Origin of the sequence: Planomicrobium sp. MB-3u-38, assembly GCF_002836425.1 — a bacterium.
Classification (GTDB): domain Bacteria; phylum Bacillota; class Bacilli; order Bacillales_A; family Planococcaceae; genus Planococcus; species Planococcus okeanokoites.
The window spans coordinates 1-113,641 of sequence record NZ_PJBO01000048.1; the positions used below are offsets into that span (position 1 = coordinate 1).

A 113,641-nucleotide genomic window follows, 5' to 3' on the forward strand; every position below is an offset into this window, starting at 1 on the left:
GTTTTTATTTCTTTTAAATAAAATATTAATTAAATTGTTGGGCGTATCTTGTTTTATTGGATAAATTCTAAAAGATTAAACAATAAAAAATGTGCTTTTCAATAATTTTTATTCTGTAAATCGAATAATGCATAGGGATTTTAGCACGAGCGCAAAAAATTACTGTTTAATCATTCCATTATGTGCAAAAATAAGAACTAACAAATTGAATCACGAACAGAAATGAGGAGAACCCAAAATGAAATTCCAAACGACCCGTTTCGGTGAAATAGAAGTAGCAGACACAAGCGTCATTACATTTGCAAGAGGCATCCCCGGCTTTGACGACTACCAGAAATACGTATTGATCCCGGCCGACACAAAAGAAGAAACGCCGTTTTTCTTCCTGCAATCGCTGGAAGCGGAAGACATCAGTTTCTTCCTCGTTGATCCGTTTTCATTCTTTAAGGACTATGACGTTAAAATTTCCGACCAGACCGTCGATCGCCTTGAGCTCGAAGACCCATCCGACGCACTGGTGCTGACAACGGTGACCGTACCTGGCGAAATGCAGCACGCGACGACCAATCTCAAAGCGCCGCTCGTCATCAACAATAGGAAGCAACTCGGCATGCAAACCGTGCTGGACAATAAAACCTACGAAATCAAACAGCCGCTATTCCAAGCTGAAGCAAGGAAGGTGTAAGCGATGCTCGTACTCGGACGAAAAAAAGGCGAATCGATCATCATTGATGATCAAATCGAAGTCATCGTGACAAGCGTCGAAGGAGAAACAGTGAAACTCGGAATTGAAGCGCCCAAGCACATCACGATCCACCGGAAAGAAGTGTACTTGGAAATTCAGGAAGAAAATAAGAAGGCAATGTCGAATGTGATTGATATCGGAGATTTTTTGAAGATGAAGAAGTGAGTGGGGAGTCTGCAGAGATGCGGGCTCTTTTCTATTTATAATAGAAAATAAAAGTATTTTGAAAATAAATTAAAAAAACGCTAAACATTTTCTGACGCCCTCCGATAAAGATAGTGTAAGGAAGTTCAAACGGATTTGAACACCCTTGCAAAAACAAAAAAACATTACACGGAGGTAATACACAATGATTATTAACAACAATATCGCAGCTCTTAACACTCACCGCCAAATGGGCCAGGTAAGCGGAGCAGCACAAAACTCAATGGAAAAACTTTCTTCAGGTCTTCGTATTAACAAAGCAGCAGATGATGCAGCTGGTTTCTCAATTTCTGAAAAAATGCGTAACCAAATTCGCGGTATGGATCAAGCTCAGCGTAACGCGCAAGATGGAATTTCACTTATTCAAACTGCTGAAGGCGGATTGAATGAAACTCATTCTATTTTACAGCGTGTGCGTGAACTAGTTGTTCAAGCTGGTAACGGCACTAACAACGATGAAGAGCGCACGAATATCCAATCAGAAATTGGTCAATTAGTTGAAGAGATCGATAGCATCGCTGGTCGTACGGAATTTAACGGTAAAAACTTGCTTGAAGGCGGTCTTGCTGCTGGTTCTGGCGTTACTGGAGTAACATTACAAGTTGGGGCAAATAGTACTCAACAGTTAACATTCAACATCGAAGATATGACAAGCACAGGATTAGGTACAGGTTCTGGTTCTACCCTATCAGACTTAAGTGTTTCAGGATTTGGTACTTTAGCTGCGGACGCTTCAGGAGGAGGTTTCGATGCTCAGCTTAAAATTGTGGACGATGCAATCAAGCAAGTATCTGACCAACGTTCAACCTTGGGTGCAGTGCAAAACCGTCTGGATCACACTATCAATAACTTGGCTACATCTGCTGAAAACTTAACTTCTGCAGAATCACGCATTAAAGACGTCGATATGGCGAAAGAGATGATGAACTTCACGAAGAACAACATCTTGACTCAAGCTTCACAAGCAATGCTGGCTCAGGCAAATCAGCAGCCGCAAGCAGTTTTACAACTTCTTCGTTAATTGATTGCTTGAAATTTGAAAGGAGACTCTCACCTGGGAGTCTCCTTTTTTTTATAAAAATAAAATACATAAATAGTAAAGATTTCTAATAAAAAACCGATATAATTAGTATGGTTACAGAAGCATTAGTTATTAAATTGGAGGAGATCTCAAATGCAACTTAAGTTCAAGAACCTAAATCAGGAATTCTCTCAATCGACAACTGTTAATGAAATTATAATGAAAATTAATGAGTGGCTAGGCTCTTCTTATCTATTTAGCCACCTGAATGCTGATGGCGTTGAAGTATATGAGGATCAGGATCAATATCTCTCATCTAATTTGTTGAGTATTCAAGTGCTTGAAGTCATCGCTTATACTCCACAGGAGTTTATTGCCACTTCTTTGTTGGATGCAGAGAATTACTTAGAAGGCGCATTGAAAGAATTTGAAAATCTTGCAGATGGTTTTTATAATACGCCCGGAAACGCTGAATGGGCAGACTTTAGCAAGATGCTGGAAGGTATGCAATGGCTGAATTTGGTAATCTCATCTATTGGAAACCTCAAAGAAAAGCCGGGGAATTGGACGGAGTTCACAACTGTTTCTGACAAGCTTCAAAGTGAATTAAAAAACCTTGAAGAAGCGATTGAAAAGGATGATTCCATTTTAATCGCTGATTTAATTCAATATGAATTATTACCATTGTATGAAAGTCTGGAAAAAGAGGTTAAGCAAACTATAGACAACGAAGGAATGCGCAAAAATGTTAATTGATAACAGAAATTATTTGAGAATAAGTCAACGTCCTTTACTCTACAAACTGGATGAAGCAGTAGAAGATAAGAATATTGTTATCGAACCTTCAAAAAAAGGGTTGCCTACATTGAAGGTAACAATAAATGATAAAAACCAATATATACACAGTAAATACGATCCGGAAAAAGAAGCTGAGAAATTAATCGAACAAATTAAAGATATCGACAAATCCAAACATGTGCTCTTCATTGGAACGGGACTGGGTTATCACATCAAGAATCTCTTGAAAAAATTTCCGGGTCTTTCATACTCGATTTATGAGCCTAATCTGACTACGATGAAACATTTCTTTTCCAACTTCAATATTAATGAATTTCCTAAATCAAATATGAAAAATGTTATTACAAGTAGAGAGCCGGAAAAGCTGACTCATGAAATCGCCAGCTTACTGCAAAATAACGGTACAAATATTTTTGTTTATACTCTCCCGTCATATTCTGATTTATATATAGAAGAAACAAAATGGATTTTTCAAGCTTTAAAAGATCTATTAAAAGGCAAACGCAATAATTTGGCCGTCAACGCTTCGTTTCAAAAAAGATGGACAATCAATTCAATAAAAAATTTCCCATCTGTGCTGCAAACTCCAAATATTTTAAAGGATGTCGACAAAGCCGCCTTCGAAGGCAAACCGGCTATCATAGTAGCGGCTGGCCCGTCATTGAATGAAGAGTTTGAAAACCTGAGATACATTAAAGAAAATGGATTGGCTTACATTTTTTCAGTAGGGTCAGCTATCAATTCATTGATTGAACATGGTATATATCCGGACGCAGCTTGTACATACGATCCACAGGGGCATAACTATAAAGTAATAGATATCATTAAAAAACGAGGCATTACTGGTATTCCATTGATTTTCGGAAGCAGTGTAGGATATGAAACCTTATTAGATTTTCCCGGTCAAATGTTCCATATGTCAATAAACCAGGATACGATAGGACCCTTTTATTTGAACGATTTTGATAGAGAAAATGTGGTGCATGATGCAGCATCCATAGCAATTATCACTTTCCAACTCTTATCAAAACTTGGATGCAGCCAAATAGCCCTGGTTGGACAGAACCTTGCTTTTGTAAATAATCATAGATATGCAAAAGGGATAGATCACGACTATGTCACTAACGAAATTTCCGATATAGAGAAAAACAAGGCACTAACGGTGAAAGACGTGAATGGTCACGAAATCCACACCAGTGAAAGTTATCATAATATGCGCATTCAGCTTGAAAAGTATATAGAAGCATATAGTGTCGATCTGACTGTTTTTAATACAACAAAAAATGGAGCCCATATCCGAGGGACTAAATACATTCCTTTAGATGAAATAATCAGCGAATTTTGGACGAAAGAAAAAGTTGTTAGTTCAGATTGGACCCTGAGCGCGAATACTTATGATTTAAATTTTACTTATAGACAGAGTGTCATAATGTTAAATGAAAAACAAAAACTGGATCAAATAATAATAAAAGTGAATAAGGAACTTAAACAAATTATGTCTCAGCTGGAATTGAATCAAATCAACAGTTTGAATGATAAATTTATTAGTTTTGATAAAATATTTAATAAACTAAGTAGAAATACTTTTTATAAAGTTTACATTGAGCCTATGATGCGCATACACAATGAACGCTTCCTAAAAGAAAATCAAGCACTTGTTTTCGAGAGAGATTTGCACAAAAAAGGAACAGCGATGGTAAGGGTTTATAAAGATTACTTAAATGATTGTAAGCAAAATTACATTATTATAGAGCCATACTTCCAAGAAATGCACAAAAAAATTATAGAAATAAATAATTGATAAGGGTGAAATAGCGGTGTTAAAAGGGAAAACTATACTTGTTACAGGTGGAACGGGCTCATTTGGTAAAAAGTTCATAAAAGAAATTCTTCAAGAAGAGGTTAAAAAGGTAATTGTATTCAGTCGGGATGAGCTGAAGCAATACGAAATGGCACAAGAATTCACAGATGAAAGAATGAGATTTTTTATCGGTGATGTACGAGATAAAGATCGACTCTACAGGGCCTTTGATGGAGTAGACATTGTGATTCACGCTGCGGCTTTAAAACATGTTGCAGCCTGTGAATATAATCCCTTCGAGGCAGTAAAGACAAATATTAATGGTGCACAAAATATAATTGAAGCGGCAATTGATCGCAACGTAGAAAAAGTAATTGCCTTAAGTACCGACAAAGCTGCAAGTCCCGTAAATTTATATGGAGCTACTAAGCTGGCTTCTGACAAGCTATTTGTTGCAGCCAATTCTTATGTAGGCGATAAACTCACGAAATTTTCGGTTGTCCGTTACGGCAATGTAGTTGGAAGCAGAGGGAGTGTGGTCCCCTTTTTCAAGAGAATTAAAGATACAGGAAACATTCCTATCACTGATGTAAGAATGACCCGTTTTTGGATAACCTTGGACCAGGGGGTACAGTTTGTATTGGATAGTCTTGAGAGAATGCATGGAGGAGAAATTTTTGTTCCGAAAATCCCAAGTATGACAGTAACAGATTTGGCAGAAGCCATAGCTCCAAATTGTGAAATTGATATTATTGGTATACGGCCAGGCGAAAAACTTCATGAAGCAATGATAATGGAAGATGATGCGAGACACACAAAAGAATACGATTCATATTTTGTGATTCAACCCGAATTTCCTTGGTGGACTGAAGAATTATGTGCAGATGGAAGAGCTCTTCCTGACAATTTCAAGTATACGAGTGACAGTAATACAGAATGGCTTTCCATTAATGAACTCCGGAAATTAACTGAAGAGGTGAAGTGAAGTGATTCACTTTGTACAGGAGGCAGTCATGGTAAAAGAAAAGGAATATATAGCAACTAGAACAAATTACTTGCCTTATGGAAAGCAGTGGGTAGATGACGAAGATATCGAAACTGTTATTTCTATTTTAAAAGGCGATTACTTAACAACAGGTCCAGCAATTCAGAATTTTGAACAGAGTATAGCCGAGTATACCGGTTCAAAATATGCAGTGTCGTTTTCAAGTGGAACTGCTGCCTTGCACGGGGCTTGTCATGTCGCGGGAATTGGTGGTGGCGATGAAGTTATCACCACTCCGATGACATTTGCTGCAAGTGCCAACTGCATTCTTTACCAGGGAGCAACCCCGGTATTCGCAGATATTGATGAAAAAACTTACAACATTGATATAGATAAAATCGCAGAGAAAATTACCGAAAACACCAAAGCTATTATTCCTGTTCATTTTACTGGTCAGCCAGTAGACTTGGATGAACTTCATGCATTAGCAGCAGAACACAATTTAATTGTTATTGAAGATGCTGCCCACGCACTGGGAGCTACCTATAAAGGGAAACCTGTTGGCGGTCTTTCCGCCATGACAATGTTCAGTTTTCATCCAGTGAAACATATTACCACCGGAGAAGGCGGAGTAATCACGACTAATAATGAAGAATATTATAAGAAGCTAATTCAATTTCGCTCTCATGGAATAACCCGGGAAAAGGAATTGTTACAAGATGATGATCATGGTCCCTGGTACTATGAAATGCAGTTTTTAGGCTTTAATTATCGAATGACAGATATCCAAGCTGCTTTAGGTATAAGCCAATTGAAGAAATCAGCTTTTTTTCTTAAGCAAAGGGAAGATATTGCAGAGAAATATAACCAGGCATTTTCTGATTTGCCGGAAATTAAAATTCCGTTTCAAGCAACTATGCGCCAATCCAGTTGGCATCTTTATATCATCCGTTTGGATTTATTAAAATTAACAGCAAGCAGAAAAATCGTGTTTGAAGATTTACAAAAGCAAAACATCGGTGTAAACGTACATTACATTCCTGTTCATACCCTGCCCTATTACCAGGAACTGGGTTACAAAAGAGGCTCCTTGCCAATTGCAGAGGAACTTTATGAAGAAGTAATTTCTTTGCCTATTTTTCCGAAAATGACAGAAAAAGACGTTGAGGATGTCGTTGCAGCTGTTCGTAATACGATTATACGATACACAAGATAGAAGAAGGTGCAGGTATGAAAATCGCTGCTATAATTCAAGCGCGTATGGAGTCTACAAGATTGCCGGGTAAAATAATGAAGGAAATTAAAGGCAAGTCTTTACTTGAACATCAAATAGAGCGTATAAGAAAATCAAAAAAAATTGATCAGATCATAATTGCTACCTCAGTCAAAGAAAGCGAGCAACCTATTGTTGCTTTATGTGAAAAGCTGCGTATCCCTTATTTCCGAGGATCTGAGCAAGATGTCTTAGAACGATATTATGAAACTGCTAAGCACTATGGGGTTGATGTAGTTGTAAGACTTACTTCTGACTGTCCGATTATCGATCCGATGGTGATTGATGCAATAGTCTATAAATACCTTGAACTCTCATCGGTAACTTCATATGTCTCAAATACCATTGAAAGGTCTTTTCCGAGGGGACTCGATGTAGAGGTGTTTTCTTTTGAAGCATTGGAGAAAGCTCACATTACTGCAACCTTAGAAGCTGAGCGCGAACATGTCACTGCCTATATGTATTCAAACAAGAGCGATATAAAAGTGGCGAACTTCAAAGGGGAATTTGATTATAGCCACAACCGGTGGACGGTTGATACTTCGGATGATTTCAAGTTGATCGAGTTGATTATAAACGAGTTATACAATCCGGCAGAAATATTTTTATTGGAAGATGTAATTGCTTTATTGATGGAAAACCCAGACTGGAAAAAAATTAATAATCATGTGGAACAAAAGAAACTTTAGGTTGTGAATCATTATGAAAATAGTTATTAGAACTGATGCCTCTAATGTAATAGGGTCAGGGCACGTCATGAGGTGTCTCACATTAGCCAACCAATTAAAAAATGTTGGATTTACTATTATTTTCATCTGTCGCAAATTTCCGGGAAACAGTATATCTCATATCCGAAACCAAGGATTTCTGGTAGAGGAGTTACAGGACTATGGAGCAAAGGATCATTGGTCCTGGATTAAAGAAAATTGGGAATTGGATGCTGAAGAAACTCAAAATGCCATTTTAAGATTTAACACTCCAGTAAGCATGATCATAATAGATCATTATAGTATTGACAGTAAATGGGAAAAAAGAATTCGGCAGCATGCTAAAAAGATTATGGTGGTGGATGATTTAGCCGATAGGCCCCATGATTGTGATCTGTTGCTCGATCAAAATTATTATATAAATATGCAAGATCGTTATGACACATTATTGCCAGAAGCTTGTACTAAGTTATTGGGACCAAATTATGTATTGTTAAGAGAAGAGTTTTTATGCAGTAATATTAAAGAAATCAGTCGCAATGGCAATATTAAGCGTATATTAATCTTCTTTGGAGGATCGGATCCGACTGGGGAAACCTTAAAAACACTGAAGTCTTTATCGAACTTAAATATGACAGAGGTTTACCTTGATGTTGTAGTGGGGGAATCGAATCCTCAGAAACTAAAAATACACAATTTTTGCAGAAAGATCCCTACTATCACGTTTCATTTACAAGTAAATAATATGGCTGAGTTGATGGTGCAAGCTGATTTAGCCATTGGAGCAGGTGGTTCGACGATGTGGGAAAGATGTATCTTAGCCTTGCCTTCGATGAGTATAATTGTCGCGAATAATCAAAAAGAATTAGTGGAGGCAGTGGCTATTGCTGGCGCTACCGTTAATTTGGGGGAATCAAGGAGTGTAACTCCTAATACCATTCAAAAAAGCTTGCAGGATTTGATGAAGAACCCTTATTTAGTCGAATCAATTTCAAAAAAATGTGGGCAAATCATTGATTATTCCCAAGTCAAAAACAGGCCTCTTGTTAAAGAAGTCCAGAGGGTTTTGTTATGAAATTCCATGGCGATTCTAAACTGAAAGATATTAACTACAATGATTTATCATTGATATTTAACTGGAGAAACCAGGATAATATCAGATCTGTAATGTTAAACAATGCCCCGATAGATTGGCTTCAACATTTGGAGTGGTTTAATAAATATGAAAAAGATACAAACACGTTAAGTAAAGTTTTTTATTATAATGACATTCCGTATGGGGTGTTAAATATCAAAGGCTTATCGAATGAAATTCGCTGCTGCGAGTGGGGATTTTATATTGGTGACCGTAAAGCTCCGAAAGGACTTGGGACACTTCTGGGTTACACATCGTTAAATTATATTTTTGATGAATTGGAATTCGATGAGATTAAAGGGCAAGTAGTTGATGCCAATCATAAGAGTATTAAATTTCATGAAAAGTTAGGTTTTACAAAAGTGAAGAAAGAAAAAAGCCATAACAGGTGCAAAGAAACAACGAAGGATCTAATAGTTTTTCGATTAACAAAAAAACATTGGGAGATAAAAAAGGAAACAATAAAAGAATTAATTGAAGGAAGGCTGTTATGAAAAATATTAAAGTTAAAGAAACTGTAATTGGATCAGGGTTCAAGCCGTTTATCATTGCTGAGATGTCGGGCAACCACAATCAATCCCTTGATAGAGCTCTCGAAATTGTGGAAGCAGCAGCGAAATCCGGAGCACATGCTTTGAAAATTCAAACCTATACTGCTGATACATTGACGTTGAATGTCGCCCATCCCCATTTTAAAATTGAAGATGAAGAAAACTTATGGAATGGAGAGAGTTTATACTCCCTATATCAAAAAGCTTATACACCATGGGAATGGCACAAGCCTATATTTGATCTCGCCAATGAATTGGGAATGATTCCTTTCAGCACACCGTTTGATGAGACGGCCGTAGATTTTCTGGAAGAATTGGGTGTTGAGTTGTACAAGATCGCTTCTTTCGAGAATACTCATCTTCCCCTGATAAAAAAAGTGGCGGCTACTGGTAAGCCAATGATTGTGTCAACAGGAATGGCAAGTATCGCAGAATTGGATGAACTCGTACAAACAGCAAGAAATGCGGGGTGTAAAGATTTAATTTTATTGAAATGCACAAGTACTTATCCTGCCGAACCGCTAAATACTAATATTAAAACAATCCCGCATATGCAGGAATTGTTCGACGTGCAAGTCGGACTTTCGGATCACACAATGGGTACCGGAGTTGCTGTAGCCAGTGTAGCACTTGGAGCAACAGTTATAGAAAAACACTTTACTCTATCACGAGAAGAAGGGGGAGTAGATTCTGCTTTTTCGATGGAGCCTCATGAGATGGAAGCATTGGTTATTGAATCTGAACGTGCTTGGCAGTCACTTGGAAAAGTGGCTTATGGTCCAACGGAAAAAGAAAAGGGGTCGCTGAAGTTCAGAAGATCAATTTATGTTTCAAAAGACATTAAAGCAGGTGAAGCTTTTACTGAAGACAACATCCGGGTGGTACGTCCAGGTTATGGTATAGCACCCAAATACTATGAAGACTTATTAAATACTACTACTGATAAAGATTTGAAAGCGGGCGAGCCCGTTTTGAAACTTTTTTAATAACCAAATCACGAGGGGGATAAATCGATGGATGTAACAACATACGTGACAGCGGCTGCTATTATGACTTCTCAATCCTCGGTGCAGCAGAATGTGAACATTGCATTACTTAAGAAAGCAATGAATACATCAGAAAGTAATTCGAATGAGTTAATTCGAACAATGCAGCATTCTGTACAACCTCATATGGGCAGTAAAGTCGATATTAAAGGGTAGTTAGTAAATTAAATTTTCCTTTAAAAAATAATTATTGTCACAATTACCCTATTCTATTTTACTTCATTCTCCTGTATGATAAATTCATGTTTATTATGATAAAAGGTGTGTGACGAACGTGACGAGCCCGATTTCTTCAAATTGGTTCTACTACACAACAATGGCATCACTGGCACAGGCATCGTCTGCTGCAGGGCAATCAGGAAATTCTGCTAATCCGTTGAACGGTGCGGGAAGTGACAGCTCAATGTTCATGATGTTGCTGAGCTCGATGATGCAGGGCGGTGAAATAGATCCCTCAATGATGGCGGCCATGAATCCTGTGGCAAGTTCTGACAATGGCCAGATGATGGCGCAACTGAATAATACCTATAAGCCGATTTCGGTGACGCTGCCTTCAGCACAAGTTGCCACTCCAACCGTGCCAGTTGTTTCCGATTCTTCAGTCCAGCCGACAGTTCCTAGTTTGAAAACGGATTTGAACTTCAAACCGATTCAATTCCTTAAACTTGAAAGCAATTTAAGCGGCAAGTTGAGCGGCACTTCTGCCCATTTTATCAATGCCGGAAAGAAATATGACTTGGATCCGAACTTTCTATCCGCTATCGCCATCCATGAAACTGGAAACGGCAGCTCCCGCGCAGTGAATGAGAAAAATAACGTGGCCGGAATGATGGGCAAAAATGGACTCCGCAGTTATGATTCTGTGGAAGAAAGCATTTTTGATATGGCACGTAACTTGCGACAGAATTATTTAAACCAGGGCATTACAACGGTTGCGGCAGTTGGTGCTAAGTATGCTCCGGTTGGTGCGGGCAACGATCCCACTGGCCTTAACAATCATTGGGTCGCTGGTGTAAACCGTCAATTGAATAAATTAACTTAAACAAAACCGATAAAAATTTGTCGGTTTTGTTTTTTATTGTCTAAGATGATTAAGACGAAATAATTACATGGATAAATTCTATAATAATTTCAATTTATGCTAAAAATATCTCCTTTATTGCCGATATATAAGAATAACAATAATGTTTTCTATCAATATATCGATGAGACAAGGGGACAACCGCCGATGGAAGTGAAAAACTCGCCAATCATGAGCTTTCCGAAAAAAATTGAAACTTCTACCCCTGAGATTGTAAAAGCAGAGTTCAAAATTTTGCCGGAACAGCTCAATAAAGAAAAAGAAAAAGAAGAAATGACCAAAGAAATGGTCAAAAACCGTATTGACGGAATGAATAAATTTGTGGAACAAACAACTACTGCTGTGAAGTTTCAATTTCATGAAGAGCTGAACGAATATTATGTACAAGTCGTCGACTCGATGACAGATGAAGTGTTGCGCGAAATTCCAAATAAGAAATTTCTGGACATGTATGCTTCGATGACCGAGCTGATGGGCTTAATAGTAGACGATAAATTTTAATACTTTTTAAATGAGATGGAGTGATATGAATGCGTATAGGTGGATTAGCATCGGGAATGGATATCGATCAAATAGTTAAAGATTTGATGGCTGCTGAAAAAATGCCGCTGGATAAGTTGAATCAACAAAAAGTATGGACCGAATGGCAACAGGAGGCTTACCGGGAATTCAATTTAGCATTTAAAAATTTACAGACGAGCGCAAACAGCCTACGGTTTACCTCAGCGTTTAATGCTTATTCTGCAACATCTTCTAATCAGGGAAGTGTAGGGGTTACTACTACATCAACTGCAATGAAAGGTACTTATGAAATTGAAGTAAAAAGTTTGGCAAGTTCAGCGAAATTGACATCGACCGCTGCTGTAAAAAATGCCGCCGGAAACAATGCGGCAGGAACTGATGTAATAGGAACTGCCGGTACTATTAGTGTAACTAGTAATGGGGTAACAAGAGAAGTTCCGATTACTGCTGACATGACTTTTTCTGCCGTAGCCAAAAAAATTCAAGATTCTACTGCTGGCGGAGTTCCGGAGTTGCGTGCGAGTTTCGACAATACAACTTCGAGGTTCTTCATGTCCACAAAAGGCATGGGGGCAGACCAAAACTTCTCGCTGACTTTTGACAGCCCTGAATTGGCGGCAAAGGTCGAAACGCCAGCCGGTGTTACTACTAGTGCTAAAGATGGCAGCATCTCCTTTGACGGGGTGGATGTCACCGGATTGAAGTCGAATCAGACAGTCGTGAATGGTTTAACCATTAATCTAAATTCTATTGGAACATCAACAGTGACTGTTCAAACAGATACGGCAAAGCCGGTAGAAGCTATAAAAAAATTCGTAGAAGACTACAATAAAACAATTGCAGACATTGAAAACAAATTGATTGAAAAGCGCTACCCGGATTTTCAGCCACTGAGCGATGAAGAAAGAAATGCGATGAGTGAAACCGAAGTTGAAATGTGGGAAAAGAAGTCGAAAAGTGGTTTATTGCGCAATGACCCTCTTTTGCGCGGTGCGCTTCAAGACTTGCGACGGGCATTTATGGATCCTGTAGATGATTTAGAAAATATCGGCAATTTGAGTATGCTTTCACAAGTTGGAATCAATACAGGGCATTATAGTGAAGGCGGAAAATTGAAAATTGACGAAGACAAGCTCAACAAGATGATGGCTGAAAAGCCGGACGAAGTGATGAACCTCTTCACAAAGAAAACGGGTACTCCAGGTATATTTGAACGAGTCTACAAAGAACTGGATACTGTTGTAAGAGATTTAAGCAATAGGGCAGGAAGCCAGGGAAGTTTTGTCGATAAAAGCTCATTGACCAAAAAAATTAACCAGATGAATGATGATATCAATAAATGGCAAGATCGATTGATTCGTTTGGAAGACCGCTACTGGAATCAATTTTCTGCAATGGAAAAAGCTTTGAATCAAATGAACCAACAAAGCATGTGGATGCAGCAAAATATGTTCGGTGGCATGTAATGGACGCGTATCAACTCAGACTTGCTGAATTTCTCGAACTGACAGAAAAACTGAATGCACAGGCAAAAGCGGTGAATTCCAAAATGGAAAACAACGAAGCTGGCCAGCTCGAATCTGTGCAGGCACTTTTCGAAAGGCGCCAGGCAGTCATCGATCAGCTCAGTGAATATACAAAAGCTGCTGAATTCGAATGGACGACCGAAGATAAAAAAGTCATCAGCCAACTGAAAGGGTATGAAGATGAAATGCAGCCGATATTAAATCGCTTGCATCAATCTTTTACCACCCAGATGAACCGGCTGAATCAAACAAGTCAGGCATCGAAGAAATATGTTGGTGCTTACCAGACGAAATCCACCGAAGGCTCATTCATTGATCAGCGGAAGTAATACAAGGAGGTTCTTTAATTGGCAATCAACAATCCGTACCAGACCTACCAGCAAAACTCGGTCACAACAGCATCACCACAAGAATTGACCTTGATGCTCTATAACGGCTGCCTGAAATTCATCAAGCTTGCTAAACGTGCGATGGACGAAGGTAAATTTGAAGAAAAAAATACAAACTTGATCAAAGCGCAGGCAATCATCCAGGAATTCCAAATCACGCTTGACCGTGATATCGCAATTTCAGAAGGCCTGGCTCAATTATACGAATACATTAACTTCCGTCTTATAGAAGCGAACATGAAAAACGACTTGGTCATCCTTGAAGAAGCAGAAGGCCAAGTCAAAGAACTGCGCGACACATGGAAAGAAGCAATGGCATTGGTGAAGGGGAAGTAATTTTTTATTTAACGACTTTGAAGAAATCGCTGGAGGCAGCGAAGTGCAAAGATGTGCTCCTGCATCGCTGCGCTGCTTCGTCGCAAACGATTTGCGCAAGCGCAAATCGCTTCCTGAAGGACTATGAGCGTGTCCTGAGACCCGGCAAGAGGGCAGAGGCTCAGGCCGCTCCCTGCGGAAAGCGTCTGCCTCAGGTGATTTCTGACTACAGAAAAATAGCAACATTAGACAGAGACAAAGCAGTGAAATGAGGTTACAGATGTGGATAAGACATCCTGGATTGGCGTAATACTTGGAATAGTCGTTTTGGTTGGAGGCATGATTTTAAAAGGATCCAGCCCGATCGCTTTATATAACCCGGCAGCACTCGTCATCATTTTTGCCGGAACGATCGCGTGTATCATGGTCGCGTTCCCGATGGAAGAAGTTAAAAAAATTCCGAGCCTGTTTAAAGTCCTGTTCTCGGAAAATAAAACCCTGTCAATCAAAGAAATGGTGCCGATGTTCTCACAGTGGGCGATGCTTGCACGCCGCGAAGGGCTATTGGCTTTGGAAGAACGTGCAGAAGAAGTGGAAGATCCATTTTTGCAGCGCGGCTTGAAGATGGTCGTTGACGGCCAGCCGCAGGAACAGATCCGCGAAATGATGGAAGAAGATATTGCGGCAATGGAAGAGCGCCACGAACTTGGCGCGAAAATCTTCACGCAAGCCGGTACATACGCCCCGACACTCGGGGTGTTAGGAGCAGTAATCGGACTGGTCGCAGCACTTGGCCACCTCGATGATATCGCCCTTCTCGGAAAATCGATCTCCGCCGCGTTTATCGCAACGCTGTTCGGGATTTTCTCAGGGTACGTCCTATGGCATCCATTCGCCAATAAACTAAAACGGAAATCCGAGCACGAAGCACGGACCAAGCGCATCATGCTGGAAGGCTTGCTGGCGGTTCACGAAGGCCTGCCGGTCCGTACAGTGGAAGAAAAACTATTGACTTACCTGCCGCTCAAGGACCGTGTTCTTGAAGAGGAAGTAAAAGAAGGTGTCGGCGTTGAAGCGTAAGAAAAAACATGAAGATCACGTAGACGAATCCTGGCTGATTCCATACGCAGACGTTCTCACCCTGCTGCTCGCTTTGTTCATCGTGCTGTTCGCGGCAAGTGAAGTGAACTCGCAGAAATTCCAGGAGATTTCCGATTCATTCAACCGGGAGCTGCAAGGCGGCACCGGTATTTTGGATCAGCAGTCAGCGGTCGAAACATTTGAAGAGACGTCGAAGCTGGCGGAACCGAATGATGTCGATCCGACTGAAGGGGAAGCGACAACGCCGCCGGAAGTGGAAGAGGAAATTGATGATAAGATTGAAATGACTGCCGAAGAGATCGAGCAATTGGCTCTTGCGGAAGACTATAAAGAACTTGCGGCGATACAGGATAAAGTGAAAGCTTATATCGCAGAGCGCAATATGGAAGATAAATTGGAAGCGGAACTGACTTCCAAGGGCCTGGTGCTGAAAATTAAAGACGGCGTGCTCTACCGTTCAGGAAGTGCGGATATTTCAGAAAGTTCACGGACTGTCGCAGAAGAAATCGGCAAGCTGCTGGTGACGGATCCACCGCGCAGCATTTTCATCGAAGGACATACGGATAACATTCCGTCGACTTCCGACAGATTCCCGTCCAACTGGGAATTAAGCTCGGCACGTGCAATCAACTTCATGAAGATTCTGCTGGAAAACAACGAATTGGATCCAACGAAATTCAGCGCAACCGGCTTTGCAGAGCATCAGCCGATCGCCAGCAATGAGACTGCGGAAGGCCGTGCAGAGAATCGCCGGGTCGAAGTGTTGATTTCATTGTATGCACATGAAGAAACAGACTAATAGCAAATAGAGGTGCGTTATGGGGAAAATGATGAAAGTCTTGCTAGTTTCATTGCTTGTATTGGGTGCAGCAGGAGCCGGTGCGTTCTTTTTCTTAGGAAAAGATGCGGAAGGCTCCTCTGAAAAAGAAAAGCAGCCGTCTGCGGAAGAACTGGCAGCAATGAGCATTGATACAGATATAATTACAACAAATTTGGCGTCGCCGAATTTCGGCATCGTCCAATTCAATATTTTATTGGACAGCGAAAAGGCGAAGGAAGAGGCTGAAAAGCGGACGCCGGAAGTACGGGCAGCCATCATTTCGACAGTGGCCGGATTTACGAAAGAGGAATTGGTCGGGCAGGAAGGCATTGCTGAACTGGAAGAGCAATTGAAAGGGAAATTGGCGGACATTATCCAGACCGGAAAAGTGGACCGCGTACTGGTTACTGAATTTAAAGTGCAGTAATTGAAAAGCAATTTGAAAAAAAGCTAAACAAACCGCGAAATATGCCGATATTTATTTTATAAAGGAACTGGGTGATTATTATGCAGTCAGATCGATTAGCTAACTGCACGATTTGCGGTAAGTTATATTTGAAGGATCATACGGATTATTGTTTGGATTGCTACAAGGAAATGGAGCAGGAGTTCAAGATCATCACCGATTTCCTGAAAGTGGAGGAAAACCGGTTCGCTTCCATTGAAGAAATCAGCGCGTTTACAGGCGTAGCGGAAAAACGGATTGCGGATTTCATCCGCGACGGCCGGATCTACGTCGAGGATTACCCGAATCTGGGATACGGATGTGCGCATTGTGGTACTCTTATCAAGAGGCAGATGCTGTGCAACAGCTGTTTCGAGGACTTTACTGCCGAGGTCAATAAGACCTTGAAGGCGGAGAAATTCCTGGAAGAAGCGAACAAGCCGAAAGAGCATGCTCAAACGGCAAGATATTGGAAACTAAGAAATTAAAATATAAAAGACGGGGCGGTGAAGGAATGAATATCGATAAAACAAACGGTTCTTCCTTTATTCAATCTTACCAAAAGCAAATGCAGGTTTCGAAGGTGGATAAAGCGAAGCCATTGCAAAAAGAGGATCAGCTGCAGATTTCAAATGAGGCTAAGCAGATGTTCGAAAGCAAAGCGGAATTTGACCGCCATGAAAAGATTCAGGCGCTGAAAGCCCAGGTCCAGTCTGGTGAATACCAGGTGAACAGTGAAAAAGTGGCAGAAAAGATGTTTGATTTCTGGTACGGAAAATAAAACGGTCAGTTAAAAGGAGGGTGTCGGATATTGAATGCAATGGTCACGGCACTGGAACAATTAATAGACGTCCAACAGCAGCTCATCAATTGTGCTGACAACAAGAAAGCGGCATTGATCGAGCGCAATGTGGACAGTTTAAATGGTGTAACGAAAGAAGAGAAGAAGCTGGTCAAACAGCTCGAACAAGCGGAACAAGGACGGATGGCAGTAATGGAAAGCGTTGCGCAGGATTCTGCAGCAGCAGGTTTCCAGTCATTTCTGGACCAAGTTCCCGGTGGACAGGCAAGACAAAAGATTGAATCCCAATTGAAAACATTACAGGAGCTCACCGCGGAATTGCAGGCGAAAAATAAGATCAATGACCGCCTGCTGAAAGATTCCATGAGCTTTGTACAACATATGATCGACCAGATCACCAGATCACAGCAGCAGCAATTCAACTACCAATCACCGATGGGCCAAGCCGGCCAAAAATCACAAACAGGCAACCGCGGCTTTTTCGATACGAAAGCCTGAGCGGAGCAGAAGGAAGGGAAACACATGGTTTCAACATTTCACGGATTAGAGACTGGAAAACGCGCCTTGAGCGTCGGGCAGGCAAGCATTGCAACGACCGGCCATAATATTGCCAACGCCAATACGAAAGGCTATTCGCGCCAGCAGGTGAACCAGAGCACGACTCCTTCACTGGATGTCTGGACGAACAGCACGAACCCTGGCCAGCTCGGTTCAGGCGTTTCCATCGACTCGATCACGCGTGTGCGGGACCGTTTCCTGGACAATCAATACCGTGACCAATCAGCGACACTTGCGGATGCGCAGACCAAACAGGCAGCATTCGACCGCTTGGAATCGATCATCAATGAACCGAGCGATTCCGGTTTGAACGCAGCTATGGACCAGTTGTGGAACGCATGGCAGGATCTTTCGAACAACCCGGACAGTGTGTCCGCCCAGGCGGTTGTCAAAGAACGCGCGCAAGCGTTTGTCGAAGCGGCTCAGGCAATGGACAGCTCGATGGCTAACATGAAAATCGACTTAAGTGAGCAAAAGACAGCAGCCATTTCCGAAGCGAACGATTATCTGAAAGGGATCGCTTCATTGAACGAATCGATTGTCCGCGGAGGCAACCAAGCAAATGATTTGAAAGACCAGCGCGATGTACTTGTCGAAAAGTTAGCGGCGCTTGCTCCGATCAAAGTCGATGCGCAGTCGAACGGGGCTTATAACATCAGCCTGGTTCAAAAAGACGACGCACCGCTAGCCCTTGTTACTGGCACAACAGTAAGCGAAATTGATGGTGCTACCGAAGTGACAGGCGGGAAGATCGCCGGTTTGATTGCAGCTGAAAGTAAAGTTGAATCAAACCACAGTGCATTGATGTCGGTGGCAACAACATTTGCAGCTGCAAACAATAAAACAGAAGGCGGTACGCCGCTGTTCAGTAATACCACAAGCATTGCCGCAATGGCAGTCGACTTCGGCTCAACACTTGGTGCACCGACAGCAGAGATGGAGTCGGACATTAAAGGCGTAAAATCTGATTACCAGAAGCTGGTCAGCACGTTAGGCGCTGAGAGCCAATCGGCAACACGTTCAGTTGCAAACTTTGAAGCGACTTTGCAGGCGACGGAAAATCGCCGCCAGTCTGTAACAGGAGTTTCTTTGGACGAAGAAATGGCCAATCTTGTTAAATTCCAACATTCATACAGTGCCGCAGCTCGGCTGATATCAACGACGGATCAGATGCTTGATACGATTATTAACCGGATGGCTGCACGTTAATAATCGGTAACCGGAGGTAAGTAAAATGAGAATTTCACATCAGATGCTACATCAGAATTCAATGAACCATGTCAGCCAGAACATGAGCCGCCTGAACAAAGCGTATAACGACGCTTCGACAGGCAAACAGATCCATAAGCCTTCAGACGATCCGCACGGTGTGAGCCAAGCGATGCAATTGAAGTCAGCCATTTCGGCAAATGGCCAATACGAGCGCAATACTAGTGAAGCCAATTTGGTGCTGGATGAAACGGATCAGACGATCAACAGCATGGTCAATGTCATGCAGCGTGTGCGCGAATTGTCTGTTCAAGGCAATAACGATACGTTGAACGAGGAAGACCGCAACGTCATCGCGACGGAAGTTGAAGAGTTGACGGAGCAGCTTCGCCAGTTCGCCAACACACAAGTGAACGGCAATTACCTGTTCAATGGGACGGATACGAAAAATGCGCCTTATGCTAACAAAAACTCGCATGAAACAGCTGATTTCGCTGATGTGAAATTGAAAACTTTCACCATCGCGGAAGGCTTGACGCTGGAAGTGGGCGTAAAGGCGGGCGAACTATTCGGTCAAGGAGAAGCTGGCCTCTTTGCGAAACTGTCGGAAGCAGCGCAAAACCTGCGAGCCGGCGAAAAAGTTTCGTTGGATGAAATCGATACCGGAGTCGACCGGATGCTGCAAAAATCCGCTGAAGTCGGAGCTCGCAAAAATCGTGTTGAAGCCGTCGAAAACCGCATCTCCGGCAGCACGCTTGAGTTGAAGCAAATGCTGTCGAAGATCGAAGACATCGACATCGCCGAAGCCATCACGAAGCTGAAAAGCGAAGAAAGCCTGTATCAGGCGAGTCTTGCTGCTTCAGCAAAAATCATTCAGCCAACTTTGATGGACTTTTTGAGATAATAAATGAACGAAGGAGCGTTGCCATTGTGGCGATGCTCTTTTTGTTTTTTATAGTTCGCAGCCTTCAGCAATTGCCGGAATTCAAAAGCTTGGACGGATGCTTTTCGCCTAAGCCCGGCCGAAAAGCGGGAAACCTCGAATTCAAGAACATAGTGGATGTTTTTCGCATCGCGAAAAACTCCTTCTTTAAGGAAATCTTCGCGGATGCGGAGATTTTTTCAATATGGGGTTTTGGGGAGGTGGGAGTGGGTGAAGGACGGGACGGTGGGAAAAGGGAGCTGTTAAAATAACCCATATTAATAATAGTGATGTGCCGTGAGCTGATTTCATATGATAGGGGACGTTATTTGTCATGAATTCCAGGTAGTTGGGAGTAAAACAGGGGAAGTTGGGAGTAAATCGATGAAAGTTGGGAGTAAATCGATGAAAGTTGGGAGTAAACGGTGCCGAGTTGGGAGTAAAATCAAAAGCTGATGAGAATGAAAATTATTTTGTTTAATTATTCCATCTGAATAGACAGATTCTTCGAGCAGAGACTGGTGCTATTTAGCGTTTCACAGGAGTTGGGCATAAAACAACAAAAGTTGGGCATAAAAGACACCGACTTGGGCATAAATCTAAAAAAGCGGAGTACCCGATACATCGGGTACTCCGTTTTTCCTATTATCCTCTAATCGTATTAACCAAACCGCGCATATCATCAGCAAATGAAATTGCCTTGCTTTGCGATTGCAGCAACCGCTGGGTAGCGATCAATTCGGTCATTTCGGTAGTCAAGTCGACGTTGGACATTTCGAGCGCGCCTTGGCCGACGCGGATCGTCCCGTCATTTCCATCAGCAAGATTCAAAACTTGCAGGGTTCCGCTGGCTACTTGCTCAGCTTCGGTGCCCGGCAATTCGTAAAGATTGCCGCCGGTTTTCTGAAGAAGGTCCGGACGGTTGATTTCAGCAATACTCAATTGGAACGTATCAGCCGGCTTGCCGGCAGTTTTGTATGTCACATTGAGTGTGCCGTTTTCATTCACCGTGATGTTGTCGTAATCGTTGTCGATGGTGATTGGCTGGTTATTCGCGCCAAGGACGGCTTCACCGTTGGATGTGACCAAGTTTAGCTGATTGCCGGCTGCATCTGGTGTTAATTGGAACGAACCGTTTTTGGTGTAATACGTATTTCCGCCATTCTCGACGCGGAAGAATCCGTTTTCGCCGGTGATCATGAAATCAAGTTCGCGGCCGGTTTGGACAGCTGAACCCTGGTTCGTGCGAAGTGCAATCTGTGAAACGGTTGCACCAGCGCCGATGCGGATGCCGTTGGGTGTTTGGCGCCCGGCTTCCAGTGGACCGGCTTGTTTTTCGAACGATTGCACCAGGGCGTCGGCGAAATTCGCTTCCTGTCTTTTATATCCGGTGGTATTGACGTTCGCGATGTTATTGGCGATCGTGTCGATTTTCTTCTGTAATTCGCGCATAGAGGAAGCCGCGGAATTCATTTGGATATTCATTTAGCTGAGCCTCCCATTATACGCGGCCGATTTCATTGACCGCTTTTTCCATACTGCGGTCATAGGCCTGGATTATTTTCTGGTTAGATTCGAATCCGCGGTACGTTTTCATCATGTCGGTCATGGTCTGCGTCAAATCGACGTTCGATTGTTCGATATATCCTTGCTGAACGAGTGGACCGGTATTGCCAAGGCCTGCAAGTTCAATCGATACAGGGGCCAAAGCGGGATCACCAGCCCAGCGCAGAAGGTTCTGGCCTTCTTTGATAAATTGTTGCGGATTTTCAGTATAAGAAATGAATAGGGAATTATTTACAGTTCCATCAGCCAAAGTGACCTGACCGTTTTCAGCAATGGTAAATTCAGTCGAACCCACCTGAATAGGCTGTAAATCTTGATTCAGCACATTGAATCCTTCAGCTGTTGTCAAGAATCCGGCATCATCGACAGTGAATTGTCCGTTTTGGGTATAACGGATTTCATTGTTCGGCAGAGACACAGCAAAGCTTACAGCCCCTTGCTGTCCAGTCTCCGGGTTGATTGGCAGCGACGAACTGAGCAAAGCCAAATCTGTAGAATTTCCTGTATTTTTTAAAGCACCCTGAGTAAAAGAAGGAATTCCTTCCTGTGTATAAACTCCTGTATGAAGGGAACCGATGTGTTTTTGAGACGCCGGAAGTTTTGCTCCTCCAACGGTCGTTCCACCGGATTCCATCGCTTTGATCAATTGGGCTGGAAATGCGCGCATGACGGATTGGTCTTTTTTGAAACCGGGGGTCATGGCATTTGCCAGGTTGTTTGTCAGCATTTGCTGCTGTCTGTTATTCGCCATCATCCCTGATGTGGCGGTGTATAAACCACGAAACATTGTTCGATCTCTTCCTCTCGAGAAAATAAGATTAATATGCGTAAGCATAACATTTTATTGACAATATTGACAAGCTTATTGGAAAATAAAACCATAAAAAATTTTTTAATCAAAAATATACAATTTTTTATTTATGTGATACTATATCTTGGAACTAAATTTTGAAAATGTGAAAAAAGTATGAGTTTAAAAGAGGAAAGTAATAAAACCTATCCTGAAAAAGGCAAACTTTTTGAAAGAAAAGGACGCAAAACCACGGGCCTAAGTATTCATTTATAAGGCAGCCGGGTCGCCGGAAGATGGAAGCTGTGAAGCTTGTCCACCTTTATTGAGGGTGGATTTTTATTTGTCATGATGAATACATATTTACACAGGAGGAAGGAAATTGAATCTCATTTCACCCACAATCCAGTCGCTGGAACGGGCTTTATCAACTTCAGCCCTTAAACAGCAGACGCATACGGCAAATATCGCGAATGTGGATACGCCGGGTTACAAAGCCAAGCAAGTCGATTTTGAAACGGCATTGAAAAATGCTTCCAGCAAACAGGCGTTGGCGAGTTACAAGACTGATGCTAAACATATTGCATTCAGCAATGAATCCTCACAATTTGATCCGAGGGTCACAGTCAATGAAAATTCCGAGTATAAAATCAACGGAAATAATGTCGACATGGATGTCGAAATGGCGGAGTTGGCGAAAAACCAGCTTCTATATAATGCAGTGACTGACAGAATCAGCGGGAAATTCCGCAGCTTGAGCAATGTCATCAGCGGAGGGAGATAATTCAGATGAGCTTATTCAACAGTTTTAATATCAGTGCATCCGGCCTGACGGCGAATCGCCTCCGCATGGATGTAGTATCAGCCAATATTGCAAACGCTGAAACGACGCGTTCTCAAATGGTCAATGGCGAATGGACACCGTATCGCCGGAAAACAGTCGAATTGACCCAAAGCGGCGTTTCACCATTCGAGCAGAAATTGCAGGCGATGATGGGCAATGGCAACAATGCCGTATCGGGCGTATCGGTTTCAAGAATCAAAGAAGACGATGCACCTTTCACGTTGAATTACGATCCAAGCCATCCGGATGCCGATGAAAATGGCTATGTGCAGCTGCCGAATGTCGATCCGATCAAAGAAATGGTCGATCTGATGTCGGCAACCCGTTCATATGAAGCGAACGTAACTGCGCTGAATGCATCAAAAAGCATGTTCATGAAAGCCTTGGAAATCGGGAAGTAATTCTTTTGAAATTATTCATCTAATAAACGATATTCCGCAAAACAGCTCCGCTTTCCTGGTGGCTTGCGCTGAGCTAACTCGGACTCGTTTCACTTCGTCCGAGTGGATCTCAGCACTTCGCTTAGTCACCTGGGAGTCTTCGCTGTTTTGCTCCATATCTCTAGAGAACTCTCACAGCGCCGGCGCGTCGCCGGACTGGGCGGAGCTATAAGACGAGTGTTCTTCTCGGCTTATAGCGGGAGCCTTGTCCAAAGCGCCGAAGCGGCATTTTAAAAATTATTTTTAAGTTACTTCTATAAAGAAACAAACCTGGGGGAAATATAATGAATCCAATCAATCAGATACAGACACCATTCATACAAGGGTTGACCAATCCGATCGTGAAGCCTGAAAACAAGGTGGAAGGTTTTGGTGAAATTTTTAAGCAGGCTATACAGAATGTCAATCAGACACAAAAAGCATCCGATAAGCTGACAAGTGATCTGGCGACCGGACAGGTTGAAAATATCCACGAAGTGATGATCGCTTCGGAGAAAGCGAGTCTGTCGCTCGAACTGACGATGCAAGTACGCAATAAAGTAGTGGAAGCTTATCAAGAAGTGATGAGAATGCAAGTATGATTCTGGCAAATAGGATGAGTGATCGATGAAAGAGAAGTTTAGTGCTTATAAAACAAAAGTCAGTGAGACGTGGGGAAATATTTCTCCAAAGATAAAATGGACGATTATCGGATCGTTTTTTGTTACTTTCCTGCTGTTGCTGGTTTTCATCTTTCTTGGTTCAAGGTCGGATATGACGCCGTTGTATTCGAATCTGTCGCCGGCTGAAACTGGTGAAATCAAGGCGGCGATTGAGTCACAGGGAATCCTGACGGAGGTATCGGCTGACGGCAAAACGATCAGTGTGCCGCCTGAAGAAGTGGCGAACTTGAAAGTGAGTTTGGCGGCTGAAGGGATACCGAAGAACGGCAATGTGAATTACAGCATTTTCAGTGACAATATGGGACTGGGCATGACGGACCGCCACTTTGATGTAGTGGAACGTGATGCCATGCAAAACGAATTGGCCATGCTGATCCGCCAGATTGACGGCGTGACAGATGCAAATGTCATGATCACCCTGCCGAAGGAAAACGTTTGGCTGACGGATGATGAACAGGTGGCGACAGCTTCTGTAGTCATCAAAGGCGAGCCTTCATTCCAATTGGATCAAAAGCAAGTAAATGGCTTGTATCATTTGATCAGCAAGAGTGTTCCAAGTCTGCCGTCAGATCAGATAGTCATCATGGATCAGAACGGACAGACTTTCACAATGGAAGATGAAAAAGCCGCCGATACAACGTTGACGGTTTATCAGCAGCAGCGCGACATCAAACAGGATATCGAAAAAGACATCCAAAAAGAATTGCAGCAAATGCTCGGTTTATTGCTTGGGCGCGATAAAGTCGTCGTGTCGGTAATGGCAAGTGTGGATTTTACGAAAGAAAAGCGTGAAGAACAATTGGTTGAGCCGGTTAATGAAGAAACGGGCGAAGGCATTGATATCAGCGTTGAACGAATTGTTGAGACCTATTCCAGCGAAGGTGCCACAGTAGAAGACGCCGCTGGTACTGGCGATACTGAAATCGCCAATTATCCGGCTGCAGGCGCAGGCGGAAACAGTGAATCGGAAAGAACGGAAGAGCGCATCAACCGCGAAGTCAACCGGATTCACCGTCAAATCGAATTGAGCCCTTATGTGATTGATGATATTACGATCAATGTGGGTGTTGAACCGCCGGTGCCGGGGAATCCGGACAGCCTGACGCTTGAAACGGTCGGCGATATCCGGAATCTGCTTGGCAACACGGTGAGCGCCGCACTCAGTATGAATGGCGCCGAAGTCAACGAGCTTGAACTGGATGACCGGATTTCAGTCTTTGCGACAGAATTCCAAGGGAAAACGGTCGTAGAAGCTGAAGAACCGATTGATAATTGGTTCGGCACGATTCCGAACAGTCTTTTATTGATTGCCGGAGCAGCTGTCGCGTTGATTTTGATCATCGGAAGCCTGATTTTCGTATTGATGAGAAGAAAACGTGAAGTGATCGAAGAGGATTACGGCTTTGATATGTTCGAACAGCCGGTAACGCCGATTGGATCTTTGGAAGAAGAAGAGAAGGAAATCGATCTTTCGGAATTTGACTCAAGATCAAATCCAAAACGGAAGACGATTGAAAAACTGGCCAAGGGCCGACCGGAAGATTTCACGAAATTATTGCGTACTTGGATGTCGGAAGAGTAGGAGTGTGACTTATGGTTAAAGGTGCTAAAGAATTGACCGGCGTACAAAAAGTAGCCGTGTTGCTGGTGGGATTGGGTCCGGATGTGGCTGTTGAGATATTCAAGCAGCTGACGGAACCGGAAATCGACCAATTGACGATGGAAATTTCAAATGTGCGGCAGCTGAAAAGCAGCCAGACAGAAAAAGTGATAGATGAATTCTACGAAATGATTTTGGGCCAGGACTTCATGGACGAAGGCGGACTGGAATACGCGCGGGATATTTTGGAGAAGGCTTTGGGGAAAGACCGGGCGATGGATACGATCGGCCGGCTTACGAGCAGGCTGCATGTGAAACCGTTCAATTTTGCGAGAAGAGCGGATCCGAACCAGCTTTTCAATATTCTTCAGCACGAACATTCCCAGACGATTGCACTTGTGCTGTCCTATCTGGATTCAAGGCAGTCATCGCAGGTCATTGCTCAGCTTCCGCCAGCTAAACAGGCGGAAGTGGCGAAGCGGATCGCTTTGATGGAAAGTACGTCGCCGGAAGTGATCCATCAGGTGGAACAGATCATCGAACGCAAGCTGTCAGCTTCCGGAGCGCAGGATTACACGGCTACGGGCGGTGTTGAAGCGATTGTCCAGGTATTGAACAACGTGGACAGAGGAACTGAAAAAGCGATTCTTACCGAGCTGGAAATTGATAGTCCGGATCTTGTCGCTGAAATCAAGAAACGGATGTTTGTATTCGAAGACATCATTTCACTTGAAACGCGTTCAATTCAGCGTGTCATCCGTGAAGTATCGGATGCAGATCTGACATTCGCATTGAAAGTGGCGAATGAAGATGTCAAAGAAGGCATTTTCTCGAATATGTCTGCACGCAGAGCAGAAGTTATTCGTGATGAAATCGATGTTATGGGTCCTGTGAAACTGAAAGATGTGGAAAATGCACAGACAAATATTGTCGCATTGATTCGCAGCCTGGAAGAAAAAGGCGAAATTATGGTGTCCCGCGGAGATGGAGATGAGCTGATTGTCTAATGTCATCCGCTATCATCATGGAAAACCTGTCGAGACCAAAATACTCAAGACGAAAAAGATAGAGTTCCGGAATATTCAGGAAGCCGAAGATGAAAAAGATCCGGAACAGCAAAAACTGTCGATAAAACAGGAAATCGCGGCTTTATTGGCCCAGAAAAACGAGCTCGAAAAAGAGCTGCAGGAAAAACAGCAGCAGGCGCAGACCGATATTGAATTCTGGTGGGAGCAGGCACGGACTGAAGCTCAGGCAGAAGCCGAACGACTGGCGGATGTGGCAACGGCGCAAGGATTCGATGCCGGTAAACAGCAAGGTTATCTCCAAGCTGAACAAGACTTCAAGGAAAAGCGGCTCGAAATGGAAGCGCTGATCCGTGAAGCCTATAGCGAAAAGTCGAAAATCGTGCAGGAAGCGGAAACGTTTCTTCTGTCATTAAGTGTCCGCATTGCTGAACGAGTCATCAAAGAAGAATTGAAGCACCACGAAGAACAGCTTTTGAATATTGTTAAGCAAGCTTTAAAACACATCGAAGAAGCCGAAGACATCATCATGCAAGTGTCTTTGGACGATTACCCGATAATTTTACCCTTCCTGGAAGAACTTAAAACCTATGTAAGGGCAGATTGTGAATTAAAAATGATTCCAGTGGCAAATGTCGAAGCCGGCGGCTGCATGCTGCATACGCCGAGCGGTTCATATGACGTTACTATCGACAGCCAATTGGAAGAAATCAAAAAGCATTTACTCGCTTATTGTGAGGAGAAAACAAATGATGAACCAGCGGAAAGATGAATACCTGTCGCTGATCGATGAAGTGGAACCGATAAAAAAGCATGGCAAGGTCGTGCAGGTCATCGGGTTGACCATCGAATCCAAAGGGCCGAACGCCAAAATCGGTGAAATTTGCCTGCTGTATCCGAATCATTATGAAAAACCGTTTGAAGCCGAAGTCGTGGGTTTCCGTGAAAATAAATTGATGCTGATGCCGTTGAATGATATTTCCCAGATCGGGCCAGGTTGTCTCGTAGTGGCAACAGGTGTACCGCTGCAGATTAAAATCGGACCGTCGATTCTTGGCAAAGTGCTCGACGGTACAGGAAACCCGTTGGATGAAACACGGTTGCCGAAAGGGCTCAAGAAATACTCGACGAACAACACGCCGCCGAATCCATTGCAGCGGCCGAGAATCGAAAAACCATTGGAAGTCGGTGTCCGCGCAATTGATGGACTTCTCACTGTCGGGCAAGGCCAGCGCATCGGCGTGTTCGCCGGAAGCGGCGTCGGCAAGAGTACGCTGCTTGGAATGATCGCCCGGAATACGGAAGCGGACGTCAATGTCATTGCGCTGATTGGTGAACGTGGCCGTGAAGTGCGGGACTTTATCGAACGGGACCTGGGTCCGGAAGGGCTTAAGAAATCGGTCATCGTGGCCGCTACTTCCGATCAGACACCGCTTCAACGCATTAAAGGCGCAATGACGGCAACTACCATCGCGGAATATTTCCGGGATCAAGGGAAAAACGTCATGCTGATGATGGACTCGGTCACACGTTTTGCGATGGCGCAGCGCGAAGTCGGACTTGCGGTCGGCGAACCGCCGACCAGTAAAGGCTATACGCCGAGTGTCTTCGCTTTATTGCCAAAGTTATTGGAGCGCTCAGGAACTTCGGCAAAAGGATCGATCACCGCGTTCTACACGGTATTGGTTGACGGCGATGATATGAACGAACCGATTGCGGATGCAGTCCGCGGGATATTGGACGGCCACATTGTGCTGGACCGCAAAATTGCGCAAAAAGGGCAGTTTCCAGCCATCAACGTCATGGCCAGCGTCAGCCGCGTCATGCACGAAGTCGTCAGCGCTGAACATCAGAAAGCGGCTGTCGAGTTCAAGAAGATGCTGTCGGCTTATGATTCGGCAGAAGACCTCATTAACATCGGAGCTTATAAGGCCGGAGCCAATAAAGAGATAGATCAGGCCATCCGTTCTTATCCAGTCATCAAAGATTACCTGCAACAGGACATATATGAAAATACCACGCTTGATGCAAGCATCGAAAAATTGACAGAGCAATTTGGGGGGACTAAGAATTGACGCAATTCAATTTCCGATTTCAGAAAATCCTTGAACTGAAAGAGAATGAAAAAGGATTTGCCCAGATACAGATGGCTGACGCGATAAAAAAAGAAGAGGCGGGCCATCAGAAAAGCAGGGCGATCACAGACAAACTGGTGGAAGCAGAACATTTGAAAATACAAAAGCAGCAAGGCGGCGTTAATGTCGGCGAATTGCGGAAGCTTGAAATGTACATAAACCAGCTGCAGGAGCAATCCATGATCACTAACCGGGAACTGGAATTCCTTCAGGGCAATGTCACCAGAACCCAGAACCAGCTGCAACAGAAAGCGCAGGAAGAAAAGACCTGGGGCAATCTGAAAGAACAGGAGCTCAGCAGGTTCCAGGAAGAGAAAAAGGTGCAGGAACAGAATTTCTTCGACGAATTGGCGAGCACCCGTTTCTACCGAACATCACAAGCCATTACAGCTGAAAGAGGGTGAATCCGATAAATATTGCGGGTCCAGTATCTACTATGAATATTAAACCGTCCGGCGAATCAGCATCTGCCAAAGCTGAAGCCCCGTCGGCTGAAGGGTCGAAAGCCTTCTCAAGCCTGTTCCAATCGTTGGCGGGCGGCGCAAAGCAGAGCGACAGCTCCGGCCAGGCACTGCCGGAGCACTTGCTGGCAAAGATTGAAGACATGCTTGCTGCCCTGCAGGAGCAGCCAGTTGAAGAGCTTTCAGAAGAACAGCAAAAACTTATGTATGAATTGATGCAATTGGTCAATTTGCAGCCGGCAAGAAAAGAAGGGACAATTCTTGTCGATACGACTGGAAAGAGAAAGTTCACACCAGTTAATCCCGATACTGAAAAACAGATGATCCCGAAAGAAGTCCAGTTAAAACTGATCGAGCTGGTTAAAAAGTTAAGTGATATATTGCCGGCAACTGGAGCGGCTGATACTAAAAAGTTCGACGCCAGTACGAGTTTAATGGGGGTCGAAGGAAAAACAATCGCTTTGGATGCTGAAAAAATCGAAAAGATCACCAATAAAATCCTGGAGATCACCGGCTCACTCGCTGACAGCGGAAAGAAAGTTTCAGCAGCAATCGTTCAGAGCGAACAGGCAACGAAAATCAGTGCGGTGCTACCGGTTGAAACAGACAAGCAGTTAAAAGTCGCTGGGGAAAGCAAGAGCGTAGACGCGGATGAAGCACAGGCGGCTAAAGCACAACCTTCTGCTGCTGCTGTTGTCACTGCGGGTAGAAGCGACGGAGGACAGCAACAGGAAACTTCACAGCAGGATGACACCAAGCAGAGCCTGAACCAAACCGCGGCTGCGCCAGATACGGCAAAACCAACTGCCGCATCTGCGCAAGCGACAACTGCTCCTCCGGTACAGGCGAAGCCGGAGCCGCCAATGATGCCGCCCCCAGTGGTGCGGATGAACAATATGGCCGAAGAGCTGGGTGAGGTATTCAAGAACTCGATGCGCATGAGCACAAGCGGTGAAAGCACTCAGATCAAAGTGAATATTTCACCGGATCATCTTGGCCATCTGGATATTCGGCTGACAGAAACGAACGGCCGGATCGCCGCACAGATTTTCACAAGCAGCATAGCAGCAAAAGATGCCTTGGATCTTCAGCTGAATCAGCTTCGCAGCACATTGATCCAGCAAGGTTTGACGGTTGAGAAGATTGAAGTGGTGCAAAATGACTCGCAGCAATCGCTCGGCCAGCAAAATGCCCAATCCGAGCAGCGTTTCACACAACAGCAACGACAGAATAACGCCGGACGCGAAAGCAACGGCTATCAGCAGATAGAAGAAAAAACAGCAGTGCAGCGAAGCCACCTCGACTCGGGAATGATGAAAGTGGATTATACAGTTTAAACTAGTTAATCATTTCTGAACGGAAGAACTCGCTCCAGAATGACTCACAGAGATATGGAGCAAAACAGCGAAGACTCCCAGGGGAGCAGAAACAGAGTTGGCTTTCCAACTCTGTTTCGAGCGAAGTGCTGAGATCTACTCGGGCGAAGTGGAACGAGCACGAGTTAGCTCAGTGCAAGCCCCCAGGAAAGCGCAGCTGTTTTGCGGAATATCGGTTCTATAAAGAAAAGAAAAGAGGTGTTCTGATGAACGTTGCAAATACAACAACAGCCAACACGATGGCGGGGACAGCGGCAAAGACGTCCGATCCTCAAAATACGCTGGGCCAGGATGCTTTCCTGAAGATCCTCGTCACGCAGATGAAGCATCAGGATCCGATGGAGCCATTAAAGGATACGGAATTCATCGGGCAGATGGCGCAGTTCAGCAGCCTGGAGCAATTGACGAACTTGAATAAGACCATGACTAATTTTGTCGGCAGTTCCAGCAGCAATCAAACATTGGCAAATCATGCGAATCTGCTCGGCACTTCAGTCGACTGGTCATATGAAGTAAACGGCCAGATGGAAACGGGCCAGGGAGTCGTTAAAGCGTTATCAAGCAAAAACGGTGAACTGACTGTCGAACTTCTGGACAGCGGCAAAAAAATTCCACTCACAGCAATCAACCGGATTGAAATGAATACAGAAATTAAAAATGATAACGAGATTGTCTGATTCCGACTCGAATACGGACAATACTTGAAAGGGGAAAACTAAATGTTACGTTCAATGTATGCAGGTGTGTCAGGTATGAAAGGTTTCCAAACGAAACTGGATGTCATCGGTAATAATATTTCCAACGTTAATACAATCGGCTACAAGAAAAGCACAATCAACTTCCAGGATTTATTGAGCCAGAATATGTCCGGTGGAGGAGCGAACCCGATGCAAGTCGGTCTTGGGGCTTCGACAGGAGCGATCAACGTAAACCATAACGCCGGATCTTCTATGACGACAGGTGTCGGAACGGACTTGGCAATGATGGGCGACGGCTTCTTCATTGTGCAGAACCCGGATGATGTTGGAACAGACGGCGGTCAATATTTGACGCGTGCTGGTAACTTCACCGTAACAAATGAAGGGAACTTAGTGAATCCCCAAGGCTATAACGTAATGGGCTTCACAAATACCGCAGCTCAAGGTGATGATTTTGTCGCTGGCGATCTCGAAGCGATTGTTATCAACCCAAATGACTATGATTCATTCAGCATTAACCGCGCTGGTGAAGTAATCGGTAAAGCAGCTGATGGAACAGAAACGATTTTATTCGGATTAGGTATTTCGAACCCGGAAAACCCTACAGGCTTAAACAAGTTTGGGGGGTCCCTGTATGAAATGACTGGTGGAGCAAGTGCCCTTGGCATCAATGCACAAACTGTCGAGGGAGCCAACACATCCGTCGCATCCGGCATGCTTGAAATGTCGAACGTTGACCTAACGGAAGAGTTCACTGAAATGATCATTGCCCAGCGTGGCTTCCAGGCGAACTCACGCACTATCACTACTTCTGATGAAATCCTTCAAGAAGTTGTTAACCTGAAACGATAATAAAGGAGGGCGGCCTGAGGGAAGCTGAGCTTCCCTCGATAGGCGCTTTTATATGATCCTATTGACGAAATTAAATCAGACGCCGTTTACCATAAACGCGGTTTATATCGAAAGAGTCGAAGCTACACCGGATACAGTGGTGACACTGGTGTCGGGCAAAAAGATCCACGTTCTGGAGTCGGTAGGAGAAGTCACGGATAAAGTGACAGCCTATTACCAGCAGATCAGCATTTTGCCGACAGTCCAAAAGCCTGACCTGATGGAATAAGGAGGAAACATCCATGGTAGATCATTTATCAGACGAAAATATAGATGCCATTCTTTCTTCCATTAAAAAAGAGAAGCCAGCACCTTATAAGATCGGCAAAGAACGTACAGTGAATAATTATGACTTCAAAAAAGCATTGCGATTTTCGCAGGATCAGATCCGCACCTTAACACGGATCCACGAAAACTTTGCGCGCTTGCTGACTTCTTATTTTTCCACACAGCTGCGTACATATGTCCAGCTTACGGTAACGGGAGTGGAACAATATTCGTACGAGGAATTCATCCAGAATATCGAGAAAAATTCACTGCTTGGTGTATTCGAAGCAAGCCCGCTGCCTGGCAGCATGGTGATGGAATTTTCTCCGGATGTAGCGTACGTAATGTTCGACCGTCTGCTTGGCGGACAAGGGAATGCATTGAATAAAACAAGTGATTTGACGGAAATTGAAACGTCGATCATTGAACGGGTTTTCGTGAAGGCGCTGGATTGTTTCCAGGAAGCATGGACATCGGTCATCCGCTTGTCGCCGTCATTAAAGGAAATTGAAGTGAATCCGCAATTTCTGACGATGTCACCGCCGAATGAAACAGTCATCATGGTGTCGCTCCACACGAAAATCGGTGAAGTCGAAGGCGTCATTAACTTATGCCTGCCGCACCTGGTACTGGAAAAGGTGCTACCGAAACTGTCAGCACGGCATTGGCTGGCGAATCAGAAGAAAACCAAAGAAAACCATGAAGTGGCAGCTTTAGAGAAAAAGCTGCAAAACACCAAAATGAGTGTTAAAGCGGTTTTGGGCAACTCCACAATCAATATCGAAGATTTTCTGAATTTGAAAAATGGCGATGTGATCCGTCTGCAGGAATCCTTTTCGGATCCGGTGACGGTGCTCGTCGATGATAAACAGAAGTTTTTTGCTCAAGCCGGGGTCTCCAAGGGCCGTTTGGCCGTACAAATTACAGATGTTCAAACGCAGGAGGATGACAGCGATGGTAACAGGTAATTTGTCTTCAGACGAAATAAACGGCTTATTGAACCGGGGAGAGAAGGAGGAGAAGAAGATGGCGGATACGTCACTTTCCACAATTGAAAACGAAGCGCTGACGGAACTGTTCAGCGTGGCACTTGGCAGCTCATCGGCTGTATTGTCTTTATTGCTTTCGGACCAGGTGACAGTGAGTTCACCGAATTTATCAGTAAAGCCGAAAACGGAAATCATGGCAAAAACGCAGGCGCCTTTCTTCGTCCTGCTCGGTGAATACACGGGCGACGTTTCAGGCATCCAATTTGTTTCGGTGAATAAAGGGCAGGTGCAGGCATTGACTGCGATGGCGGATCCGGAAAGCGCAAGCGAAGATACAGAACGCCAATTCGAAATCCTGCAAGACATCATGCAGCAGATGTATGCATCGGTTTCTCAGACATTCTCCGCTTTATTGGAATCGGAAGTCAGCCATTCCTTGTCCGGCATGGACATGGTCGAGGACCGGGAAGATTTTCCGGCAGCGAATTTTACTGCGGAAGAATGGTTCGCCGAAGCCGCGTTTCAATTGAAAGCGCAGAACGGGCAGCACGCGGAATTTTATATGTGTATACCGGTGCGCCTGGCAAAACAAATGGCTGGAATCTTAACCGGTTCAGGTGAAGAGGAAGAGCTGGAGGAGACACAGGATATGCAATTTGACTCAAACAATGAAAGCAATTCACAGAATAAAAAAGAACAAGCCGTTACATCCCAAAACATCCAGCCGGTGCAATTTTCAAGTTTCGATGATTCGCCCGCAGCGAATACTGAACCAAATAACTTGAATATGCTGATGGATATTCCGCTTCAGGTGACAGTGGAACTGGGACGCACAAAACGGACAGTCAAAGAAATACTGGGTGTTTCCCAAGGGTCGATCATTGAACTCGACAAACTGGCAGGAGAGCCGGTCGATATTCTAGTAAACGATAAACTGATTGCCGTGGGTGAAGTTGTAGTCATCGATGAAAACTTCGGGGTCCGCGTTACCGATATCCTGTCTACAGAAGAACGAATCTCGAAGCTTCGCTAATACCTTTATGTAAGGAGTCTACAAGCTTGATCCAAAAAATGTCTTTATACAGTATTATGATGATCCTGCTGCTGACGCTGTCGGCAGTATGGGCACCATCCTTTGCACAAGCCGCTGACCCGAAAGTCAGCGACAGCTATAACACGGACCAGCCGGCAGTCGAACAGCAGGAACCACCTGCAGAAGCGGCGGCGCCAGAAGAAAAAAGCTTTATCGTGGTGATCGGCCAATTGATCTTTTATACCTTATTAATTGTTTTCATGATATACGGCCTGATCAAATTCCTGTCGATGAAGCAGAAAAATCTCCAGCCCAACCAAGCTGTAAAGCTGATGGGCGGAACAGCCTTAGGCAACAATAAATCCCTTCAGCTTGTAAAAGTGGGAGGACAGATTTATCTGATTGGTGTCGGCGATCAAGTAACATTGATCAAAGAATTCACCGAAGACGATGAAATCCATGGAATCGAAAAAGACGTGGAGACCCAAGCTTCGCCATTATTGCCGAAGACGGTCACCAGTTTCATAAAAGAAAAAGTCAGCGGACACTTGGAGAAGAACCCTTCCCAAACGAAAGGGTTTGATCAATTGTTCAGGCAGAGCCTTGATAAACAACGTAAAAAGCAGCAAAAACTGGAGTCGGATTTAGGCGGCCAGCAATCCGAGGATAAAGAAGGACGCGGGTTATGATGGATTCTCTTCTCCTGCTCGTCAATATTCCCGGAATCGATTTTGGCAACGATAATCCCGAAGATGTTTCAACGACACTGCAATTATTATTCCTGCTGACGATCTTGTCAGTAGCTCCAGGGATTTTAATCCTGATGACCAGTTTTACCCGCATCATCATCGTCTTATCCTTTGTCCGCACCGGTCTCGGGACTCAATCGATGCCGCCGAACCAGGTGTTGGTGGGACTGGCATTATTCCTCACTTTCTTCATCATGGCTCCGATATTCTCGGAGATCAATGAAACCGCGCTTCAGCCATATTTGGACGGCGAGATCGGACAGGAAGAAGCGATGGACTCAGCCGCTTTGCCGATGAAAGAGTTCATGGCGAAGCATACACGTGAAAAAGATTTAGCATTATTTTATAAATACGCTGAAATGGAAAAGCCCGACAGCATCGCGGAAATTCCGCTGACTTCGCTGATTCCGGCATTTGCCATCAGTGAGCTCAAGACAGCGTTTCAGATCGGTTTCGTCATCTTCATCCCGTTCCTGATCATCGATATGGTCGTGGCCAGCACCTTGATGGCGATGGGGATGATGATGCTGCCGCCGGTAATGATTTCATTGCCGTTCAAAATCCTGTTATTCGTACTGGTCGACGGCTGGTACCTGATCATCGAATCGCTGCTGCTTAGTTTTTAGATAAGGAAGGAAGAACTCAATGACTCCAGATATGGTAATTAAACTGGCAGAACAATCGATTTATACAATCATCATCATTGCGGCGCCGATGCTGCTGATCGCACTGGGTGTCGGCCTGCTCGTCAGTGTGTTCCAGGCGATGACACAGATACAGGAACAGACTTTGGCGTTCATCCCGAAGATTCTCGCTGTATTCATTTCGCTGGTTGTATTCGGACCGTGGATGCTGACAACGCTGTTGGATTACACGCGCAATCTGTTCCAAAGCCTTCCGCGAATAATCGGATAGGGAGCTTGCAATGAATTCTATTTTAGAAGTTTTGCCATATTTCTTATTAGTACTTATTCGGTTTACGAGTTTCTTTCTCATTGCACCGATTTTCTCGATGAAGGGCATGCCGAACCAATTCAAGATTGGCCTCGGAGTGTTCATTGCGCTGATAGCTGTTTCCACTCTGCCGGCCGAAGAGCCGATTGTGTTGGACGCCTACTATACGTTCATGGTCATAAAGGAAATCGGCGTTGGCCTGGCACTTGGATTTACAGCGGCGCTGCTGCTGTATGCGGTGCAGGTTGCCGGAGCGTTCATCGACTTTCAGATGGGATTCGCCATCGCCAATGTCATTGACCCGCAAACAGGCGCCCAGGTGCCGATCATCGGTCACTTTAAATACATGATGGCACTTCTGTTCATGCTGACGGTCAACGGCCATCATATGCTGCTTGACGGTGTCATGCACAGTCTGAGGCTGTTTCCGGTAGAAACAATGGCCTTCGCTTTTGAAGCAGGAGACCTTTCATCTTTTATATCGGCATTATTCGTACAAATGTTTACCATTGCTTTGCAAATTGCTTTGCCGATTGTCGGAGCGCTGTTCCTGGTCGATGTGGCTCTAGGGATCCTGGCGAAAACGGTGCCGCAATTAAATATTTTTGCAGTCGGTTTTCCGGTTAAGATTTTCACCGGCTTTGTCCTGCTATTGCTGACAATGCCCATCTTCTTTTATCTGCTGCAATTTTTATTCGAAAAAATCATGATGAGCATGGCGCAATTGGTCAAGATAATGGGAGGGACATAAGTGCAGAAACGATTGGTTCTTGATCTTCAGTTTTTCGCGGGTGAAAAAACCGAAAAAGCGACACCGCAGAAAAGGCAGGAGTCGAAACGCAAAGGACAGGTTGCGAAAAGCCCTGAAGTCGCTGCGGCGATGATCATGCTTGGTGGCGTCCTGTTGCTATACTTCACCGGCGGCTGGATGCTTGACCAGATTCTTGCTATGTTCCGCATCAACTTGACGCAGTTCTTCAATTGGGATCTGACACCTGCTTCCACTCGGACCCTGCTCGAACAGATGTCATTTGAAGGATTGAAAATCATGGTCCCGATGGCGTTGATTGGCATGATTTTCGGCTTTTTCGGAAACTACATACAAATCGGCCCGATTTTCTCGACAGACCCGTTGATGGCAAAACTGGAGCGGATCGACCCGATCAAAGGCGCAAAACGCATCTTCTCGGTACGCGCTCTGGTCGAACTGGCAAAATCATTATTAAAAATTTCCATCATCGGAACTGCCGCTTTCCTCGTTCTATGGGCGTCGAAAGAAGAATTGTTTTTATTGTCCCAGCAAAGTGTGCCGCATGCCTTGAGCTTTGTCGGCGGACTGGTCGTCAAACTGGGACTGACCGCTTCGATCATTCTGCTATGCCTGGCGGTGCTGGATTATATCTATCAGAAATACGAGTTCGAAAAAGGAATAAAGATGTCGAAACAGGACATCAAAGATGAGTACAAAAAATCGGAAGGCGATCCGCTCATCAAGCAGAAAATCAAAGAAAAGCAACGACAGATGAGCATGAACCGGATGATACAGGATTTGCCAAATGCGGACGTCCTGATTACAAACCCGACGCATTACGCAATCGCGATCAAATACGATGCCGAGACGATGGAAGCCCCGCAGGTCATTGCGATGGGAAAAGATCATCTGGCACTGAAAATCAAAGAAAAAGCGAAAGAACTTGATATTGTGATTATGGAAAATAAACCGCTCGCCCGCGCATTGTACGCACAAGTGGAAGTGGGCGACTACGTGCCGGAAGATCTCTTCATGGCCGTAGCCGAGGTGTTGGCATATATCTACCGTTTGAAAGGCAAAATCAGTTAGAAAAATAGAATTCATAAACGATATTCCGCAAAACAGCTTCGCTTTCCGGAGGGCTTGTGCTGAGCTAACTCGGTCTCGTTCCACTTCGTCCGAGTGGATCTCAGCACTTCACTTGGTCCCCCAGGAGTCTTCGCTGTTTTGCTCCATATCTCATATACTCTCTCAATAAAAGCCACTCTCTCAGCGCCGGCGCGCCTATGGACTGAGCGGAGCAATAAGACGAGTGCACTTCTCGGCTTATTGCGGGAGCCAAGGTGTGCCATGCGAAGATGGCCCTCCTTTGCGACGAGCAGTGCGCAGGAGCATAATCTTCGCACTGTCCTAAGCGCCAAGCGACTTATTAAAGTAAATTTTATTACATAAAAACATTCACGAAAGCATTAGGAGATGGGAAATAACTTGAAAATCAGAGATTATGCAGTCTTAGTATCCGTACTTATGATCGTCGTCATGATGGTCATTCCGTTGCCGCCATTATTACTCGATGTATTGATCCTCATAAATATCAGCCTAGCCATGACCATCCTGCTGGTGGCGATGAATACGAAAGAAGCGCTGCAATTCTCGATTTTCCCGACATTGCTGTTGTTGACGACGCTGTTCCGTCTGGGCTTGAACGTTTCGACGACACGGTCGATCCTGACCAATCAAACCGGCGGTGAAGTGATCGAGACATTCGGTTCATTCGTAGTCGGAGGGAGTGCCATCATTGGTATTCTGGTGTTCCTGATTCTTGTCATCATCCAATTCCTCGTCATCACGAAAGGTTCGGAGCGGGTAGCGGAAGTTGCCGCACGATTTACGCTCGATTCGATGCCTGGTAAACAGATGAGCATCGACGCCGATCTTGGCGCGGGAATGATTTCGGATATGGAAGCGAAAAACCGCAGGGAAAAAGTCAGCCAGGAAGCGGATTTTTACGGGGCCATGGATGGTGCCAGTAAATTCGTAAAAGGGGACGCCATTGCGGGGATTATCATTACCATCATCAATATCATCGGCGGCTTGCTGATCGGGGTTATGGTCCACGGACTGCCGGTCGGTGAAGCAGCCAGCCTGTTCACGCTCCTGTCCATCGGGGATGGTCTGGTGAGCCAGATACCGGCGCTGTTGATTTCAACGGCAATGGGTATCGTTGTAACGCGTGCCGTGTCTGACGGCAACCTCGGCTCGGATATCATCAAGCAGCTTTTCGCTTATCCGAAAATGATGTACGTCGTAGCGGGCACATTGATGATGATCGCTTTCCTGACTCCGATCAATCCTTTATTGATCTTGCCGGTTGCGGCAGTCATTGCATTTGCTGCATTCAGAATGCAGAAAGCATTGACCGAGGAAGAGAAATCCGAAAAAGAAGCCGTTTCCGGAGACGGCAAAGAAATTGAAGCCATGAAGAGTCCGGAAAGTGTCATCGACCTTCTTCATGTCGATGCTATCGAGTTTGAATTCGGTTATGGGTTGATTCCGATAGCAGATAAAAACCAGGGCGGCGATCTGCTTGACCGGGTCATCATGATCCGCCGGCAATTGGCGATGGAACTTGGGATCGTGGTGCCGGTTATCCGCATTCGCGATAATATCCAGCTCCGTCCAAACGAATACATCATCAAGATCAAAGGAAACCGCGTTGCAGCGGGTGAAATCATGCTCGACCATTATTTGGCCATGAGCCCTGGAATTGATGACGACAGCATTGAAGGCATCGAAACGATTGAACCGGCATTCGGCATGCCGGCGTTATGGGTCAATGACAGCATGAAAGAAGATGCTGAAATGGCTGGGTACGCCATCGTGGATCCGCCTTCGGTCGTGTCGACGCATCTGACGGAAGTCATTAAGCGCCACGCGCATGAATTGATCGGCCGCCAGGAAGTGAAGTCGCTGATTGAAAATATGCGTGAAGCGAGTCCGGCGGTTGTTGAAGAATTGATTCCTAATTTAATGACGATCGGGGAAGTGCAGAAAGTGCTGATGAAGCTTTTGAAAGAGAAAGTTTCCATCCGCAACCTGCTGATCATTCTCGAAACGCTGGCTGATTATTCATCGCAAACAAAAGATACAGACGTTTTGACGGAATACGTGAGACGCTCGCTGTCCCGCCAGATCACGTTGCAATATGCGCCGCACAATGAAGCCCTGAAAGTCATCACGGCAGGAGCAAGCGTCGAGAAGAAATTTGCCGAGTCGGTGCACCGTTCCGATCAGGGCAATTACTTGTCGATCGATCCGGAAACGTCCCAGCTGATTTTCCAGAAAATATCCGAACAGGCTGCGCAATTGCAGCAGACCGGCGTGCAGCCGATTCTGCTGACATCACCGGCCATCCGCATCTATATGCGCCAGTTTATCGAAGGTTTTGCACCGGATCTTCCGGTGCTGTCCTATAACGAACTCGAACCGAACATTGAGATTCAAAGCGTCGGCGTCGTCAATATCAGTGGAGGAGTAAATGTCTGATGAGATTAAAAACATATATCGTCCAGAATGTCAGTGAAGCATTGCCGATGATCAAACGGGATTTGGGAGCTGACGCATTGATCCTGAATACCAAAAAAGTGAAGACTGGAGGCTTTATCGGATTTTTCCAGAAAGAAAGACTCGAAGTGACAGCCGCTGTAGAAGCGCAGCCGAAGAAAAAGAAGGCAGCCAGTAAAGCGCCAGAGGAAGCTGCTGCAGTTCAAAAGGCATCAGTGCCGGTGCCGCCTGCTTCAATTGCTGCGCCGGAAGATTCAAACCCTCACTTAACGGGAGACTTGATCAATGAATTGAAAGGCATCAAGCAATTCATGATGCAGTCGATGCAGGAAGATCATTTGCCGGCTTCATTAAAACCGCTTAACCAGCGCTTGAGCAGCCAGGAAGTGACAAAAGAGATCCAATCTGAAATCCTGGCTAAAATGATGCTGACTATTGGCCAGCAACCGGATATCTCAGCGGCACAGATCCATAGAATGGCGAAGACGGAAATCGTCCGCCTGATCGGTCTGCACCAGCAAAAGCCTGTCCTGAAGGATCCGGAAATCATCTGCTTTATCGGACCGACCGGTGTCGGCAAGACAACGACGATTGCAAAAATCGCTGCGGATCTGCTCCTGCGGGAAGGCAAAAAGGTTGGATTGATTACATCGGATACATACCGTATCGCGGCTGTAGAGCAATTGAAAACATATGCAGGCATCCTGAACATCCCGATACAAGTGGTCGATTCGGCTGAAGACCTGAACCGCGCAATGGCGGAACTGGCTGCATGCGACATCATCCTGATGGACACTGCAGGACGCAATTACCAGCAGAAACAATACATCGACGACCTTGAAGCCCTTCTGGCTGATAAGAATAAAATCCAGATCAATCTGGTGCTCAGCCTGACTGCCAAATACGAAGACATGAAAAAAATCATCGATAATTTCCAGACCATCAAAATGGACCAGCTGCTGTTGACGAAACAAGACGAGACCAGTTCATCCGGCGCCATCTTGAACCTGATCTATCATTATTCGATTCCCGTTACTTATATTGCCAATGGCCAAAACGTTCCAGATGATATTTTAACGGCAACTCCGGAGTTGATCGCAAATTTTGTGCTAGGGGAAGATGACAATGATTGATCAGGCAAAACAATTGCGTGAAAAAATGATGCAGAAAAAACCGAAAAAAGAACGCAGACAGACACGCACCATTGCTGTCACCAGCGGAAAAGGCGGCGTCGGTAAATCGAATTTCGCTTTGAACTTCGCCTTGAGTCTGGTTGAGCAGAACCGGAAAGTGCTGATCTTCGACGTGGACCTGGGCTTTGCCAATGTTGATGTATTGCTTGGCCGGTCACCTGAAGAGTCGATTGCGACGATGGTGGAAAAAGATTTATCGATTTGGGACATCATTGAAGAAGGGCCTAATGGTTTATTGTTCATTTCCGGAGGGACCGGATTCAACGAAATGTTCAAACTGGATGAAGCAAAGATGAAGAAGTTCTTTGACGAACTCAGTGAGATTCAAGGACACGTCGATTATGTGATTCTTGATACTGGCGCAGGATTGTCGGATGAAAACCTCCGCTTTATCCTGGCTGCCGACGATGTAATCCTTGTTACGACGCCTGAACCGACATCAATTACGGATGCTTACTCCATTGTGAAAATGGTCCATGTAAAAGATCCGAATGTCCATATGAAGTTGATCATCAATCAATGTACAACCGAAAAAGAAGGCAGACAGACGGCGGACAATTTCCGCCAGGTGACACAGCAATTCCTCGGGAAAGAAATCGGCACATTAGGTTATATTCCGAGTGACTCGAATATTCCGGCTGCTGTGAAGAAACAAGTGCCGTTTCTGTTGGCATTTCCGAACACTTACGCTTCACAGGCGATGAGAAAAGTGACGGGTGAATTTCTCGACTTGCCTGTACCTTATAAGCTTGGCATCAAAGGGTTTCTGCTGAAAATGCTGTTTAAATAGACGTGTCGCGGTATCAAAAAAATGGTGGTGAAACGCTTGTTGAATGATAAATTATCAAAAGAGGAACTGGAATACTGGGAAGGCTGGCAACAGGGGCGTGATCCGGAAGCCGGGAATTACCTGGTCGAACGTTATATGCCGCTGGTTGATTATGTGACACAGCGCTTTATGATCAGCCTGCCAAAAACAGTGGACAAAGATGATATACGCAGCCTGGCTTTCGAAGGGCTTCTTGACGCATTTGATAAATTCAACCTGGAGCGGGACCTGAAGTTCGAAACCTATGCAGCATGGAGAATCAAAGGCGCAATCATCGATGGTTTGCGCCATAGTGACTGGCTGCCGCGTTCTGTACGTGAGAAAGTGAAGAAAATCGAAAAAGCGTACGCGATTCTTGAACAGGAAAATAATCATTCGGTAACCGATGCCGAAGTCAGCAAATATCTCGGCATCTCTAAAGCTGAACTCAATAAAACCGTATCGGAAGCGGCATTGTCGACGATGATTTCCATGGATGAAAATCCTTTTGAAGACAATAACCAGGTAGGTAAATACAATATGGTAGGAAACGGCGACGCGGGTTCACCCGAGCGCCGCCTCTATGAACGCACCATCAAGGAAGCATTGACTGCAGCAATCGGGCGGTTGCCTGAGAAAGAGAAAATCGTTGTTTCACTGTGTTATTTCGAAGACTTGAAATTGACGGAAATTGCCGAAGTTCTGGGCGTCAGTGTTTCCCGTGTCTCCCAATTGCATTCAAAGGCAATTTTGCGGCTGCATTCGGCGACACTTTCGGTCCATGAGTATTATTAAGCTGCGCACGATACAGAAAGACAGGTGATGGCCATGGATTGGCTGCTGATTGGACTCATTTTATTGGCGATAGCCGTAAATATACGATCGTTTATCGTCTTGAACCAATTCCAGAAACAGCGCAAAGCCATGCTGGAGGACGCAGAAGCCGTCCATTCCAGCATGGAGGACTTTGTAGCGAATCTGGAGCAGGAGAATGACGAACTTTATAACCGGCTGGTGGAACATATTGCTCAAAAAGAAAGCCGCATGGAAGAACGGATGCGTGAACTGGAACTGAAAATCGGCATTGCCGATTCTGTTCAGCCGGCTGATGAAACGCCAGTTGCGCCAAAGAGCAAAACGGGGAAACAAAAGAAAACGGTTAAGGCGGCAGAACCGGAAATTGACCCTGATCTGCCAGAAAATGAAAAAATAGAGCAATTGCATAAACAAGGATTCTCTTCAGCGCAAATCGCCAAAGTGGTGAAGGCGGAACGAGGGGAAATTGAATTGACCATCAATATGTATAAAAAGAAGCAAAGCTATCAGAAGTAAGATGGGGTGACTGTGATGCGCATTGAAAGCCAGACAAAAATTCCGGGCGACCGGATTCAGAAAAATACAGTGGAAAATAAATCAATCGACTCGTTTGCAAACGTCATGAAAAAATCACAATCGAAATTGCAGTTGGATGCCTTGCATCAATTGATGAGCCGTGTCGACGCCCAAGGAGAAAAACTGGGCGAACAGCGTACCTTTGAAAATTTACGTGATTATAAAAATCTTGTAAAAGAATTTATGAGAGAAGCCCTAAGTTTTGGTATACAATTAACTGATAAGCAAAGCTTTTCTCCTGGTGGTGGCATGAAAAATCATCAAATAGTGGAAGTCATTGACAAAAAATTGATTGAACTTCAGGACGAAGTGTTAAATAATGAAAAGGAAGGCTTGGAGACACTCCAGTCAATCGGAGAAATCAAAGGCTTGCTGATTAATTTATACATGTAAAAGCGGTGTCCGAAGTTAAAAGGGGTCTTTCCGCTTAATTTCCTGCTTTTACATATATAAGTTGGAGTAACGAAGCAAAATTCATATACCGCTTCAGCGCTTTGGACAAGCCTCCCGCAATAAGCCGAGAAGACCACTCGTCTTATTGCTCCGGCCAGTCCGGCGACGCGCTATCGCTAAAATTCACTTCTAGATATGGAGCAAAATAGCGAAGACTCCTGGAGGACCAGCGAAGTGCTGAAATCCACTCGGGCGTTTAGCCCGAGTTAGTTCAGCGCAAGCCCTCCGGAAAGCGAAGCTGTTTTGCGGAATATCGACTGCTACAGCTATTACTTATATTTTTAAAAAGAGAGAAGATTGAGGGGAGAAAGAAATGAGCGAAAATCGCCGCGAGTTTTTCCGTGTAATTTTTCATGAATCGGTCAATGGCAAAGTCACCCGTCTCGGGGAAGCTCCAATGTCTATAGTGGTAGACAATATCAGTGTGAACGGTATGAGATTTACTTCGCCGGTCAATATTCCGATGGGCGAACGGCTGGAATGCAGTTTTGAAATACTGGAGCAGGCGTTTCTGCTTGAAGGGACCATTGTAAGAAAGTCGACGCGAAATGACAGAGTCGAATACGGAGTCGGTTTTACGATTGATCAGGAAACATCATCGCAATTATTCAAACATCTTAATTATTATCAGATCCGCCAAAGAAAAGGCTCTTACGCGGATTGAGCAGTATTGCAGAGAAAGCTGGCACCGCGAAAATTTCGCAGTGCCAGCTTTTTTATATCCGAAAAGTTAAGATGGAAGTATGCTAAAATAAATTATAAGAACATTCCGTTATTTACTAAGGGAAGGAGCGTAAAGATGAAAAAGACAGCGACAATTGTGCTGACGGTGGCACGGAGGATCAACGCGAATTCAACTGATGTTTTTAAAGCCTGGACCAAACCGGAACTGATGAAAAAATGGCTGTTCACGACGGAAGCCACGAATGTGGTAGCGAAAAACGATTTGCGTGTCGGCGGGAAATGGGAAATCGTGGACCGTCGGGAAGGGGAGGAGTACCGCGCGACAGGAGAGTATCTGGAAATCGACGCACCTCACCGGCTGGGCTTCACTTTTGAAATGCCGCAATTCAACGACTTGCAGGACCAGGTCATCGTTTGGGTTTCACCGGTCGGGCAGGCATGTGAAATGACCTTCAAGCAGGAAATCGTTGTGCCTCACGAAGAAAGCTGGGGACCTGAAGACATCCAACAAGCAATGAAGGAATACAGTGAGCAGTCAGAAGAAGGCTGGGACAAGATGTTTGAAGGGCTGAAACAATTAGTGGAAACCGGGGATGTCACACCAAGCGACAATAAATGAATCGCTGACAAAAAATTAGCTGCCGCCTTCATATTCATTGCGGCAGCTTTTTAGTGAAACCTTTTTGGCGGAATTGCTACTAATGGGATAAAGAAGCTGCAATTATAGGCGAGAGGGCGGTCAGTTGTGAGAAATATACTGTTGTTTATAATGATTGCTGTAATGATTTCTGGGGCAATGGGTTGGCCTACAGCAGCAAGTGCCTGTTCCTGTGAACAACCACCTGGCGTGGCGGAAGAATTGGAGCGTTCCGATGCAGTATTCAGCGGCAAGGCGATTCTGGTCGATGAAAAACCGGTGCTGTTTTCAGCAGCGACACGCTCTGTTGTATTTCAAGTGGCCCAGGTCTGGAAAGGACCCGCGCATTCACAGATAAAAATAAAAACTGGTCAAGGTGGCGGGGATTGCGGGATTAATTTCAGTGCCGGACAGGAATATCTGGTGTATGCAGTGAAATCCGAGATGTACGGAGCAAATGAGCTGACGACCATCATCTGTGACCGGACAGCTGTTTTAAGCCAGGCGCAAGGAGATTTTGCGGTGTTGGGAGAAGGGCAGGAACCGACAGAAGAAGTGGATTTGCTCAGCCGGAGCAACTGGCTGATTCCACTTGGAGGATTTATTGTCCTCGTGATTCTCGCAATCATTATTTACCGAAAAAAAAGGAAATTAACTGGAGCAGGTGAATAAGATGAAAGCATCTGAAGAGATAATGGCCGTATGGCGGAAATTCGACGGCTTTCCGATGGAAACACTGACGAAGGCGTGGCTCTATTCGAAACGGGGGAACCGGAAACAGCGGGATGTTGAAACTATGAAACAGCATCGTGAAGAGTTCGGCGTAACAGGGAATTGCTTTGATTTGGCGATCTGGTTATTGGATGCATTCAAAGAAGCAGGGATAAAAACTTATCCGATCGGCAGTGAGCTGGGAACGGGGGATGACCATGCGGCGGTCATGGCTGTCGACCGCATTGGCCGACGATTCTTGTGTGATCTGGGAGACCAGTGGCTGCAGCCGATTTTGATCGATGGTGATGACGAGGCTTACACCGATGAAAAACTGGCAGGCTTTTTTCCGGGTGCTGAGGTGCAGGTGCTGCCGGAAAATAATCATTTTCAAGTGGTTTATCACCGGCCGAACGGCAAGTTTTCAACGCAGGTTTATTCATCCCTTCCGGTGCCGATGGAGGAATTTCTGGCGGCGGCGAATTTCTCGCAGAGCCATGTGTATCCGAAGCCGCTGCTGGAGGTTCGTTTGCCATGGGGCAATGAAATTGCGCATTGGGAATTCGACGATTGGAAAAGCTTTTTAAGCACGAGCCATGGACTCGTTGAAGACCCGCCCCTGGAAACGATTGATGAATGGGTGGCGCGGATCCATGAGAAGAGCGGTTATGATAAAACGCTTTTAAAAGAATCGCTGGAATATTTTAAGGGTCTCAGCAAATCCCCTTCATCCTGAGACCTTTTCCGTTTCAATTAAGAAAAGAGGTTTGAATGAATGGATAAAGAAATGATCATGGCTTGCGAGGAAGACGGCACGCCGATCAGAATCGCAACGCGTGAAGAAATACATATAAAAGGTTTATGGCATGAAACGTTCCATTGCTGGATTGTGGAAATCAAGGACGGCACGCCGTATATCCATCTGCAATTGCGCAGCTCTGACAAAAAGGATTTTCCCGATCTGCTGGATATCAGCGCAGCGGGCCATATTCTTGCGCACGAATCGATCGTGGATGGAGTCAGGGAAATCGAAGAGGAACTGGGGATTGATGTGAAGTTTGAGGATTTGATTTCTTTGGGTGTCATCAAAGACCAGCTGTCGTTGAAAAATTTCAAAGACAACGAAAGATGCCATGTTTTCCTGTATAAAACAGCGCACGATTTGAACGGAGCCTACCGCTTCCAGAAAGAAGAAGTGGCGGGCATGTTCAAATTCGATTTTCAGGATTTCTATCATTTATGCATGGGTGACAAGGAAAGAATCGAAAGTACGGATGAACTTGCCTCTTCGCATACGCCGTCACGGAAAAGTGTTGCATTGGCGGATCTCGTGCCCCACGGAGCTTCCTATTTGGAGCAGGTAGTGATAAGGATACAAAAAGAATTGGACTGAAGTTAAAATTGTTCTGAAGCAGCAGAGGCGAACAAAAATAAAAACCCGCAAACAGCCATTTCAGGCAGGTTTGCGGGTTTTCGATTAATTTGTGAAAAATGCTTCGTACTGGCGGCTGAATGCTACAGCAAAATCACCGCGCAGAACTTGTTCGCCAGGGTTGAAGACAGCTTCTACCGTCGGCTTCAAATCGTATTTTCCTTGTGTCACAGAGAATTGAGCGTTAAGAATATTCAAATCCAACGCGAGCTGGACATATGGTTTTAAATCAGCAGGAATACTGTCCTGATCTTTGATGGCAATACGTTCATCTTTATACTGAACCGTGACAGCGCCGCTGAAGGCTTCTGCCTGTTTTTGCAAACCAAGGCTTTGCACCAGTGAGTAGGCAAGTTCAGCTTTCGTTACATTGCCTTTCGGATTGAAAGTTCCGTTGTCTTTGGCTTTCATGACGCCGTTGAACACTTGTCCGTAATCACGGAACGCTGCTCCTTTTGCTGTAACTGCTTCAGCGTAGGGTGTAACGGCAGAGTCTGTATCGGTAAAGCTTGGTGTTGCAGGAAGGCTTTGTCGGATCTCAGCACCCATTACCAAATAAGTGGCAAGGTCTGCACGCGTCAATTTATCATCCGGTCTGAACTGGCCTTTTGAGTTGGAATCGAAAAGACGGTTCTTAACGCCCATAGCGATTGCCGGTTCTGCAGGGTGGCCAGAAATATCAGTCAGACCCGTTATCTCGTTCACTTTTGTAAAGGCTAATGTGCCTTTGACAGTTTCCGGCAAAGCCAGTCCGACCGGATTCAGTTCATCTCCGCGCAAGCCGCGAACTTCAGCTTTCCATTCACCGGCCGACGGGTTGTTTACAATAACTGTACGGTCATAGGTAGTCGCGAATAGCAAGCTGATTCCTGAACTGTATTCTGTTCCGTCCGGCGAAATTAACACTAAGTTCACTGGATTGCCTGTGGCTTCAAGCAAACCGGCTGCGTTCGCTTTTGCCGCGACTGTCGAAACGCCTTCTTCAACAGTAAATGTGTGCTGTGAACTCACAGAAGCGATATATTCCACAGCAAACTCCTCCTGGCTGGTCTGTTCCGAAACGTTGGCATTGAATACTGTTTCGCTATTTAACGTTTCGCCGTATGTTTTATTGTTGAATACGGCGTCGATAGCTGCGTAAGCATTCACATAACCTGCTCCGACTTCCCATGATTCATAGCCAGGCATGTTCGTTGCTGTCTGCTGAAGAACTGTTTTTACTTCGTCAGGTGACAGTGCTGGATCTGCTTCCAATAATAAGGCGGTGATTCCTGCTACGTGCGGCGTAGCCATTGAAGTACCGCTCATCGTTGTGTAATAAGGCAAGTATGCCGGTTCAATGGCGGCAGCATCGGCATCAGCGGCCAAAGCGGTAAGTGGTGAAACCGTTCTGGTGGAAACGATGTCAACGCCTGGAGCTACGATAGAAGGAGAGTCTTCCCATGTCCACGTTTTGCCGTGCAGATCAAACGTGCCGCCAACGTCTTTTGTTCCGCGTGACGAGAAATCAGCGAGCGTGCCGTCTTTTTCACCAGCACCCACTGAAATCACCCATGGTGCTTTAGCGTATGGATTATGCGTGTTTTCGCCGGGACCTTCATTTCCTGCTGCGAATAAAACAACGATTCCACGGTCATAGGCTTTCTTGCTGGCAAGATTGATCGGATGGTTCGGATCGAAGTCGCCTGAAGAGCCCCATGAGTTAGTGATGACGCGGATATTGTATTCGTTCTGATGCGTAACGGCGTAATCGAAACCACCGATGCCATCAAGAACGAACAAAGCTCCACCGGAACCGTAACCGATCAGGTCAGCGCCGGGTGCGGCACCTTCGTATTTTCCTCCTGAAAGTGCGCCGGTCCCGCCAACTGTGCCTGCCACGTGCGTTCCGTGACCAGAGTTGGTATCGGTGTTAGGCACATTTTCTGTGTAAGAAACAGGGAGTAAACCTGTGATGCTTTGAAGATTTGTAGTTCCCAGAACGTTCTGTACCAAATTTCTGCCCAGTTCATGATCTTTATGCGTGCCATCGACACCGCTGTCGTTGACGACAACGCCGATGCCATCACCGGAAACCGGCAGGCCGCCGTTCAATTTTCTGAATGAATCATCCTGTTGTGCTTTATCGACGCCTGTAATCAGGTTGGCGTCGGCATTGAAATATTCCAATTTTTCATTAAGATAAACGGATTGAACTTGTTCATTGTCTGCCAGTTGTTCGACTTGCTGTTTAGTTGCGAGAGCGCCCACAATCGGAAGGCTCTGCATGCTGATGGCGGATTCAATTCCTAATCCTTCCAACAGGGACAGCTGCGCTTCTGTGGGCTTTTCATCTCCCCGGAAAGTGATAATTACCTGGGCAACTTCGGCATCACCGAGAGCCGCCCAGACTTTTTCGTCTACTGCTGTGGAAGTGGCAGATACTGTGCTGTTTGCATTAACGGACGAAAAAGCCGGGAAGATAAGAAATAACATCAGGACGATCAACAGAATTTTTTTCATTTACACATTCTCCTTTTCGCAATAGTTTGAAAAATTCTATTTAATTATCATCCGGCAGCATAATTTTTCCTATTACGCAAAAGGTGTATTTTTTAAACCCCCTTGGCCTACCTGATTTACTACCAAAGGAGTAGCATAAAAAAAGCCCCTTTGGGTAAAGGAGCGGTAAAAAATCATTTTTTGGCATTTTTTTTCGAAGTTGTTGATGTGGCGGTGTCAGCTTTTAATAACGTGATCGCTTCATAGGCATTTACATAGCCGGCACCAGCCTCCCAGGTTTCATATCCAGGCATAGGCGTGGCACTCTGTTGCAGAAGCTCTTTTATTTCAGCGGGCGAAAGGGTCGGATCCACTTCAAGGATCAGAGCGATGATGCCTGCTACATGCGGAGCGGCCATCGATGTTCCACTGAAAGTCGTGTAATACGGAAGGTGGGCCGGTGAAATTCCGGATGCATCCTGCTCAAGACTCAAAGCTGATAAAGGCGTGACTACACGTGTTGACACAATGTCGACTCCTGGAGCGGTAACAGTCGGACGATCTGCCCAAGTGAATGTTTCGTCATCGATTACTACAGTGCCGCCTTTGGCTTCAACGCCACGTGATGAAAAATCTGCCAGGTTCATAGAAGAATCACCTGCTGCGACCGTAACGACCCACGGGGCTTTTTTATAGTTTCCGGAAATGGTCGACTCCCCGGGACCTGAATTCCCTGCTGAGAAAACGGTGGTGATGCCGCGTTCGTATAATTTTTTGGTTGCGATGTTGATCGGATGGTTCGGATCAAAGTCTGTATTGGAATCACTCGTGTCGCCCCAGGAGTTCGTGATGACACGGATATTGTATTCGTTTTGGTGGGTAAGGGCATAGTCGAAGCCGCCGATGGTATCCATAATGGCGATTGCTGCCCCGGATCCATAACCGATGAGATTTGCTCCAGGCGCAACGCCTTCGTATTTACCTCCTGACATAGCGCCTGTTCCGCCGACTGTCCCAGTTACATGCGTACCGTGGCCGGAAGTGGAGTCGGTGTTAGGCACGTTTTCCAGGTAGGCAACCGGAAGCAATCCGATTGTGCTGTTCAAGTTGATATTGGCCATGACATTCTGTACCAGGTTTTTGCCGAGCTCATGATCTTTATGTGTGCCGTCTACACCGCTGTCATTGATGACTACACCGATATTTTCACCAGTGATCGGCAAACCGCCGTTAGCGGCTTGGAAATCGGCGTCTTCACGTACTTGGTCGACTCCAGTCAAAGATGTGGATGTTTCATTATCATATTGAAGAGGGGCATTGTAATAAATAGATTGAATTCCTTCAGAAGCCGACAATTTTTCGATTTGCGCAGGAGTCAGCAGCGCGCCGGCAATTGGCAGGCTTTGAAAAAGGACTGCATTGGTAATGCCGAGGCTTTCCAGTAATTGAATACTTCCGGCATCCGGACTATCGACGTTTTTAAAGGTAATGAGTACCTCGATGGGAGTCAGCCGGTTTTGCAATAACTCCTGTAATTTGGAGTCAATTACTGTCTCTTCGCTGAAAGCTGAAGATTTTTGGTGGAGAGAAAAGGGATTGAATGCGAGTCCGAGTGCTAAACAGATGGCGCTGATAACGATGAGAAATCTCTTCATGATTAATCCTCCTATTTTTTCAGAATATTTCTACTTATAATAATTTCATTTATTCCGTTATTACGCCATTCATCGCGTGACGTATTTTCACCTACTCAAAAAGCCGTACCCTCTACTACTTAGGTAGTAGAGGGTACGGCTCTCGGAGTATTTTATCTTAAAGGCACCAGATTGTTCTGAACGGCAAAAATGATTGCCTGTGAGCGGCTTTTCACATCAAACTTTTTGAAGATATTGCTGACATGGATTTTGACCGTCTTATCACTGATGTAGAGGCGGGAAGCGATATCTTTATTGGACAGGCCTTCAACAAGCGCCAATAAGACCTCCATTTCACGCGGTGTCAGGGAATTATCTTCTTCTGAATTGTCCTGCTTGTGCATGGACATCAACTTTTTGGTCATTGCCGGAGGTATGACCGATTCACCGCCTGCCACTGTCCGAATAGCTCCGATTACGTCTTTGGAAGGGGAGTCTTTCAGCAGATAGCCGTCAGCGCCTTCACGGATGGCGGCCATGAAATATTCATCGTTATTGTACATAGTCAAAATAATGATTTTGATGACCGGATAATTGCTTTTTACCCACCGTGTCAATTCTATGCCATTCATCTCTTGCATGTTGATATCCATCATGATGATATCGGGCTGAACTTTTGGCAGCATCTCCATCAATTGAATATTGCCTGTCGCTTCACCCATTACTTCCATATCTTCTTCCTGGGCGATCAGCGTTTTTAAACCATCTCTCAAAATTGCATGGTCATCCACCAACAGTACTTGAATCATTTATTATTCCCCCTTCAAAGCCCATTTTCGGTATCCTGACGATAATTTCCGTCCCTTTGGTTTCGCTGCTTTCGATTTGGAGAGTTGCTCCAATTTTTGCCGCATCTTCATTCATCTGTAAAATTCCGTAATGCGGTTCTTTCATGGCAGTGGTCATTGCCTCGTACAATGAAAAGCCGATTCCATCATCTTTGATTTTCAGGAAAATCTGTTCTTTTTGATAACTCAACAGGACATTCAAAGAACTAGCCTGCGCATGTTTTATGCAGTTTTGAATGCTTTCCTGCGCAATCGAGTAAATGACTTTTTCCGTCAATAAACTTAATTGGGTTTGGATGCCGCGTTTCTCAAATAAAATCTCAAGGCCGTTATTGCCATTTTTCTTTATTTCATCAATTTTTTTCTGGATGGCACTATCCAAACTCAGATTTTCAGTAGGGTAAGGGCGAAGAGCGTAGATTGAATCGCGTATCTCTTTCAGCCCTTCCCGTAATGTATTGTTGCTGTCATTGATCATCCGTTGCGCTTCTTCCGGGTTCGATGAGATTTTTCGTGCGGCACTATCAAATTTCATAACGGCACCGGCCAGAGTTTGTGCGATGCCATCATGGATATCATGGGCGATGCGGTTGCGCTCTTCCAATAAAATCCGTTGTTCTTTCTCACGGAAAAGCAATTGCGTCTTAAGGAAAATAGCCAATTGGTTGGATATGGTCGAAATCGAATGGACATCTTCCACCACAAAACTGTTGGTGCGTATTTTCGTCAGGATCAGACAGCCGATAAGCTCGTTATCCAGTAGTAACGGGGCATAAACCGCAGCTTGCATATTTTTGTCAAAGCACCCGGACAGAGGCGCCTGATCCAGGTCCTGTTTGTTGAATACTTGTGTCGTGTGGATTTTCTCCAATTTGGAAAGATCTTCTTCCTTAAGCGCTTCTGCCAGGTCGGCGCGGCTGCCTTCTGAAAATGCCAGCTCCCAATTTTCCTGCTCATCTTTTGTAAACAAGAAGCTTTCTTCATAAAAGACAACTTCGCTCAAGAGCAGTTTAATCTCTTTGTCCCATTCTTTTGTCGGAATGGATTTATTCAATTCGGAAGAAAAATGGAATAAAGCCTTTAAACGCTGCTTATCTGCACGAAGGCGCAGAATGATTGAACTGATAATTGCAAGAAAGATTAAAGGGGAGAGGAAGAAGAAATAAGTGAAAATATCGACTTCCCCTCTGTTTTGGCTTCCGAGGTAATACAGGAGAAAACCATATACCAAGGAAATGCTGAAGCTGAAGAGTTCGCCTTTCCCTTTTTCTGCCCAAATCTCTTTTGTATATTTTTCCGGACGAAGAAAGAGGACGATATCAACGATGAAATTATTTATAAGATAAAAAAGAGCGATAAAAATAAACAAGGAAACGAAATTCTTCCACATTTCCGGTGCACTGAACAAAGGCATGAAAGTTTCCTGGAAAAAATGAGCACCCGCAAGGCTGAGAATAAGTTGAGCGGGATTGAAGAAAATGATTCGGAGCGGCCTCTTATTGATCCACGTGGTTAAAAGAACGCCTATGAAATAAAGGACAATTGTAATTTCGATGCCGTAAATAAGATAAGTCAAAAAGATAATCGGAAATGTTAAAGAAGAATTCCCTTTTCTGAACGGCATCGGGTAATGTTCACAAATAAAAATAAAGGTCAGAAGAAATAACAATTCAAACGGTTTCTCAATAACAGGCATTTGCAGCAGCGAATAAATCGCGAGCGACCAGCCGATTAATGAAACGATCATCATGAATGATTGAGCGCTATGGTGCCTGGCTGCTATCTGTTTCAAAATTTTTCACCTGCCTTGACTAAGGTTATTGGTAATCCTGAACATGCTTTTCAGATAATATCAGAAACTTTAACGGTTTCAACTCCAGCTTCTGCCAACGATTTCGAGATTTGTTCCGCAAAGCTCAGGGCGTTCACTCCGTCTCCGTGGATGCAAACCGTATCGGCTTTCATTTCAGCATCTGTGCCTCCGACAGTCAGCACTTTGCCTTCCTTAACCATCCGCACGACCCGCGCAATCGCTTCACTGGAATCGGTGATCAAAGCGTTGGCATCGGAGCGGGGGGTAAGTGAACCATCTTTCTGATAGGTGCGGTCGGAGAAGACTTCGCTTGCTGTCCGCAGACCGATTTCATTGCCTGCTGTGACCAGTTCACTGCCGGCGAGCCCGTACAAGATCAAAGCGGGATTTACGTCATACACTGCTTCAGCAACGGCTCCGGCATATACAGCATCTTTCGCGGCCATATTGTATAGGGCGCCATGAGCTTTGACGTGTTGCAGAATGCCGCCTTCCGCATTGACGAAGGCTGACAGTGCGCCGATTTGGTAAACGACGATATCATAGATTTCCTGTGCTGACAGCTGAAGATTACGTCGGCCGAAACCGGGCAGGTCCTGAAAACCTGGGTGCGCACCGATGGCCACGTCTTTTTCGAGCGCCAGCCGCACCGTTTTGCGCATCGTCGCCGGGTCGCCTGCGTGGAAACCGCACGCGATGTTAACCGAACTTACATAATCCAGGATTTCTTCATCCCGGCCAAGTTTATAAACGCCGAAACTCTCGCCCATATCACAATTCAAATCCACTTTAAAAGTCATCCTGTCTCCTCCTTTTTCAATGCTATAGCCCGTTTCAAACAATTGATCTTTTTTTCTTGAAGCTTCAAAAGACGTTGTGCTTCTTCAATGCTGACTTCATTGAACCGCAAGTGATCTCCGGGTTTCAGCTGGCTGATAAGGGGCAGGTCGACCGTGATGACTTCCGCGATTTTCGGATAGCCGCCAGTGGTCTGGCGGTCGGCCATCAAAATGATCGGGTTGCCGTCTGCCGGCACCTGGATGGAACCGAAGGCCACAGCTTCCGATATCATCTCCTGCGCTGCTGCCAGTGTCAGGCGAGACCCGTCAAGCCGGTAGCCCATCCGGTCCGATTGGGGGTTTACTGTAAAGGTTTCAGATAAAAAATGTCTCCGGCTGGCTTCAGAAAACGCTTCGAATTGGCGGCCTTTTATTACTCGGATTACTGGTGCAGAAGAATAGGAAGGTGGAGGCACGAACCACGACTTGCCGCGAGCAGCCGATTTCTGATCGGCATTTGTTTCACCGATAACCAGTTGATCGCCGGATTCCACAGCGCGGCCCTGGTAACCGCCAAGCCCAGCGCGCATATAAGTGGAGCGGCTGCCCATCACTTCCGGAACAGCGATTCCGCCGGCGATTGCCAGATAGCAACGGCTGCCGGACCGAGGCTTACCAAACGTCAGTGTTTGTTCTTTCGCTGCGTTTAACGCCCGCCAGTTTCCTATTGTTTTGCCGTCCAATTGAGGAGTCAGGTCGCCGCCGCAAATCGAAATGACATGGTCTTCATTGAAATGAATGCTTGGCCCCATCAATGTTATTTCCAGTGCCGCAGCTTTTTCTTCATTGCCGACGAGCAGGTTGGCAATACGCAGGGCATAGGGATCCATCGCGCCGGACGCTACAACACCGTATTTTTGGAAACCTGTTCTGCCAAGATCCTGGACAGTTGTCTGCATGCCGCTTTTATGTATGGTAAGCATTTTTCTTCTCCTCCAACGTTTGATATTCATCAGCTGTAATTTGACGGAAAACAACAGTGTCTCCCGCACTCAAGAGGCTTGGAATTTCATGATCCGGGAGAAACAGACGCGTTGGTGTGCGCCCGATCAGTTGCCAGCCGCCAGGCGTTGAAATCGGATAGACGCCGGTCTGGTTTCCGGCGATTCCGACACTGCGCTCCGGAATTGTGACGCGCGGAGAGACCTTCCGCGGTGCTGCGATTTTTTCAGACATGCCGCCGAGATATGGAAATCCCGGAGCAAAGCCGATCATGTGAACGGTATAGCTTGCTCCGGTATGGATCGCTATCACTTCTTCTGCGCTTAAGCCGTTGTGCCGGGCCACATATTCCAGATCCGGCCCATGGTCGCCGCCGTAACAGACAGGAAGTTCAATGGTGCGTGGCGGTGGCAGCATGATTTCAGAAGCTTTTTTCAGCAGAGCAGCTAATTCCAATTTCGCTTCGCCATATGAGACTTGCAGTGGACTATAGACGATTGAAATGGTCGTGAACGCTGGAATAAATTCGGTCATCCACTGCGGCGGGTCCGTTTCAAGTAAAGCTGTAACAGCTCTGACTCGATGATGCGTTTCTTCATTTATTTCATTTCCGATTTCAAGAATGATCGCCTGGTCACCGAGCGGAGAAAAAGAATAATCCATACATATCCTCCTGTTTCTTGAGAAATCTGATTATTCTCTAAGTATAGGGCTTTAAGCGGGATGACGAAAGGGGAAGAGAAGATGATATCCGCTGAGAACCGTTCAGTTGGGAATAAAACCGGTGAAGTTGGGAGTAAACAGAGCAAAGTTGGGAGTAAACGGGACGAAGTTGGGAGTATTTCGACCAGAGTTGGGAGTAAACAGTAATTCGCCAAAGAGGAGCCGTCGCGGTTCCTTTTTTTGTGGCTGATTTGTCGAGTTGGGCGTATTTGAATGAAAGTTGGGCATATTCCGACTGGAGTTGGGCATATTCCAATTAAAGTCGGGCATATTCGACCCAAAGTTGGGCATAAACTCAAATCTTCAAGCCGGCCGGAGTTGATTCCAGGGCGTGAACACAGTTTTTCTGCTGCCTATAAAAATTTCGTTATTTTCTGTAAATTATCATTGACCACCCTGGTCGATAGGATTATACTGGAGTCGACCAGAGTGGTCTAAGGGGAGGCGGAAAAACGCAGATGGAAAAATTTAAAGGCCTCGATGAAGAGAAGCAGCAGAAGATATTGGATGCGGCGTTGCTGGAATTTGCGGAGCACGGCTATAAAAAGGCTTCGACAAACCGGATTGTAAAAGAAGCGGGCATCGGCAAGGGAATGCTGTTTTATTATTTTAAGAGCAAAAAGGATTTATATGAGTTTTTGGCGGAATACAGCCTGGATTTCGTGGTGGAAAAATACTTTTCCAGAATCGATATGGCTGAATCGGATTTCATCGAACGCTTAAAACATACTTCGCAATTGAAATTTGAAGCACAAACGGAAAATAAAAACGTCTTTAATTTTTTGGGCACGTTTATGCTGACGGCAGATTTTAAGCTGGCACCGCATATACAGAAAAAATACGAAGCCATGCAGCAGAAAGGCAATGCCATGTTGTATGAAAATGTGGATTTGTCGCTTTTCCGTGATGACGTGGATGTACAAAAAGCATTTAAGCTGATCCGCTGGTCGATTGAAGGATATCAGAATGAGCTTTTGCATAAGATACAGGGACAAAGCATGGCATCGATTGATTTTGATCCGTATTGGGAGGAATTTTACGAATACCTGGAGATTTTGAAGAAAAGTTTCTATAAGGAAGGGAAGCGGGATCAATGACTATTCTTAAAACAGCCGGCTTAACAAAAAAATTCGGAGATTTTGCAGCGCTTGATGGAGTCGATATTGAGGTAGGCAAAGGCGAAGTCTATGGGTTTATCGGTCCGAACGGCTCAGGAAAATCGACGACCATCCGTGTACTGCTCGGAATCCTGAAAGCTACGGAAGGGCATGCGACGATTTTCGGCAAAGATGTCTGGAAAGACGCGGTCGAGATTCATAAGCGGGTCGCTTATGTACCGGGAGACGTCAATCTATGGCCCAATTTGACCGGCGGTGAAGTCATCGATTTATTCATCAAGCTGCGCGGCGGCAACAATACCTCAAGGCGTGAAGAGCTGATCCGCAGATTCGATTTGGATCCCAGCAAAAAATGCCGTACCTATTCTAAAGGGAATCGGCAGAAAGTGGCTCTTGTTGCGGCGCTTTCTTCAGATGCTGACCTCTACATTCTCGATGAGCCGACTTCAGGACTCGATCCGTTGATGGAACGTGTATTCCAGGAATGTGTCCGCGAAGCAAAAGCAGAGGGCAAAAGCATCCTGCTGTCGAGCCATATCTTATCGGAAGTTGAACAGCTTTGCGATAAAGTGGCGATAATCCGGCAAGGCAAAATTATAGAAACGGGTACATTAAAAGAACTTCGCCATTTGACGGGAACGATGCTGCTGGTGGAAACAAAAGAGCCGATGCCGGGTCTGGCAGAAGTCAAAGGTGTGCGAGGTATTGTACAGAAAGACGGCGCTTTGTCATTTCAGGTAGATCAGGAAGAACTCGATCATGTAGTCCGCTACGTAAGCGGGTTCGGCATCATCCGCATGGAGAGTGCGCCGCCGACATTGGAGGAACTGTTCATGCGCCATTATGAAGGGACAGGAACGGGAGGCGTATCCTGATGAATAACCAGTTATTCAGTGGAACTGGCAGTTTAAGCCGTTTTATCCTGCGGCGTGACCGAATTCGGATTCCGATATGGATTCTCAGTTTTGTTTTTGCAACCGTCGCCACGGCGGTGGCATTCATAGGGTTATATGAAAATGCACAGGAACGGCAAGCCATAGCGGCAACGATGGAGAATCCGGCGATGACGGCGATGGTGGGTCCTGGGTATGGACTTGCCAATTACACCAGCGGCGCGATGATGGCTCACCAGATGCTGTTGATGACCGCCGTAGTCGTCGGGTTGATGAGTGTGCTGCTGGTGATTCGCCACACTAGAACAGATGAAGAAGATGGGCGCATTGAAATGGTCCGTTCTTTGCCGGTCGGACGGCTTTCAAATGTAGCTGCCACATTATTGGTATTGTTTTTGGTGAATACCGTGCTGGCGGTTCTTACCGGCATCAGTCTGTATGCGTTGAACATTGAAAGCATGGAATTGGAAGGCTCGCTTCTTTATGGAGCAGCACTTGGAGCAACCGGGATGATTTTTGCGTCACTTACGGCTGTTTGCGCCCAGCTATCGCATAATGCCAGAAGCGCGATGGGCTTATCCATTGGCATTCTGTTATTGGCCTATATCGTGCGTGCGATTGGCGATGTGGGGAGTGAAGCCGTCGCTTGGCTGTCGCCTCTTGGATGGATTGTCCGTTCGGAAGTTTATGTCAATAATATCTGGTGGCCGGTTTTGCTGACGGTGGGCGCCGCGATCATCTTCGGCGCGCTGGCGATGTACCTGAATTCAATCAGGGATCTTGGAGCAGGCTTTCTGCCCGCAAGAGCTGGTAAAGTCCATGCGTCTCCGCTGTTATTGAGTCCCATCGGACTTGCATTCCGGCTGCAGCGCACAGGATTTATTGCCTGGGCGATCTCGATGTATGTGCTGGGTGCTTCTTACGGGTCTGTGATGGGGGATATGGAATCCTTTTTTGCGGATGTCGACCTCATGCAGGATTTGCTTGTGCCGATGGAAGGATTTTCGCTCGTTGAGCAGTTTGTTCCGACTTTGATGGCTGTCATGACCATCATAGCCACAATACCGGTGCTTATGGCCATATTGAAGGTGCGGGGCGAAGAGAAGAACGACCGCATTGAACATATTTTAGGCAGAGCAGTTTCAAGAAATCGCCTGCTTGGCAGTTATTTGCTGATTTCGCTGATAGCGAGTTTTGTAATGATTTCACTGGCCGGTCTGGGGCTTGGCACAGTGGCGGATGCGGTGATGGAAGAAGGATTTGATGTAGCCATGGCTTATCAGGCAGCGCTCGCCTATTTACCGGCGGTGTGGGTGATGGTCGGTTTGACGGTGCTGCTGATTGGCTGGCTGCCGAAGCTGACCGGCTTTATCTGGCTGTATCTCAGCTTTTCTTTCTTTGTCATATATCTCGGCAGCTTGTTCCAATTGCCTGAATGGGTGGAGAAAATTACGCCTTTCGGTTATGTTTCAGCTATTCCGCTGGAAGAGTTCGACTGGCTGCAGGCGACGGTGCTGACAGCTGTCGCAATACTATTGATTGTGGTTGGATTTGTCGGATACAATAGGAGAGATATTGGCAGTTGAACGGGAGAAGTCTCCTTGTATATTTAATTTCACATCAAAAAAGCAGAAAAGGTCTCGAGCCTTTTCTGCTTTTTATTTATTGTTATTTCAAGAAAATTACACTTAGACACGAACTTAGTACCTATTTTATTAGAATAGACAGATTTTTAAAATATTTGTGATTAAAAGTGTTGATTTTTAGAAGAAAGGATGTAATATAGCATTATGCAATATATCGCATAATGTATTTCGGGTCTTAAAGTTATATTGAAAATATATAATGACAAGCAAAGCAAATACAGGAAAAGAGCATGAGGAGGAGAAAGTATGGATAGTAAATTATCATTTAAGTCGTATGCAGTTGTCGGTATGATGTTGTTCGCATTATTTTTTGGGGCAGGGAACCTGATTTTTCCCGCGCAATTGGGGCAATATGCAGGAACGGAAGTCGGTATTGCAATACTCGGATTCCTAATAACAGGTGTGGGCTTGCCGCTTCTCGGAATTCTGGCGATCGGTTATTCAAAAAGCAATGATCTTCAGGATCTTTCGAGCCGTGTGCATCCGATTTACGGCATCCTTTTCACTTCTCTATTGTATTTGACGATCGGGCCCTTCTTCGCATTGCCGAGAACAGGTGCTGTCGCTTATGAAGTCGGCATCGCCCCTTTTGTCAGTGACGGTTCGATGGGGACGATGCTGCTGATATTCTCAATTATCTTTTTTGCTGTTGCTTTGTTCATCTCATTGAATCCTTCTAAAATCGTCGACAGTGTCGGCAAATTCCTGTCACCTGCAATTTTAGTGACTTTGGCGGTGCTGTTGATCGCGGCGTTCATCACGCCGATGGGTGAAGCGGGAACACCGCAGGGAGGCTACCTGGATAATGCCTTCATGACCGGTTTCCTGGAAGGCTATAACACAATGGACGCGCTGGCGTCGCTGGTATTCGGCATCATCGTCATTGCGGCTATCCGTAAAATGGGCGTCAACTCTCCCAAAGGCGTTCTTACCGCTACATTGAAAAGCGGGCTTGTCGCGGCGGCATTGCTTGCTGTTGTCTATACGGGCATCGCGCTGCTTGGTGCAACGAGTACAGGCACATTGGGTCTATTGGAAACAGGCGGTCCGGTTCTGAGCGGAGCTTCTGCTCATTACTTCGGCACATTCGGCACTTTGCTGATAGCTGTCATCATTTCGCTTGCGTGCCTGACAACAGCGGTTGGCCTGATTGTTGCCAACGCGGAATTTTTCCATAAGCTGGCACCGAAAATCAGCTATAAAGTGTTTGTTGTCATTTTCTCTGTATTTGCATTGGTTGTAACGAATGCTGGCCTTTCCAATATCATCACGTATTCAATCCCTGTCTTGATGTTCCTGTATCCTTTGGCAATTGTGCTGATTCTCCTGGCTTTCACATCGCCGTTATTTAATCATGCACGTGCTGTCTATGTCGCGACAATAACTGTGACGTTCTTTATCGCAGTGATTGACGGATTCAAAACACTGACCGGCACACTGGGAGTGGAAAATCCTGTGTGGCTGCAATCAGTCATCGATTTCTATGGCACTGTACTTCCGCTGTATAATGAAGGACTCGGCTGGTTATTGCCGGCCGTCATCACAATCGTTGTCACCGGTTTGGTTGCTTCGAGCAGAAAAGGTGAAAGTGTCGAGCCGGTAAGGAATTAAATAGGAATCACAAAAAGCTGTTCCGAAAGCAAATGCTTTCGGAACAGCTTTTTTCAATGGAAGAGTTGCTATTTGGCATTCATTTCTTCGATGGAGCGGATCCAATTATTTTTTGTCAGAGAAGAAAGGCGTTCGGCATCCTTGTCTTTGAAAGCCTGGATAATCTGGTCGTGTTCGTTGCGGGAAGCTTCCGACAACTCCAATGAATGATGGAAAAACTGCCTTCTCACATGGGATTGCAGCCGGCTGAGCATAATGGTGATGTATGGATTCTGAGCGGCTTCAATAATGATCCGGTGAAATTCTTCATCTATTTTGAGTGCAGTGAAACTGTCTTTTGCTTCAATAGCTTTGGCAAAACGCTGATTGGTTTCTTCCAGACGCCTGATTTGGTCCTCGGTAATGTTCGGAACAGCAAGCTCGCCGGCCAGCGCTTGCAACACGGCAAGAGGCGGCAGCAGATGATTGATATCTTCTTTTAACACTTCCGTAACGGTGGTGGCTTTTCCAGGATACATTTTCACAAAACCCACCATCTCAAGCAACTGCAGCGCTTCTCGGATGGGGGTTCTGCTCAAATTGAGCGCCTGGGCCAGTTCGATATCAGTCAGCTTCTCTCCTGGCTGCAGCGTACCGTCTATAATCCATTGTTCCAGCTGGGAATAGGCACTTTCTTTAGCACTTGTACGAACAGGTTTTGAATGGTTAGTCGGGACCGGCATATTCAATCTACCCTCTCTCAAACTCTTATTACTATCCATTATACGCCAATAAAACAGAAAAGGCAGTAATCAATATGCAGTATATCGCAGGCTTATGCAGCAAGTTTTCAGAGGAAGAAAATCCAGACAAAAACAGGAGCCAAAAATGAACCGATAACTGCACTTAATGACATGGCGACTGAGCTGACTGATGCTTCCTGCGCGCCATATTCCAAAGCTTTGGCGGTTCCAATGCCATGAGCCGAAGCCCCCAAGCCCATGCCGATGCCGATCGGCGTTTCGATACGGAGCAGTTTCAGGAAGGCGGGCCCGACAATAATTCCGGAGAATCCCGCAATCATGACAAACACTGCCGCTAGGGAAGGGATACCGCCTAATTGCTCGGTCACCTCCATAGCCACAGGTGTGGTGATGGATTTTGGCAGTAAGGAAAGGATCAACGTCCTTGAAAATCCGAATAATTTTGCCAAAGTGATACCGGAGGCCATGCCGATGACTACTCCGACCAGGATACCTGAAAGGACAGGCACAAGATTATCGAATAATAGTTTTCGCTGTTTATACAACGGAATTGCCAAGGCGACAACGGCAGGGCCCATGAAACTGTCGATCCACTGGCCACCGGTCATATACGTTTCATACGATGTCCCAGTCATCAGTAAGAACAGCACAATGATGAATGTGGCTGTCAAAGCAGGCATTAAAAAGGAAAAGTGGAATCTTATATATAGAAGGTTCATTAAAAAGTAAGCAGCGAATGTAAAACCGATGAAAAAAAATGCAACTAGTAAATCGCTCATCATTTCTGCTCCTTTCGTGCTTCAATCCGGCGGCCAAGATATTGGCTGGTGGAACCGGATGCAGCCATCGTCAATAAGGTGCTGAAAATAATGACGACAATCAGGAAAAAACCTTTGCCGGTGAATACATCGAGGTATTCGATAACTCCTACTGTGGCGGGTATAAAGAAAAGCGGTAAAAAAGACAGCAGCAAAGTGGCTGTGGAATCCACAAAACGCAATGGGACAAGCTTAAGAAGTAAAGCGGCGAACATCAGCATGAAGCCGATGATGCTTGCAGGCAAGGGGATGCTGAACAGCTCGCGCAGCAATTGGCCGAGAAAGAAAAAACCATATATAAAAATGAATTGAAACAGAAGCATCAAAAATTTCATTGCGCGTGCGCCCCTTTATTTCCCAGACTTAAAAGTTTCTATTTTTACAGTATATCAATGAAAAGCGAAAAAATATTGTGGAATGGATGGAACGGTTTTATTCGCGATGAAACTTCTGCAATCCGTTGGCCGTATAGTAAAGAAACGAATGGAGGAATCGGAATGAGCAATTATACAATCAAGGATTTTATCGAAAAGACACGGCAGGACGAACGGGAAAATGATTATTTTGAACTGGAGACGGAAAGGATTCTGGAAGTGAATCTGGACGGGATGGTTTGGGCGAAAACAGGGTCGATGATTTCCTATACCGGGCAGATTAAGTTTGCGCGGGAAGGCGTCATGGAACATGGCCTTGGCACGATGTTCAAAAAAGCATTGACGGGTGAAGGCACTTCACTGATGAAAGCCAATGGACAAGGGCGCTTGTATCTCGCTGACCAAGGCAAGAAAATCACGATTTTCGAATTGAACGATGAAACCATTACGGTAAACGGCAATGATTTGCTTGCTTTTGAGCCGGGAATTGAATGGGAAATAAAATTAATGCGCAAAGTGGCTGGCATGATGGCAGGCGGTTTGTTCAATGTTACATTGAAAGGCAGGGGGCGTGTCGCCATCACTTCACATTACGAGCCGCTGACATTATTGGTGAAACCGGGACAGCCTGTCATTACCGACCCGAATGCAACAGTGGCATGGTCAGGTAATTTGACACCGGAATTCCGCACCGACGTCAGCTTCCGCACCTTTATCGGACGGGGCAGCGGTGAATCGATCCAGATGGAATTCCAGGGAGACGGTTTCGTCATCGTTCAGCCTTTTGAAGAGATTTATACAGTTTCGAATGGATCTTCCTGATTTGGTTTCCGGTTCGCTGAACGGGGAATAAGATTATAAAGTTAAAAGCCTCACATCCATTGCCACATTAAAATAGTGAACATGAGCTGGAGAAAAGCTGATTTTTCTCCAGCTTTTAACATGAAATGAATATTCTGTATATTAAAAGAAGTAAATGGATTTCAAAAGACAGATTTTTTGAAAATTTAATGGTTTCAGCAGTTGCATTTTGCTTTGAGTATTGTAAGATGGCTAATGTAATGCATCGAATCATGGAATTTTGGGAACGGTTCAATCCAAATGCTTACATCCTCAGGAGGAACCTGCATGGATACAAATCTGAATTTTAAATCTTATCTTATAATCGGCATGATGCTGTTTGCTTTGTTTTTTGGTGCGGGGAACCTGATTTTTCCCGCACAATTGGGACAATATGCGGGATCTGAAGTGGCAATTGCCGTCACTGGCTTTCTGATAACGGGCGTAGGCTTGCCTTTGCTCGGAATTCTTGCTCTCGGCTATTCAAAAAGCAATGATTTACGTGATCTTTCAAGCCGGGTCCATCCGGTTTATGGACTCGTTTTTACATCTTTGCTGTATTTGACGATCGGGCCTTTCTTCGCATTGCCACGGACAGCCGCGGTCGCTTATGAAATCGGAATCGCCCCCTTTACACCGGGCAGTTCGGGAACGGTCATCTTGCTTGTGTTCTCCATCATCTTTTTTGCGATTGCACTGGCGCTGTCATTGAACCCATTGGAAATCGTCAACAAGATCGGGAAGTTCCTGTCTCCTGCTATTCTGGTGACGCTGGCCGTGCTGCTGGTAGCTGCTCTGTTCATGCCGATGGGCACGATTGGCGCACCTCAGGACAATTACACGGACAGCCCATTTCTGACAGGATTCCTGGAAGGCTATAACACCATGGATGCCTTGGCCTCACTTGTTTTTGGAATTATCGTTATCGCCTCAGTGCGTAAACTGGGGGTTACTTCCGCTAAAGGCGTTCTGGCTGCAACTTTGAAGAGTGCCGTAATCGCAGCTGTATTATTGGCTGTCGTTTACACTGGAATAGCCTATCTTGGTGCAACAAGTACAGGCACATTAGGGCTCCTCGAAACAGGCGGTCCGGTCTTGAGTGGAGCCTCTGCCCATTACTTCGGCACATTCGGCCAATTATTGCTTGCCGTCATCATCACGCTTGCCTGCCTGACAACAGCAGTGGGCTTAATCGTAGCAAATGCAGGATTTTTCAATAAGCTTGCACCGGTGATCGATTACAAAATCTATGTTGTCATCTTTTCCGTCTTTTCATTGATTGTTACAAATGCGGGCCTTGCGAACATCATCGCCTTTTCGATTCCGGTGCTGCTGTTTTTATATCCACTGGCCATCGTGCTGATAATGCTGGCGTTCCTGTCACCGCTCTTTAAGCACCGCCGCCTCGTTTATGCGTCGGCGATTATCGTGACGTTTTTCATCGCTGCGTTCGATGGAATGAAAACGCTGACAGCTTCGATTGGCGTTGAAAACCCTTCATGGCTGCAGGCAATCGTCGACTTTTACAACATAATACTTCCGCTTTATAATGAAGGCCTTGGCTGGCTGCTGCCGGCATTGGCAACCATTCTTATTACGGGGATTATCGCCCGCTTCACCAGAGGGGAAGACGTCACATCAACCGAAAATCAAAACTGATTATGACACTTGAAACTGTTTCAAAGCCAAAAGGCTGCGGAACAGTTTTTATTCTGGGCAAAAATCGGGAGAAGGCGTTGAGCATCCAGTTTGACTGTCTGAGAATAGGGAATAGAATAATACGATAATTTTAAGGAAGGGGCGGAAAAATGCTGACTTTAGTGCCGAGTAAAGATATGGAAACAATTGCAGTGGAAATCGAAGGCCACGTAACAAAAGATGATTTAACGAAGCTCGATAAAGTTATACAGGAAAAGTTTTCGGAAAAAGGGGAATTCAACCTTTACGCGATTCTTTACCACTTTGAAGGCGCTTCTTTTAAAGCGTTGCTCGAGGAAATGAAAATTGATGTGAAACGCTGGAGCCAATACAATAAACTGGCGGTGGTTAGCGATGATGAAAAAGTTGAGAAGCTGGTCGAAACCAGTGACTATCTGCCATCCATCAAAACAAAGCATTTCGACATTGACCAGATGGAAGATGCGTGGGAATGGATCAGTGAATAAGGAATAGCGCAAGCACCCGTTCAGCGTTGCTGCCAGCATAATCCGATGAATCTAAAAAGCGTTCAGCACTTTTACCGTGCTGAACGTTTCTTTGTTTGCTCATGGTCCAATTTCTTCAACAGTCAGAAGCTCGGCTTTGACGATATGATGCATATTCAGCACAATCGTTTTGCCGGCAGCATCCTGAACAGGAAGCAAACTGACCATGACCCCGGAGAAATGGTATTCGAGCGGACCCTCAAACCGGATATTCTCCAGCCATTCCCCGTTCGACAGAAGAATGTTATAGGTGTGGATCTTTTTCTTCATGATTTCTCCTCCTCAGCTGTTATTCCGATGAAAAGAGTGTATTGAGAGAGGCTTTGTTATACACTTATTATAAGATAAATGGGCAAAATACAGATAGGATGAGACTTGATGAAACAGCAAATCACCATAAAATTGAAAGATAAATCCAAAGCGGAGATTGCCGCGGGCTATCCCTTGATAACAAAAGATTCGCTTGAAGGAGCCGAGCGCCTTCAGGAAGAAGGGACAATTATCAACCTGACAGACAGCAAAGGGCGTTTTGTAGCAAAAGCCTATTACGGCAATCAAAACAAAGGCGCCGGCTGGGTGCTGACCCGAGATGAAACTGAAAACATCGACCAGGCGTTCATCGAGCGGAAGCTTATCGAAGCGCTGCGCCGACGCCGTGACTTGTTCAATAATCCGGAAACTACCGCATTCAGGCTGTTCAACGGAGAAGGTGACGGGTTCGGGGGCGTCATCATCGATTATTATGATGGCTATTTCCTGGTGAGCTGGTACAGCGAAGGGGTTTATTCATTCAAGGAAGACTTTGTGGCCGCTTTGAAAAATGTGGCGGAATTCAAAGGGATATACGAGAAAAAACGCTTTGATACAAAAGGGCAATACATTGAAGACGATGATTTTGTCGCGGGCGAGCGCGGAGAATTCCCGTTGATCGTCAAAGAGAATGGAGTCAATTACGCCGTTTACATGAATGATGGAGCAATGACAGGCATTTTCCTGGATCAGCGGGAAGTGCGCCAGGCGATCAAGGAAAAATACGCAGAAGGGAAAACGGTGTTGAATACGTTTTCCTATACCGGTGCATTCTCTGTCGCTGCTGCTCTTGGGGGAGCGGATAAAACGACCAGTGTCGATTTAGCTAAAAGAAGTTCCGCTAAGACCATCGAGCAATTCAGTGTCAACGGCATCGATTACGAAAACCAGGATATCCTGGTTATGGACGTTTTCAACTATTTCAAATATGCCAAGCGCAAGGAATTGAAATTCGATATCGTAATTTTGGATCCACCGAGTTTTGCGCGATCCAAGAAATATACGTTCAGTACATCGAAAGACTATACGAATCTCATGAAAGAAGCGATTGCGATTACAGAAGACAAAGGTATCATCGTCGCTTCGACAAACAGCGCCTCTTTCGGGATGAAAAAATTCAAAGGGTTCATTGACCGGGCATTCAAGGACTTGGGAAGAAAATACAGCGTTGTGGAAGAGCATGCCCTGCCGCCGGATTTTAGGGTCGATCCGAAATTCAAAGAAGGCAATTATTTAAAAGTCCTCTTTGTAAAACTGGGATGATGCATCCTGATAAACGCTGAAACTTTGACGTAACGTCATTCAATATGTGGCGAAAATTTGCAATGTCTCCAGCTTTTTCGCTGGTCTTTCAAGTCATCTGCTTGTAGAGGGGGAAGCTCCTCTTCTATAATGGTGGATAGTATGAAAGAGGAGTAGAAGGACTTGAAAAATGCATTGAATCAATTTCGTTTCATGGGATTTGTTGAAGGCGGCTCTTTGTTGCTGCTATTGTTTATTGCGATGCCGCTGAAATACTTTTTCGGCATGCCGGAAGTTGTCAGTGTGGTGGGTGCGCTTCATGGCGGACTGTTCACCGTTTATGTATTGATGATCATTTACGCCACTTTTGCAGTGAGATGGCCGTTCCGTTTTACCGTCGGCGCACTGGCGGTAGCTTTTATACCGTTCGGTAATTTCATATTGGACAGACGGCTGGAAAATTGGAAGCAGCTGAAAGCAGCCTGAGACACCGGGGGAGCAAGTCCCTGGGTGTCTTTTTATTTCCCAACTGTTTTATAATAGATAAATCAGCCGATGTATGGGATTCGGCTGGAATCATACATATTTTAAAACTAATTTACTGGAGGACCTGTAATGGCGAACGCAATTAAGACATCTATGGCAGGGAACCCGGTATATCCGGTCATGTTCGCAATCGGCGCATGCCATTTGCTGAATGATACCTTGCAGGCGGTCATACCCGCCATGTTTCCGATTTTGGAAGAAGAACGGGGTCTGACTTTTACACAACTGGGCTTAATCGCCTTTGCCTTGAATATGGTGGCTTCTGTCCTGCAGCCAGTAGTCGGTTATATCAGTGACAAAAAACCGATGCCATATGCTTTGCCGCTCGGAATGACCAGTTCATTCCTTGGAATTGCCGGGCTCGCTTTTGCACTCGAATATTGGATGATCCTGGTGTCGGTGATGTTTCTCGGCTTTGGGTCCGCCGTCTTCCATCCCGAAGGTTCGCGTGTTTCCTATATGGCAGCTGGATCAAAACGGGGATTGTCTCAGTCGATTTATCAGGTCGGCGGCAATTCCGGGCAGGCGCTGGCACCGTTGATCAGTGCGTTCATTCTGGTGCCGCTTGGCCAGACGGGAGCTGCATTGTTTTTATTCGTTGCGGCGCTGGGCATTTTTATCCTGTCGAAAATTTCACGGTGGTATAAAGAGCAGCTGGAACAGGAGAAGCTGCAGAAAGTGAAGAAAGTGCTCTTGTCGTCGTTGCCGGAAATGACCCGCAAGCAGATCGGCATCGCTTTGACTTTATTGCTGATCATCATTTTTGCACGTTCTTTTTACGTCACGAATATCACCAGCTTCTATATTTTCCACCTCATGGAAACGTATGGGCTGACGATTCAGCAGGGTCAGCTGTACATCTTCCTGTTTTTGGGCGTAGGTGCGGCAGGCACGTTCTTTGGCGGTCCGCTGGCAGATAAAATCGGGCGGAAAAATGTCATCGTGATGTCACTTGCGGTACCAATTCCACTCGCTTTGATATTGCCCTACATGCCGCTTTACGCGGTCCTGCTGCTCCTTGGGCTGATCGGCTTTTTCATTATGCTGAGCTTTTCAGTTACGGTGGTGTACGCGCAGGAATTGGTGCCAAGTAAAATTGGGACCATGGCGGGGCTGACGGTCGGTCTGGCATTCGGCATGGGCGCAATCGGCGGCGTAGTCATCGGCATCCTGATGGATTCGATCGGTGTTTATGAAACGATGGTAGTAGTATCGTTTCTTCCGCTTCTTGGATTAGTCGGGCTCGGACTGCCGAAAGACCGTAAGATAGCAGCAGTTAAATAAGGGGGATACAGTAATTATGGAGAAAAAAGTTAAAATACCGGAAGTGCTGGAAGAATTATTCACAGAACGGCTGAAACTGCGCATGCCAAAACCGGGGGATGGAAAAGTGATCAATGCGGCGATTAAAGCTTCCATGGATGAGTTGAAACCGTGGCTCGGTTTTGTATTGGAAGATCCATCTCCTGCCGATACTGAAATCAATACGATGGAAGCGCATATCCTTTTCCTGAAAAGGGAAAATCTCCGCTATTTGATCTTTGATAGGGAAACAGATGAATTTATTGGATCGACAGGCTTCCATAATATTGAATGGAATATGCCGAAAATGGAAATCGGCTATTGGATCAGCACGGCACAAAGCGGCAAAGGCTATATGGTGGAAGCGGTGAGCACCCTGACCGATCTGGCTCTGAACAGTTTCGGCTGCCGCCGCGTCGAAATCCTGTGTGACGCGGAGAATCTCAAAAGCCGCGCCGTCCCGGAGAAATTGGGCTACGTATTGGAAGGCGTTCTGCATAACGATGAATTATCAGTTGACGGCAAAAGGCTGACGGATACCTGCATTTACGCAAAATGGCAGTAAATTGACCACGACAGGAGTTTAGAATCATGGAAAACAAGGAAGAAAAAATGGGGTTAAAACCTTTCGTTTCGTTAATCCTATCGTTGAAGATTCCGAAGGCGGCTTTGATTTTTGGGCTGCTGGCCAGTTTGATCACCACCCTTGTCGGGCTGGTCGTGCCGCTGCTGACCAGAAACCTGGTCGATGGTTTTTCAGTGGAGTCATTGAGTGTGCCGTTGATAATCGGCATCGTGGCAGCCTTCATCCTCCAGGCGCTCATCAATGGTGTATCCATTTACCTGCTCAGCAAAGTGGGGCAGCGGATTGTCGCCGGATTGCGCGATAAGATGTGGATCCGCCTGATCCGCCTGCGTGTCGGTTATTTTGATCAGCATTCGAGTGGTGAAACCGTCAGCCGGGTGGTCAGTGATACGGGAGTTGTACGAAACCTCATTACAGACCATTTCCCGAATTTCATTACAGGAATCGTTTCCATTGTTGGTGCTGTAACGATTCTGCTGATTCTCGACTGGAAGATGACATTGATCATGCTGCTTGCTGTACCTGTAACTGTGCTGATCATGTTCCCTCTGGGCCGCCGCATGGCGAAGATTTCGCGGACACTGCAGGATGAGACCGCCGAATTCTCCGGCCATGTCCAGCAGACGATCAGTGAGATCCGCTTGATGAAATCTTCCACTGCTGAAATGGTGGAAGAGCGCAAAGGCTTGAGCGGCATTCAGCAGCTTTTCAGAACAGGCATGAGAGAAGCGAAAATCTATGCGATCATTGCGCCGCTTATGTATGTAGTGATGATGGCGGTGATTGTTACAATCATTGGATACGGCGGGATCCGGGTAGCGGAAGGGACAATGTCGACAGGTTCGCTTGTGGCGTTTCTCTTGTATTTATTCCAGATCATCATGCCGGTCACTACTTTTGCGATGTTCTTCACGGAACTGCAAAAAGCGAAAGGAGCGACGGAGCGAATCATCGGGATTCTGGACTTGCCGCTCGAAGAAGGGCAGCAAGGCAAGGAAATGGATATTGCCGGCAAGACCTTGCGCGTTTCCGGCGTGACATTTTCTTATGAAACCGGTGAACCGGTGCTGCAGGACGTCAGCTTCGAAGCGCAGCCTGGTGAAATGATCGCGTTTGCCGGACCGAGCGGCGGAGGCAAAACGACAGTGTTCGGTTTGCTCGAACGCTTCTATGAACCGCAACAAGGCGAAATCCTCATCGGCGATGTGCCGATCCGTGAACTTTCCATCAATTCATGGCGTGACCAGATCGGCTACGTGTCACAGGAATCGGCTATGATGGGCGGAACGATCCGCGCCAATCTGACATATGGTCTGGCAGACGCTGAGGCGATACCGGATGAGCAATTATGGACTGTGGCAAGAATGGCGTATGCGGAAGATTTCATTAAGGAATTTCCGGACGGCCTGGATACACAGGTTGGTGAACGCGGTGTCAAATTATCAGGAGGACAAAGGCAGCGGATTGCGATTGCCCGTGCGTTCCTGCGCGACCCGAAAATCCTGATGATGGACGAAGCGACGGCAAGTCTCGACAGCCAATCGGAAGGCATCGTGCAACAGGCATTGAGCCGTCTGATGGAAGGGCGCACGACGCTGGTCATCGCCCACCGGCTTTCAACCATTGTGGACGCTGATAAAATCATCTTCATTGAAAAGGGACGGGTGACCGGCATGGGCAAACACAGCGAATTGACCGGTTCCCATAATCTTTACCGTGAATTTGCGGAGCAGCAATTAACTTAGATTTTATGCTTGACCTTGACGCAGCGTAAAGGTGTAATGTGGACTCATCAGGAGGTGAGGAGATGGAATATACCGTTCAGAAGTTGGCGCGGATGGCGGGAGTCAGTACGAGAACTCTCCGTTATTATGATGAAATCGGATTATTGGAACCGGCCAGGAAAAATTCATCCGGCTACCGGATTTATGGCAGGGAAGAAGTCGATAAGCTGCAGCAGATTCTTTTTTACCGTGAACTGGGGCTGGACCTGGACAGCATCCAGAAAATCATTTCAAATCCTTCATTCGACGGACCGGCCGCACTCAGGATGCACCGGGAAAAACTCCTCGCCCGGCGCCGGCAGCTGGATCTCCTGATCACTAATGTGGAATCCACGATTTCCGCAGCAGAAGGGAAGAGCACAATGGCTGACAATGAAAAATTCAAAGGGTTCAAACAGAAACTGGTCGAGGACAACGAGCAGCAATACGGAGCAGAAATCCGCGGGAAATACGGCGACGACACGGTCGACAAATCGAATGCGAAAATGCTCAATATGAGTGAAGAGAAATACAAAGAGTTCAAAAGCCTGGAGCAGAAAGTGCTGGATGCCCTTGCTAAAGCATGCGGAACTGGAGATCCTTCAGGCGAGCTCGCTCAAAAAACAGCTGATCTCCATAAGGAATGGCTGTCATTCACATGGCCTGCTTACAGTAAAGAAGCGCATTCGGGACTTGCGCAGATGTATGTCGATGACGAGCGTTTTGCCGCTTATTATGACAAGGCATGCGAAGGCGGAGCAAGGTTTTTGCGAGATGCGATCTTGGTGTATACCGGCGTAGAGCCGGAGAATTCTTTTGAATAAGGAAATAAAATAATGCATGGCTGCGAATTTTATATTCGCGGCTCTTTTTATTGGGGAGGGGATTTTATTTATAGAAGAATAGATTTTGAAATATTATACATATTTTTTGGTGGCACATAAAAATATAAAATGGAAAGTATTTCGGCCATTTTGGAAAGGATTCTGCGTGAATTGGAAAGTATTTAAGCCTATATGGAAAGTATTTCGTGGGATTTGGAAAGTAAGTCCAAATAATGGGATTTTTAATTTATATTAACCATCTTTAAAAAATGGAATGGACGGTATTTCATTTGCAGCAGACAGTACATCCAATTAACTGGAAATTTTACTCTTGAAACATCCGATATCTCGACAATAAAACGAAAAAAATCAACCGAATTAGCAATCGCAATTTTCATTTGCATAAACTTTGAAATATCGTTCCAACGCTAGTTTCATATAATGCTGACAGGGAAAAGCTGATAAAAAGAGGAGGCCGTCAAAATGGGCAATGCAGATGTGGCGCTCAGAATAATGAGCTTTAATATTTCTTCAGGTTTGACGATGGATGGCCGCCTCGACCTCGAGCTTACGGCCTCGGTCATCGAAAATGCGGAAGTGGATATTGCGGGTCTTCAGGAAGTGGACCAGAATTTCTCGGAACGGACGGATTTCACGGATCAAGTTAAATGGCTGGCGAAAAGGCTGAGTATGCACGCAGCATTCGGACCGAATCTGACTGCGCATCCGGCAGATGCCAAATGGCCGCTGCAAGCTTATGGCAACGCGATATTGAGCCGTCATCCGATAAAAAGCTACCAAAATCACCTGTTGAAGAAACTGGAAGAAGGGCCTGAAAGTGAACAAAGGGGGTTGCTGGAAGCGACCATTGAAATAAATGACGAAGCAATCGCATTTTTCAACACCCATTTATCTCTGAATGAAAAACAGCTTGAACGCAATATCGAAGAATTGCTGGGAATCATCCGGAACCAGGATCTGCCGGCAGTTCTGACCGGCGATTTCAACGCGGAACCGGACAGTCCGCATATGAAACGGATTGAAGAAGAACTGGACAATGTTTTCGGCGCGCCCGCTTCCCACCCCGAAACTTATAAAAAAGAAGGTGACCATGGGCAGAAAATCGACTTTATTTTTTACAGCAGGCACTGGCAGGTTCTTGAGGCAGAAACCATCGATACCGAAGCGTCCGATCACAGGCCGATCCTCGCTGTTTTGGCACTCTACCCTAAAGCTTAATAAACTTTACAAACTTTTACACGGCTGATACAGTAATTTCTCCGGGAGCTTGCTATACTAAACTCGAAATCAAAAGCAGATCTTTTGAGCAAACAAAGTTTGTCCCAAAAAAGGAGAGCGAAGCATGAAAAACAGGAAACCGCCAATTTTCAAAGTCATGTCGTTTAACATCGCCCACGGTTTAGGTATGGATGGAATTACGGATCTTGAGAGGACGGCTACTGTTATTGAAGATTCCTGCGCAACCGTTATCGGCTTGCAGGAAGTCGATCGTTTCTTCGGGGAACGGAGTCAGTTTATGGATCAGGTGGAATGGCTGGGCAATCGGCTTGGCATGTACACCACATACGGTGCCAACCTGGATTATCCCCCGGAACGGGAAGGAATGCCGAATCAGCAATATGGCAACGCAATTTTAAGTAAATATCCCATCACATACAGTAAGAATCACCATATGACTCCCGTCAAACAATGGTATGGAAACGATGAGCAGCGCGGAGTCCTGGAAGCGGTCATCGAAATAGATGATATGGCGATCAATGTTTTTAACGCACATCTTTCATTGAAAGATGAAGAATTAAAACTTAGTGTGAATGAAATTCTGGCGTTGACGGAAAAGAGCAAGTTCCCTTGTATCGTAATGGGCGACTTCAACGCTCCGCCGTTTTATGCGCCAATCCGCAAAATGAACCGCCATTTTACGGATGCTTTCCTGAAAATGAAAAGAGGAGACGCTTATACGTATCCCTCACCGCATTCATACCATACAACGGGTGTGGATTTGAAACCTGTCACCCGCATTGATTATATTTTCTTCAGTCCGGAAATGGAAGTTGCGCAAACCGCGACTATTTCAACGGATGTTTCCGACCATTTGCCGATTGTGGCGGACTTGATGCTGGCAAGAAACAAACAGGCTTTGCGGCCAAAGGAAAAAACCTCAAAAGCGAAAGCTTAATGAGGGTATGGGAATATATTCACGTTAGAAAAAGGGAGAGCCGCTGGGGCTCCCTTTTTCAACTTGTTGAGAAAGATAAAGATTTTAAATTCGATATTCCGCTAAACAGCTTCGCTTTCCTGGCTGCTTGCGCTGAGCTAACTCGTGCTCGTTCCACTTCGCCCGAGTGGATCTCAGCACTTCACTTGGTCGCCTGGGAGTCTCAGCTGTTTTGCTCCATATCTCTGATTGCTTTCTGTAATTTAAGAACACTATAGTCCTGAAATAGAACAGCGTATATTCTATTTACACCAAACTAGAATGAAGCGTCAGGCAGCTCCCTGCGGAACGCGTCCGCCTAAAGCGAAATGATTTGAGAAGTGTCGATTTCTCGACAGCCAGTGAAAGGGAGAGCCGTTGAGGCTCTCCCTTTCATTTTAACTATAAACAGCCTTGCCGGAAACCTGTTCGCGGCGGCATAATTTGACAAGCAGATAGACAAGCGGTGTATCGGCAGCTGCCACGATCCACTTGAACAGGTATTGTGTGACAATCATACCGATCAATGCGCCGACAGGCAACGTCCCTGCAAATGCGATCGTGATGAAAATGGTCGTATCGGCAAGCTGGCTCACCATTGTAGAAGCGTTATTGCGGATCCATAATTTGGATTCGCCGTGGCGCTCTTTTAATTTGTGGAAAATCGTGACGTCCAGATTTTGGCTGATGAAATAAGAAATCAGACTGGCTAGAGTGACGCGGAAGCCGGCCGAAAAGATGGATTCAAAAGATGCCTGATCGCCGAAAAATGGTGCAGCCGGCAAATGGATGGCGAAAAAGATGAATGCCAAAGCCGCAAGCTGCGTGATAAAACCGGCGAAGACCGTTTTTCTTGCAGCCTCTTTGCCATAAACTTCCGCAATCGTATCGGTGATCGGGAATGTGAAGACGTAGACGATGACCGCGGCCGGCAGCACCATCCACTCCCCGATGCTGAATAATTTCACTGCCAGAATATTGGACAGGATCAATAAGCCTACAAACGCGCCGTTCAAATAAAGTAACATGGATTTTCCCCCTTATCGATTGGTGATCGTTTCAGGATTCATGTCATGATTCATCATTCGGTACGATGCCATTTCTTCATATTTTGTTCCAGGCTTGCCATAATTCGTGTATGGATCGATCGACAATCCGCCGCGGGGAGTGAATTTTCCCCAGACTTCGATATAACGGGGGTCCAGCAGATTGATCAGGTCATTCATGATGATGTTGACCACATCTTCATGGAAATCCCCATGGTTGCGGAAACTGAAGAAATATAATTTCAGCGATTTGCTTTCCACCAATTTCTTATCGGGAATAAAGCTCAAGTAAATCGTTGCGAAATCCGGCTGGCCGGTCTGCGGACACAGGGATGTAAATTCCGGATTATTGAATTTCACGAAATAATCGCGTGAATGCATATTGTCGATTGCTTCCAAAACTTCCGGAGCGTATTCATATTTATATTTTGTGTCCTGATTGCCAAGCAATGTTAAGTGGTCCAATGTGTCTTCATTTCTTCCTGCCATTAAAAAAAAGCCTCCTCGAATGCAGTTTCGGGAGAGGCTATAAAAAAGGGAAAAAGAAAAAGCCAAATCGCATGTGGATTTGGCTGAATTTCAAAATCCATAGTTTTTTATAGAGGGTGAAATGCTATGAACCTCTCCCGTCACCGGGTTATTTAATTTCCTTAACCATCGTATAAGAACCGGAGTTCGCTGTCAATCACCTTTTTTGCTAAAATGACGATAAAGAGGAAGGGAGAGAGGAAAAGTGGCGCATGACCATGACCATTTTGAAACCGCGAGGAGCGGCAATAAGAAAGCGTTGATATTGGCTTTGATCATTACTGTTTCCATTATGCTGCTGGAGTTCTTCGGGGGTCTTTTCACAAATAGCCTTGCGCTCATTGCAGACAGCGGACACATGCTGTCAGATGCCGCATCACTGCTCCTGAGCCTTGGAGCTATCTGGTTTGCGGGCAGAGCCGCTTCTGCCAATAAGACTTACGGCTATTACCGTTTTGAGATCCTTGCGGCGTTTTTCAATGGCATCACACTTTTTGTTATGGCTGGCTTCATCATATACGAAGCAGTCGAGCGTTTCTATAACCCACCGGAGGTAATGGGTGGATGGATGCTGGCAATTGCAGCCATTGGGCTGTTGGCAAACATTCTGAGCGCCTGGGTGATCAGCAGACAAGCGGATGTCGAAGGCAATTTGAATATGAAAAGCGCTTATCTCCATGTAATTGGAGATGCATTGGGTTCAGTCGGTGCCATTATTGCCGGGGTGTTGATCCTATTGTTCGACTGGACCATTGCGGATCCGCTTATATCGGTTTTAGTGGCTTTGCTGATTTTGAAGAGCGCATGGGGTGTATTGCAGAACAGCATACATATTTTAATGGAAGGCTCGCCTGTTACGGTCAATGTGGCAGAAGTCAGAAGGATGCTTATGGGCATTGATGGGGTGCAGGATGTCCATGATCTCCATATTTGGACGATCACTTCCGGTATGGATTTGCTGACCTGCCATTTGGATATACAAGAACAAGCAAAGGAACAAGAAATCTTAAAAGAAGCTGTGGCGCTGGTCAATAAAAACTGCAAAATTGAACATACAACAATCCAGATTGAAAAACCTGGCTTCAGCCATCAAGAGTTAAAAGTATAACCTTTGGTAAGTGTTTGTTTTTCTATTAAATAACCGCAAAAAAAAGCCCTTGAGAAAGGGCTTTTTTTGAATATGGAATTTGCTGAGATTAAATATACACTTTTTTACATGACTGTCTGGCTGTGACGGTGCTTGATGATGTTATCAGGTGACTGACGGATTTTTTGGACTTCGCTGATGATGAACCGGCTTTTTGGCATAGTCGGCATTCTCGCCATATCATAACTTAAGTCCTGTTCCGGCACTTTATACGTGATATTTTCTGTCAGATATTTAAAGAAGGACTGCATCACCATCACGGTCATCCATTCACCGGCACAACGGTGGCCGGCATGATGGTCGCCGCCGCCTTGCGGTACGAAAGCGAAAGGGCTGCCTTTCCAATTTTCAAAGCGTTCAGGTATGAATTCATCGGCGTTTTCCCAATGATCCGGATGCCTGTTCGTTCCAAAAAGATCCAGTACGACCAGCATGCCTTCTTTTACATGGTAACCGTGCCAGATGAAATCGCGATTCGCTTTTGCAGCCATTGCTGGAGCAAAAGGATAATAGCGGCGTACTTCCTGTGCGAACAGTTTACTGAAATTTTTTTCATCGGCTTGCAATTTCGGTTTCATTTCAGGGTATTCATGGATAGCCAAAGCTCCGAAAACAATCAGATAAGCGGCTGCGATAATCGGTCTGTAGGCATTGTTCAAATCGACAGCTGCAACATCAAGGTCGAGTAATTTGCCATCCGGGGATTTTTGCATCGCGACAATATACGCGGCTGTATGGGAAGGCGGTGAATAGACGCGTGACCGAATGTCCCGGATGATTCCTTTCAGCCATGCTTCATGGCTCTTCCGTGCTTCAGCCCCTTCTTTGAACCGGGTGAGAGATCCGCCGAAAGAGTCCACCATTGCAACAAGTTCCTGCGTCCGTTGCTTTACTTCGCTTTCTTTTAAAGGCAGTCCTGCCCAATTCATGACTGAACGCGCCAGCACTTCTTCTATTTCATCGAGCAGCAGGACTTCGTCCATCGTTTCCCATTGTGCTGCTTTTTTATCCAGCTCTTCTATCGCCAACCGTTTCATATCTTCCAGTCTTTCAGGCGTCATCATGGATAAGAACATGCGCTTTTGGTGATGGTGGTCTTCGCCGTCGCGTCCATGCAGTCCGCCTTCCCCGAGCAAGGTCTTCTTCAGCGGTTTTGGAGCCGCACCTTCCCGCTTGAAATACTTATTGTCATAGAAAACTGCCGCCGCTTCTTCCCCGGCGATGCAAAGAGATTTCTTGCCAAGTAAACGCGCTTCGAAGATATCTGACTCCAATTCTTTACGGCGGCTTGGCAGGAAGTTGAAGCCTTCATTGATCAAATGCATCGTGCTGTCGAACTCTTTGGTTTTTGGAATAGGTTTTTTTACTTTCATCGATTTTAATCCTCCTTATAAAATGAAGCCGAATGGCTGAAAAAAGCAGTGAATTTGCGATTTATAATATATAAAAAGCATACCCTTCCAGTCTCTGCCTAAACGCTGATACAGTCTGCGATGGCTGGAGAGTGAAGTCATCGATGATGTGTTATAAGATGAAGTGGAGATATAATCCATGTTCCTAAAGTGAGAAAGTGGTGAGACCTATGAACATACAAAATTATAAGGAACCGACTTCAGAAAGCATTGAGTGGACTGAAGCGATTATTGAAAAGCCAGTGAAAAGAGAAGGGATAAAGAGGTTGCAGGGAGGTACTTCTTCGCTTGTATTCGATATCCCTTTTCAGGATGAAAGTCGGCAAGGGAATTTGATTCTTCGATTGTTCCATAAAAAAGACTGGTTGGAGATGGAACCGGATCTGGCCAGACACGAAGCGGGAAGCCTCCGGCAAGCAGCGGCTCTCTCAATACCATCGCCGGAAATTATCGCATTTGATGAAACCGGTGAAGAGTGTGGAATGCCTGCGGTGCTGATGACAAAACTTGCCGGAGATACTATTTTACAGCCTTCAGACAGAGCAGACTGGCTGGATAAGATGGCTAAGTGCCTGGTGGAGATTCATCAGCAGAAAGCCGGGGATTTCGAATATGAGTATTTTTCCTATAACGATGCGTTAAAGTTGGAAAAACCATTATGGTCGAAATTCCAGGATGACTGGATGCGGGCTTTTTATATCGTTGCAGGAGTCCGTCCGCGGCCGGAATATTGCTTGATTCACCGAGACTATCATCCCGCCAATATTCTTTGGCAGAATGGAGAAATTTCTGGAGTAGTGGACTGGGTTAATGCCTGCCGCGGACCTGCTGGAGTGGACGTTGGCCACTGCCGGGTGAACCTGACGCAATTGTATGGACTGTCTGCAGCAGATGATTTTCTGGAATCGTATATCAAATACGCGGGTGACACTTTCCGCTACGATCCTTACTGGGATCTTTTATCGTTGACGGATACGTTGGACGGTCCGCCAAAAGTCTACGAAGGATGGACGGGCCTCGGCATGACCGGATTATCGGATGAGCTGATCCGCCACCGTCTTGATGAATACTTATTGAGCCTGCTTGACCGGTTTGATGATTGAACGGACAGGTTTGATTTCTCTCAATTAGGAAATATACAGAACAAGTAGTTTTTGAGGAGGAATCGGCATGACTGACCAACAGATGAAACAATTGAAGAAACAATTGACTGACCAATTAGAGACTTTGGAAGATCGCGTAGAGCATACAGAGGAGTTTGAAAGAACGGAACTCTCAAATTATGATAATCACCCAGCGGATAATGCGACAGATCTTTTCGACCAGGAAAGAGGGATGGCATTGACGCAGTTCAAAGAAGAAGAAATAGAAGACATCAAAGCAGCGCTATCTGCAATGGAAGATGGAACATACGGTAAATGTGCAGTCTGCGGCAAGGAAATCCCTTTTGAACGGATGGAAGCTTTGCCGACAGCATTGACATGCATCGACCACGCAGATGAAGAAATGGATCTCGAAAGCCGTCCTGTTGAAGAAGAAGTGCTGCAGGGTTCAACGGACCAGCCAGTTGAAAAAGAGGATGGAAGAATCCGGGACTTCAATAATAGCTTTGAAGATGTTGAAGATTTCGGATCATCAGATGGACCGCAGGACCAGCCTGGCGATGATGAACAGATGAAAGATTTCTACGATGGCGAAAATGAAGACGATAAGGATTGATTAATACCCCGGTCTTTCGTGACCGGGGTATTTCCTATTCCAGTATTAAGAGGTATTGTTTAATTATAAATGGGAATTAAATATTTCCCGGGAAATATGACAGGGGGGATACTGTATGAAAGATTTGGAACGTGAAATCTATGAATTGGAGTGCCGGCATATTTCGCCGGATGTTCGAATATCCCAAGAAAAGCTGGCGGAAGTGCTGGATGATGAATTTTACGAGTTCGGCAGCAGCGGCGGGATTATTCTGAGATCAGAATATGACGGAGATCATCCCTTAAGTCCCGATCACATGGAACTCTCTGATTTCAAAATGCACCAGTTGGGCGAAGAAGCGGTTTTGACAACGTACCGTATTAAAAATAAGACAACAGGCAGAAACACAATCCGCAGTTCTGTCTGGAAAAAACGGCCGAATGGCTGGAAGTTATTTTTCCATCAAGGCACTGTGGCAGCCGTGTAGGGTTTAGATAGAAACCATAAAGGCTATTTATAAACCTAAGACGTTTTGCAGAGGAGGAAAAGACAATGGACCATGCAATAGTGCTGTTTGATGGCGATTGCAATTTTTGCGATTCAAGTGTCCAATTCATCATCAATCACGACCCGGCAGGCTATTTCCAATTTGCTTCGCTGCAAAGTGAAGTAGGTGAAAAGCTGTCGCGTGAACACAATATACCGGACGATGTCGACAGTCTTGTTCTTATAGAGAATGGGGAAGCATATGTTAAATCTGAAGGAGCACTGCTAATTTCCCATCATTTGACAGGTTTGTGGAAATTGGCATACCACCTCCGGCCATTTCCTGCAGTGATCCGTGATGGCGCATATGACGTTATTGCCAATAACCGCTACAAAGTATTTGGAAAGCTGAATAGCTGCATGTTGCCGCCGCCGCATATCCGCAAACGATTTTTGGATAAATGAAAATAAGAGAGCCAGGATGGAAAAGCGATTGCTTTTCTATCCTGGCTTTTTTGTGTCTGGTTTCCATTGGGCGTTTCCGCTTTTTGAGTCTGCTGTGGCGAAAACTCGCTAAACCAATTCGGAACGGTGCTCCTGCATCGCTTCGCTGCTTCGTCGCAAAGAGATGTCCCAAATTCTATTTGGTTCATCTCTTCGCAGTCGCTTTTCAGTGTCCAGACTCCAACGGCCAACTTTTCGAGTCGTAAGTCGCTCTGACTAGGCGGCTGAAAACATGCCGCTACGCCAGAACGCCTTACGCTTGTCGGAGCTGAGCGGCCGTTTCCGCTTTTCTATTGTCCAGACTCCTGCGGCCCAGCTCTTCGGGTCATAAGCCAGCCCAACTGCGCGGCCGAGGCCACTTCGTTGGTCTGTCTTATGCCTGTCAGAGCTTAACGGGCACAGTCGCTTTTCTTATTCAAAATTACTGATCCGCCAATATTGGCTGGCAATGGGACCTGCCATCCAGGATAATCCTTTATCCTCGGCTTCATGGATTTGCCCCCACTCCGCATTGCGTCCGCTCTTCAGATATACTTCATGATTGGGAGCCTGGTCGTGGATGCCGATGATGTCATAGACGCCGTTCCGGTAAAAGTTTGCGGTTAGCTGATAATCGATGTCCGGTGAGGCAACTAAAGGGTTGCCGACGGAATGCTTCAGATCGATGGCAATTTTATGGTGGTCTTCTTTTACTTCTTTCAATTCGATGCCCGCCGCAGAAGCGACATCTGCTTTGCGGAATTTTTTTCTCCAATTATAGGCTATGGTTGTTCCCACATCTTTTGAACAATCCACTAAAGCTCTATCTTCGGTAAACCGGACACTAAGGTCGACGCGTGTTCTGTATTCAGGCGATTCGGGGTCAAAGCTGCGGCCATCCCCTTTAAAAAAGCGGTTTAAGGACATGAGGTTTGGGTTTGGCATTATTTCTTCTCCAATGAATGTTAAATAGCGCAGCTGCCATTCGGGTTGCTGGATATGGTCTTTTTGGGTCGGCTGTTCAGCCAATAACTGTTCCCTGTTGGCTACACGTTTAATGATCCAGAATTCTTCCATCGCCGCCTGCTCCTGTGATGATCTCACATTGACCATGCCGAAAACTGTCGCCAGTAATGATTTTCTGTGTTTCATGTTTTCTTCGGATTTCTCCAGCGGCCGCTTGCCGTGCACCCAATACGTATAGGCTTTCTTGCTGTCCGCTTCGAAATCAGTGAACTGATTTTTATCAGTATCCGTTATGAATTCACCATCACGGTAAATATCAAAGTTGGCAATGCCATCAATTGCTCCCCAGGCAATGGCGATTTTTGAATCAGAGACAATCGTACTTACGGTGATTTGCTGAAGGCGATTGATAAAATCATCCAGATAATTTTCAGTTCCCGTCTGCAATTTGATTCGGTCAATCACTTTTTCATCAAGGTCCAGCCTTTCGATGGAGTAAATATACATTTCACCTGGGGTCAGCCCTTCATCTTTGAAAGAATTGTCTGTGCCTTTATATATTACTTTTCCATCGCGTTCTAGCCGGCAGGTGCCTCCGGTATTTGACCAGATGAAAAATATCGAGGTATCGGTTTGTTCAAGTAATTCCAGTTCCAGGCGCATCGGCATAATCTACCTCTCCTCATTAGATTTTTCTTTTCAATACCCGGAATTCCAAAATCTTGAACCCATAAATAGTAAGAATGAAACATTTGTAACAGAAATAAAACATATAAATGGTCTAACAGATTGTATAATATAGGTAATTACAATATACGGAGGCGTTTTTATGGCACATCCGGCAAAAATGCTCAAAGAGTTAAAAGAAAATAAGCCGAACGCTTCGATTGACCATTGGATTTTCGGTATTTTTCATACAAGCCGATCTGATAAAGTGGATGGATTTAAAGGGTTGCTTGCGGCAAGTGAAGAATCATTAATCTTTAAAAGTGGCGGTACAGGAGAAGACTCCTATGTAATGGAAATTCCTCTGACTGAAGTTGCAGAAGCAGAAGCGGAACTGACGGGAACGGTGAATATGATTATTCACCTTATCGACGGCGGACACATGGAAATGTCTTATATTTCACGTGGGAATCCACAGGAGTTTTTACAATTTCTTAAATCGCAGCGGGAGAATCCGGCAGAGGGATTATTGTCGATCGATCATTCACCGAAATAATTCAAATGACATTTAAAATATTATGGCATTATAAAAAACCGGACCTCTTTATCAGGAGCTCCGGTTTTTGTGCCTTAACTTCTATTCTTTATCAAAGAAAATATGCTGCACTGTCCACTTTTCACCCACTTCTAACAGGCCAAAGGAATATTGAGGCTGACGGCGTTTATCTGTCGGGGAACCGGGATTGAAAAGAGTCACCCCATTTATTTCTTTCATCAGCGGTATATGAGAGTGGCCGAAAACAATTAAATCGACTTCATCTTCGGCAAAAGCTTCGACAGCGCGCTGTTCGGTAGTTTTACCTGTGCCATCCCCGTGCACGATTCCTATTTTCAAGTTCTCCACAGTAACAATTTTCTTTTTGCCGAAGCGGTCGACTATTTCCCATGGATCGACATTTCCCGCGACGCCGATAGTTTCTGTATAAGCAGAGAGCTCAAAGAAGACGTCAAGGTTTTGCCAATCCCCTGCATGTAAGATCAAGTCTGCCTCTTCACAGGCGTCCAAAAGGATTTTCGGAAGTTGCTTTGCTCTTGCAGGGATATGCGTGTCGGACAAAATCAAAACTTTTTTCATCAGCAAATGCCTCCAGTAAATTGGATTTACCTTACTGTATCAAACAGTGAGCCCTAAGTCTAAGCCTGTGTCACAGAACTGACATGGTTAATATTCGGGCGAAAGGGAAACTGTATATTACAGTTTACAAGTATAGTGTGGAGGGATGAACAATGAAAAAACCGAGTCTGAATAAAATGATTTTCACTGGTACAGTTTTTGCAGGAGGCATTGTCCTATTCAGGAATATCAGAAAAAAGAGCGGAAAAAAAGTATGGGTCTATGAAGATAACGATATGCGCAACAGCGTTACCGTGGACCGTGAGGAAAGTGTAAATGCCCAATATGATGAGGCGGAAAAAGGGCTGACGCAATTGGATTCCGCTTTCCGTTCGGAATGGCAGGCGAATGGGTTTCCGCAAACACATCGGGAGCTGGAGAATTTGGAAAGCGATAAATGAGAACATGAAATATATGCGGCTGGAAGCGGCTTAGTCCGAAGTTTTTAAATCAGGAGGAGTGTAATATGGCTGATGAACGTAAAATTGTCTGCTATATAGCTGAAAGTCTTGATGGCTACATAGCAACAGAAGATGATTCCCTGGATTGGCTGTTCAAGGTGGAAGGAGAAGGCGATGCCGGGTATGCGGAGTTCATGGAAACAATCGATACGGTGGTAATGGGAAGAAGAACGTACGACTGGGTGATGGATATGGAAAAAGGCGAGTATCCTTATGAAGGGCTCAAATCTTATATCTATTCACGCTCTGTACCTGACAAGTCTGCCGGCGGTGATATCGAATTCATCGATATGGACATACCGGCATTTGCGGATATGCTTAAAAGCACGCCGGGTAAAAATATCTGGATTATTGGCGGATCGGAGTTATTGGCTGGCTTCATGGATGCCGGTTTGATAGATGAGTTTGTCATCTCCATCGCTCCCGTAGTGATCGGCCGAGGGATTCCTTTGTTTCAGAAATCCGACCTGATGACGGAATACAGATTGAAAGAGGTGAAAAGATACGGGGAGTTCGCGCAATTGCATTACATTTCGAAGTAAAATCCTCCCGCTGATCAAGAGGGAATTTCCCTCGAATTAAAAATAAAATGTTTAGATCTATTTTCATAGGGAATTTCTAGTTAGAGGACAAAACTATCCGAATGCGCAATGTACGGGCATGGAAGTTTTTAGAATGGAGAGGAACTATGAAAATCTTGAATCAGAACATATTTGGTGGAGCGGTCCTGGCCGTTGTTTTTTTATGTCTGCCTTTAGCGGAAGCCCAAGCGGCTCAACACCGGATTTCAGGGCCTGGCGTGGATAACGGGGAAGAGATTCGGGAGCAGCTGGCTCGAATGGGCTATTATGACGAAGACGTCACCGGTTATTTTAATTTCATCACCAGCAATGCAGTCACGAGATTTCAGGAAGACTACGGTCTGCCGCCGACAGGCATTGTCGGACCACTTACTCAGATGAAATTGGAAAATGTTGAAATGATGGCGAAGATTGTCCACGGGGAAGCCCGGGGAGAAAGCTTTATCGGCAAAGTCGGCGTGGCGGCTGTGGTCTTGAACCGCATCGAATCGCCTGATTTTCCGGACAGTACGGAAGAAGTCATTTTTCAGCGCAATGCCTTTACGGCTGTAATTGACGATCAATACCTGCTGACTCCGAACAGGAGCGCTTATGATGCAGTCAAAGAAGCGATGGATGGCGTTGACCCGACCATGGGAGCTGTATTCTATTACAACCCAGCAGGGGTCACTGACGATTGGATATTTTCAAGGACTGTCCTCACACAGATCGGCCGCCATTTCTTTGCAGAATAAACACAGGCAGTCAATAATCATATCAAACACGAAAGGCCACCCTGGGGTGGTCTTTTTCATTGGCCCAATAAGCTGACTTATTTGTTGAAGAGAACCGCTTTTGCTTTTGTGATGACATGGTCTTCATCATCGTAGATCAGGCAATCTGCATGAATGAGGTTGCGTCCTTCCTTTACTGCAAATGCGCGGGCGGTCAGTACTGAAGATTTGCTGTTTTTCAGGAATGTCACATTCAAGTCGACGGTCACGGCCTGCTGCCGGCCCTGTTCATCAGGAGCGACCGTATTGCATAAAGCGACTTCGGCGAGCGTGGAGATGATGCCTCCATGTATAAGTCCGGCGCTGTCGATGTATAATTCTTTGATCGGCAAAGTCACCTTTACACTGTTTTCTGTTGTTCGCTCGTATTCCATTTCAAGAAACTTATCGAATGGCTGGCGGATAAACATAGCTGGAGCCTCCTTCAACATTTCTTAACTCTCTACAATCCTTATTCTCTTCTGATGCCTTTGATTCCTTTTTACTGAAACATGCCATTTCGTCTGGTCATTATGGAGTCCCTGAAAAGTCTTGAAATTACATTTATTTATGTAAACCGGTCTTTTGAACTTTTCTGCCCAGCAAATCAAGGAAGTCTGTTGGATACATAAAAACTGATTTAAAATCTATACTGGTTAGAATGAAAAATATAGTTAATCGAATGGAGGGAGAGAAAAAATGAAATTCGTAAAAGCATTTTTATTCACAGCAATGGTATTCGCATTTTTAAGTTTTTCTCAAACAGAAACGAAAGCTCATTTCCTGGATCTTCATACCGGAATGGCAGGGGAGGAAGTAACAGCCCTTCAAAGGGATTTGCAGAAACTTGGTTATTTCCACGTGGCGCCGACCGGTTATTTCGGTGAAATTACAAAAAACGCGTTGATCGGTTATCAAACGGATTTCGGTGTTCCTGCTACCGGTTATTATGGCCCGCTGACACAAAGCAGAATGGCGGAAACAGAAATTATGGCACGCGTCGTCCACGGTGAAGCGCGTGGTGAAAAATACGCAGGAAAAGTGGCGGTCGCGGCAGTCATCTTGAATCGCGGCCAATCTCCGCGATTTCCCGATTCTATCGAGAGTGTAGTATTTCAGCGCAATGCCTTTACGGCAGTCAATGATAAACAATATTACCTTGTACCTGACAGCTCAGCTTATCAAGCTGTGAAAGATGCGGTCAAAGGCTGGGATCCGAGTCACGGTGCGACTTATTACTATAATCCAAGCGGTGTGACGGACAGCTGGATCTTTTCCCGGACTACCATTACGAAAATAGGCAAGCACGTTTTTGCCAAATAAGTGAACAGTCCTGCCTTATCTCTAAAAGGCAGGCTTTTTACTGCCCAAAACCCTATTGTAAGGAAGGGCTCTCTATTATAATGAAGCCAGAGCTTAAGAAAGGCGGCAGATAGAGAGATGTATACGGTGATTTTATATGCTCATATATTAAGTGCAGCATTATCAATCGGACCGTTCTTTGTATTGATTCCTCTAGTTAATCGAATTAGGGAATCGGATACGAAATCCTTATCCGGCCTGGTTGCTACATTCCGCTCGGCTACCCGGCTGGTGATGCATGCTGGACATGTACTGGTTGCGACGGGTGTGCTGCTGGTCTGGCTGGGACCCTGGCCATGGTATTCCCCGTGGATCCTGATGACGCTCGCGGTAATGTTTTCTTCTGTATTTTTCCTTGCACGCGCGTTTTCTCCCGTGCTGAAGAAGTTTGCTGAACCGGAGGCTGATCAATCCGCTCTGGCCGAAAAATTGAAGCGCTCACTGTGGATTTACATAATGCTGCTATTGCTGATGCTGTGGTTCATGGTGGATAAGCCGACTCTATGGCAATAAACGAAAAACTGATGTCTCGCTCCAATATGGGCAGGACATCAGTTTTTATTTCGATGAAAATTCATCCCTTCAATGCGCCTGCAGTCATGCCTGCGACAAAGAAGCGCTGCAGAAAGACATAGGCGATGACCATTGGAGCGGATGCGATGATGACGCCGGTGAACAGCATCGGATAATTGGTCGAATACTCGCCTTGGAATTCAAGCAAGGCAAGCGGCAGTGTCTTATAGGCGTTATCGGTGATGAACAGCAAAGGATAGAGCAGATCATTCCAATGCATAACGAAAAGGAAAATCGCCGTGGCCGATAGGGATGGCAGAGAGAGCGGAATGGCCACTTTCGTGTACATCTGCCAATTTCCGGCTCCATCAATCGTCGAAGCTTCAAACAATTCTCTTGGCAGCGTCTTCATAAAGCCTGTCAGAATGAAAACCGCGATAGGCAAGGTGACTGCGATATTGACGAGGATCAACCCAAGCAGGCTGTTCGTCAAATTCAAATCCAGCATAAGTGAATACAATGGAACCATATTAACCTGGGCTGGCACCATCATGCCGAGCGTAAACAGGCCGAAGAGAATATTGCCCATCCAGTTCTTCAGGCGGCTGATGCCAAAAGCGATCATCGAAGCAAAGAATAAAGTCAAAACAACTGAGAACAAAGTGACAATGGTGCTGTTCATAAAATACCCGGCCATCGTCTGTTCCTGGAAGATGGCGCTGTAATTGCTCCATTGGAAGCCGTCTTCCGGCAATCCGAGCGGGTCCCTGAACGTCTCCTGCAATGTCTTAACAGAAGTAAGGGCAACCATCAGCAGTGGTATCAAAATCAGCAGAGCATAAACCGCCAACGAAAATTTTCGGAATAACAAAAAATCCCCTCCTTCTAATAAGAAATGCGGTCAGAGCGCAAGGCTTTAAACTGCAGGAATGTGATGAAAGCAATAATAATCATGAACAGAACCGATATGGCGCTGGCATATCCGAAATTATAACTTCGGAAAGCGACATCAAAAATGTAAGTGGCGATAATTTCCGTTGAATTATTCGGACCGCCTCCAGTCATGGCGAACACCAGGTCAAACGCTTTGAAGGACTGAATGGTCGTATACGCAATGACGATGGTGGCAGAAGGAGCGAGCAGCGGCCAGGTGACTTTCCGGAACGTCTGCCATTTGCTTGCCCCTTCAATTTTCGCCACCTCATAAAGGTCTTCCGGAATCGCCTGCAGACCGGCGACAAAAATGATCAGCATCTGGCCGGCATGGAACCAGATTTGTGTGACAGCCAAGGAGTAGATGGCGATATCAGAATTTCCGAGCCAATTCTGCTGAAGAAAATCGAGTCCGAGCAATTCCAGGATCTGATTCAGGATCCCTAAAGAAGGATCGTAGATGAACGCCCAGATAAAAGCGACTGAAACAGAAGAAAGTATAGTCGGGAAGAAATAAAGCGCCCGAAGAAATAAATTGGCTTTTGTATTTTTCAAAACAATCATAGCGAAAACTAGAGCAGTCAAGGTCTGGAAGACAACGACCATCAGCATGAACTTCAAGTTATTGCCGACTGTCTTCCGAAATACAGAATCACCGGTCAGTGCCCGTTCGTAATTTCCGACTCCGACAAATTGATAAGCGTCACTCAGCCCATCCCAATCGGTAAAGGAATAGAACAGGGCACTGACAGTGGGGTACAGGAAAAAGATGCTGTAAAGAAGCAGCCCCGGTAAGAAAAACAGATAAATCGTCTTTGAAATCTTCATTCAGCTATTCCAGGTTTTCTTCGACAATTTGTTGTGCTTCCTCCGCCGCTTCCATCGGATCGGCGCCTCCAAGGACGTTTTCAATGGAACTTAAAACAGCTGCTTCAACTTGTGCATTGGTGATAAGGAACCGGGGCTGGAACCGTGTTTTTCTTTCATCAATCCAATAAGCGGTATTCTGCAGCACTTCTGATTCGTATTCTACGTCGTTCACAGTCAAATGCTGCCCGGTTTCATTGGCGTACTGTGAAGCGATTTCCGGTCGGCTGAGGAACCGGATGAACTCTTTCGCCTCTTCTTTCTTTTCGGAGTTGCTGTTGATTGCCAGCATGAAAGTGGCGGTGTTGATGCCTTCATATTCCGCTTCACTTTCTTCAACTGTAATCGGTGCCATCAAATCGAGTTCAAGATCAGGATTCAAATCGAGAAGCGACGCCATATGATAAGATCCGGTGGCGAGCATGGCGGCTTCTTCATTAGCTACCATTGCCATGGCAGAATCTTGGCTGGTACCAAGCGCATCGGGTTGGATATAGCCTTTTTGCTCAAGCAGCTGGAAATCTTCCAGCGTTTTAACCCACCATTCATTTGTCAGGGATTCTTCGCCATTCTGCAACTTTTGGAAAACTTCTTCATCAGGTGCATTATTCATCATCATGCTGTTCATAAATTGATTGGGTCCGATATCAGCGCCTGGAAAAGCGATAGGCGTAATATCGTTCTCGAGCAGGGTATCGGCCATTTCCTGAAATTCAGTCCAGCTTTTAGGCACTTCCAGACCAAGCTCATCGAACATGCCTTTGTTGTAGACAGGCATATTGAACACCAATTGATACGGCAAAGCCAATTGCTGGCCATCCTTTTCACCGACACTGATCAAGCTCTCATCAAAATTTCCGACGAAATCTTCTCCGCTCAGATCTTCAAAAAAACCGGCATTTGCAATAGCTTCAAATTGCGCTCCGGGAAAAGAGGTGAAAACATCCCCTGTCGAACCGTCTGTCAGCATGCGCTGGCCGGTTGCCTGATATTGTTCAGATGGATAGATATTCATTTCGACGCCGATTTCGGGATATTCTTTTTCGAATTGGGCGATGATATCATCAAAAACTTCTTTGTCTTCTCCGCGCCAATGGATGAAGCTGATTTGTGTCCGGTCTTCCGATCCGCTTTCACTTTCAGAACTGCTGTCGGGACTTTCGCCGGCGCAGCCTGCCAACGCAAGAAGAGGCATAATAAGTAACGAAGTAATGGAAATTTTTTTGTTTATCATGTCAGAATCCTCCCTTTTTCTATTTATGTATCCTTATTACCTGTTATACCGTAAATCTGTCAAAAATAACAGAATAATTAGATTTTATGTATGACCTGCCAATAAAAAGAAGGACATGAAAAAGCACAAGCTATGGGCTTGCGCTTTTTTCTTCTTCATTCTTCCCGTACAAGGGGAAGCGTACAGCAACGGAAGGCACCGCCGGACTTGATGATTTCTGAAAAATCCACTTCTATGACGCGGAAATCATTTGCTCTCAAAAGTGTATTAACTCTAGTGTTCTGAGGCTGGCTGAACACACGGCGCCCGCCGATGGACAGGACATTTGTGCCGAGGGCGAATTGTTCTTTTGCGTCAACCGGCAATAGAGTATAGCGTTTAGAGAGCATATCAATCGTCTCTTGATCAAGTGCATCTTCAAATATCAAAGCTTCGGTTGGTGAAAGGATATTGAAGACACAATCGAGATGCAGGTATTTCTCGTTAAAAGCAATCGGAATTACGTTGAAGTCAGGAAGTTTCTTTTTTAATCCTTCAATGGCATTCTTGCTGGTTCGGCTGCTGATTCCGACGAAGACGGTATCGCGGTCAATCAGGACGTCGCCGCCTTCAACCCGCTTTCCATTAAGTGTTTCCGCATTGAAATTATTTTGCTTCAGCCATTTTTGAAGAACTCCTTCTTCACCTTGGCGGATTTCAGAAGCCATTTCAGCGATGAAAACTGTATCACCGACAGTAAAACCGATATCACGTGTAAAAACCTGCTCGGGAAAAGCATCGGAAGGGTTCAGTAAATCTGTTTCTACACCTTCACGCTGCAAAGCATCCAGAAATTGTTTGTGCTGCTGCATGGCTTTGTCTGTATCGATGTTTTCTTCCTGGTATCTTTTTTGCACATCATTGATGACGTCTTTTATTTCCATATATTCCGGCGGGCATAACAGTACGCGACGTAAAGAGTCATATTCGCTTTTGCACCTGGCCGACGGTGATGATTTTGTGAATGCTGACATAATAGTTTCCTCCAAAATTTCTAGTTATTACTAACGTTATTCCCGTTTTGGTGGTGAATTAAAACCTGTAAAATGAGAAGATTGGAAGTGAACTTGAAGAAACCGCAGCAAAGGAGATTTTAGATATGAAAATAACACAGCAGGAAATTCAGGAAGACCGGGATTTTATCCGGCAGAAAGTGGTCGAACACAATAGAAACAGTTTGCCGGAACAGCTGAAAAGTCCATACGGTAATACAAGTTTCATTGCGAGAGGTGATGAAGGGGAAATTATTGGCGGCATTACGGGGACCTATTTTTGGCAGCACATGCATATTGATTTCCTGTGGGTCGACCCGGCACAGCAGGGAAGCGGCATCGCTGCAGAATTGATGGCGAAGATGGAGCAGTACGCGCGGGAATTGAAGTGCAGGCTGATGACGGTGGATACGTTCAGCTTCCAGGCGCCTGGTTTCTACAGTAAACAGGGTTTCCGGGAATTCGGCACGCTCGAAGATCATCCAGCCGGACACAGCCAGCATTATTTTGAAAAGCGGCTGACTGAATAATTACAATGGAAACGTATATTATGGAATGAATGAAAACCGATATTACGCAAAACAGCTTCGCTTTCCTGGGGGCTTGCGCTGAGCTAACTCGGGCTCGTAATACTTCGCCCGAGTGGATCTCAGCACTTCGCTCGAACCGGAGTTGGAAAGCCAACTCCGGTTCTGCTCCCTTGGGAGTCTTCGCTGTTTTGCTCCATATCTCAGAATCGCTTTCTATAAAGAAGTCATCTAACTAGTTTGGTTTTCTGAGAATATTATCCAAGAGTTTCTATAGATATAAAATGTAGCAGCAGGCGGCGACTCCTGCAGGAAACAGAGCGAGTCCTGAGACCCCGCAGGAGCAAAGCGACGAGGAGGCTCAGGCAGCTCCCTGCGGAACGCGTCCGCCTGCAGCGAAATGATTGAAGCAGATTATGTTTCTCGACAGCCTGAAAAAAACGGACACCTAGTGGGTGCCCGTTTTTCAATATTTCTTTATTCCTGATAAAAGACTTTATCCACATTGTATTTCGCTTTTTGCGTGTTGATCAGGTAGGTTTCATAAATTTCGCGTTCCATCGGATCTTCCACAATGGATACAGTGATGCGATGCACTTCGTCACGGTGGTTCTTAAGTGGCGATACATTGTCCTCAAAATGTTTTTTCACACGCTGGCGCAGTTTGCGGGCTTTGCCGACAAACAGCAATTCGCCGCTGTGGTTGAAGAATTGGATGATGCCGCCTTTATCGCGCGGAATCTCGTGAAGGTCGATGAAACCATATAATGGCTTGATCACCGCTTCGTCGCCTGTAATTTCCTGTTTGCGCTGTGTAATTGTCACATCAGCTTTTGGTGGTTGAATATTAATCATGCTTATCACGTCCTCTATTATCGTAATGCTCATTTTAACACAAAAGAGAGCGGAAATCCATCCGCTCTCAGCTTGCTCTATTAGACAGTCTCTAATTGATTTTCCGCGTCTTCTTCACCTTGCAGGATTTCAAATACCTTGCCATATGTGTTTTCACGTTCCAATACGTTTACAAGCACATGCGCAACATCCGCGCGAGGGATTGAACGGCCTTCAAGTGACTTGAAACCTTCTGTCGACACTTCGATTTTTCCTGTTTTGTCTTCGTCCGACAAAGCTCCAGGACGTACAATAGTGTAATCGAGATTGGTTGACTGCAGAAGTTCGTCCGCAGTGCGTTTTGCCACAAGATATGGTTTCATCTCTTCGCCGCCCGCATCCGGATTATCGGATCCGACGGAACCTAGCTGAACAAAGCGTTTCACACCTTTATCCTGGGCGTATTTTGCAGCTTTTACTGAACCCCATAAGTCGATGGTCAACGTTTTTTCAGCTCCGGTTTTCGGACCTGAACCGGCTGCGAAAATTACAGCATCGACATTGTCGAAAGCATTGCTGAAGTCCTCTTCAAGGTCAGCCAATACTACTTTGGAGGCGCCGAGCTCCTCCATTTTGGCTTTTTGCTCTTCTTTTCTGACCATTGCAACGGCATTATGATTTGTTTCCGCCAATTCCTTGACGATATTTCTGCCTACTTGTCCATTTGCTCCAATTACTAAAACATCCATTAAAATTTCCACTCCTCTAATTTATCATTATCTTATTATTATTCCCTTTATTTTAATGAATAAACAATGTGCAAAGAAGGTAAAGGGAAAGTGAGGCAGGCATATGCCGTTAAAGCTGTTAAAACGAAGTGGAAAAGGCTAGAATAGAAATAAGACGGAGGTGGACCATATGGAAATTACCGATTTTACATTTCACAAAATCAATGATCCAACAGGAATAATGGAAAGTGATCGCTACGAATTTTTGCTTACTGTCGAAGTGGATGAAGATGATGAACTTTACACAGAAGCCGGCCTTGACCTGCGTGTCATTATGGCTGCCGATGAAAGTGGAGCCCGCATCGCGCATTATAACTTCATGGATAAGCAAACGGGCAAAGCGATGGAGTTTGCGCTTGAAGATGATGAAGAAGCAGAAGTGCAGGCATACTGCCGCGATAAACTTTCCTTATAAGAAAAAACCTCCAACCGACTGGGTTGGAGGTTTTTCTTACTATTATTTAAATTTTAACTTCCACATCAGCGGCTTCCCGCAATTCTTCAATGCGGTCATAGACTGCTTGTTTTTCGTTCTGGTCTTCCAGGGACTGGAGGATCATCGGCTTCATTTCTTCGAATTCTGGCGTTTCTCCCTCAGTGGAGTCGACATAACCCTGATAAGCTTCTTTAAGATCTTCTTCTGTCACTTCTGCGCCTTCTATTTCATCCGCAAGATAGCTTTCATAAATCAATTGCTCACGCAGCTGTTGTTTCATATCATCTAATGTGAAACCGGTTCTCTTCAGCGCAACATTCATCTGTTCTTCGTTTTCGAATTGATTTTTCAAATCTTCAAAACGTTGCTCCAAAACTTCTTCATCCACTTCATGGCCTTTTTCAATGGCATCCTGGATAACCAATTTATTGCCCACAATGACAGAGATGGCTTGCTCTTTCACTTGCTCCGCAACTTCCGGATCATCGGCTTTCTTGCCCTGGGTGGCAACAGAGCTTTCCAATTGACGGGCTACACTATTATAGACAGTGCCTTTGATTTCTTCGCCGTTCACGATAACTACTACATCATCGGCAGCCGGCAAGTCGAGATCCGTAGCAGGTTCATCAATTACCGTTTCCGGAACTGCTTCTGACTCCACGGGTTCAGAAGTTTCTTCTGCTTTATCTTCGTCTGAACAAGCACCAAGCATTAATAGTAAAGAAAGGGGTAAAGCCATTAACTTCATCTTTTTCATCGTGCAATTCTCCTCTTCAATCTTTCTCGTTAAAGTAAACCACATTTGTTCGAAGGTTACAAATACTTCCGTATTCCTATGATACAAAAAGATGGTATGATTAATTAATTACTTCTTTCAATAATAATAACCATCATGGGGGAATTCGAATGACGAAAAGCAGCAATATCAAAACACGTAAAACACTTGATATAATCCAGCCGTATTCACCTGGAAAGCCGATATGGGAAGTGCAGAAGGAATTGGGGCTTGACCGTGTCATCAAAATGGCTTCCAATGAAAATCCGTTAGGGCCTTCTCCAAAAGCAGTCAAAGCCATTCAGGAAAGCCTTGCGGACCTGAACCGCTATCCGGATGCAGACGCCAGTGTCCTGCGCCAGGCGATTGCCGACCAATACGGCGTTGCAAAACAGCAGGTCATTACGACCAACGGCGCTGACGAATTGATTACATTAATATCTGAAGCCTTTCTGGAACAAGGGGATGAAATCATCGTACCTTCTCCGTCATTCAGCGAGTACGATTTCGGAGCGCATATTATGGGAGCGGTCGTTAAACAAGTGCCTTTTGATGAAGGCTTTCAATATAATGTAGATAAACTCCTCGAAGCCATTACTGAAAAAACGAAAATCATCTATATCTGTTCGCCGAATAACCCCACAGGCACGTATATCGCCAGGAAAGAAATGGCGCGTTTATTGGCGGAGCTGAATGATATATTGGTGGTATTTGACGGGGCTTACAGCCAATTTGCCGATGAAGAAGACTATACCGACGGACTTGAATTTGTAGCCGAGGGGCAGCCGGTAATCGCTTTACAGACTTTCTCTAAAATCTATGGCATCGCCGGCGTGCGGATCGGTTATGGCATTTCTTCGGAAGAAATCATCAAATCCATCCTGAAAGTGAAAGAGCCGTTCAACGTCAACACTTTGGCACAAATTGCAGCTTCGGCAGCAATTACGGATACGGAGCATGTCACTGCATCATTCAACGCCAATAGAAAAGGACGCGATTTCTTATACTTAAACTTTGAAAAAATGGGGTTGCCGTACACTGAAACAACTGCCAACTTCATCCTGGTGCAAATAGGGGCAAACGGGGAAGAGGTTTATCAGCAGCTGATGGCGAAAGGGATTATCGTTCGCTACGGCAAAACCTGGGGCTTGCCTGAACATATCCGTGTGACCATCGGTACAGATGAAGAAAATGAATTTTTCATCGATACATTAACGGAAATATTGAACCCATTAAAATAAATCCAAGCCGGCTCCTGATTGATGGGAGCCGGCTTTAGTTTATGAGAAAGAAAGCTAGAACCCGATATTCCGCAAAACAGCTCCGCTTTCCTGGTGGCTTGCGCTGAGCTAACTCGGGCTCATTGCATTACGCCCGAGTGGATCTCAGCACTTCGCTTAGTCACCTGGGAGTCTTCGCTGTTTTGCTCCATATCTCAGAAATGCTTTTTATTATGTAGCATCTTTTAAGTTCATTTAGAGGTGAGAAAGCCGACAAACAAATTCGGCGCATCACATCAAAATGAAGCGGAAGGCAACGAAGGCAGCTCGCAGCGGAACGCGTCTGTCTAGAGCGCAATGACTAAAGAAATCAACAATTTCTCGATAGCCTATAGACGGTTTCCATTTTTATGGGAGCCGGCTTTTTTGATTTTTCTGATGGAGTTTATGAACTGGAAGATGCGGGAAAAAGCACGGGAAAAGCTTAATTAGGAAGAGGTGGAAGGTTTGATATATGATTGTGCCATAATTGGCGGAGGACCAGCGGGATTGAGTGCGGCTTTGGTGCTCGGCCGTTCGAAGCGAAATACACTGCTGTTTGATGATGATCATGGACGCAACCTGGTGACATGGGAAGCACACGGCTTTCTGACCCGGGACGGCATTCAGCCATCGGAATTAAAAAAGCTTGGACGCGAAGATGTGGGAAAATATGATTGTGTACAGCTAAAGAAAAAGAGGGTTGTCAGCATCAAGCGCATCACTGAAACCAATTATCAGCTGGAAACAGCGGATGGCGACACTTTCCATAGCGTAAAAATCATCTTGGCAACCGGAGTAAAGGAAAAATTGCCGAATATACCGGACATCGAAAAATTTTACGGCACCAGTTTGTACAGTTGCCCGTACTGCGACGGATGGGAAATTCAAAATCAGCCGTTGGCAATCATCGCTGATAAAATGGTTTATGAGCTTGCCAAGAAAGTATATAACTGGAGCAAAGATCTCGTCGTTTTCACAAATGGCGTCGGCAGGCTGGAAGAAGATGAAAAAGCAAAACTCGAAGCGAAAGGCATAAAAGTTCATGAAGAAATGATCGATGGCCTGGAAGGCGAAAATGGGCAATTACGCAGAGTCAGGCTCGAAGACGGAACGCTGGTAGATCGGGCAGGCGGATTTACTACGCCGGAATGGAGCCACACGACTCCATTTGGTAAAGAACTTGGCTGCAAAATAAACGATCACGGCGGAATTGCTACAGATGATTACGGACGGACAAACGTCTGGAACGTTTATGCAGCAGGGGATGTTTCCCAGATCGTGCCGTCCCAGCTGATCATTGCTGCAGGAGAAGGCAGTGCAGCAGGGATTGGCGTCAATGGAGATCTGACGAACGAATACTTTGACACGGAATGATAAGGGCCATACAGGAAAGACAAAAGACTCCCCTTACAGGAGTCTTTTGTTGTCTTTATTGATATAACGGTTCCAGAGGAAGTTCTGGAGCAGGAACAGCAGCAAAGCCGTGATGCCTAAATTCAGGTAATACCAGATGCCGTCGCCGAAGAAGCTTAAAGGAGTAACGGTATTTGGCAGCTGCATAAGGTACAGGTAGTTAGCGTCGGTTAACGGGTTTACCAGGTAGCCGATGGCAAGCGCATAAGCGACCAGCAATAAGAAGACTTTGATAACGGAACGCAGCGTAATAGTTTCAGGTTTTGCCAAAGCCAGGAACAGGCAAGCCCAAGGGATGGCGGTGTGATGAACGAAAAACTTCCAAAAACGGAAGTGGTGGTAATCAAATGGCAAGTCCGGTGTGACCAGCGCAAGAAAGGCAGGAACAATGCCGATGAAAAAGGAAATCTGAATCCAGCTCCGACGCATGGTCAACAAACCGATCATGGCCGTAATCGAAGCCACTCCGCATAAGTGGAGGGGCACATGTCCGGCGAAATTCCAGATTCCATTTGAAATGGTCCAATATTGATAGGAAACTTCGGACAGCAATAATAATGAAAACAAGATCCAGCGTAAAACTTGGAATGGAAGGGGGCGGGACATTAATTGTTTTCTGAATACGATCAGCAGGAATATACCCAAAGCAGCAATGGCAAGCACAGTCAGGTGGCTGGCTGAGAACGGCGTAAAATAATATTGGGATGTTATACCGAACCAGCTGTCCATGCGCATGAGCCTCCGTCAAATCGATTTGTGTGAAAATTGTATCATTTGTTCCGTTGCGCCGTCTATCTGCTTTTTCGCAGCCCGAGTTGGTTGCACCACGCTTTTGGAATGCGGTAGACTTCATACAAAGAGTTGAAGGAGGCTTCCGGAGAAATGGAGCAATCGAATTTATTGTCCACTATCACTTATGTCAATACGGAACGTTCCATTGAAGCGGGAGAGTTGAAGATTACCACAAGCGAGTTCGATCTTCATTTGTATGAAGATGTCCTTGTTTCCCCCACTGCTACGTTAAACTTGAACAATGTCTGGGATATCTCGTACAAGTCTTTTTCGGATGATGCCAATCTTCTTTATTTGCATACACACAGAGGTGTTGTCACTTACAAAGTGCCAAATGATCCGGGGACGTTCGTGACCGTCTTCAAAAAAATAAAAAACGCCGATTATTGAATCGGCTGAGTTTGAGAGCTGCCACAATCTGTTGGCAGCTTTTTCTGATGAAGCTTTGGGGTATTGCGCAATGGGTGAAGAAGACATAGTGGGATAAATGAAATTCTGGAAATAGAAAAACGGCCTGGAAAATCCAGGCCGTTTTAAAATTTTGCGGTTGTTCCAACCAAGGCAAGCGGGTTATTTTATTTCATCTTTGATCAGTTCATGCAGCTCTGTCCAATTGCTGAAACGCGGCAGCTCCATGTGACGGTTATAGGACTGGTCCCTGACAAAAACATTCAATCCATCACGCGCAAGAGTTTCAAGCACTTCAGGCTTGTCATCGAAATAATAATCCAGTTGGAGTTCTTCGATAATTTTCACTTTCTCATCATCTTTCATCCCGCAGTAGAAGCGGTCGTCCTCTACAGGGAACCCTTGTTTTTTCAGCCAGGCTTTTGTGTCTTCACCGTGTTTTGCCGAGCGCGCCGTAATATAGTAGATTTCATGCCCTTCAGCTTTAAGCTGCTGCAGCACTTCGACTGCTCCCGGGTAAGTCGGACAATCAGTGTAATAGATATAATCGACTGACTTATTCCACATATTCCTGCCTTCTTCATCGGTCAGGCCGAACGCTTCATGGATCTCTACGCGGTCCAGTTCATGGAACACGTCAATAGCTACTTTCTGACCCAATTTTTCCTGGTAATAATGAAAAGCATATTCTCTTAGATTGATTAAAGTATCATCTACATCAAAACCGAATTTCATAATTTCTGATTCCTCACTTTTTAGGGTAACCGGTAAATTTAAAGTCTTTACCGATTTTCGTAAATTCTCCGTCTGCCAAATCGACAGCATCTTTCATCAACTCAAATCCGCTGCCTTCAAGGAAGGTGGGGGCATTCTTGCCGCCGACAAGCTTCGGGGCGAAATAGAGGACCACCTTATCGATCAGTCCATTTTCAAGAAATGCGGAATTGACCGTACCGCCGCCTTCGATGAATAAAGAGGATATGCCGTTTTCGCCGAGAATCCGCATCATATCGTTCACATCGGTACGTGTTTCACCGGAAGTTTCAAAGATGCGGATACCGGAATGTTCCAGCTGCTCTTTTTTGGAGCGGTCATATGTCCGGCTCGTGAAAATCCAGGTTTCGGCAGCGCCGTCCACAGCCACTTTGGAATCCAGCGGCAAGCGCAAGGAAGAGTCCAGAATGACGCGGATCGGGTTGCGGCCGTTCGGGATGCGTGCGGTCAGCTCCGGGTCATCTTCGATCACTGTGCCGACGCCGACAAGAATCGCCATATGCTCACTGCGCAATTCATGGACGTCCCGGCGGGCATCTTCGGATGTGATCCATTTGCTGTCGAGTGAATGGGTCGCGATTTTCCCATCAAGCGTTGAAGCCGCCTTTAAAGTAACAAAGGGCTTTTTAGTGGTGATGAATTTATTGAACACTTCATTCATTTTAAAGGATTCCTGCTCCCGGATACCGGAAACGACTTCAATGCCCGCTTCTTCCAGCATTTTTACACCATTGCCGGAGACGAGGGGGTTAGGGTCGAGAGCGGCAATCACGACTTTTTTAAGCCCGGCATCGATGATCGCCTGCGCGCAAGGACCGGTCCGCCCGAAATGGGAACAGGGCTCCAGCGTTACATAAATCGTACCGCCGTGCACCTCTTCGCCGGCCATCCGCAGAGCATGGATTTCTGCATGCGGTTCGCCCGCTTTTAAATGGGCGCCGACACCAACAATACGGTTATGGTTCACGATGACGGAGCCGACGAGCGGGTTAGGGTCTGTTTGCCCTTTCATGGTCCGTGCATTGTTCAGCGCGAGATCCATATAAAACTCATGATTTGGCATGGACGCTGTCCTCCCCTTTGATATGGCCGGAACGTCTTACTTTTGTATCGAGGTAAGCGGCGTTATATTCAGATTCGTCTCCCCATAAGGAAGTGCGGGAAGCGATCGCCAACCCGGCTTTTTCAATAGCGTCCACTTTTTTCGGATTATTGGTCATTAACGTGACAGGTTTGGTGCGCAATGCGCTTAATACTGCTATCGCATCATCGTAACTTCTGGAATCATCTACAAACCCAAGGCTTTCATTGGCTTCGACTGTGTCATAACCGTTCTCCTGCAGCACATATGCCATCGCTTTGCTGAACAAGCCGATGCCGCGGCCTTCATGATTTGCAAGGTAGAACAAGGCGCCGCTGCCATGCTGTGCGATGCGTTTCATCGATTGCTTCAGCTGGAAACCGCAATCGCATCGTTTACTGCCGAAAATATCTCCGGTATGGCAAATCGAATGCATACGGATCAAAGCGTCTTCGCTGTTTTCAAAATCTCCATAGACGAGTACGCTGGATTGCTGATATTCAGCCAGATTGGCGGAGGACAGCTTTTCAATGATTTTCTCGTAGTCTTCTGTGACTTCTTCAAGGTTTAACCAGCAATACCAGTTGAAAATAATTGTATCGCCGTCCAGATTGACCGGCAGACGAATCGGCCCGACCAGGTAAATAGCGCCTTCCTGTGATTTGATCATTTGTATTTTATCTTTTAAGACCGCAAATACCTGCGGTTCCAATTTCATTTGTGTCATTCAAATTCCCCCATTAATTTCTGTAATAAAAACATAGTACTACAATCGGTTACTAAAAGTAAGTAAAGAGTTCTCTCGAAATCATACTATTTTTTTAAACGATAATTATTATCGTTTAATTAAAAATGAATTCAGTGGTAAATGATTATTATTCTCAATTAAATTATATAATTCTCAATTACTTTCTTTTGATATAAAGGTATGGTATATTGTCTACATTAGAATAATTATTATTTAGAAAAGGGAGGAATTAAACATGTTACCTGAAAAACTTACAAATGCATTGAACGATCAGTTTAACAATGAATTGCAGGCAGCTCATGCCTACACAGCCATGGCAGCTTATTTTTCGAAAAAAGGCTATCACGGATTTGCCAATTTCTATTTGGTCCAATCCCGTGAAGAACATTTCCATGCAATGAAGTTCTATCATTATTTAACAGCTATGGACGAAAAGCCGGTATTGCAAAGTTTGACTGAACCGAAAAACCACTTCGTAAGTGCAATCGACGTTCTCGAAAGTTCATTGGCGCAGGAAAAAGAAGTGACCAGCAACATCTATGCCTTGGTGACTTTGGCGGATGAATTGCAGGAACATGCCACTTTATCTTTCCTTGACTGGTTTATAGAAGAACAGATGGAAGAAGAGAAAACATTCCGCGACATCATTACACGCGTCAGAGGAATCGAAGAAGGCGGCGAGTACTTCCTGAAAATGGACGACGAATTCGCAGCCAGAAAACTGGTAGAATAGTTGTAAAGAAAACAGCACACTGCTGACTGTGTGCTGTTTTTCTTTTAAGGAGATGATAAGGTGACAACGGATTACAAACCGGCCATCCATTTTAACCACGTGGATTATTCAATCAATGACAATCAAATACTGCGTGGGATTACAGGTTCATTTCCGGAAGGGAAAATTACGACGCTTGTCGGGCCATCAGGTGCCGGCAAAACAACTTTGCTGAAATTGTGCAATGGCTTGTTGTCGCCTGAATCCGGAGAAATTTACATTAAAGACAAACAAATCAACAGCTTCGAACCGGTCGAACTCCGCCGGAAAGTCGGCATCGCTTTGCAGAGTGCGCCGATGGTCAGTGGCACAGTTTATAGAAATTTAGCACTGCCAGTGGAATTGCGCGGAGAGAAATACGATAAAAAAGAAGCGGAGAACCTGTTGCGCGATGTAGGACTGGGAGAAAAATTCCTGGACCGCAAAGTCACAGATCTATCCGGCGGCCAGCGGCAGAAAGTATCCATTGCCCGGACGCTTGTCAACAAACCGGAAATTTTGCTGCTCGATGAAATCACGTCTTCACTGGACCGTACTTCATTGAAGGAAGTGGAAGAATTGATTACGCTGATCAATCGGAAATACGGCACGACCATCATCTGGATAACGCATAATCTTCAGCAGGCGCTTGATATCGGAGATTTTACCTGGGTGATGATGGACGGTGAAGTCGTTGAAACCGGCGAAAGCGATTTATTGCGGGCACCGTCCAACGACCGCGTGAAATCATTTGTTCAGGGGGGAGCGCAATGACTTATCTGACGTTATCGATCACACTGATTTTTGTTGTCATTCCGCTTGTCCTTTCAAAAACCCTGAATCTAGGGCTTGAACGCGATACCATTATTGCAACGGTCCGTTCAATCATCCAGCTGCTGCTTGTCGGCTTTATCCTGAAATTCGTTTTTGATTCGGAAAGCCTCCTCTATATCTTCCTGATGGTGACATTGATGATTGTCGCCGCTACGCATAACGCCCGCAATAAAGGTGCTTCCATCAAGGGGATCACCTGGAAAGTGGCCATTACGCTCATTTTTGTTGAAGTGCTGACTCAGGGCATCCTGATCGGCCTGAATATTACACCGCCGACGGCCCAGTACATCATTTCCATCAGCGGCATGGTCATCGGCAACTCGATGGTGCTGTCGATCCTCTTCCTCAACCGATTTACGTCGGAAGTCGAATCGCATCAGGATGAAACGGAATTGGTCTTATCTCTTGGCGGCACACCGAAGCAGGCCATCCATAACCAATTGATCAATTCGATCAAAGCCAGTATGATCCCGACCATCGAAAGTCAGAAAACGGTTGGGCTTGTCCAATTGCCCGGCATGATGAGCGGCCAAATCATTGCAGGCGCCGACCCGATTCAGGCTGTCCAATTCCAATTGCTGATCATGTTCCTGTTGCTGACGACAGCGTCAGTCACCAGTGTAATGCTCGGTTTCTTATCGTATCCGACCCTGTTCAACCAACGTATGCAATTGATTCAAAAAAGCTGACCGTGAGTTCGGCTCTTTCCAGGCGCACAAGAAATTTCATCTACTTCAATCATTTCGATGTATAGTTTTTAATCTCCCGAAGCCAGCGCAGAGACAGGAGCACAACTTTGCCTTTTCGCAGAAAGCCAAAAGAGTTAGATTACTTTTTATAGAAAGCAATTCTGAGATATGGAGCAAAACAGCGAGACTCCCAGGGGGTTAGAATCGGAGTTGGTAAACCAACTCCGATTCGAGCGAAGTGCTGAGATCCACTCGGGCGAAGGGGACCGAGGCCGAGTTAGCTCAGTGCAAGCCCCCAGGAAAGCGAAGCTGTTATGCGCAATATCGATTATTTAGATTAACCTTTTTCTCAATAAGCTATAAAAAAGCTGACCCTATGGTCGGCTTTTTTATTTTAGGACTTTTAGATTTCAAAAGGTGTAAAAAGTCCTCCTAATAGTTGGATAATATTTTAAATTTATGGAATATGAACTGTTTTTAAATTTTTCCAATTTGTTTATTGACCGGTCGGTATGTTAGTGCTTTAATTATCATTAAATTAAAAATATTTAATTAATTGGAGGGAAGAATGGATGGCAAAAACGATTACTGGCGAAGTGCTGCAAGGGCCCCTGACGAAAGAAGGAAATGAAGTGAAACCTGCAAGCGCGGGAGGAGCAGCGGAAGTACCGGACTTTGAAAAGATCGAGCGCTCTGAAGGATTCAAACATTTGATGCGCAAAAAGAAAATGTTTCTTATTCCGGCAACCACTTTATTTTTAGGTTTATATCTGGCTTTTAATATTGTTATTTCCTATACGAACTGGCTGGATGCGCCGATTGCGGGCGACATTCCATGGGTCTGGGTATTTGCATTTGGATTATTCGCGATGACATGGATACTTGTAACCGTTTACATGAAGCGGGCGGCTCAATTCGATAAGATGGCCGAAGAGACATTGAAGGAATTCGGCTATCAAGAGAAGGGGGATATCCGATGAATGCTACGGTCATAATCATATTTTTAGTCATCGTCGCGATGACATTGGTCATTACATATTACGCAGCCAAGAAAACGAATTCCGCCAGCGACTTCTATACAGCGGGCGGCGGCCTCACAGGCTGGCAAAACGGTATGGCGATTGCCGGTGACTACCTGTCCGCTGCGTCTTTCCTGGGTATTGCAGGTTCGATCGCCTTATTCGGTTTTGACGGCTTCCTTTTTTCAATCGGTTATTTAGTGGCTTATCTTGTGGTTTTATTCGTTGTGGCTGAACCGCTGCGAAATCTCGGTAAATATACGCTGGCAGATATGATTAACGCCAGATTCAATGCTAAAAAAGTCCGTGGTGCTGCAGCACTCAGTTCAATTACAATCGTTATCTTCTATATGATTGCCCAGTTGGTGGGAGCAGGCGCGCTGATTCAGCTATTATTCGGCATCGATTATATATGGGCCGTGCTGCTTGTCGGAATCATGATGACGATTTACGTATTGTTCGGAGGCATGACTGCCACAAGCTGGGTGCAGATCATCAAAGCGATCCTGCTGATGTTGGGGACAGTTGTCCTGTCATTCCTGGTTTTGAAGAATTTCAACTTCAATATCATGGAAATGTTCACGCAAATGAAAACGGCGACGCCTCATGGGGAAGCTTATTTAAAACCTGGCGTGAAATATGAAATCCCGTTGGATACGATTTCCCTGATGCTGGCTTTGGTTCTTGGAACGGCTGGCCTTCCGCATATCCTGATGCGCTTCTTTACAGTCAGGGACGCGAAGACGGCAAGAAGTTCCGTAATGTGGGCGACATGGATTGTCGGCATATTCTATGTCATGACCATATTCCTTGGCTTCGGCGCAGCAGCATTTGTGGGTGCTGACTTGATCACTTCAACAAATCCGGCTGGGAATATGGCAGCGCCTTTACTGGCCCAAGCGCTGGGAGGAGACATTCTCATGTCATTCATCTCGGCGGTGGCCTTTGCGACCATCCTGGCTGTTGTTGCAGGACTTGTGCTGTCCGGTGCTTCAGCGTTTGCCCATGATATCTACGGGCAAATCATCAAAAAAGGGGAAGCGACAGAACGCCAGCAGATGCTGGCGGCCAGATATGCATCTGTCGGTGTGGCAGCATTCTCGATCCTGCTGGCGATTTTCGCTCAAAGCCTCAACGTGGCTTTCCTGGTTTCTTTGGCATTCTGTATTGCGGCAAGCGCTAATCTGCCGGTTATCGTCTATACGATTTTCTGGAAAAAATTCAATACGGCAGGAGCTGTTTCAGCCATTTTGACCGGTTTGATTTCCGCTCTGGTGCTGGTATCGGTCAGCCCGAGTGTCTTAAGCCCGGAAGCTGGTGCAGCGATTCTTACCGGAACTCCGCTGTTTCCGTTGACTAATCCGGCGATTGTCTCCATTCCACTTGGCTTTATCGGAGGATTTGTCGGTACACTGGTTTCCCGTGAAATCGATGCGAAGAAATTTGCCGAAGTCAAGGTACGCGCGAATACAGGCGGCTTCAAACAATTATAATATGCATTCAATCTAATGCCGAACGGACGCCATTGCGCCCGTATGCTAGGCGAAGTGTAAATCAGACCCGGCAGCGTTTATGCCGGGTTTTATTTTTTAAAAAACAAAAGGAGGAGTTAAAATGCCGGATATTCATTTGATACCGTATCGTATAGAAGAAATTTCATCGAGAGCGCCTCAGATTCCGGAAGGCGTCCGGATGATTCAGGCGCCTGCTGTATGGGATGCCGCGGAAAAAGGGAAAGGGAATGTCATCGCGATTTTGGATACGGGCTGTCAGCCGGACCATCCGGACCTGAAAGACCGAATCATCGAAGGAAGAAATTTCACGCCTGACTTTGGCGGAGATCCATCCAATTTTGATGACAATAACGGACACGGTACCCACGTAGCAGGTACGGCTGCAGCTTCACATCAGGAAACCGGCGGTATTGCAGGAGTGGCTCCGGAGGCACATTTGCTCATCCTAAAAGTGTTGAGCGGTGAAGGCAACGGTGATTACGAAGGCATCATCAACGGTATTCACTATGCGGTGGATTGGACCGGTCCGAACGGTGAAAAGACCAGTGTCATATCGATGTCGCTTGGCGGTCCGCAGGATATACCGGAGCTGTATGAAGCGGTGAAGCGTGCGGTGGATGCAGGGATTCCGGTCGTCTGTGCCGCCGGAAACGAAGGTGATGACAGTCCGCAAACGGATGAATTCGCCTATCCCGGTGCTTACGGTGAAGTCATTCAAGTTGGTGCGGTCGATTTCGGACGGAAGATTGCCCCGTTCAGCAACACTAATAATGAGATCGATCTGGTGGCGCCCGGCACCGATATTTATTCGGCGTATCCGGGCAGCAAATACGCCAGCCTGTCCGGTACATCCATGGCGGCGCCCCATGTATCAGGAGCACTGGCGCTCATCAAGAACATCGCAGAAAATGAATTCGCCCGTGACCTGACAGAAGCGGAACTGTATGCCCAGCTCGTACGGCGCACAGTGCCGCTGGGCTATCCGAAAACAGCTGAAGGCAACGGCTTATTGGCGCTCGATATCCTGAGCAAATTTGAGCAATTGTTCAAGCTGTTCAACTCGTCGTATGGCTTGGGAATGCAACAAAGTTTAGACCGATAAGGTGCTGGCATCTGTCTCTGCAGCAAAACATGGGCAAGAGATTCCCATGTAATTCATTATTGTGGTAGAATTTCATCATGTGATTTACAACTAGCTGGCGTTTTGATGGTTGAAATGCGGGAAAGAGCAGGTGCAAGTATGATTGTCGGAATAGATGCAGGCGGTACGCTGATCAAAGTTGCGTACACCGAAAATGGAACGCTCCACTTTGACAAGTATCCAATTGCGGAAATTCAGCAAGTGGCTTCATGGGTAAACGGTTTGAGCGATGGTGACATTTGCATTACCGGAGGAAAGTCGGGAGTCCTTCTTTCTTTATTGGATAAAAAAGCGCAGGAAATGGTCGAATTTGAAGCGACTCATCTGGGTGTGCAATTCCTGTTGGAAAAAATGGGCCGGGATGATGATTCTTATCTCTTAACGAACGTGGGAACGGGAACTTCCATCCACTGCGTCGAAAACAATCAGCAGGAGCGCATCGGCGGCACCGGCATTGGCGGCGGCACGTTGGTCGGCTTAAGCCGATTATTGACAGGCGTGATGGATTATGAAGAAATGGTTGCATTGGCGCGCAAAGGGTCGCGGGACCGGATCGATCTGAAAGTGAAACATATTTACGAAGGCAAAACGCCGCCGATTTCCGGCGAGCTGACGGCCAGTAATTTCGGCAATAAAATCTTTGAAGTTGCACACGAATTGTCGAAAGAGGAATTGCTCGCCGCTGTCATAGGTCTGGTCGGGGAAACGGTCAGCACCGTCAGCGTGCATGCGGCGAAGCAGTGCAATAATTCCACAATCATCTACATCGGCTCATCTTTCTTCCACAATCCATTGCTAAAAGAAGTAGTGGAAAGCTACACGGTTTTAAGAGGCGCCGTACCGCTGTTTCTGGAGAACGGCGAATACTCAGGAGCAGTCGGGGCAATGTCGGTATTGAAATAAAAGAGGAACGGCGCCGTCATCTGCGGCGTCTTTTCTTATGGAATTTGCGACTTGGGAATAAAAGCGACGAAGTTGGGAATAAACGGACCAAAGTTGGGAATAAAACAAAAGCAAGGCCCCGAATTCAGATTCGGGGCCTTTCCTGCTTCTGTCTATTCTGTAATAATCGTCAATTTTTCGCGGATAGGCGTCCGTTCGCGTTTTTGCGGAACTGTCTGCGGATAGCCGATCATCATCGTAGCGACAATTTTCTCGCCTGGCTGGACACCGAGCGCAACACGGAATTCCGGCTTATAAATCCAGTCGTTAGAACGCCAGATCATGCCGATTCCGCGTTCCCACGCTGCCAGCTGGAAGTTCTGGAGCAGGGAAGCGACAGCGCCAAGATCTTCGTCGCGCTGTTTTTGGCGCGGGTCTTCAGAAATGACGACGACCAAGTGAAGCGGGATGTCACGGAAATACTCGGCTTTATTGAGTGCGGCAGGAGCAGGTGCGCCGTTGACTTTTGAAGCGGCTCCAAGAAACGCCTCCACAAACTTTTCTTTGCCGGCTTCTGCAAATAACAGGAAGCGCCAAGGTTCATTGACTTTATGGTTAGGAGCCCATTTGGCGATATCGAGCAGCTCGATGATTTCATCGATGTCGACCGGGTCCAGCTTGAAATTAGTGATGGATCGTCTTTCCATAATCGTTTTATCAATAGGGTTTTGCATTTACAAACTCTCCTTCATTCTCGTATTACTTTATTACCATACTATCACGTTTATGGCAGGGCTTCTAACAAATAAAACCGTTCACTTAGAATACAAATATCCCTGACTGCAGGTTGCTGGTTTTATTGATAAAATAGAATCAACAGTAAGGAGTGTGGTTGGCATGAAGAAAGTGGCAGTTATCGGAGGCGGCATCACGGGCCTTTCCGCTATGCATTATTTCCGGAAACTCAAGCAGCAGGAGAATTTGGATATTGAATTGGTATTGATCGAAAGGAATACAGAGCTCGGCGGCAAAATCCGCACCGTTAAAGACGGCGAATTCATCATGGAGACAGGGGCAGACTCGATTGTGGCCCGTCATGGCAGTGTTTGGCCACTGGTCGAAGAGCTGGGCCTTGAGGACCGCGTGGTTTATAACGGCACCGGCATCTCCTATCTGTACACGGACAGCGGACTGCATCCGATTCCGGCGGATACGGTGTTCGGCATCCCGATGGATGAAGAAGCGCTGTTCAGCTCCACGTTGATTTCCGAACAGGGCAAGCAGGAAGCGCTGAAGGATTTCGAAACGAAGAATGAGCATTTCACCCGCGACAGCTCAATCGGCGAATTTCTTGAGAGCTTTTTGGGGAAGGAATTGGTCGAGAAACAGATTGCTCCTGTATTATCAGGCGTCTATTCGGGAAAATTGCATGATCTGACACTGGCCTCGACTTTGCCTTATCTGGTTGACTATAAAAATGAGTACGGCAGCATCATTAAAGGACTGGGTGCCAATCGGACCAAGTTCCAGGGCGCGGCCAATAAAAAATTCCTGTCGTTTGATGACGGCATGGCAGTGTTGATCGAACGGTTGGAAGAAACGCTGACGGATGCCGCAATCATGAAAGGCACAGGAGTTGCATCGGTCCGGAAAAACGATGGAATTGTAACGCTCGAATTGGAGAGCGGTGATGGAGTGGAAGCGGATTACGTCATCCTGACGACTCCGCATCATCTGGCACAGCAGGTTTTGAATCTGCCTGAATTGGAGCCTGAATTCAATGAATTACACAATTCATCACTGATCAGCATCTACCTCGGTTTTGATATTCCGGATGCGGAACTGCCCGCGAACGGCACAGGGTTCATTGTTTCCGACAACACGGATCTTCGCTGTAACGCCTGCACGTGGACAAGCCGGAAATGGCAGCATACGTCAAAGGACAGCCGCTTGCTGGTCCGTTTATTTTATAAGAGCTCAAATCCAGGGTTTGATGAATTGAAAGGGATGACGGAACAGCAGCTGGCCGCTGTTGCAATGGATGACATCCGTAAGAGCCTGAAATTGGAGGCTGAACCGAAATCGGTGGAAGTCACCGGCTGGAATGGCAATATGCCGAATTATAATATGCATCATAAAGCGGCTGTTGAAGGGTTGGAGCGGAAACTGGCTGAGCAACTGCCGAATGTCCGTTTGGCTGGCGCCTCTTATTACGGAGTGGGCATCGGTGCGTGCATCCAGAACGGCAAGGATCTGGCGGAAGCGCTCATTGCGGAAATGGAACGCGAATAAAAGAAGGAGAGAGGATGTCGGTACGAATGGTGCCGGCATCCTTTTTTGTAGTTTATGCCCAACTTTCATCGATTTATGCCCAACTTCGGGTGAAATACGCCCAACTTTCATCAATTTACGCCCAACTTAAGGCCAAATACGCCCAACTCTATAAATCCACCGAAAAACAGCAAAAAAGCCGACCCACAAAATGGGCCGGCTGCTAATTGAGAATATTAACCATCAATTCTCAATAAATTATTTTGTTTCTGCAAGACCAGGAACAGTAAGGTTCAATCCTGCTGCTACGCGTGAACCGAATTCTGCATCCGCTTTGTACAAATGCTCGATCATGCGAAGTTTGATGTGGTCATAAGTTACAGCACTCAATCCGCCGACAAACGTGTTTACAAGGCGCTCTTGCTCTTCAGTGCTTTGCAGACGGTATAGGTCGCCTGGCTGCGTGTAGAAATCGTCTTTGAAATATGGCACTGAATCTGTCACACCGTTGACTTCAAGCGGTGCCGGTTTAGCAGCTGCTGTTTCAGTCGGTCCATCAAAGCTGTTTGGCTCGTAGTAAACTGAACCGCCGCCGTTTTTGCCAAAGTTCATCTGGCCGTCGCGCTGGTAGTTGTTTACTTGGTTTTTAGCTGCGTTGATTGGCAGCATTTGGTGGTTGGCGCCTACGCGGTAACGGTGAGCATCGTGGTAAGCGAACAAGCGGCCTTGCAGCATTTTGTCCGGTGATACGTCGATACCAGGAACAAGTGTGCCAGGTGAGAAGGTTGCCTGCTCCACTTCAGCGAAATAGTTCTCAGGGTTGCGGTCAAGCACCATGCGGCCAACTTCGATCAACGGGTAATCTTTGTGTGACCATGTTTTTGTTACATCAAATGGGTCGAAGCGATACGTGTTCGCATCTTCCAAAGGCATGATTTGCACATACATTTTCCAAGCAGGGAAGTCACCTTCTTCAATAGCGTTGAA

General features: G+C 45.7%; 127 protein-coding genes and 2 riboswitches (1 of these 129 cut by a window edge). Of the genes, 95 read left to right on the forward strand and 32 right to left on the reverse strand.

What is annotated here, in order from left to right:
- Positions 1 to 238 precede the first annotated feature (238 nt).
- From fliW to flgL, 25 genes are all read left to right on the forward strand, one after another.
- Positions 239 to 685: a flagellar assembly protein FliW gene (gene fliW / locus CXF70_RS09200; RefSeq protein ID WP_101802402.1), complete on the forward strand. Its 447-nt coding sequence runs from the start codon at positions 239 to 241 to the stop codon at positions 683 to 685.
- 3 nt (positions 686 to 688) lie between these two features.
- Positions 689 to 910, forward strand: a complete 222-nt coding sequence (gene csrA / locus CXF70_RS09205; protein ID WP_101802403.1) for a carbon storage regulator CsrA — start codon at positions 689 to 691, stop codon at positions 908 to 910.
- Between the two features lie 184 nt (positions 911 to 1,094).
- Positions 1,095 to 1,970, forward strand: coding sequence for a flagellin Hag (hag, locus tag CXF70_RS09210; protein ID WP_101802404.1), 876 nt, complete (start codon positions 1,095 to 1,097; stop codon positions 1,968 to 1,970).
- 153 nt (positions 1,971 to 2,123) lie between these two features.
- A complete protein-coding gene (locus tag CXF70_RS09215; protein WP_101802405.1) occupies positions 2,124 to 2,726 on the forward strand; it encodes a DUF8042 domain-containing protein in 603 nt (200 codons plus the stop codon).
- Complete coding sequence (locus tag CXF70_RS09220) at positions 2,716 to 4,569, forward strand: motility associated factor glycosyltransferase family protein (protein WP_101802406.1); 1,854 nt, start codon at positions 2,716 to 2,718, stop codon at positions 4,567 to 4,569. The genes CXF70_RS09215 and CXF70_RS09220 overlap by 11 nt, the downstream gene beginning before the upstream one ends.
- 16 nt (positions 4,570 to 4,585) lie before the next feature.
- Positions 4,586 to 5,554 (forward strand): UDP-N-acetylglucosamine 4,6-dehydratase (inverting), encoded by a 969-nt coding sequence (gene pseB / locus CXF70_RS09225; protein WP_369916934.1) that lies wholly within the window; start codon positions 4,586 to 4,588, stop codon positions 5,552 to 5,554.
- Between the two features lie 28 nt (positions 5,555 to 5,582).
- Positions 5,583 to 6,770 (forward strand): UDP-4-amino-4,6-dideoxy-N-acetyl-beta-L-altrosamine transaminase, encoded by a 1,188-nt coding sequence (gene pseC, locus CXF70_RS09230; protein WP_101802408.1) that lies wholly within the window; start codon positions 5,583 to 5,585, stop codon positions 6,768 to 6,770.
- Between the two features lie 14 nt (positions 6,771 to 6,784).
- A complete protein-coding gene (locus CXF70_RS09235; RefSeq protein WP_101802409.1) occupies positions 6,785 to 7,516 on the forward strand; it encodes a cytidylyltransferase domain-containing protein in 732 nt (243 codons plus the stop codon).
- A 13-nt stretch (positions 7,517 to 7,529) separates the two neighbouring features.
- On the forward strand, positions 7,530 to 8,609 hold the full coding sequence (pseG, locus tag CXF70_RS09240) for a UDP-2,4-diacetamido-2,4,6-trideoxy-beta-L-altropyranose hydrolase (RefSeq protein WP_101802410.1): 1,080 nt from the start codon (positions 7,530 to 7,532) through the stop codon (positions 8,607 to 8,609).
- Positions 8,606 to 9,163 (forward strand): UDP-4-amino-4,6-dideoxy-N-acetyl-beta-L-altrosamine N-acetyltransferase, encoded by a 558-nt coding sequence (gene pseH, locus CXF70_RS09245; RefSeq protein ID WP_101802411.1) that lies wholly within the window; start codon positions 8,606 to 8,608, stop codon positions 9,161 to 9,163. Before pseG ends, pseH begins: the two co-directional genes overlap by 4 nt.
- Complete coding sequence (gene pseI / locus CXF70_RS09250) at positions 9,160 to 10,206, forward strand: pseudaminic acid synthase (RefSeq protein WP_101802412.1); 1,047 nt, start codon at positions 9,160 to 9,162, stop codon at positions 10,204 to 10,206. The genes pseH and pseI overlap by 4 nt, the downstream gene beginning before the upstream one ends.
- 27 nt (positions 10,207 to 10,233) lie before the next feature.
- Entirely contained in the window at positions 10,234 to 10,422 is a 189-nt protein-coding gene (locus tag CXF70_RS09255; RefSeq protein WP_101802413.1) for a YjfB family protein, read from the forward strand.
- 118 nt (positions 10,423 to 10,540) lie between these two features.
- The gene (locus CXF70_RS09260; protein ID WP_101802414.1) at positions 10,541 to 11,308 is read left to right on the forward strand and encodes a glucosaminidase domain-containing protein; all 768 of its coding nucleotides are present in this window, start codon (positions 10,541 to 10,543) and stop codon (positions 11,306 to 11,308) included.
- Positions 11,309 to 11,494: 186 nt separating this feature from the next.
- On the forward strand, positions 11,495 to 11,848 hold the full coding sequence (gene flaG, locus CXF70_RS09265) for a flagellar protein FlaG (protein WP_101802415.1): 354 nt from the start codon (positions 11,495 to 11,497) through the stop codon (positions 11,846 to 11,848).
- A 29-nt stretch (positions 11,849 to 11,877) separates the two neighbouring features.
- The gene (gene fliD, locus CXF70_RS09270) at positions 11,878 to 13,335 is read left to right on the forward strand and encodes a flagellar filament capping protein FliD (RefSeq protein ID WP_101802416.1); all 1,458 of its coding nucleotides are present in this window, start codon (positions 11,878 to 11,880) and stop codon (positions 13,333 to 13,335) included.
- Positions 13,335 to 13,724, forward strand: coding sequence for a flagellar protein FliT (locus CXF70_RS09275; protein WP_101802417.1), 390 nt, complete (start codon positions 13,335 to 13,337; stop codon positions 13,722 to 13,724). The genes fliD and CXF70_RS09275 overlap by 1 nt, the downstream gene beginning before the upstream one ends.
- Before the next feature lie 18 nt (positions 13,725 to 13,742).
- On the forward strand, positions 13,743 to 14,120 hold the full coding sequence (fliS, locus tag CXF70_RS09280) for a flagellar export chaperone FliS (protein WP_101802418.1): 378 nt from the start codon (positions 13,743 to 13,745) through the stop codon (positions 14,118 to 14,120).
- 261 nt (positions 14,121 to 14,381) lie between these two features.
- Positions 14,382 to 15,179: a flagellar motor stator protein MotA gene (gene motA / locus CXF70_RS09290; RefSeq protein WP_101802420.1), complete on the forward strand. Its 798-nt coding sequence runs from the start codon at positions 14,382 to 14,384 to the stop codon at positions 15,177 to 15,179.
- Positions 15,169 to 15,999, forward strand: coding sequence for a flagellar motor protein MotB (gene motB / locus CXF70_RS09295; protein WP_179135703.1), 831 nt, complete (start codon positions 15,169 to 15,171; stop codon positions 15,997 to 15,999). The genes motA and motB overlap by 11 nt, the downstream gene beginning before the upstream one ends.
- A gap of 19 nt (positions 16,000 to 16,018) precedes the next feature.
- The gene (locus CXF70_RS09300) at positions 16,019 to 16,447 is read left to right on the forward strand and encodes a flagellar basal body-associated FliL family protein (RefSeq protein WP_084243347.1); all 429 of its coding nucleotides are present in this window, start codon (positions 16,019 to 16,021) and stop codon (positions 16,445 to 16,447) included.
- A gap of 80 nt (positions 16,448 to 16,527) precedes the next feature.
- Positions 16,528 to 16,953, forward strand: coding sequence for a flagellar protein (locus tag CXF70_RS09305; RefSeq protein WP_233208594.1), 426 nt, complete (start codon positions 16,528 to 16,530; stop codon positions 16,951 to 16,953).
- A 26-nt stretch (positions 16,954 to 16,979) separates the two neighbouring features.
- Positions 16,980 to 17,246, forward strand: coding sequence for a flagellar biosynthesis anti-sigma factor FlgM (gene flgM / locus CXF70_RS09310; RefSeq protein WP_084243346.1), 267 nt, complete (start codon positions 16,980 to 16,982; stop codon positions 17,244 to 17,246).
- A 39-nt stretch (positions 17,247 to 17,285) separates the two neighbouring features.
- Positions 17,286 to 17,765 carry a flagellar protein FlgN gene (locus CXF70_RS09315; RefSeq protein ID WP_233208602.1) on the forward strand — a complete coding sequence of 160 codons (480 nt, stop codon included), beginning with the start codon at positions 17,286 to 17,288 and terminating at the stop codon, positions 17,763 to 17,765.
- Between the two features lie 24 nt (positions 17,766 to 17,789).
- Positions 17,790 to 19,034, forward strand: a complete 1,245-nt coding sequence (gene flgK / locus CXF70_RS09320) for a flagellar hook-associated protein FlgK (protein WP_101802422.1) — start codon at positions 17,790 to 17,792, stop codon at positions 19,032 to 19,034.
- Between the two features lie 25 nt (positions 19,035 to 19,059).
- Positions 19,060 to 19,938 (forward strand): flagellar hook-associated protein FlgL, encoded by an 879-nt coding sequence (gene flgL / locus CXF70_RS09325; protein WP_101802423.1) that lies wholly within the window; start codon positions 19,060 to 19,062, stop codon positions 19,936 to 19,938.
- A 663-nt stretch (positions 19,939 to 20,601) separates the two neighbouring features.
- On the opposite strand, the gene CXF70_RS09335 is transcribed toward flgL, so the two are convergent.
- Both CXF70_RS09335 and CXF70_RS09340 read right to left on the reverse strand, forming a co-directional pair.
- Positions 20,602 to 21,441: a flagellar hook-basal body protein gene (locus CXF70_RS09335; RefSeq protein WP_101802425.1), complete on the reverse strand. Its 840-nt coding sequence runs from the start codon at positions 21,439 to 21,441 to the stop codon at positions 20,602 to 20,604.
- Positions 21,442 to 21,457: 16 nt separating this feature from the next.
- Positions 21,458 to 22,309 (reverse strand): flagellar hook-basal body protein, encoded by an 852-nt coding sequence (locus tag CXF70_RS09340; RefSeq protein WP_101802426.1) that lies wholly within the window; start codon positions 22,307 to 22,309, stop codon positions 21,458 to 21,460.
- Positions 22,310 to 22,521: 212 nt separating this feature from the next.
- Positions 22,522 to 22,606, forward strand: a riboswitch (cyclic di-GMP riboswitch).
- Positions 22,607 to 22,694: 88 nt separating this feature from the next.
- Here CXF70_RS09340 and flgB point away from each other — a divergent pair.
- The 30 genes from flgB (at position 22,695) to CXF70_RS09495 (ending at position 48,022) form a co-directional block, all read left to right on the forward strand.
- Positions 22,695 to 23,096 (forward strand): flagellar basal body rod protein FlgB, encoded by a 402-nt coding sequence (gene flgB / locus CXF70_RS09345; protein WP_084243340.1) that lies wholly within the window; start codon positions 22,695 to 22,697, stop codon positions 23,094 to 23,096.
- A 5-nt stretch (positions 23,097 to 23,101) separates the two neighbouring features.
- Positions 23,102 to 23,557 (forward strand): flagellar basal body rod protein FlgC, encoded by a 456-nt coding sequence (gene flgC, locus CXF70_RS09350; protein ID WP_084243339.1) that lies wholly within the window; start codon positions 23,102 to 23,104, stop codon positions 23,555 to 23,557.
- Positions 23,558 to 23,880: 323 nt separating this feature from the next.
- On the forward strand, positions 23,881 to 24,177 hold the full coding sequence (gene fliE, locus CXF70_RS09355; protein WP_101802427.1) for a flagellar hook-basal body complex protein FliE: 297 nt from the start codon (positions 23,881 to 23,883) through the stop codon (positions 24,175 to 24,177).
- 25 nt (positions 24,178 to 24,202) lie between these two features.
- On the forward strand, positions 24,203 to 25,840 hold the full coding sequence (fliF, locus tag CXF70_RS09360) for a flagellar basal-body MS-ring/collar protein FliF (protein ID WP_101802428.1): 1,638 nt from the start codon (positions 24,203 to 24,205) through the stop codon (positions 25,838 to 25,840).
- 11 nt (positions 25,841 to 25,851) lie between these two features.
- Positions 25,852 to 26,865, forward strand: a complete 1,014-nt coding sequence (gene fliG / locus CXF70_RS09365) for a flagellar motor switch protein FliG (RefSeq protein WP_101802429.1) — start codon at positions 25,852 to 25,854, stop codon at positions 26,863 to 26,865.
- Entirely contained in the window at positions 26,858 to 27,655 is a 798-nt protein-coding gene (locus CXF70_RS09370; RefSeq protein WP_101802430.1) for a FliH/SctL family protein, read from the forward strand. The genes fliG and CXF70_RS09370 overlap by 8 nt, the downstream gene beginning before the upstream one ends.
- Entirely contained in the window at positions 27,636 to 28,958 is a 1,323-nt protein-coding gene (fliI, locus tag CXF70_RS09375; protein ID WP_101802547.1) for a flagellar protein export ATPase FliI, read from the forward strand. The genes CXF70_RS09370 and fliI overlap by 20 nt, the downstream gene beginning before the upstream one ends.
- Positions 28,955 to 29,422 carry a flagellar export protein FliJ gene (gene fliJ, locus CXF70_RS09380; RefSeq protein WP_101802431.1) on the forward strand — a complete coding sequence of 156 codons (468 nt, stop codon included), beginning with the start codon at positions 28,955 to 28,957 and terminating at the stop codon, positions 29,420 to 29,422. The genes fliI and fliJ overlap by 4 nt, the downstream gene beginning before the upstream one ends.
- Entirely contained in the window at positions 29,419 to 30,816 is a 1,398-nt protein-coding gene (locus CXF70_RS09385) for a flagellar hook-length control protein FliK (RefSeq protein ID WP_101802432.1), read from the forward strand. Before fliJ ends, CXF70_RS09385 begins: the two co-directional genes overlap by 4 nt.
- A 245-nt stretch (positions 30,817 to 31,061) precedes the next feature.
- A complete protein-coding gene (gene flgD, locus CXF70_RS09390; RefSeq protein WP_101802433.1) occupies positions 31,062 to 31,532 on the forward strand; it encodes a flagellar hook assembly protein FlgD in 471 nt (156 codons plus the stop codon).
- Positions 31,533 to 31,574: 42 nt separating this feature from the next.
- Entirely contained in the window at positions 31,575 to 32,405 is an 831-nt protein-coding gene (locus CXF70_RS09395; RefSeq protein WP_101802434.1) for a flagellar hook-basal body complex protein, read from the forward strand.
- A gap of 52 nt (positions 32,406 to 32,457) precedes the next feature.
- A complete protein-coding gene (locus CXF70_RS09400; RefSeq protein WP_101802435.1) occupies positions 32,458 to 32,673 on the forward strand; it encodes a flagellar FlbD family protein in 216 nt (71 codons plus the stop codon).
- Between the two features lie 13 nt (positions 32,674 to 32,686).
- Positions 32,687 to 33,679 (forward strand): flagellar motor switch protein FliM, encoded by a 993-nt coding sequence (gene fliM, locus CXF70_RS09405; RefSeq protein WP_084243329.1) that lies wholly within the window; start codon positions 32,687 to 32,689, stop codon positions 33,677 to 33,679.
- On the forward strand, positions 33,666 to 34,733 hold the full coding sequence (fliY, locus tag CXF70_RS09410) for a flagellar motor switch phosphatase FliY (protein WP_101802436.1): 1,068 nt from the start codon (positions 33,666 to 33,668) through the stop codon (positions 34,731 to 34,733). Before fliM ends, fliY begins: the two co-directional genes overlap by 14 nt.
- A gap of 26 nt (positions 34,734 to 34,759) precedes the next feature.
- Entirely contained in the window at positions 34,760 to 35,422 is a 663-nt protein-coding gene (locus CXF70_RS09415; protein WP_165850178.1) for a flagellar biosynthetic protein FliO, read from the forward strand.
- Positions 35,422 to 36,108, forward strand: coding sequence for a flagellar type III secretion system pore protein FliP (gene fliP, locus CXF70_RS09420; RefSeq protein WP_369916938.1), 687 nt, complete (start codon positions 35,422 to 35,424; stop codon positions 36,106 to 36,108). The genes CXF70_RS09415 and fliP overlap by 1 nt, the downstream gene beginning before the upstream one ends.
- A 19-nt stretch (positions 36,109 to 36,127) precedes the next feature.
- Positions 36,128 to 36,397 (forward strand): flagellar biosynthesis protein FliQ, encoded by a 270-nt coding sequence (gene fliQ, locus CXF70_RS09425; RefSeq protein WP_033541469.1) that lies wholly within the window; start codon positions 36,128 to 36,130, stop codon positions 36,395 to 36,397.
- Between the two features lie 10 nt (positions 36,398 to 36,407).
- Positions 36,408 to 37,187: a flagellar biosynthetic protein FliR gene (gene fliR, locus CXF70_RS09430; protein WP_084243325.1), complete on the forward strand. Its 780-nt coding sequence runs from the start codon at positions 36,408 to 36,410 to the stop codon at positions 37,185 to 37,187.
- Positions 37,188 to 38,276: a flagellar biosynthesis protein FlhB gene (flhB, locus tag CXF70_RS09435; protein ID WP_084243324.1), complete on the forward strand. Its 1,089-nt coding sequence runs from the start codon at positions 37,188 to 37,190 to the stop codon at positions 38,274 to 38,276.
- A gap of 399 nt (positions 38,277 to 38,675) precedes the next feature.
- Positions 38,676 to 40,733 carry a flagellar biosynthesis protein FlhA gene (gene flhA / locus CXF70_RS09445; RefSeq protein WP_101802438.1) on the forward strand — a complete coding sequence of 686 codons (2,058 nt, stop codon included), beginning with the start codon at positions 38,676 to 38,678 and terminating at the stop codon, positions 40,731 to 40,733.
- Positions 40,733 to 41,884 carry a flagellar biosynthesis GTPase FlhF gene (gene flhF, locus CXF70_RS09450; RefSeq protein WP_101802439.1) on the forward strand — a complete coding sequence of 384 codons (1,152 nt, stop codon included), beginning with the start codon at positions 40,733 to 40,735 and terminating at the stop codon, positions 41,882 to 41,884. The genes flhA and flhF overlap by 1 nt, the downstream gene beginning before the upstream one ends.
- The gene (locus CXF70_RS09455) at positions 41,877 to 42,734 is read left to right on the forward strand and encodes a MinD/ParA family protein (RefSeq protein WP_101802440.1); all 858 of its coding nucleotides are present in this window, start codon (positions 41,877 to 41,879) and stop codon (positions 42,732 to 42,734) included. Before flhF ends, CXF70_RS09455 begins: the two co-directional genes overlap by 8 nt.
- A 36-nt stretch (positions 42,735 to 42,770) precedes the next feature.
- On the forward strand, positions 42,771 to 43,547 hold the full coding sequence (locus CXF70_RS09460; protein ID WP_084243320.1) for a FliA/WhiG family RNA polymerase sigma factor: 777 nt from the start codon (positions 42,771 to 42,773) through the stop codon (positions 43,545 to 43,547).
- A 27-nt stretch (positions 43,548 to 43,574) separates the two neighbouring features.
- Positions 43,575 to 44,084 carry a DUF6115 domain-containing protein gene (locus CXF70_RS09465; RefSeq protein ID WP_101802441.1) on the forward strand — a complete coding sequence of 170 codons (510 nt, stop codon included), beginning with the start codon at positions 43,575 to 43,577 and terminating at the stop codon, positions 44,082 to 44,084.
- A 15-nt stretch (positions 44,085 to 44,099) separates the two neighbouring features.
- Positions 44,100 to 44,537: a YaaR family protein gene (locus tag CXF70_RS09470; protein WP_101802442.1), complete on the forward strand. Its 438-nt coding sequence runs from the start codon at positions 44,100 to 44,102 to the stop codon at positions 44,535 to 44,537.
- 373 nt (positions 44,538 to 44,910) lie between these two features.
- Complete coding sequence (locus CXF70_RS09475; RefSeq protein ID WP_084243317.1) at positions 44,911 to 45,261, forward strand: PilZ domain-containing protein; 351 nt, start codon at positions 44,911 to 44,913, stop codon at positions 45,259 to 45,261.
- A gap of 135 nt (positions 45,262 to 45,396) precedes the next feature.
- Entirely contained in the window at positions 45,397 to 45,900 is a 504-nt protein-coding gene (locus CXF70_RS09480) for an SRPBCC family protein (RefSeq protein ID WP_101802443.1), read from the forward strand.
- Between the two features lie 126 nt (positions 45,901 to 46,026).
- Positions 46,027 to 46,590, forward strand: coding sequence for a hypothetical protein (locus CXF70_RS09485; RefSeq protein ID WP_145990717.1), 564 nt, complete (start codon positions 46,027 to 46,029; stop codon positions 46,588 to 46,590).
- 1 nt (position 46,591) lies between these two features.
- A complete protein-coding gene (locus CXF70_RS09490; RefSeq protein ID WP_101802445.1) occupies positions 46,592 to 47,365 on the forward strand; it encodes a hypothetical protein in 774 nt (257 codons plus the stop codon).
- Between the two features lie 39 nt (positions 47,366 to 47,404).
- The gene (locus tag CXF70_RS09495) at positions 47,405 to 48,022 is read left to right on the forward strand and encodes an NUDIX hydrolase (protein WP_101802446.1); all 618 of its coding nucleotides are present in this window, start codon (positions 47,405 to 47,407) and stop codon (positions 48,020 to 48,022) included.
- Between the two features lie 84 nt (positions 48,023 to 48,106).
- Here the strand turns inward: CXF70_RS09495 and CXF70_RS09500 are convergent, their stop codons facing one another.
- The 7 genes from CXF70_RS09500 to pxpB all read right to left on the reverse strand — a co-directional run bounded on the left by CXF70_RS09500 (position 48,107) and on the right by pxpB (position 57,281).
- Positions 48,107 to 50,563, reverse strand: coding sequence for a S8 family serine peptidase (locus CXF70_RS09500; RefSeq protein WP_101802447.1), 2,457 nt, complete (start codon positions 50,561 to 50,563; stop codon positions 48,107 to 48,109).
- A 173-nt stretch (positions 50,564 to 50,736) separates the two neighbouring features.
- Entirely contained in the window at positions 50,737 to 52,197 is a 1,461-nt protein-coding gene (locus CXF70_RS09505; RefSeq protein ID WP_101802448.1) for a S8 family serine peptidase, read from the reverse strand.
- A 152-nt stretch (positions 52,198 to 52,349) separates the two neighbouring features.
- The gene (locus CXF70_RS09510; protein WP_101802449.1) at positions 52,350 to 52,985 is read right to left on the reverse strand and encodes a response regulator; all 636 of its coding nucleotides are present in this window, start codon (positions 52,983 to 52,985) and stop codon (positions 52,350 to 52,352) included.
- Entirely contained in the window at positions 52,960 to 54,816 is a 1,857-nt protein-coding gene (locus CXF70_RS09515) for a sensor histidine kinase (RefSeq protein ID WP_233208595.1), read from the reverse strand. The genes CXF70_RS09510 and CXF70_RS09515 overlap by 26 nt, the downstream gene beginning before the upstream one ends.
- A 50-nt stretch (positions 54,817 to 54,866) precedes the next feature.
- Positions 54,867 to 55,637, reverse strand: a complete 771-nt coding sequence (locus CXF70_RS09520) for a LamB/YcsF family protein (RefSeq protein WP_101802450.1) — start codon at positions 55,635 to 55,637, stop codon at positions 54,867 to 54,869.
- Positions 55,634 to 56,599, reverse strand: coding sequence for a 5-oxoprolinase subunit C family protein (locus CXF70_RS09525; RefSeq protein WP_101802451.1), 966 nt, complete (start codon positions 56,597 to 56,599; stop codon positions 55,634 to 55,636). The genes CXF70_RS09520 and CXF70_RS09525 overlap by 4 nt, the downstream gene beginning before the upstream one ends.
- The gene (gene pxpB, locus CXF70_RS09530; protein ID WP_101802452.1) at positions 56,583 to 57,281 is read right to left on the reverse strand and encodes a 5-oxoprolinase subunit PxpB; all 699 of its coding nucleotides are present in this window, start codon (positions 57,279 to 57,281) and stop codon (positions 56,583 to 56,585) included. Before pxpB ends, CXF70_RS09525 begins: the two co-directional genes overlap by 17 nt.
- Positions 57,282 to 57,799: 518 nt before the next feature.
- Between pxpB and CXF70_RS09535 the strand changes: the two genes are divergently transcribed.
- From CXF70_RS09535 to brnQ (CXF70_RS09550), 4 genes are all read left to right on the forward strand, one after another.
- Positions 57,800 to 58,438 carry a TetR/AcrR family transcriptional regulator gene (locus CXF70_RS09535; RefSeq protein ID WP_101802453.1) on the forward strand — a complete coding sequence of 213 codons (639 nt, stop codon included), beginning with the start codon at positions 57,800 to 57,802 and terminating at the stop codon, positions 58,436 to 58,438.
- Complete coding sequence (locus CXF70_RS09540) at positions 58,435 to 59,334, forward strand: ABC transporter ATP-binding protein (RefSeq protein ID WP_101802454.1); 900 nt, start codon at positions 58,435 to 58,437, stop codon at positions 59,332 to 59,334. The genes CXF70_RS09535 and CXF70_RS09540 overlap by 4 nt, the downstream gene beginning before the upstream one ends.
- Positions 59,334 to 60,938 (forward strand): ABC transporter permease, encoded by a 1,605-nt coding sequence (locus CXF70_RS09545; RefSeq protein WP_101802455.1) that lies wholly within the window; start codon positions 59,334 to 59,336, stop codon positions 60,936 to 60,938. The genes CXF70_RS09540 and CXF70_RS09545 overlap by 1 nt, the downstream gene beginning before the upstream one ends.
- Positions 60,939 to 61,244: 306 nt before the next feature.
- Positions 61,245 to 62,609: a branched-chain amino acid transport system II carrier protein gene (brnQ, locus tag CXF70_RS09550; protein ID WP_101802456.1), complete on the forward strand. Its 1,365-nt coding sequence runs from the start codon at positions 61,245 to 61,247 to the stop codon at positions 62,607 to 62,609.
- Positions 62,610 to 62,677: 68 nt separating this feature from the next.
- On the opposite strand, the gene CXF70_RS09555 is transcribed toward brnQ (CXF70_RS09550), so the two are convergent.
- The 3 genes from CXF70_RS09555 to CXF70_RS09565 form a co-directional block, all read right to left on the reverse strand.
- Positions 62,678 to 63,331 (reverse strand): GntR family transcriptional regulator, encoded by a 654-nt coding sequence (locus CXF70_RS09555; protein WP_084243302.1) that lies wholly within the window; start codon positions 63,329 to 63,331, stop codon positions 62,678 to 62,680.
- Between the two features lie 107 nt (positions 63,332 to 63,438).
- A complete protein-coding gene (locus tag CXF70_RS09560) occupies positions 63,439 to 64,131 on the reverse strand; it encodes an LrgB family protein (protein ID WP_101802457.1) in 693 nt (230 codons plus the stop codon).
- A complete protein-coding gene (locus CXF70_RS09565; protein ID WP_084243300.1) occupies positions 64,131 to 64,505 on the reverse strand; it encodes a CidA/LrgA family protein in 375 nt (124 codons plus the stop codon). The genes CXF70_RS09560 and CXF70_RS09565 overlap by 1 nt, the downstream gene beginning before the upstream one ends.
- 162 nt (positions 64,506 to 64,667) lie before the next feature.
- On the opposite strand from CXF70_RS09565, the gene CXF70_RS09570 reads away from it, so the two are divergent.
- The 3 genes from CXF70_RS09570 (at position 64,668) to CXF70_RS09580 (ending at position 67,549) form a co-directional block, all read left to right on the forward strand.
- Positions 64,668 to 65,366, forward strand: a complete 699-nt coding sequence (locus tag CXF70_RS09570) for an AIM24 family protein (protein WP_101802550.1) — start codon at positions 64,668 to 64,670, stop codon at positions 65,364 to 65,366.
- A gap of 306 nt (positions 65,367 to 65,672) precedes the next feature.
- Entirely contained in the window at positions 65,673 to 67,043 is a 1,371-nt protein-coding gene (gene brnQ / locus CXF70_RS09575; protein WP_101802458.1) for a branched-chain amino acid transport system II carrier protein, read from the forward strand.
- A gap of 149 nt (positions 67,044 to 67,192) precedes the next feature.
- A complete protein-coding gene (locus tag CXF70_RS09580) occupies positions 67,193 to 67,549 on the forward strand; it encodes a SpoIIAA family protein (protein ID WP_101802459.1) in 357 nt (118 codons plus the stop codon).
- Positions 67,550 to 67,648: 99 nt separating this feature from the next.
- Here CXF70_RS09580 and CXF70_RS09585 read toward each other — a convergent pair whose 3' ends face one another.
- A complete protein-coding gene (locus CXF70_RS09585) occupies positions 67,649 to 67,858 on the reverse strand; it encodes a hypothetical protein (protein ID WP_084243296.1) in 210 nt (69 codons plus the stop codon).
- Positions 67,859 to 67,966: 108 nt separating this feature from the next.
- On the opposite strand from CXF70_RS09585, the gene CXF70_RS09590 reads away from it, so the two are divergent.
- The 8 genes from CXF70_RS09590 to CXF70_RS09625 all read left to right on the forward strand — a co-directional run bounded on the left by CXF70_RS09590 (position 67,967) and on the right by CXF70_RS09625 (position 76,357).
- On the forward strand, positions 67,967 to 69,160 hold the full coding sequence (locus CXF70_RS09590; RefSeq protein WP_101802460.1) for a class I SAM-dependent rRNA methyltransferase: 1,194 nt from the start codon (positions 67,967 to 67,969) through the stop codon (positions 69,158 to 69,160).
- A gap of 162 nt (positions 69,161 to 69,322) precedes the next feature.
- Entirely contained in the window at positions 69,323 to 69,625 is a 303-nt protein-coding gene (locus CXF70_RS09595; protein ID WP_255400080.1) for a DUF3817 domain-containing protein, read from the forward strand.
- Positions 69,626 to 69,754: 129 nt separating this feature from the next.
- Positions 69,755 to 70,969 (forward strand): MFS transporter, encoded by a 1,215-nt coding sequence (locus tag CXF70_RS09600; protein WP_101802461.1) that lies wholly within the window; start codon positions 69,755 to 69,757, stop codon positions 70,967 to 70,969.
- A 16-nt stretch (positions 70,970 to 70,985) separates the two neighbouring features.
- Complete coding sequence (locus CXF70_RS09605) at positions 70,986 to 71,552, forward strand: GNAT family N-acetyltransferase (RefSeq protein ID WP_101802462.1); 567 nt, start codon at positions 70,986 to 70,988, stop codon at positions 71,550 to 71,552.
- 26 nt (positions 71,553 to 71,578) lie between these two features.
- Positions 71,579 to 73,318, forward strand: coding sequence for an ABC transporter ATP-binding protein (locus tag CXF70_RS09610; protein ID WP_101802463.1), 1,740 nt, complete (start codon positions 71,579 to 71,581; stop codon positions 73,316 to 73,318).
- A gap of 62 nt (positions 73,319 to 73,380) precedes the next feature.
- Positions 73,381 to 74,160 (forward strand): MerR family transcriptional regulator, encoded by a 780-nt coding sequence (locus CXF70_RS09615; protein WP_101802464.1) that lies wholly within the window; start codon positions 73,381 to 73,383, stop codon positions 74,158 to 74,160.
- 483 nt (positions 74,161 to 74,643) lie between these two features.
- Positions 74,644 to 75,399, forward strand: a complete 756-nt coding sequence (locus CXF70_RS09620; RefSeq protein ID WP_101802465.1) for an endonuclease/exonuclease/phosphatase family protein — start codon at positions 74,644 to 74,646, stop codon at positions 75,397 to 75,399.
- Positions 75,400 to 75,523: 124 nt separating this feature from the next.
- Complete coding sequence (locus CXF70_RS09625; RefSeq protein WP_101802466.1) at positions 75,524 to 76,357, forward strand: endonuclease/exonuclease/phosphatase family protein; 834 nt, start codon at positions 75,524 to 75,526, stop codon at positions 76,355 to 76,357.
- A 416-nt stretch (positions 76,358 to 76,773) separates the two neighbouring features.
- Here the strand turns inward: CXF70_RS09625 and CXF70_RS09635 are convergent, their stop codons facing one another.
- Entirely contained in the window at positions 76,774 to 77,403 is a 630-nt protein-coding gene (locus CXF70_RS09635; RefSeq protein ID WP_101802468.1) for a queuosine precursor transporter, read from the reverse strand.
- Between the two features lie 12 nt (positions 77,404 to 77,415).
- A complete protein-coding gene (queF, locus tag CXF70_RS09640) occupies positions 77,416 to 77,910 on the reverse strand; it encodes a preQ(1) synthase (RefSeq protein WP_101802469.1) in 495 nt (164 codons plus the stop codon).
- Between the two features lie 93 nt (positions 77,911 to 78,003).
- Positions 78,004 to 78,051, reverse strand: a riboswitch (PreQ1 riboswitch).
- 103 nt (positions 78,052 to 78,154) lie between these two features.
- Between queF and CXF70_RS09645 the strand changes: the two genes are divergently transcribed.
- Positions 78,155 to 79,057, forward strand: coding sequence for a cation diffusion facilitator family transporter (locus tag CXF70_RS09645; RefSeq protein ID WP_101802470.1), 903 nt, complete (start codon positions 78,155 to 78,157; stop codon positions 79,055 to 79,057).
- Between the two features lie 104 nt (positions 79,058 to 79,161).
- Here the strand turns inward: CXF70_RS09645 and CXF70_RS09650 are convergent, their stop codons facing one another.
- Complete coding sequence (locus CXF70_RS09650; protein WP_101802471.1) at positions 79,162 to 80,469, reverse strand: cytochrome P450; 1,308 nt, start codon at positions 80,467 to 80,469, stop codon at positions 79,162 to 79,164.
- A gap of 209 nt (positions 80,470 to 80,678) precedes the next feature.
- On the opposite strand from CXF70_RS09650, the gene CXF70_RS09655 reads away from it, so the two are divergent.
- The 4 genes from CXF70_RS09655 (at position 80,679) to CXF70_RS09670 (ending at position 83,157) form a co-directional block, all read left to right on the forward strand.
- Positions 80,679 to 81,611: a phosphotransferase family protein gene (locus CXF70_RS09655; protein ID WP_101802472.1), complete on the forward strand. Its 933-nt coding sequence runs from the start codon at positions 80,679 to 80,681 to the stop codon at positions 81,609 to 81,611.
- A gap of 67 nt (positions 81,612 to 81,678) precedes the next feature.
- Positions 81,679 to 82,227, forward strand: a complete 549-nt coding sequence (locus tag CXF70_RS09660; RefSeq protein ID WP_101802473.1) for a TraR/DksA C4-type zinc finger protein — start codon at positions 81,679 to 81,681, stop codon at positions 82,225 to 82,227.
- A gap of 115 nt (positions 82,228 to 82,342) precedes the next feature.
- Entirely contained in the window at positions 82,343 to 82,693 is a 351-nt protein-coding gene (locus CXF70_RS09665) for a nuclear transport factor 2 family protein (RefSeq protein ID WP_101802474.1), read from the forward strand.
- A 65-nt stretch (positions 82,694 to 82,758) separates the two neighbouring features.
- A complete protein-coding gene (locus CXF70_RS09670) occupies positions 82,759 to 83,157 on the forward strand; it encodes a thiol-disulfide oxidoreductase DCC family protein (RefSeq protein ID WP_084243281.1) in 399 nt (132 codons plus the stop codon).
- Positions 83,158 to 83,607: 450 nt separating this feature from the next.
- Here CXF70_RS09670 and CXF70_RS09675 read toward each other — a convergent pair whose 3' ends face one another.
- Positions 83,608 to 84,810: a DUF3238 domain-containing protein gene (locus CXF70_RS09675; RefSeq protein ID WP_101802475.1), complete on the reverse strand. Its 1,203-nt coding sequence runs from the start codon at positions 84,808 to 84,810 to the stop codon at positions 83,608 to 83,610.
- Positions 84,811 to 84,970: 160 nt separating this feature from the next.
- Here CXF70_RS09675 and CXF70_RS09680 point away from each other — a divergent pair, with 160 nt between their 5' ends.
- A complete protein-coding gene (locus CXF70_RS09680; RefSeq protein ID WP_101802476.1) occupies positions 84,971 to 85,363 on the forward strand; it encodes a hypothetical protein in 393 nt (130 codons plus the stop codon).
- A gap of 81 nt (positions 85,364 to 85,444) precedes the next feature.
- Here the strand turns inward: CXF70_RS09680 and CXF70_RS09685 are convergent, their stop codons facing one another.
- Positions 85,445 to 85,942 (reverse strand): metallophosphoesterase family protein, encoded by a 498-nt coding sequence (locus CXF70_RS09685; protein WP_084243278.1) that lies wholly within the window; start codon positions 85,940 to 85,942, stop codon positions 85,445 to 85,447.
- Positions 85,943 to 86,094: 152 nt separating this feature from the next.
- Between CXF70_RS09685 and CXF70_RS09690 the strand changes: the two genes are divergently transcribed.
- The 3 genes from CXF70_RS09690 to CXF70_RS09700 all read left to right on the forward strand — a co-directional run bounded on the left by CXF70_RS09690 (position 86,095) and on the right by CXF70_RS09700 (position 87,757).
- Positions 86,095 to 86,382: a hypothetical protein gene (locus tag CXF70_RS09690; protein WP_101802477.1), complete on the forward strand. Its 288-nt coding sequence runs from the start codon at positions 86,095 to 86,097 to the stop codon at positions 86,380 to 86,382.
- A 65-nt stretch (positions 86,383 to 86,447) separates the two neighbouring features.
- Positions 86,448 to 86,984 carry a dihydrofolate reductase family protein gene (locus CXF70_RS09695; protein ID WP_101802478.1) on the forward strand — a complete coding sequence of 179 codons (537 nt, stop codon included), beginning with the start codon at positions 86,448 to 86,450 and terminating at the stop codon, positions 86,982 to 86,984.
- Between the two features lie 146 nt (positions 86,985 to 87,130).
- Complete coding sequence (locus CXF70_RS09700; protein WP_084243275.1) at positions 87,131 to 87,757, forward strand: cell wall hydrolase; 627 nt, start codon at positions 87,131 to 87,133, stop codon at positions 87,755 to 87,757.
- A 77-nt stretch (positions 87,758 to 87,834) separates the two neighbouring features.
- On the opposite strand, the gene CXF70_RS09705 is transcribed toward CXF70_RS09700, so the two are convergent.
- On the reverse strand, positions 87,835 to 88,206 hold the full coding sequence (locus tag CXF70_RS09705; protein ID WP_101802480.1) for a PaaI family thioesterase: 372 nt from the start codon (positions 88,204 to 88,206) through the stop codon (positions 87,835 to 87,837).
- 268 nt (positions 88,207 to 88,474) lie between these two features.
- Between CXF70_RS09705 and CXF70_RS09710 the strand changes: the two genes are divergently transcribed.
- Both CXF70_RS09710 and CXF70_RS09715 read left to right on the forward strand, forming a co-directional pair.
- Complete coding sequence (locus CXF70_RS09710; RefSeq protein WP_101802481.1) at positions 88,475 to 89,098, forward strand: cell wall hydrolase; 624 nt, start codon at positions 88,475 to 88,477, stop codon at positions 89,096 to 89,098.
- 117 nt (positions 89,099 to 89,215) lie between these two features.
- A complete protein-coding gene (locus CXF70_RS09715) occupies positions 89,216 to 89,650 on the forward strand; it encodes a DUF2269 family protein (RefSeq protein WP_101802482.1) in 435 nt (144 codons plus the stop codon).
- 61 nt (positions 89,651 to 89,711) lie between these two features.
- Here CXF70_RS09715 and CXF70_RS09720 read toward each other — a convergent pair whose 3' ends face one another.
- The 4 genes from CXF70_RS09720 to CXF70_RS09735 all read right to left on the reverse strand — a co-directional run bounded on the left by CXF70_RS09720 (position 89,712) and on the right by CXF70_RS09735 (position 93,697).
- Positions 89,712 to 90,521 carry a carbohydrate ABC transporter permease gene (locus CXF70_RS09720; protein WP_233208596.1) on the reverse strand — a complete coding sequence of 270 codons (810 nt, stop codon included), beginning with the start codon at positions 90,519 to 90,521 and terminating at the stop codon, positions 89,712 to 89,714.
- A gap of 14 nt (positions 90,522 to 90,535) precedes the next feature.
- The gene (locus CXF70_RS09725) at positions 90,536 to 91,411 is read right to left on the reverse strand and encodes a carbohydrate ABC transporter permease (protein WP_084243271.1); all 876 of its coding nucleotides are present in this window, start codon (positions 91,409 to 91,411) and stop codon (positions 90,536 to 90,538) included.
- Between the two features lie 4 nt (positions 91,412 to 91,415).
- A complete protein-coding gene (locus tag CXF70_RS09730; protein ID WP_101802483.1) occupies positions 91,416 to 92,684 on the reverse strand; it encodes an ABC transporter substrate-binding protein in 1,269 nt (422 codons plus the stop codon).
- 155 nt (positions 92,685 to 92,839) lie between these two features.
- Positions 92,840 to 93,697: a dimethylarginine dimethylaminohydrolase family protein gene (locus CXF70_RS09735; RefSeq protein WP_101802484.1), complete on the reverse strand. Its 858-nt coding sequence runs from the start codon at positions 93,695 to 93,697 to the stop codon at positions 92,840 to 92,842.
- 125 nt (positions 93,698 to 93,822) lie between these two features.
- Between CXF70_RS09735 and CXF70_RS09740 the strand changes: the two genes are divergently transcribed.
- On the forward strand, positions 93,823 to 94,245 hold the full coding sequence (locus CXF70_RS09740; RefSeq protein WP_101802485.1) for a GNAT family N-acetyltransferase: 423 nt from the start codon (positions 93,823 to 93,825) through the stop codon (positions 94,243 to 94,245).
- A gap of 474 nt (positions 94,246 to 94,719) precedes the next feature.
- On the opposite strand, the gene CXF70_RS09745 is transcribed toward CXF70_RS09740, so the two are convergent.
- Positions 94,720 to 95,097: a nucleotide excision repair endonuclease gene (locus CXF70_RS09745; RefSeq protein ID WP_084243267.1), complete on the reverse strand. Its 378-nt coding sequence runs from the start codon at positions 95,095 to 95,097 to the stop codon at positions 94,720 to 94,722.
- Between the two features lie 80 nt (positions 95,098 to 95,177).
- Positions 95,178 to 95,825, reverse strand: coding sequence for an SDR family oxidoreductase (locus tag CXF70_RS09750; RefSeq protein WP_101802486.1), 648 nt, complete (start codon positions 95,823 to 95,825; stop codon positions 95,178 to 95,180).
- A 169-nt stretch (positions 95,826 to 95,994) separates the two neighbouring features.
- Here CXF70_RS09750 and CXF70_RS09755 point away from each other — a divergent pair, with 169 nt between their 5' ends.
- Complete coding sequence (locus CXF70_RS09755) at positions 95,995 to 96,279, forward strand: DUF6509 family protein (RefSeq protein ID WP_084243265.1); 285 nt, start codon at positions 95,995 to 95,997, stop codon at positions 96,277 to 96,279.
- A gap of 46 nt (positions 96,280 to 96,325) precedes the next feature.
- Here CXF70_RS09755 and CXF70_RS09760 read toward each other — a convergent pair whose 3' ends face one another.
- Positions 96,326 to 97,057 (reverse strand): SurA N-terminal domain-containing protein, encoded by a 732-nt coding sequence (locus CXF70_RS09760; protein ID WP_084243264.1) that lies wholly within the window; start codon positions 97,055 to 97,057, stop codon positions 96,326 to 96,328.
- A gap of 149 nt (positions 97,058 to 97,206) precedes the next feature.
- On the opposite strand from CXF70_RS09760, the gene hisC reads away from it, so the two are divergent.
- Both hisC and CXF70_RS09770 read left to right on the forward strand, forming a co-directional pair.
- The gene (hisC, locus tag CXF70_RS09765; RefSeq protein ID WP_101802487.1) at positions 97,207 to 98,316 is read left to right on the forward strand and encodes a histidinol-phosphate transaminase; all 1,110 of its coding nucleotides are present in this window, start codon (positions 97,207 to 97,209) and stop codon (positions 98,314 to 98,316) included.
- 477 nt (positions 98,317 to 98,793) lie between these two features.
- Complete coding sequence (locus tag CXF70_RS09770; RefSeq protein WP_369916935.1) at positions 98,794 to 99,711, forward strand: NAD(P)/FAD-dependent oxidoreductase; 918 nt, start codon at positions 98,794 to 98,796, stop codon at positions 99,709 to 99,711.
- Positions 99,712 to 99,744: 33 nt separating this feature from the next.
- Here CXF70_RS09770 and CXF70_RS09775 read toward each other — a convergent pair whose 3' ends face one another.
- Entirely contained in the window at positions 99,745 to 100,479 is a 735-nt protein-coding gene (locus tag CXF70_RS09775) for a YwaF family protein (protein ID WP_101802489.1), read from the reverse strand.
- Between the two features lie 153 nt (positions 100,480 to 100,632).
- Between CXF70_RS09775 and CXF70_RS09780 the strand changes: the two genes are divergently transcribed.
- On the forward strand, positions 100,633 to 100,932 hold the full coding sequence (locus CXF70_RS09780; RefSeq protein ID WP_101802490.1) for a hypothetical protein: 300 nt from the start codon (positions 100,633 to 100,635) through the stop codon (positions 100,930 to 100,932).
- A gap of 180 nt (positions 100,933 to 101,112) precedes the next feature.
- On the opposite strand, the gene CXF70_RS09785 is transcribed toward CXF70_RS09780, so the two are convergent.
- Genes CXF70_RS09785 through CXF70_RS09795 form a run of 3 tightly spaced genes read right to left on the reverse strand, consistent with a single transcriptional unit; the run spans position 101,113 to position 103,532 of the window.
- A complete protein-coding gene (locus CXF70_RS09785; protein WP_233208597.1) occupies positions 101,113 to 101,685 on the reverse strand; it encodes a 5' nucleotidase, NT5C type in 573 nt (190 codons plus the stop codon).
- Between the two features lie 13 nt (positions 101,686 to 101,698).
- Positions 101,699 to 102,787: a bifunctional diaminohydroxyphosphoribosylaminopyrimidine deaminase/5-amino-6-(5-phosphoribosylamino)uracil reductase RibD gene (gene ribD / locus CXF70_RS09790; RefSeq protein WP_101802492.1), complete on the reverse strand. Its 1,089-nt coding sequence runs from the start codon at positions 102,785 to 102,787 to the stop codon at positions 101,699 to 101,701.
- Positions 102,774 to 103,532, reverse strand: a complete 759-nt coding sequence (locus tag CXF70_RS09795; protein WP_084243257.1) for a GTP cyclohydrolase II — start codon at positions 103,530 to 103,532, stop codon at positions 102,774 to 102,776. The genes ribD and CXF70_RS09795 overlap by 14 nt, the downstream gene beginning before the upstream one ends.
- A 256-nt stretch (positions 103,533 to 103,788) precedes the next feature.
- On the opposite strand from CXF70_RS09795, the gene CXF70_RS09800 reads away from it, so the two are divergent.
- From CXF70_RS09800 to coaW, 7 genes are all read left to right on the forward strand, one after another.
- The gene (locus tag CXF70_RS09800) at positions 103,789 to 104,286 is read left to right on the forward strand and encodes a ferritin (RefSeq protein ID WP_101802493.1); all 498 of its coding nucleotides are present in this window, start codon (positions 103,789 to 103,791) and stop codon (positions 104,284 to 104,286) included.
- Between the two features lie 60 nt (positions 104,287 to 104,346).
- The gene (locus CXF70_RS09805) at positions 104,347 to 105,078 is read left to right on the forward strand and encodes an ABC transporter ATP-binding protein (RefSeq protein ID WP_101802494.1); all 732 of its coding nucleotides are present in this window, start codon (positions 104,347 to 104,349) and stop codon (positions 105,076 to 105,078) included.
- Entirely contained in the window at positions 105,075 to 105,827 is a 753-nt protein-coding gene (locus CXF70_RS09810; RefSeq protein WP_084243254.1) for an ABC transporter permease, read from the forward strand. Before CXF70_RS09805 ends, CXF70_RS09810 begins: the two co-directional genes overlap by 4 nt.
- 572 nt (positions 105,828 to 106,399) lie before the next feature.
- Positions 106,400 to 106,807 carry a DUF485 domain-containing protein gene (locus CXF70_RS09815; RefSeq protein WP_101802495.1) on the forward strand — a complete coding sequence of 136 codons (408 nt, stop codon included), beginning with the start codon at positions 106,400 to 106,402 and terminating at the stop codon, positions 106,805 to 106,807.
- Positions 106,804 to 108,339 carry a solute symporter family protein gene (locus CXF70_RS09820; protein ID WP_101802496.1) on the forward strand — a complete coding sequence of 512 codons (1,536 nt, stop codon included), beginning with the start codon at positions 106,804 to 106,806 and terminating at the stop codon, positions 108,337 to 108,339. Before CXF70_RS09815 ends, CXF70_RS09820 begins: the two co-directional genes overlap by 4 nt.
- Before the next feature lie 121 nt (positions 108,340 to 108,460).
- Positions 108,461 to 109,462, forward strand: coding sequence for a S8 family peptidase (locus CXF70_RS09825; protein ID WP_101802497.1), 1,002 nt, complete (start codon positions 108,461 to 108,463; stop codon positions 109,460 to 109,462).
- A 105-nt stretch (positions 109,463 to 109,567) separates the two neighbouring features.
- Positions 109,568 to 110,404: a type II pantothenate kinase gene (gene coaW, locus CXF70_RS09830; RefSeq protein WP_369916936.1), complete on the forward strand. Its 837-nt coding sequence runs from the start codon at positions 109,568 to 109,570 to the stop codon at positions 110,402 to 110,404.
- Between the two features lie 152 nt (positions 110,405 to 110,556).
- Here the strand turns inward: coaW and CXF70_RS09835 are convergent, their stop codons facing one another.
- Positions 110,557 to 111,117: a nitroreductase family protein gene (locus tag CXF70_RS09835; RefSeq protein WP_101802498.1), complete on the reverse strand. Its 561-nt coding sequence runs from the start codon at positions 111,115 to 111,117 to the stop codon at positions 110,557 to 110,559.
- A gap of 163 nt (positions 111,118 to 111,280) precedes the next feature.
- Between CXF70_RS09835 and CXF70_RS09840 the strand changes: the two genes are divergently transcribed.
- On the forward strand, positions 111,281 to 112,675 hold the full coding sequence (locus tag CXF70_RS09840) for a protoporphyrinogen oxidase (RefSeq protein ID WP_101802499.1): 1,395 nt from the start codon (positions 111,281 to 111,283) through the stop codon (positions 112,673 to 112,675).
- A gap of 14 nt (positions 112,676 to 112,689) precedes the next feature.
- A complete protein-coding gene (locus tag CXF70_RS09845; protein WP_101802500.1) occupies positions 112,690 to 112,881 on the forward strand; it encodes a hypothetical protein in 192 nt (63 codons plus the stop codon).
- Positions 112,882 to 112,912: 31 nt separating this feature from the next.
- Here CXF70_RS09845 and katA read toward each other — a convergent pair whose 3' ends face one another.
- Positions 112,913 to 113,641, reverse strand: the end of a protein-coding gene (gene katA / locus CXF70_RS09850; RefSeq protein ID WP_101802501.1) for a catalase KatA. Its footprint extends 738 nt past the window's final position; only the last 729 of its 1,467 coding nucleotides appear in the window; its start codon lies beyond the right edge, outside the window; the stop codon is at positions 112,913 to 112,915.

Coding starts and splice junctions, on each gene's coding strand:
- fliW (WP_101802402.1), top strand. CDS start 239: ATGAAATTCCAAACGACCCGTTTCGGTGAAATAGAAGTAGCAGACACA.
- csrA (WP_101802403.1), top strand. CDS start 689: ATGCTCGTACTCGGACGAAAAAAAGGCGAATCGATCATCATTGATGAT.
- hag (WP_101802404.1), top strand. CDS start 1,095: ATGATTATTAACAACAATATCGCAGCTCTTAACACTCACCGCCAAATG.
- CXF70_RS09215 (WP_101802405.1), top strand. CDS start 2,124: ATGCAACTTAAGTTCAAGAACCTAAATCAGGAATTCTCTCAATCGACA.
- CXF70_RS09220 (WP_101802406.1), top strand. CDS start 2,716: ATGTTAATTGATAACAGAAATTATTTGAGAATAAGTCAACGTCCTTTA.
- pseC (WP_101802408.1), top strand. CDS start 5,583: ATGGTAAAAGAAAAGGAATATATAGCAACTAGAACAAATTACTTGCCT.
- CXF70_RS09235 (WP_101802409.1), top strand. CDS start 6,785: ATGAAAATCGCTGCTATAATTCAAGCGCGTATGGAGTCTACAAGATTG.
- pseG (WP_101802410.1), top strand. CDS start 7,530: ATGAAAATAGTTATTAGAACTGATGCCTCTAATGTAATAGGGTCAGGG.
- pseH (WP_101802411.1), top strand. CDS start 8,606: ATGAAATTCCATGGCGATTCTAAACTGAAAGATATTAACTACAATGAT.
- pseI (WP_101802412.1), top strand. CDS start 9,160: ATGAAAAATATTAAAGTTAAAGAAACTGTAATTGGATCAGGGTTCAAG.
- CXF70_RS09255 (WP_101802413.1), top strand. CDS start 10,234: ATGGATGTAACAACATACGTGACAGCGGCTGCTATTATGACTTCTCAA.
- flaG (WP_101802415.1), top strand. CDS start 11,495: ATGGAAGTGAAAAACTCGCCAATCATGAGCTTTCCGAAAAAAATTGAA.
- fliD (WP_101802416.1), top strand. CDS start 11,878: ATGCGTATAGGTGGATTAGCATCGGGAATGGATATCGATCAAATAGTT.
- CXF70_RS09275 (WP_101802417.1), top strand. CDS start 13,335: ATGGACGCGTATCAACTCAGACTTGCTGAATTTCTCGAACTGACAGAA.
- CXF70_RS09300 (WP_084243347.1), top strand. CDS start 16,019: ATGGGGAAAATGATGAAAGTCTTGCTAGTTTCATTGCTTGTATTGGGT.
- CXF70_RS09305 (WP_233208594.1), top strand. CDS start 16,528: ATGCAGTCAGATCGATTAGCTAACTGCACGATTTGCGGTAAGTTATAT.
- flgM (WP_084243346.1), top strand. CDS start 16,980: ATGAATATCGATAAAACAAACGGTTCTTCCTTTATTCAATCTTACCAA.
- CXF70_RS09315 (WP_233208602.1), top strand. CDS start 17,286: ATGGTCACGGCACTGGAACAATTAATAGACGTCCAACAGCAGCTCATC.
- flgK (WP_101802422.1), top strand. CDS start 17,790: ATGGTTTCAACATTTCACGGATTAGAGACTGGAAAACGCGCCTTGAGC.
- flgL (WP_101802423.1), top strand. CDS start 19,060: ATGAGAATTTCACATCAGATGCTACATCAGAATTCAATGAACCATGTC.
- CXF70_RS09335 (WP_101802425.1), bottom strand. CDS start 21,441: ATGAATATCCAAATGAATTCCGCGGCTTCCTCTATGCGCGAATTACAG.
- CXF70_RS09340 (WP_101802426.1), bottom strand. CDS start 22,309: ATGTTTCGTGGTTTATACACCGCCACATCAGGGATGATGGCGAATAAC.
- flgC (WP_084243339.1), top strand. CDS start 23,102: ATGAGCTTATTCAACAGTTTTAATATCAGTGCATCCGGCCTGACGGCG.
- fliE (WP_101802427.1), top strand. CDS start 23,881: ATGAATCCAATCAATCAGATACAGACACCATTCATACAAGGGTTGACC.
- fliF (WP_101802428.1), top strand. CDS start 24,203: ATGAAAGAGAAGTTTAGTGCTTATAAAACAAAAGTCAGTGAGACGTGG.
- fliG (WP_101802429.1), top strand. CDS start 25,852: ATGGTTAAAGGTGCTAAAGAATTGACCGGCGTACAAAAAGTAGCCGTG.
- fliI (WP_101802547.1), top strand. CDS start 27,636: ATGAACCAGCGGAAAGATGAATACCTGTCGCTGATCGATGAAGTGGAA.
- flgD (WP_101802433.1), top strand. CDS start 31,062: ATGAACGTTGCAAATACAACAACAGCCAACACGATGGCGGGGACAGCG.
- CXF70_RS09395 (WP_101802434.1), top strand. CDS start 31,575: ATGTTACGTTCAATGTATGCAGGTGTGTCAGGTATGAAAGGTTTCCAA.
- CXF70_RS09400 (WP_101802435.1), top strand. CDS start 32,458: ATGATCCTATTGACGAAATTAAATCAGACGCCGTTTACCATAAACGCG.
- fliM (WP_084243329.1), top strand. CDS start 32,687: ATGGTAGATCATTTATCAGACGAAAATATAGATGCCATTCTTTCTTCC.
- fliY (WP_101802436.1), top strand. CDS start 33,666: ATGGTAACAGGTAATTTGTCTTCAGACGAAATAAACGGCTTATTGAAC.
- fliP (WP_369916938.1), top strand. CDS start 35,422: ATGGATTCTCTTCTCCTGCTCGTCAATATTCCCGGAATCGATTTTGGC.
- fliQ (WP_033541469.1), top strand. CDS start 36,128: ATGACTCCAGATATGGTAATTAAACTGGCAGAACAATCGATTTATACA.
- fliR (WP_084243325.1), top strand. CDS start 36,408: ATGAATTCTATTTTAGAAGTTTTGCCATATTTCTTATTAGTACTTATT.
- flhF (WP_101802439.1), top strand. CDS start 40,733: ATGAGATTAAAAACATATATCGTCCAGAATGTCAGTGAAGCATTGCCG.
- CXF70_RS09455 (WP_101802440.1), top strand. CDS start 41,877: ATGATTGATCAGGCAAAACAATTGCGTGAAAAAATGATGCAGAAAAAA.
- CXF70_RS09465 (WP_101802441.1), top strand. CDS start 43,575: ATGGCCATGGATTGGCTGCTGATTGGACTCATTTTATTGGCGATAGCC.
- CXF70_RS09470 (WP_101802442.1), top strand. CDS start 44,100: ATGCGCATTGAAAGCCAGACAAAAATTCCGGGCGACCGGATTCAGAAA.
- CXF70_RS09475 (WP_084243317.1), top strand. CDS start 44,911: ATGAGCGAAAATCGCCGCGAGTTTTTCCGTGTAATTTTTCATGAATCG.
- CXF70_RS09480 (WP_101802443.1), top strand. CDS start 45,397: ATGAAAAAGACAGCGACAATTGTGCTGACGGTGGCACGGAGGATCAAC.
- CXF70_RS09490 (WP_101802445.1), top strand. CDS start 46,592: ATGAAAGCATCTGAAGAGATAATGGCCGTATGGCGGAAATTCGACGGC.
- CXF70_RS09495 (WP_101802446.1), top strand. CDS start 47,405: ATGGATAAAGAAATGATCATGGCTTGCGAGGAAGACGGCACGCCGATC.
- CXF70_RS09500 (WP_101802447.1), bottom strand. CDS start 50,563: ATGAAAAAAATTCTGTTGATCGTCCTGATGTTATTTCTTATCTTCCCG.
- CXF70_RS09505 (WP_101802448.1), bottom strand. CDS start 52,197: ATGAAGAGATTTCTCATCGTTATCAGCGCCATCTGTTTAGCACTCGGA.
- CXF70_RS09510 (WP_101802449.1), bottom strand. CDS start 52,985: ATGATTCAAGTACTGTTGGTGGATGACCATGCAATTTTGAGAGATGGT.
- CXF70_RS09520 (WP_101802450.1), bottom strand. CDS start 55,637: ATGACTTTTAAAGTGGATTTGAATTGTGATATGGGCGAGAGTTTCGGC.
- CXF70_RS09525 (WP_101802451.1), bottom strand. CDS start 56,599: ATGCTTACCATACATAAAAGCGGCATGCAGACAACTGTCCAGGATCTT.
- pxpB (WP_101802452.1), bottom strand. CDS start 57,281: ATGGATTATTCTTTTTCTCCGCTCGGTGACCAGGCGATCATTCTTGAA.
- CXF70_RS09535 (WP_101802453.1), top strand. CDS start 57,800: ATGGAAAAATTTAAAGGCCTCGATGAAGAGAAGCAGCAGAAGATATTG.
- CXF70_RS09540 (WP_101802454.1), top strand. CDS start 58,435: ATGACTATTCTTAAAACAGCCGGCTTAACAAAAAAATTCGGAGATTTT.
- CXF70_RS09545 (WP_101802455.1), top strand. CDS start 59,334: ATGAATAACCAGTTATTCAGTGGAACTGGCAGTTTAAGCCGTTTTATC.
- brnQ (WP_101802456.1), top strand. CDS start 61,245: ATGGATAGTAAATTATCATTTAAGTCGTATGCAGTTGTCGGTATGATG.
- CXF70_RS09555 (WP_084243302.1), bottom strand. CDS start 63,331: ATGCCGGTCCCGACTAACCATTCAAAACCTGTTCGTACAAGTGCTAAA.
- CXF70_RS09560 (WP_101802457.1), bottom strand. CDS start 64,131: ATGAGCGATTTACTAGTTGCATTTTTTTTCATCGGTTTTACATTCGCT.
- CXF70_RS09565 (WP_084243300.1), bottom strand. CDS start 64,505: ATGAAATTTTTGATGCTTCTGTTTCAATTCATTTTTATATATGGTTTT.
- CXF70_RS09570 (WP_101802550.1), top strand. CDS start 64,668: ATGAGCAATTATACAATCAAGGATTTTATCGAAAAGACACGGCAGGAC.
- brnQ (WP_101802458.1), top strand. CDS start 65,673: ATGGATACAAATCTGAATTTTAAATCTTATCTTATAATCGGCATGATG.
- CXF70_RS09580 (WP_101802459.1), top strand. CDS start 67,193: ATGCTGACTTTAGTGCCGAGTAAAGATATGGAAACAATTGCAGTGGAA.
- CXF70_RS09585 (WP_084243296.1), bottom strand. CDS start 67,858: ATGAAGAAAAAGATCCACACCTATAACATTCTTCTGTCGAACGGGGAA.
- CXF70_RS09590 (WP_101802460.1), top strand. CDS start 67,967: ATGAAACAGCAAATCACCATAAAATTGAAAGATAAATCCAAAGCGGAG.
- CXF70_RS09600 (WP_101802461.1), top strand. CDS start 69,755: ATGGCGAACGCAATTAAGACATCTATGGCAGGGAACCCGGTATATCCG.
- CXF70_RS09605 (WP_101802462.1), top strand. CDS start 70,986: ATGGAGAAAAAAGTTAAAATACCGGAAGTGCTGGAAGAATTATTCACA.
- CXF70_RS09610 (WP_101802463.1), top strand. CDS start 71,579: ATGGAAAACAAGGAAGAAAAAATGGGGTTAAAACCTTTCGTTTCGTTA.
- CXF70_RS09615 (WP_101802464.1), top strand. CDS start 73,381: ATGGAATATACCGTTCAGAAGTTGGCGCGGATGGCGGGAGTCAGTACG.
- CXF70_RS09620 (WP_101802465.1), top strand. CDS start 74,644: ATGGGCAATGCAGATGTGGCGCTCAGAATAATGAGCTTTAATATTTCT.
- CXF70_RS09625 (WP_101802466.1), top strand. CDS start 75,524: ATGAAAAACAGGAAACCGCCAATTTTCAAAGTCATGTCGTTTAACATC.
- CXF70_RS09635 (WP_101802468.1), bottom strand. CDS start 77,403: ATGTTACTTTATTTGAACGGCGCGTTTGTAGGCTTATTGATCCTGTCC.
- queF (WP_101802469.1), bottom strand. CDS start 77,910: ATGGCAGGAAGAAATGAAGACACATTGGACCACTTAACATTGCTTGGC.
- CXF70_RS09650 (WP_101802471.1), bottom strand. CDS start 80,469: ATGAAAGTAAAAAAACCTATTCCAAAAACCAAAGAGTTCGACAGCACG.
- CXF70_RS09655 (WP_101802472.1), top strand. CDS start 80,679: ATGAACATACAAAATTATAAGGAACCGACTTCAGAAAGCATTGAGTGG.
- CXF70_RS09660 (WP_101802473.1), top strand. CDS start 81,679: ATGACTGACCAACAGATGAAACAATTGAAGAAACAATTGACTGACCAA.
- CXF70_RS09665 (WP_101802474.1), top strand. CDS start 82,343: ATGAAAGATTTGGAACGTGAAATCTATGAATTGGAGTGCCGGCATATT.
- CXF70_RS09670 (WP_084243281.1), top strand. CDS start 82,759: ATGGACCATGCAATAGTGCTGTTTGATGGCGATTGCAATTTTTGCGAT.
- CXF70_RS09675 (WP_101802475.1), bottom strand. CDS start 84,810: ATGCCGATGCGCCTGGAACTGGAATTACTTGAACAAACCGATACCTCG.
- CXF70_RS09680 (WP_101802476.1), top strand. CDS start 84,971: ATGGCACATCCGGCAAAAATGCTCAAAGAGTTAAAAGAAAATAAGCCG.
- CXF70_RS09685 (WP_084243278.1), bottom strand. CDS start 85,942: ATGAAAAAAGTTTTGATTTTGTCCGACACGCATATCCCTGCAAGAGCA.
- CXF70_RS09690 (WP_101802477.1), top strand. CDS start 86,095: ATGAAAAAACCGAGTCTGAATAAAATGATTTTCACTGGTACAGTTTTT.
- CXF70_RS09695 (WP_101802478.1), top strand. CDS start 86,448: ATGGCTGATGAACGTAAAATTGTCTGCTATATAGCTGAAAGTCTTGAT.
- CXF70_RS09700 (WP_084243275.1), top strand. CDS start 87,131: ATGAAAATCTTGAATCAGAACATATTTGGTGGAGCGGTCCTGGCCGTT.
- CXF70_RS09705 (WP_101802480.1), bottom strand. CDS start 88,206: ATGTTTATCCGCCAGCCATTCGATAAGTTTCTTGAAATGGAATACGAG.
- CXF70_RS09710 (WP_101802481.1), top strand. CDS start 88,475: ATGAAATTCGTAAAAGCATTTTTATTCACAGCAATGGTATTCGCATTT.
- CXF70_RS09715 (WP_101802482.1), top strand. CDS start 89,216: ATGTATACGGTGATTTTATATGCTCATATATTAAGTGCAGCATTATCA.
- CXF70_RS09725 (WP_084243271.1), bottom strand. CDS start 91,411: ATGAAGATTTCAAAGACGATTTATCTGTTTTTCTTACCGGGGCTGCTT.
- CXF70_RS09730 (WP_101802483.1), bottom strand. CDS start 92,684: ATGATAAACAAAAAAATTTCCATTACTTCGTTACTTATTATGCCTCTT.
- CXF70_RS09735 (WP_101802484.1), bottom strand. CDS start 93,697: ATGTCAGCATTCACAAAATCATCACCGTCGGCCAGGTGCAAAAGCGAA.
- CXF70_RS09740 (WP_101802485.1), top strand. CDS start 93,823: ATGAAAATAACACAGCAGGAAATTCAGGAAGACCGGGATTTTATCCGG.
- CXF70_RS09745 (WP_084243267.1), bottom strand. CDS start 95,097: ATGATTAATATTCAACCACCAAAAGCTGATGTGACAATTACACAGCGC.
- CXF70_RS09750 (WP_101802486.1), bottom strand. CDS start 95,825: ATGGATGTTTTAGTAATTGGAGCAAATGGACAAGTAGGCAGAAATATC.
- CXF70_RS09755 (WP_084243265.1), top strand. CDS start 95,995: ATGGAAATTACCGATTTTACATTTCACAAAATCAATGATCCAACAGGA.
- CXF70_RS09760 (WP_084243264.1), bottom strand. CDS start 97,057: ATGAAAAAGATGAAGTTAATGGCTTTACCCCTTTCTTTACTATTAATG.
- hisC (WP_101802487.1), top strand. CDS start 97,207: ATGACGAAAAGCAGCAATATCAAAACACGTAAAACACTTGATATAATC.
- CXF70_RS09775 (WP_101802489.1), bottom strand. CDS start 100,479: ATGGACAGCTGGTTCGGTATAACATCCCAATATTATTTTACGCCGTTC.
- CXF70_RS09780 (WP_101802490.1), top strand. CDS start 100,633: ATGGAGCAATCGAATTTATTGTCCACTATCACTTATGTCAATACGGAA.
- CXF70_RS09785 (WP_233208597.1), bottom strand. CDS start 101,685: ATGAAATTCGGTTTTGATGTAGATGATACTTTAATCAATCTAAGAGAA.
- ribD (WP_101802492.1), bottom strand. CDS start 102,787: ATGCCAAATCATGAGTTTTATATGGATCTCGCGCTGAACAATGCACGG.
- CXF70_RS09795 (WP_084243257.1), bottom strand. CDS start 103,532: ATGACACAAATGAAATTGGAACCGCAGGTATTTGCGGTCTTAAAAGAT.
- CXF70_RS09800 (WP_101802493.1), top strand. CDS start 103,789: ATGTTACCTGAAAAACTTACAAATGCATTGAACGATCAGTTTAACAAT.
- CXF70_RS09810 (WP_084243254.1), top strand. CDS start 105,075: ATGACTTATCTGACGTTATCGATCACACTGATTTTTGTTGTCATTCCG.
- CXF70_RS09815 (WP_101802495.1), top strand. CDS start 106,400: ATGGCAAAAACGATTACTGGCGAAGTGCTGCAAGGGCCCCTGACGAAA.
- CXF70_RS09820 (WP_101802496.1), top strand. CDS start 106,804: ATGAATGCTACGGTCATAATCATATTTTTAGTCATCGTCGCGATGACA.
- CXF70_RS09825 (WP_101802497.1), top strand. CDS start 108,461: ATGCCGGATATTCATTTGATACCGTATCGTATAGAAGAAATTTCATCG.
- coaW (WP_369916936.1), top strand. CDS start 109,568: ATGGTTGAAATGCGGGAAAGAGCAGGTGCAAGTATGATTGTCGGAATA.
- CXF70_RS09835 (WP_101802498.1), bottom strand. CDS start 111,117: ATGCAAAACCCTATTGATAAAACGATTATGGAAAGACGATCCATCACT.
- CXF70_RS09840 (WP_101802499.1), top strand. CDS start 111,281: ATGAAGAAAGTGGCAGTTATCGGAGGCGGCATCACGGGCCTTTCCGCT.
- CXF70_RS09845 (WP_101802500.1), top strand. CDS start 112,690: ATGTCGGTACGAATGGTGCCGGCATCCTTTTTTGTAGTTTATGCCCAA.